The organism is Chromobacterium sinusclupearum (assembly GCF_002902845.1).
GTDB classification, from domain to species: Bacteria; Pseudomonadota; Gammaproteobacteria; order Burkholderiales; family Chromobacteriaceae; genus Chromobacterium; species Chromobacterium sinusclupearum.
The window spans coordinates 1-105,364 of the sequence record NZ_PPTF01000029.1; the positions used below are offsets into that span (position 1 = coordinate 1).

Annotated in this window: 102 protein-coding genes and 2 riboswitches; of the genes, 46 read left to right on the forward strand and 56 right to left on the reverse strand. The window is 62.0% G+C overall.

Annotated features, from left to right (window positions below):
• Nucleotides 1–224 precede the first annotated feature (224 nt).
• Nucleotides 225–1,271: an oxidoreductase gene (locus C2134_RS08160; RefSeq protein ID WP_103319078.1), complete on the forward strand. Its 1,047-nt coding sequence runs from the start codon at nt 225–227 to the stop codon at nt 1,269–1,271.
• Here C2134_RS08160 and C2134_RS08165 read toward each other — a convergent pair.
• Complete coding sequence (locus C2134_RS08165) at nt 1,268–1,603, reverse strand: hypothetical protein (protein WP_103319080.1); 336 nt, start codon at nt 1,601–1,603, stop codon at nt 1,268–1,270. The genes C2134_RS08160 and C2134_RS08165 overlap by 4 nt on opposite strands.
• Nucleotides 1,604–1,856: 253 nt before the next feature.
• Between C2134_RS08165 and C2134_RS08170 the strand changes: the two genes are divergently transcribed.
• Nucleotides 1,857–2,597, forward strand: a complete 741-nt coding sequence (locus C2134_RS08170; protein WP_103319082.1) for an acetoacetate decarboxylase — start codon at nt 1,857–1,859, stop codon at nt 2,595–2,597.
• Between the two features lie 107 nt (nt 2,598–2,704).
• Nucleotides 2,705–3,001, forward strand: coding sequence for a YMGG-like glycine zipper-containing protein (locus C2134_RS08175; RefSeq protein WP_103319083.1), 297 nt, complete (start codon nt 2,705–2,707; stop codon nt 2,999–3,001).
• 137 nt (nt 3,002–3,138) lie between these two features.
• Here the strand turns inward: C2134_RS08175 and C2134_RS08180 are convergent, their stop codons facing one another.
• The gene (locus tag C2134_RS08180; protein ID WP_103319085.1) at nt 3,139–5,055 is read right to left on the reverse strand and encodes a S53 family peptidase; all 1,917 of its coding nucleotides are present in this window, start codon (nt 5,053–5,055) and stop codon (nt 3,139–3,141) included.
• 545 nt (nt 5,056–5,600) lie between these two features.
• Between C2134_RS08180 and moaA the strand changes: the two genes are divergently transcribed.
• Nucleotides 5,601–6,575, forward strand: a complete 975-nt coding sequence (gene moaA, locus C2134_RS08190) for a GTP 3',8-cyclase MoaA (protein WP_103319088.1) — start codon at nt 5,601–5,603, stop codon at nt 6,573–6,575.
• A 6-nt stretch (nt 6,576–6,581) separates the two neighbouring features.
• Here moaA and C2134_RS08195 read toward each other — a convergent pair whose 3' ends face one another.
• The 7 genes from C2134_RS08195 to C2134_RS08225 form a co-directional block, all read right to left on the reverse strand.
• Nucleotides 6,582–7,106: a hypothetical protein gene (locus tag C2134_RS08195; protein ID WP_103319090.1), complete on the reverse strand. Its 525-nt coding sequence runs from the start codon at nt 7,104–7,106 to the stop codon at nt 6,582–6,584.
• A gap of 9 nt (nt 7,107–7,115) precedes the next feature.
• Nucleotides 7,116–7,964, reverse strand: a complete 849-nt coding sequence (gene serB / locus C2134_RS08200; RefSeq protein ID WP_103319091.1) for a phosphoserine phosphatase SerB — start codon at nt 7,962–7,964, stop codon at nt 7,116–7,118.
• A gap of 150 nt (nt 7,965–8,114) precedes the next feature.
• On the reverse strand, nt 8,115–8,591 hold the full coding sequence (locus tag C2134_RS08205) for a DoxX family protein (protein WP_103319093.1): 477 nt from the start codon (nt 8,589–8,591) through the stop codon (nt 8,115–8,117).
• Nucleotides 8,588–9,355, reverse strand: a complete 768-nt coding sequence (locus C2134_RS08210) for an HvfC/BufC N-terminal domain-containing protein (RefSeq protein WP_103319095.1) — start codon at nt 9,353–9,355, stop codon at nt 8,588–8,590. The genes C2134_RS08205 and C2134_RS08210 overlap by 4 nt, the downstream gene beginning before the upstream one ends.
• Nucleotides 9,342–10,172, reverse strand: a complete 831-nt coding sequence (gene bufB / locus C2134_RS08215) for an MNIO family bufferin maturase (protein WP_103319096.1) — start codon at nt 10,170–10,172, stop codon at nt 9,342–9,344. Before bufB ends, C2134_RS08210 begins: the two co-directional genes overlap by 14 nt.
• A gap of 52 nt (nt 10,173–10,224) precedes the next feature.
• Entirely contained in the window at nt 10,225–10,485 is a 261-nt protein-coding gene (locus C2134_RS08220) for a BufA1 family periplasmic bufferin-type metallophore (RefSeq protein WP_103319098.1), read from the reverse strand.
• Nucleotides 10,486–10,573: 88 nt separating this feature from the next.
• The gene (locus tag C2134_RS08225) at nt 10,574–10,831 is read right to left on the reverse strand and encodes a BufA1 family periplasmic bufferin-type metallophore (protein ID WP_103319100.1); all 258 of its coding nucleotides are present in this window, start codon (nt 10,829–10,831) and stop codon (nt 10,574–10,576) included.
• A gap of 359 nt (nt 10,832–11,190) precedes the next feature.
• Between C2134_RS08225 and C2134_RS08230 the strand changes: the two genes are divergently transcribed.
• Nucleotides 11,191–12,576, forward strand: coding sequence for a lipase family protein (locus C2134_RS08230; protein ID WP_103319102.1), 1,386 nt, complete (start codon nt 11,191–11,193; stop codon nt 12,574–12,576).
• 55 nt (nt 12,577–12,631) lie between these two features.
• Here the strand turns inward: C2134_RS08230 and queE are convergent, their stop codons facing one another.
• From queE to queC, 3 genes are all read right to left on the reverse strand, one after another.
• Nucleotides 12,632–13,267 carry a 7-carboxy-7-deazaguanine synthase gene (gene queE, locus C2134_RS08235; protein ID WP_233196393.1) on the reverse strand — a complete coding sequence of 212 codons (636 nt, stop codon included), beginning with the start codon at nt 13,265–13,267 and terminating at the stop codon, nt 12,632–12,634.
• Between the two features lie 65 nt (nt 13,268–13,332).
• Nucleotides 13,333–14,352: a 6-pyruvoyl trahydropterin synthase family protein gene (locus C2134_RS22215; RefSeq protein WP_103319105.1), complete on the reverse strand. Its 1,020-nt coding sequence runs from the start codon at nt 14,350–14,352 to the stop codon at nt 13,333–13,335.
• Between the two features lies 1 nt (nt 14,353).
• Entirely contained in the window at nt 14,354–15,055 is a 702-nt protein-coding gene (gene queC / locus C2134_RS08245) for a 7-cyano-7-deazaguanine synthase QueC (RefSeq protein WP_103319106.1), read from the reverse strand.
• A gap of 267 nt (nt 15,056–15,322) precedes the next feature.
• Here queC and C2134_RS08250 point away from each other — a divergent pair, with 267 nt between their 5' ends.
• A complete protein-coding gene (locus tag C2134_RS08250; protein WP_158248725.1) occupies nt 15,323–16,411 on the forward strand; it encodes a M35 family metalloendopeptidase in 1,089 nt (362 codons plus the stop codon).
• A gap of 525 nt (nt 16,412–16,936) precedes the next feature.
• Nucleotides 16,937–18,088: a PP2C family protein-serine/threonine phosphatase gene (locus C2134_RS08255; protein WP_103319110.1), complete on the forward strand. Its 1,152-nt coding sequence runs from the start codon at nt 16,937–16,939 to the stop codon at nt 18,086–18,088.
• A 7-nt stretch (nt 18,089–18,095) separates the two neighbouring features.
• On the opposite strand, the gene C2134_RS08260 is transcribed toward C2134_RS08255, so the two are convergent.
• The 6 genes from C2134_RS08260 to C2134_RS08285 form a co-directional block, all read right to left on the reverse strand.
• Nucleotides 18,096–19,019: a diguanylate cyclase gene (locus tag C2134_RS08260; protein ID WP_103319111.1), complete on the reverse strand. Its 924-nt coding sequence runs from the start codon at nt 19,017–19,019 to the stop codon at nt 18,096–18,098.
• Nucleotides 19,016–23,605, reverse strand: coding sequence for a response regulator (locus C2134_RS08265; protein WP_146042113.1), 4,590 nt, complete (start codon nt 23,603–23,605; stop codon nt 19,016–19,018). Before C2134_RS08265 ends, C2134_RS08260 begins: the two co-directional genes overlap by 4 nt.
• Nucleotides 23,606–23,743: 138 nt before the next feature.
• Entirely contained in the window at nt 23,744–25,813 is a 2,070-nt protein-coding gene (locus C2134_RS08270) for a prolyl oligopeptidase family serine peptidase (protein WP_103319114.1), read from the reverse strand.
• A gap of 171 nt (nt 25,814–25,984) precedes the next feature.
• On the reverse strand, nt 25,985–27,091 hold the full coding sequence (locus C2134_RS08275) for an alkene reductase (RefSeq protein WP_103319116.1): 1,107 nt from the start codon (nt 27,089–27,091) through the stop codon (nt 25,985–25,987).
• A gap of 33 nt (nt 27,092–27,124) precedes the next feature.
• The gene (locus C2134_RS08280) at nt 27,125–27,865 is read right to left on the reverse strand and encodes an NADPH-dependent oxidoreductase (protein ID WP_103319243.1); all 741 of its coding nucleotides are present in this window, start codon (nt 27,863–27,865) and stop codon (nt 27,125–27,127) included.
• Nucleotides 27,866–27,938: 73 nt separating this feature from the next.
• Nucleotides 27,939–28,556: a TetR/AcrR family transcriptional regulator gene (locus C2134_RS08285; RefSeq protein WP_103319118.1), complete on the reverse strand. Its 618-nt coding sequence runs from the start codon at nt 28,554–28,556 to the stop codon at nt 27,939–27,941.
• Between the two features lie 221 nt (nt 28,557–28,777).
• On the opposite strand from C2134_RS08285, the gene C2134_RS08290 reads away from it, so the two are divergent.
• Both C2134_RS08290 and C2134_RS08295 read left to right on the forward strand, forming a co-directional pair.
• A complete protein-coding gene (locus tag C2134_RS08290; protein ID WP_103319120.1) occupies nt 28,778–29,734 on the forward strand; it encodes a metallophosphoesterase family protein in 957 nt (318 codons plus the stop codon).
• A gap of 58 nt (nt 29,735–29,792) precedes the next feature.
• Nucleotides 29,793–30,113 (forward strand): cupredoxin domain-containing protein, encoded by a 321-nt coding sequence (locus tag C2134_RS08295; RefSeq protein WP_103319121.1) that lies wholly within the window; start codon nt 29,793–29,795, stop codon nt 30,111–30,113.
• 70 nt (nt 30,114–30,183) lie between these two features.
• Here C2134_RS08295 and C2134_RS08300 read toward each other — a convergent pair whose 3' ends face one another.
• The 3 genes from C2134_RS08300 to C2134_RS08310 all read right to left on the reverse strand — a co-directional run bounded on the left by C2134_RS08300 (nt 30,184) and on the right by C2134_RS08310 (nt 33,751).
• Nucleotides 30,184–30,714: a GNAT family N-acetyltransferase gene (locus C2134_RS08300; protein ID WP_103319123.1), complete on the reverse strand. Its 531-nt coding sequence runs from the start codon at nt 30,712–30,714 to the stop codon at nt 30,184–30,186.
• Between the two features lie 86 nt (nt 30,715–30,800).
• Nucleotides 30,801–31,130: a hypothetical protein gene (locus C2134_RS08305; protein WP_103319124.1), complete on the reverse strand. Its 330-nt coding sequence runs from the start codon at nt 31,128–31,130 to the stop codon at nt 30,801–30,803.
• Nucleotides 31,127–33,751, reverse strand: a complete 2,625-nt coding sequence (locus C2134_RS08310; RefSeq protein WP_103319126.1) for a glycoside hydrolase family 15 protein — start codon at nt 33,749–33,751, stop codon at nt 31,127–31,129. The genes C2134_RS08305 and C2134_RS08310 overlap by 4 nt, the downstream gene beginning before the upstream one ends.
• A gap of 407 nt (nt 33,752–34,158) precedes the next feature.
• On the opposite strand from C2134_RS08310, the gene hmpA reads away from it, so the two are divergent.
• From hmpA to C2134_RS08325, 3 genes are read left to right on the forward strand one after another with little or no spacing between them, the layout of a single operon-like run.
• Nucleotides 34,159–35,373 carry an NO-inducible flavohemoprotein gene (gene hmpA, locus C2134_RS08315; protein WP_103319128.1) on the forward strand — a complete coding sequence of 405 codons (1,215 nt, stop codon included), beginning with the start codon at nt 34,159–34,161 and terminating at the stop codon, nt 35,371–35,373.
• A 55-nt stretch (nt 35,374–35,428) separates the two neighbouring features.
• Nucleotides 35,429–35,866 (forward strand): Rrf2 family transcriptional regulator, encoded by a 438-nt coding sequence (locus C2134_RS08320; RefSeq protein WP_103319129.1) that lies wholly within the window; start codon nt 35,429–35,431, stop codon nt 35,864–35,866.
• A gap of 24 nt (nt 35,867–35,890) precedes the next feature.
• On the forward strand, nt 35,891–36,232 hold the full coding sequence (locus tag C2134_RS08325; protein ID WP_103319131.1) for a YnfA family protein: 342 nt from the start codon (nt 35,891–35,893) through the stop codon (nt 36,230–36,232).
• 8 nt (nt 36,233–36,240) lie between these two features.
• On the opposite strand, the gene C2134_RS08330 is transcribed toward C2134_RS08325, so the two are convergent.
• Nucleotides 36,241–36,705 carry a DMT family transporter gene (locus C2134_RS08330; protein WP_103319132.1) on the reverse strand — a complete coding sequence of 155 codons (465 nt, stop codon included), beginning with the start codon at nt 36,703–36,705 and terminating at the stop codon, nt 36,241–36,243.
• A 2-nt stretch (nt 36,706–36,707) separates the two neighbouring features.
• Nucleotides 36,708–37,178 (reverse strand): DMT family transporter, encoded by a 471-nt coding sequence (locus tag C2134_RS08335; protein ID WP_103319134.1) that lies wholly within the window; start codon nt 37,176–37,178, stop codon nt 36,708–36,710.
• 182 nt (nt 37,179–37,360) lie between these two features.
• Between C2134_RS08335 and C2134_RS08340 the strand changes: the two genes are divergently transcribed.
• A complete protein-coding gene (locus tag C2134_RS08340) occupies nt 37,361–38,311 on the forward strand; it encodes a LysR family transcriptional regulator (RefSeq protein WP_103319135.1) in 951 nt (316 codons plus the stop codon).
• A complete protein-coding gene (locus C2134_RS08345) occupies nt 38,308–39,723 on the forward strand; it encodes a cryptochrome/photolyase family protein (protein ID WP_103319137.1) in 1,416 nt (471 codons plus the stop codon). The genes C2134_RS08340 and C2134_RS08345 overlap by 4 nt, the downstream gene beginning before the upstream one ends.
• Here C2134_RS08345 and C2134_RS08350 read toward each other — a convergent pair.
• Nucleotides 39,713–40,525, reverse strand: coding sequence for an AraC family transcriptional regulator (locus C2134_RS08350; RefSeq protein ID WP_103319139.1), 813 nt, complete (start codon nt 40,523–40,525; stop codon nt 39,713–39,715). The two genes, C2134_RS08345 and C2134_RS08350, sit on opposite strands and share 11 nt — an antisense overlap.
• 98 nt (nt 40,526–40,623) lie before the next feature.
• Between C2134_RS08350 and C2134_RS08355 the strand changes: the two genes are divergently transcribed.
• From C2134_RS08355 to C2134_RS08370, 4 genes are all read left to right on the forward strand, one after another.
• On the forward strand, nt 40,624–41,520 hold the full coding sequence (locus C2134_RS08355; RefSeq protein ID WP_103319141.1) for a DMT family transporter: 897 nt from the start codon (nt 40,624–40,626) through the stop codon (nt 41,518–41,520).
• 562 nt (nt 41,521–42,082) lie between these two features.
• Complete coding sequence (locus tag C2134_RS08360; protein WP_103319142.1) at nt 42,083–43,729, forward strand: Nramp family divalent metal transporter; 1,647 nt, start codon at nt 42,083–42,085, stop codon at nt 43,727–43,729.
• A 163-nt stretch (nt 43,730–43,892) separates the two neighbouring features.
• Nucleotides 43,893–44,621 carry an MgtC/SapB family protein gene (locus C2134_RS08365; protein WP_103319144.1) on the forward strand — a complete coding sequence of 243 codons (729 nt, stop codon included), beginning with the start codon at nt 43,893–43,895 and terminating at the stop codon, nt 44,619–44,621.
• A 235-nt stretch (nt 44,622–44,856) separates the two neighbouring features.
• Nucleotides 44,857–46,383 (forward strand): fumarate hydratase, encoded by a 1,527-nt coding sequence (locus tag C2134_RS08370; protein WP_103319146.1) that lies wholly within the window; start codon nt 44,857–44,859, stop codon nt 46,381–46,383.
• 51 nt (nt 46,384–46,434) lie between these two features.
• Here the strand turns inward: C2134_RS08370 and C2134_RS08375 are convergent, their stop codons facing one another.
• Complete coding sequence (locus tag C2134_RS08375) at nt 46,435–48,222, reverse strand: hypothetical protein (protein WP_103319148.1); 1,788 nt, start codon at nt 48,220–48,222, stop codon at nt 46,435–46,437.
• 332 nt (nt 48,223–48,554) lie between these two features.
• Between C2134_RS08375 and C2134_RS08380 the strand changes: the two genes are divergently transcribed.
• The gene (locus C2134_RS08380; RefSeq protein ID WP_158248726.1) at nt 48,555–49,343 is read left to right on the forward strand and encodes a class I SAM-dependent methyltransferase; all 789 of its coding nucleotides are present in this window, start codon (nt 48,555–48,557) and stop codon (nt 49,341–49,343) included.
• 182 nt (nt 49,344–49,525) lie between these two features.
• Here the strand turns inward: C2134_RS08380 and C2134_RS08385 are convergent, their stop codons facing one another.
• From C2134_RS08385 to tadA, 3 genes are read right to left on the reverse strand one after another with little or no spacing between them, the layout of a single operon-like run.
• The gene (locus tag C2134_RS08385; protein ID WP_043628709.1) at nt 49,526–49,939 is read right to left on the reverse strand and encodes a DUF2721 domain-containing protein; all 414 of its coding nucleotides are present in this window, start codon (nt 49,937–49,939) and stop codon (nt 49,526–49,528) included.
• A complete protein-coding gene (locus C2134_RS08390; RefSeq protein WP_103319151.1) occupies nt 49,939–50,562 on the reverse strand; it encodes a L,D-transpeptidase in 624 nt (207 codons plus the stop codon). Before C2134_RS08390 ends, C2134_RS08385 begins: the two co-directional genes overlap by 1 nt.
• 1 nt (nt 50,563) lies before the next feature.
• Nucleotides 50,564–51,298 (reverse strand): tRNA adenosine(34) deaminase TadA, encoded by a 735-nt coding sequence (tadA, locus tag C2134_RS08395; RefSeq protein WP_103319153.1) that lies wholly within the window; start codon nt 51,296–51,298, stop codon nt 50,564–50,566.
• Between the two features lie 385 nt (nt 51,299–51,683).
• Between tadA and C2134_RS08400 the strand changes: the two genes are divergently transcribed.
• Nucleotides 51,684–52,571, forward strand: coding sequence for a hypothetical protein (locus tag C2134_RS08400; protein WP_146042114.1), 888 nt, complete (start codon nt 51,684–51,686; stop codon nt 52,569–52,571).
• A gap of 26 nt (nt 52,572–52,597) precedes the next feature.
• Here the strand turns inward: C2134_RS08400 and C2134_RS08405 are convergent, their stop codons facing one another.
• From C2134_RS08405 to C2134_RS08425, 5 genes are all read right to left on the reverse strand, one after another.
• Nucleotides 52,598–52,870, reverse strand: coding sequence for a hypothetical protein (locus tag C2134_RS08405; RefSeq protein WP_103319157.1), 273 nt, complete (start codon nt 52,868–52,870; stop codon nt 52,598–52,600).
• Nucleotides 52,867–53,259, reverse strand: coding sequence for a phage holin family protein (locus C2134_RS08410; protein WP_103319158.1), 393 nt, complete (start codon nt 53,257–53,259; stop codon nt 52,867–52,869). Before C2134_RS08410 ends, C2134_RS08405 begins: the two co-directional genes overlap by 4 nt.
• 5 nt (nt 53,260–53,264) lie before the next feature.
• Nucleotides 53,265–53,579: an ElaB/YgaM/YqjD family protein gene (locus C2134_RS08415; RefSeq protein ID WP_043628702.1), complete on the reverse strand. Its 315-nt coding sequence runs from the start codon at nt 53,577–53,579 to the stop codon at nt 53,265–53,267.
• A 127-nt stretch (nt 53,580–53,706) separates the two neighbouring features.
• A complete protein-coding gene (locus C2134_RS08420; protein WP_233196394.1) occupies nt 53,707–55,011 on the reverse strand; it encodes an MFS transporter in 1,305 nt (434 codons plus the stop codon).
• Between the two features lie 571 nt (nt 55,012–55,582).
• Entirely contained in the window at nt 55,583–57,181 is a 1,599-nt protein-coding gene (locus tag C2134_RS08425) for an FAD-dependent monooxygenase (protein ID WP_103319245.1), read from the reverse strand.
• A gap of 291 nt (nt 57,182–57,472) precedes the next feature.
• Between C2134_RS08425 and C2134_RS21505 the strand changes: the two genes are divergently transcribed.
• Nucleotides 57,473–57,622, forward strand: coding sequence for a hypothetical protein (locus tag C2134_RS21505; RefSeq protein WP_158248727.1), 150 nt, complete (start codon nt 57,473–57,475; stop codon nt 57,620–57,622).
• Between the two features lie 34 nt (nt 57,623–57,656).
• On the opposite strand, the gene guaA is transcribed toward C2134_RS21505, so the two are convergent.
• From guaA to smpB, 3 genes are all read right to left on the reverse strand, one after another.
• Complete coding sequence (guaA, locus tag C2134_RS08430; protein WP_103319162.1) at nt 57,657–59,240, reverse strand: glutamine-hydrolyzing GMP synthase; 1,584 nt, start codon at nt 59,238–59,240, stop codon at nt 57,657–57,659.
• Between the two features lie 89 nt (nt 59,241–59,329).
• Complete coding sequence (locus C2134_RS08435) at nt 59,330–59,680, reverse strand: hypothetical protein (RefSeq protein WP_103319165.1); 351 nt, start codon at nt 59,678–59,680, stop codon at nt 59,330–59,332.
• Nucleotides 59,677–60,153: an SsrA-binding protein SmpB gene (smpB, locus tag C2134_RS08440; protein WP_255408078.1), complete on the reverse strand. Its 477-nt coding sequence runs from the start codon at nt 60,151–60,153 to the stop codon at nt 59,677–59,679. The genes C2134_RS08435 and smpB overlap by 4 nt, the downstream gene beginning before the upstream one ends.
• Before the next feature lie 180 nt (nt 60,154–60,333).
• Between smpB and C2134_RS08445 the strand changes: the two genes are divergently transcribed.
• Complete coding sequence (locus tag C2134_RS08445; protein WP_103319167.1) at nt 60,334–60,771, forward strand: type II toxin-antitoxin system RatA family toxin; 438 nt, start codon at nt 60,334–60,336, stop codon at nt 60,769–60,771.
• Nucleotides 60,764–61,066 (forward strand): RnfH family protein, encoded by a 303-nt coding sequence (locus tag C2134_RS08450; protein ID WP_103319169.1) that lies wholly within the window; start codon nt 60,764–60,766, stop codon nt 61,064–61,066. The genes C2134_RS08445 and C2134_RS08450 overlap by 8 nt, the downstream gene beginning before the upstream one ends.
• A gap of 68 nt (nt 61,067–61,134) precedes the next feature.
• Here C2134_RS08450 and C2134_RS08455 read toward each other — a convergent pair whose 3' ends face one another.
• The 5 genes from C2134_RS08455 to pyrG all read right to left on the reverse strand — a co-directional run bounded on the left by C2134_RS08455 (nt 61,135) and on the right by pyrG (nt 67,138).
• Nucleotides 61,135–62,907: a GGDEF domain-containing protein gene (locus C2134_RS08455; RefSeq protein WP_103319172.1), complete on the reverse strand. Its 1,773-nt coding sequence runs from the start codon at nt 62,905–62,907 to the stop codon at nt 61,135–61,137.
• Between the two features lie 65 nt (nt 62,908–62,972).
• On the reverse strand, nt 62,973–63,275 hold the full coding sequence (gene ftsB, locus C2134_RS08460; protein ID WP_043620961.1) for a cell division protein FtsB: 303 nt from the start codon (nt 63,273–63,275) through the stop codon (nt 62,973–62,975).
• Between the two features lie 4 nt (nt 63,276–63,279).
• The gene (gene eno, locus C2134_RS08465) at nt 63,280–64,563 is read right to left on the reverse strand and encodes a phosphopyruvate hydratase (protein WP_103319175.1); all 1,284 of its coding nucleotides are present in this window, start codon (nt 64,561–64,563) and stop codon (nt 63,280–63,282) included.
• Between the two features lie 80 nt (nt 64,564–64,643).
• The gene (kdsA, locus tag C2134_RS08470; protein ID WP_103319177.1) at nt 64,644–65,492 is read right to left on the reverse strand and encodes a 3-deoxy-8-phosphooctulonate synthase; all 849 of its coding nucleotides are present in this window, start codon (nt 65,490–65,492) and stop codon (nt 64,644–64,646) included.
• A 5-nt stretch (nt 65,493–65,497) separates the two neighbouring features.
• Nucleotides 65,498–67,138: a CTP synthase gene (gene pyrG, locus C2134_RS08475; RefSeq protein ID WP_103319179.1), complete on the reverse strand. Its 1,641-nt coding sequence runs from the start codon at nt 67,136–67,138 to the stop codon at nt 65,498–65,500.
• A gap of 279 nt (nt 67,139–67,417) precedes the next feature.
• Here pyrG and rpmB point away from each other — a divergent pair, with 279 nt between their 5' ends.
• Nucleotides 67,418–67,651: a 50S ribosomal protein L28 gene (gene rpmB / locus C2134_RS08485; RefSeq protein ID WP_011137003.1), complete on the forward strand. Its 234-nt coding sequence runs from the start codon at nt 67,418–67,420 to the stop codon at nt 67,649–67,651.
• Nucleotides 67,652–67,685: 34 nt separating this feature from the next.
• Nucleotides 67,686–67,841, forward strand: coding sequence for a 50S ribosomal protein L33 (gene rpmG, locus C2134_RS08490; protein ID WP_017506994.1), 156 nt, complete (start codon nt 67,686–67,688; stop codon nt 67,839–67,841).
• Nucleotides 67,842–67,997: 156 nt separating this feature from the next.
• Here rpmG and C2134_RS08495 read toward each other — a convergent pair whose 3' ends face one another.
• The 9 genes from C2134_RS08495 to C2134_RS08535 are packed head-to-tail and all read right to left on the reverse strand — an operon-like array spanning nt 67,998 to nt 76,337.
• On the reverse strand, nt 67,998–68,849 hold the full coding sequence (locus C2134_RS08495) for a uracil-DNA glycosylase (protein ID WP_103319184.1): 852 nt from the start codon (nt 68,847–68,849) through the stop codon (nt 67,998–68,000).
• Entirely contained in the window at nt 68,846–69,289 is a 444-nt protein-coding gene (gene rimI / locus C2134_RS08500) for a ribosomal protein S18-alanine N-acetyltransferase (protein WP_103319186.1), read from the reverse strand. Before rimI ends, C2134_RS08495 begins: the two co-directional genes overlap by 4 nt.
• Nucleotides 69,286–69,957: a tRNA (adenosine(37)-N6)-threonylcarbamoyltransferase complex dimerization subunit type 1 TsaB gene (gene tsaB / locus C2134_RS08505; protein ID WP_103319188.1), complete on the reverse strand. Its 672-nt coding sequence runs from the start codon at nt 69,955–69,957 to the stop codon at nt 69,286–69,288. The genes rimI and tsaB overlap by 4 nt, the downstream gene beginning before the upstream one ends.
• 31 nt (nt 69,958–69,988) lie before the next feature.
• Nucleotides 69,989–71,212 (reverse strand): EAL and HDOD domain-containing protein, encoded by a 1,224-nt coding sequence (locus C2134_RS08510; protein ID WP_103319247.1) that lies wholly within the window; start codon nt 71,210–71,212, stop codon nt 69,989–69,991.
• Nucleotides 71,213–71,227: 15 nt separating this feature from the next.
• Nucleotides 71,228–73,105, reverse strand: coding sequence for a chemotaxis protein CheA (locus tag C2134_RS08515; RefSeq protein WP_103319190.1), 1,878 nt, complete (start codon nt 73,103–73,105; stop codon nt 71,228–71,230).
• Between the two features lie 49 nt (nt 73,106–73,154).
• A complete protein-coding gene (cheZ, locus tag C2134_RS08520; RefSeq protein ID WP_103319249.1) occupies nt 73,155–73,910 on the reverse strand; it encodes a protein phosphatase CheZ in 756 nt (251 codons plus the stop codon).
• A 44-nt stretch (nt 73,911–73,954) separates the two neighbouring features.
• Entirely contained in the window at nt 73,955–74,350 is a 396-nt protein-coding gene (gene cheY / locus C2134_RS08525) for a chemotaxis response regulator CheY (protein WP_011136995.1), read from the reverse strand.
• A 51-nt stretch (nt 74,351–74,401) separates the two neighbouring features.
• The gene (locus tag C2134_RS08530) at nt 74,402–75,340 is read right to left on the reverse strand and encodes a chemotaxis protein (protein ID WP_043620931.1); all 939 of its coding nucleotides are present in this window, start codon (nt 75,338–75,340) and stop codon (nt 74,402–74,404) included.
• A 43-nt stretch (nt 75,341–75,383) separates the two neighbouring features.
• Entirely contained in the window at nt 75,384–76,337 is a 954-nt protein-coding gene (locus C2134_RS08535) for a chemotaxis protein (protein WP_043620928.1), read from the reverse strand.
• 178 nt (nt 76,338–76,515) lie between these two features.
• On the opposite strand from C2134_RS08535, the gene C2134_RS08540 reads away from it, so the two are divergent.
• Together C2134_RS08540 and C2134_RS08545 are read left to right on the forward strand one after the other, a co-directional pair.
• Complete coding sequence (locus C2134_RS08540) at nt 76,516–77,670, forward strand: sensor histidine kinase (RefSeq protein ID WP_233164225.1); 1,155 nt, start codon at nt 76,516–76,518, stop codon at nt 77,668–77,670.
• 49 nt (nt 77,671–77,719) lie between these two features.
• On the forward strand, nt 77,720–78,034 hold the full coding sequence (locus C2134_RS08545) for an STAS domain-containing protein (RefSeq protein WP_103319193.1): 315 nt from the start codon (nt 77,720–77,722) through the stop codon (nt 78,032–78,034).
• A 90-nt stretch (nt 78,035–78,124) separates the two neighbouring features.
• Here C2134_RS08545 and fdxA read toward each other — a convergent pair whose 3' ends face one another.
• Entirely contained in the window at nt 78,125–78,448 is a 324-nt protein-coding gene (gene fdxA / locus C2134_RS08550; RefSeq protein WP_103319196.1) for a ferredoxin FdxA, read from the reverse strand.
• Nucleotides 78,449–78,540: 92 nt separating this feature from the next.
• On the opposite strand from fdxA, the gene gluQRS reads away from it, so the two are divergent.
• The 9 genes from gluQRS (at nt 78,541) to C2134_RS08595 (ending at nt 91,833) form a co-directional block, all read left to right on the forward strand.
• The gene (gluQRS, locus tag C2134_RS08555; RefSeq protein WP_103319198.1) at nt 78,541–79,437 is read left to right on the forward strand and encodes a tRNA glutamyl-Q(34) synthetase GluQRS; all 897 of its coding nucleotides are present in this window, start codon (nt 78,541–78,543) and stop codon (nt 79,435–79,437) included.
• 320 nt (nt 79,438–79,757) lie between these two features.
• Nucleotides 79,758–81,041: an amino acid permease gene (locus tag C2134_RS08560; protein ID WP_233196395.1), complete on the forward strand. Its 1,284-nt coding sequence runs from the start codon at nt 79,758–79,760 to the stop codon at nt 81,039–81,041.
• 176 nt (nt 81,042–81,217) lie between these two features.
• A riboswitch (glycine riboswitch) is annotated at nt 81,218–81,310 on the forward strand.
• 14 nt (nt 81,311–81,324) lie between these two features.
• Nucleotides 81,325–81,423, forward strand: a riboswitch (glycine riboswitch).
• Nucleotides 81,424–81,464: 41 nt separating this feature from the next.
• A complete protein-coding gene (gene gcvT / locus C2134_RS08565) occupies nt 81,465–82,553 on the forward strand; it encodes a glycine cleavage system aminomethyltransferase GcvT (RefSeq protein ID WP_103319201.1) in 1,089 nt (362 codons plus the stop codon).
• Between the two features lie 65 nt (nt 82,554–82,618).
• The gene (gene gcvH, locus C2134_RS08570; RefSeq protein ID WP_103319203.1) at nt 82,619–83,005 is read left to right on the forward strand and encodes a glycine cleavage system protein GcvH; all 387 of its coding nucleotides are present in this window, start codon (nt 82,619–82,621) and stop codon (nt 83,003–83,005) included.
• Between the two features lie 181 nt (nt 83,006–83,186).
• Entirely contained in the window at nt 83,187–86,039 is a 2,853-nt protein-coding gene (gene gcvP, locus C2134_RS08575; protein WP_103319205.1) for an aminomethyl-transferring glycine dehydrogenase, read from the forward strand.
• Between the two features lie 213 nt (nt 86,040–86,252).
• Entirely contained in the window at nt 86,253–86,897 is a 645-nt protein-coding gene (locus C2134_RS08580; protein ID WP_158248728.1) for a class I SAM-dependent methyltransferase, read from the forward strand.
• 205 nt (nt 86,898–87,102) lie between these two features.
• Nucleotides 87,103–89,097 carry a putative bifunctional diguanylate cyclase/phosphodiesterase gene (locus C2134_RS08585; protein WP_103319208.1) on the forward strand — a complete coding sequence of 665 codons (1,995 nt, stop codon included), beginning with the start codon at nt 87,103–87,105 and terminating at the stop codon, nt 89,095–89,097.
• Nucleotides 89,098–89,226: 129 nt separating this feature from the next.
• Entirely contained in the window at nt 89,227–90,810 is a 1,584-nt protein-coding gene (locus C2134_RS08590; RefSeq protein WP_103319209.1) for an ABC transporter substrate-binding protein, read from the forward strand.
• A gap of 372 nt (nt 90,811–91,182) precedes the next feature.
• Complete coding sequence (locus tag C2134_RS08595; RefSeq protein WP_103319212.1) at nt 91,183–91,833, forward strand: TetR/AcrR family transcriptional regulator; 651 nt, start codon at nt 91,183–91,185, stop codon at nt 91,831–91,833.
• A gap of 55 nt (nt 91,834–91,888) precedes the next feature.
• Here the strand turns inward: C2134_RS08595 and C2134_RS08600 are convergent, their stop codons facing one another.
• Nucleotides 91,889–92,458 (reverse strand): hypothetical protein, encoded by a 570-nt coding sequence (locus C2134_RS08600; protein ID WP_103319214.1) that lies wholly within the window; start codon nt 92,456–92,458, stop codon nt 91,889–91,891.
• An 86-nt stretch (nt 92,459–92,544) separates the two neighbouring features.
• Nucleotides 92,545–93,648, reverse strand: a complete 1,104-nt coding sequence (locus C2134_RS08605; protein WP_103319216.1) for a porin — start codon at nt 93,646–93,648, stop codon at nt 92,545–92,547.
• 570 nt (nt 93,649–94,218) lie between these two features.
• Between C2134_RS08605 and C2134_RS08610 the strand changes: the two genes are divergently transcribed.
• Nucleotides 94,219–95,100 (forward strand): Rossmann-like and DUF2520 domain-containing protein, encoded by an 882-nt coding sequence (locus tag C2134_RS08610; protein ID WP_103319218.1) that lies wholly within the window; start codon nt 94,219–94,221, stop codon nt 95,098–95,100.
• On the opposite strand, the gene pncB is transcribed toward C2134_RS08610, so the two are convergent.
• Genes pncB through C2134_RS08625 form a run of 3 tightly spaced genes read right to left on the reverse strand, consistent with a single transcriptional unit; the run spans nt 95,078 to nt 97,581 of the window.
• Nucleotides 95,078–96,286, reverse strand: coding sequence for a nicotinate phosphoribosyltransferase (gene pncB / locus C2134_RS08615; RefSeq protein WP_103319220.1), 1,209 nt, complete (start codon nt 96,284–96,286; stop codon nt 95,078–95,080). The two genes, C2134_RS08610 and pncB, sit on opposite strands and share 23 nt — an antisense overlap.
• Before the next feature lie 12 nt (nt 96,287–96,298).
• On the reverse strand, nt 96,299–97,003 hold the full coding sequence (locus C2134_RS08620; protein WP_103319222.1) for an SAM-dependent methyltransferase: 705 nt from the start codon (nt 97,001–97,003) through the stop codon (nt 96,299–96,301).
• Nucleotides 97,000–97,581: a Maf family protein gene (locus tag C2134_RS08625; protein WP_103319224.1), complete on the reverse strand. Its 582-nt coding sequence runs from the start codon at nt 97,579–97,581 to the stop codon at nt 97,000–97,002. The genes C2134_RS08620 and C2134_RS08625 overlap by 4 nt, the downstream gene beginning before the upstream one ends.
• A 118-nt stretch (nt 97,582–97,699) precedes the next feature.
• On the opposite strand from C2134_RS08625, the gene C2134_RS08630 reads away from it, so the two are divergent.
• The 9 genes from C2134_RS08630 to C2134_RS08670 all read left to right on the forward strand — a co-directional run.
• Nucleotides 97,700–98,203 (forward strand): YceD family protein, encoded by a 504-nt coding sequence (locus tag C2134_RS08630; protein ID WP_103319226.1) that lies wholly within the window; start codon nt 97,700–97,702, stop codon nt 98,201–98,203.
• A 45-nt stretch (nt 98,204–98,248) separates the two neighbouring features.
• Nucleotides 98,249–98,428: a 50S ribosomal protein L32 gene (gene rpmF / locus C2134_RS08635; protein ID WP_011136965.1), complete on the forward strand. Its 180-nt coding sequence runs from the start codon at nt 98,249–98,251 to the stop codon at nt 98,426–98,428.
• A 57-nt stretch (nt 98,429–98,485) separates the two neighbouring features.
• Nucleotides 98,486–99,523, forward strand: a complete 1,038-nt coding sequence (gene plsX, locus C2134_RS08640) for a phosphate acyltransferase PlsX (protein WP_043620885.1) — start codon at nt 98,486–98,488, stop codon at nt 99,521–99,523.
• A gap of 5 nt (nt 99,524–99,528) precedes the next feature.
• Nucleotides 99,529–100,488 (forward strand): beta-ketoacyl-ACP synthase III, encoded by a 960-nt coding sequence (locus C2134_RS08645; protein ID WP_103319229.1) that lies wholly within the window; start codon nt 99,529–99,531, stop codon nt 100,486–100,488.
• A 128-nt stretch (nt 100,489–100,616) separates the two neighbouring features.
• Complete coding sequence (gene fabD, locus C2134_RS08650; protein WP_103319231.1) at nt 100,617–101,546, forward strand: ACP S-malonyltransferase; 930 nt, start codon at nt 100,617–100,619, stop codon at nt 101,544–101,546.
• Nucleotides 101,547–101,632: 86 nt separating this feature from the next.
• Nucleotides 101,633–102,370 (forward strand): 3-oxoacyl-ACP reductase FabG, encoded by a 738-nt coding sequence (gene fabG, locus C2134_RS08655; protein ID WP_103319233.1) that lies wholly within the window; start codon nt 101,633–101,635, stop codon nt 102,368–102,370.
• A 109-nt stretch (nt 102,371–102,479) separates the two neighbouring features.
• A complete protein-coding gene (gene acpP, locus C2134_RS08660) occupies nt 102,480–102,719 on the forward strand; it encodes an acyl carrier protein (protein ID WP_103319235.1) in 240 nt (79 codons plus the stop codon).
• A gap of 165 nt (nt 102,720–102,884) precedes the next feature.
• A complete protein-coding gene (gene fabF / locus C2134_RS08665; protein WP_103319238.1) occupies nt 102,885–104,126 on the forward strand; it encodes a beta-ketoacyl-ACP synthase II in 1,242 nt (413 codons plus the stop codon).
• Between the two features lie 137 nt (nt 104,127–104,263).
• Nucleotides 104,264–105,364 (forward strand): chorismate-binding protein (locus C2134_RS08670; RefSeq protein WP_103319240.1); only part of this gene is annotated, 1,101 nt, incomplete at its 3' end.

The following is a 105,364-nucleotide window of genomic DNA, read 5'->3' on the forward strand; positions in this document are numbered from 1 at the left end:
CGAACAGGATCGTGAAACGCCTTAGCGCCGATGATAGTGTGGCATTCGCCATGTGAAAGTAGGACACCGCCAGACGCCCCATACGACAAAGCCCAGCTCACACGAGCTGGGCTTTGTGCTTTGTGCGCGCTGAATGCGCGAAACCCGCCCCGACAGACACTGCCGGGGCTTTGGCGTTTATAGCCGTCGGCCCGTATCATGCTTGGATTGCGCCGGAGAAGATGATGACACAAACGCTCAAAGTGGGACTGCTTGGGTTTGGTTATGCAGGTTCGACATTTCATGCGCCGCTATTGAGAGCGGTGGATGGCATCGAGTTGGTGGCGGTGGCGTCCAGTCGGCCGGAGCAGGTGAGGGCGGTGTTGCCGAATGTTCAGGTTCATGCGACCCCTGATGCCTTGTTGATGGCGCCGGACATCGATCTGGTGGTGATCGCCACGCCGAATGACAGCCACTTTTCCTTGGCTGAGGCGGCTTTGCGGGCTGGCAAGCATGTGGTCGTGGATAAGCCGTTCACATTGACGGCTGCCGAAGCGAGGCAGTTGGTCGCATTGGCGGAGCGGCAGGGATTGTTGCTGTCGGTCTTTCATAACCGGCGCTGGGATGCCGACTTCCTGGCGATACAACAGCTAATGGCAGAGGGGCTGCTGGGCAGGGTGGTCCACTTTGAGTCGCATTTTGATCGCTATCGGCCCCTGGTGCGCCAGCGCTGGCGCGAGTCGCCGAATGCCGGCGCGGGGCTGTGGTATGACTTGGGCCCGCATCTGCTGGACCAAGTGGTGCAGTTGTTTGGCCTGCCTCAAGCCATCTTGTTGGAGAAGGCGGCCCTGCGCGATGGCGCGCTTTCCGATGACTGGTTTCATGCGCTGCTGCGCTACCCGGATAAGCGAGTCATGCTGCATGGCAGTGCGCTGGTGGCCGACGCCGGGCCACGCTTCATCATCCATGGCACGCAGGGCAGCTTCAGCAAATATGGCCTGGACCCGCAGGAAGAGGCGCTTAAGGCCGGAGGCATGCCGGGCAGCGCAGCTTGGGGCCGGGATGACTTGCCTGGGCGCTTGGTGCTGGCTGATGGCGTGCCGCGCGAGCTTGTCGGCCCGGCCGGCGACTATACGCGGTATTACTCGAACGTGCGCGATGCCCTGCTTCATGGCGCGGCTAACCCAGTGCCAGCGGTGCAAGCGTGGCAGATCATGGTTTTACTGGAACTAGGCTGGCTCAGCGCTGACCAACAGCATTGGCAGACTGTTCCGGCAGCGTTGGCCTGTTAATTTTTGCCCTTCTTTTTGCCGCCGCCATCGCCGCTTGCGTGTTGAGCGGTGGCAATGACTTCCTCGGCGCTGATCGCCGCCTGCTGTTGCGGGGCGATTTCGGTCAGCAGCTGTTCCAACAGCTTGCTGCGCGAGCTGATGTGGTGATCGAAGCGCCAGTCCTTCAGCAGATCGATGGCGACATCGAAGTAGCGCATGTCGATATCGTACAGCTTGCTCAGGTCGAACGAGCGGCCCATTTCCAATGCGGCGGCCAGTTCTTTCAGGACATGCATTTGTTGCGGGTCGTGACCTTCTTCGATGAAGCGGCGGATTTTCTTGGCGGCGTTCATATTTTTTCCTGTCTGTTGGTGCGATGTTGACGGACGAATCTGGTCATGCGCCTGTAATGATCGTCGGCCCACGCCTAGTGCGTCAACCTCGTCTTGCCTGACAGCGGGGGATTGTGGCATGCAGACGAATTTTGCTCTGTGTTTATGCTTATTGAATTGAGTGGTTTGCTGACATATTTTCATGCAGTCTACAGCCACAGCTGACTTTGCCGATTGCTTGCCGTCTTTCGTGTGTTTCTAAAGGAGAAGTCCCATGAAGCAACAAGAAGTGCGTAGCCGTGCCTTTGCCATGCCCTTGACCAGCCCGGCGTTTCCTCCTGGGCCGTACCGTTTCGTCAACCGGGAGTACATGGTCATCACGTATCGCACGGATCCGGCGGCGATTCAGGCCATCCTGCCTGAGCCGCTGCAGGCAACCGAGCCGGTGGTCAAGTATGAATTCATCCGCATGCCGGACTCCACCGGGTTTGGCGACTACACCGAGAGCGGGCAGGTGATCCCGGTCAGCTTCCGCGGCGTGCAAGGCAGCTATGTCCACTCGATGTTTCTGGATGATCATCCTCCCATTGCGGGCGGTCGCGAACTATGGGGCTTCCCGAAAAAGGCGGGCCATCCGCGTCTGGAGGTGCAGCGGGAAACGCTGATCGGCACCTTGGATTTTGGGCCCTTGCGCATCGCCACCGGCACCATGGGCTACAAGTACCAGACACTGGATCACGCGGCCTTGCAACAGAGCATGGCGGAACCGAATTTCCTCTTGAAGATCATCCCGCATGTGGACGGCACGCCGCGCATCTGCGAGTTGGTGCGCTATCACACCACGGATGTGACGATCAAAGGCGCCTGGAGAGCGCCGGGCGCGCTGGAACTGCATCCGCATGCGCTGGCGCCGGTGGCCGAGCTGCCGGTGCTGGAAGTGTTGTCGGCGCATCACTTCATCTGCGATCTGACGCTGGATCTGGGTACGGTGGTCTTCGATTATCTGCAGCAATAGCGCAGCATTTTTGTGAATGAATATTCATATTCTCTAACATATGGATACAGACCAAACCCGCCTCGGCCCTTAAGCTTCGTTTTCTGATTAATTGCGGGAAAATGGAAATGAAGTCAGTTTTCGCAGTTGCCGGCATGGCGCTGGTTCTGCTGTCAGCAGTGGCCAGCGCCGATTCGTCAACAGGCGCCATTGTCGGCGGCGCCTTGGGCGGCGCGGCAGGGGCGGCTGTAGGTCACTCGGTTGGCGGGCGCGATGGCGCGATCATTGGCGGCGCGATTGGCGGCGGCGCTGGCGCGGCAGTGGGCCACGACTACGGCCGCGAGCCGCAACGCAAACGGCACGATAAGCCGGGGCATAAGCACGGCAAGCATCACAAGCATCACAAGCACCATCGCCATCATTGACGGGGCGGCATGTCATGCATAGCTGGCGTCAGTCCTTGTTTCATGGCAGCGGGTATTGCCTGGCGAATGAAGCGGATAGCGTCGAATAGTAAAACGGCCATCTTTGAAAGATGGCCGTTTTCCATTGTGGCTGTTAATTAAAACCAGAAGTAGCGATGCAAGGCGGCGTCCAGATTGGCGACGTCGGGCACGCCGACGCCGGTGGCCTGGTTATAACCGCGATGCGCGTTGTAGCCCCAGTTGTCGCCGGCGGTGATTTCGCGCAGCGGCGCGCCGTGGTGGCCGTGCCCGTGATAGGCATGGCCGGTTGCCAGCAGGCCGTACAGCGAGAAGTTCAGCAAGCCGATACGTCCACCCATCGACTGATTCAGCAAGGCGGTGATGCCGGCCAGCTGCGGCGCGACGAAGCTGGTGCCGCCGTTGTTGCTCAAGATGGAGAAGCCGGTCTTGCTGGAGGTGTAGTACACCACATAGCCCGTTTCCGGATCGCCGTTCATCGAGATGTCAGGCACGTTGCGGCCCTTGAAGTTGGCCGGGACGGATGCGATCACCTGCGGCGGATTCTGGCTGTTGTCCACCAGCTGCTGGCCCGCCGGCGTGCTTTGCATGCCGGGCACCCAATACTGGTAGAACGGACGACTGATGAAGCCGCTGACGCCGCCGCCGCCGCCCACCGGGAAAGTGCCGCATGCCACCGGATCCTTGCCCAGCGCCTGGCACAGGCCGTTAAGGTAGTCCCAGCCCCAGGCGCGCTCGCGTGGAATCTTGACCTGCATGGCCTTGCCATTCGGGTGGAAAGTCAGGGTTGAGGGAACCGTGGTGGCGCCCGCCGCCGTGATGAATTGCTGGTTGGCCGGGCTATCCACCGACAATACCTTGCTGTACTGCGGCAGCGGCGCTGCGCGGTTCACGTCATAGGCGCCGGCATCGCCGGCCGCGGCGAACATGGTCTGGCCTTGCAGGGCGGCTTGCAGGAACAAGTCATGGTAGGCCTGCAGCACATTGGTGGTTTGGCCATTGACCGGATTGGCCGCCTGGGCCTGCTGGTCGAACCATTCCCATTCTCCCCAACTGACCGACAAGGTATCGGCGGTGTTGGATTCAATCGCCTGGGCGAAGGCGTCGACGAAACCCTGGGTGGTGTTGGGCGCCTGATAGACGATGATCTTGGCGTCCGGCGCGATGCCGCCGGATTGCTCGACATCCAGCGTGGTTTCGTCGGAGCCGGCGTCATCGCTGGGCGCGCCCGGGCCGCCATCGATGTTGACCACGCTCAGGCGGTTCGGGTCGGTATTCAGGCCGATCTGGCTCCAGTACTGGAAGGCGTCGGCAGGCGTGAAGCTGGCCAGGGTCACGATGCCGATGGTGGTGCCTTTGCCATGGATGCCCTGATTGTACAGCGGCGTGATGTTGTAATAGCGGGCCAGGTCGGTGACGGTCCATTGTCCCGGCGCGTTGCCGCCGGTGACGGTGCCGCTGGTCTTGCCGGCGGCCGGTTGCAGATGGCTGGGCAGTTGGCGCAGGTGCGGCCGGAAGTGCGGACGGCTATCCAGACCGATCACCGCCTGCACATCGCTGAGGTCCACGCTGGGGGTGCCCGCGCGCACCGGGGCGATATAGCGGGACACGCCAGCTTGAGCGGTGGTTTTGTTTTGGAATACATGGACTTCAGCGCCGAAGGCCTTCTGCACGGTGGCGGCCGGCCCGCTGACCTGCAACAGCGCGCTGCCTATGCGCTTGACGCTGAGCCCGGCGGCCTGCAGCCGCGCGCTGACTCGGGCCACGGTGGCGTCGCTCGGAGCGAAGCGGGCGCGGAACTCGGCCGGCGTCAGGAATTTGTGGTAGTTCGGACTGGCCGGGCTGTGAGCCTCTTGCAGATAGCGGGTGGCGGCGTCGCGGTCGCGCAGGTTCAGGGCTAGCGTCACCGTCAGTTTCTGCGCCGGCGCGGCTTGCTCCACCTTGCCCAGATCCTGGGCCGTCGCGGCCATCGCGCTGGAGGAGGCGACGGCGGCCAGGGCGGCAACCAACATTTTTATTGTGAATGCTTTGGCCATGCTTTTATTTCTCCTTTGGGGGAGGGCTGTGCGTGGGCCGGGTGGGCGCCGCGCCGCCTTCCTGATGATTGCGCTCTCTGGGTATGGGGCCGGTAAGGCAGGAAGTGGCCACAAGGTATTTGGCGCTTTTTGATCCAATTTGAATAAATTGGCGAGACCAGTATAAGAATGGCGAATTGCGTCAAGTTAAGTGTTTTTGTAACGTTGTGTGTATCGTGTATGTCATTGAGATTAATTTAAGATTTTGATTATTAAGATAAATAGCTAGCGCTTCCAATTGGCTTTTTAGCTTGATGGCGCCGGTCAGCAGGCAATATGGCGGTGAAGGCGCGCCGCTGTTGGCCGCTTGTCATGATGGCGGCGCAGATTTGGATGAGGCCGACTCTCCATTGCAAGCCTGTGGCGCGGCGTAGTGTGCAGTACAATGAAAATGCGCTTGCGCTCTTGCCGCGTCTCGATGCCGATGAGGCGTCATGGCGGGCGTCAGAAATGGGTTCCGGCGACGACTAAATGACACACAGTGTGGAGCAAGGCTTGGAGAGAGCATGTTGATTGACCGTTTCGGCCGAGCCATCGAGTATCTGCGGCTATCGGTGACCGATCGTTGCGATCTGCGTTGCAGTTATTGCCTGCCCAAGGGCTTCAAGCATTTCGAGGAGCCGGCGCATTGGCTGACTTTCGACGAGATCGAGCGGGTAGTGGCCGTGTTCGCCCGGCTGGGCACCCGCCGCCTGCGCTTGACCGGCGGCGAGCCGCTTCTGCGGCGCGATCTGCCTCTGCTGGCTGCCCGGCTGGCTGCGCTGCCAGGCCTGGAGGATTTGTCGCTGAGCACCAACGGCACCCAGTTGCCGCGCCATGCCGAGGCGTTGTACGCCGCCGGGGTGCGCCGCCTGAATCTGAGCCTGGACTCGCTGCGCCGCGATTGCGTGGAGCAGATTACCGGCAGCGACAACCTGCCGCGGGTGATGGAAGGCCTGATGGCGGCCAAGGCGGCCGGTTTTTCGCCGATCAAGATCAATATGGTGGCGATGCGCGGTGTCAATGAGCAGGACATCGACGCCATGGTGGCGTTTTGCATCGAGCACGGGCTGATCCTGCGGCTGATCGAGGCGATGCCGATGGGCGACACCGGCCGCGCCTCCCAGTACCTCGATTTGCAGCCGGTGCTGAAGCGCCTGTGCGCCAGCTACGATCTGGTGGAGCAGGCAAAGACGCTGGGCGGCGGGCCTGCCCGTTACTGGGGACGCCGCGACGGCAGTTTCTCCCTGGGCGTGATCACGCCCATCTCGCAACACTTCTGCGCGACGTGCAACCGGGTGCGGCTATCGGTGGATGGCACGCTGTATATGTGCCTGGGGCAGGAGGAGAAAATGGAGCTGCGGCCCTTGCTGCGCGGCGGCATCGACGATGCGGGCCTGGAGGCCGCGATCCGTCAGGCGATAGAGCTGAAGCCGGAGCGGCATGAGTTCCGCGAGCAGCCGCAAAAACTGGTCCGCTTCATGTCGATGACCGGCGGTTGAGTTCGCTCAGCGCTCTTGTATCGCCCGCCGATGGCGGCGGAATACCCACTTTTCCCAAAGCAGATGCGTGTCGGTATCGAACGATTCGTGGATGTCGGCCGTCAGCAGATAATCGCGTTCGCCTCCGGGCTGATTGCTGGCGATGACGCCGCATAGGCATAGGCTGAGCGCGGAGTCCGGATTGGGATGCAGGCACAGCAGCAGGCGCTGCCCAGGCTGCCAATTCTGCTGGTCGCGCCAGGCTATGCTGTTCAAGCCGAGCCGGCAAGGCGTATTGTTTGGACGATCCGGATGCCGTTCCAGCAGGGAAACTTCCAGCGCCAAGTCCAGCTTGGCCTCCAGCCGCAGCATCACGGGGTTGGTGTCGTCTGGGGTTTCCGTCGGCGCCGCCAGCACGCGCAGGGATAGCCTGGTTTCCCGTTGCATGCGCGGCGGATATTCCCCGTCCAAGACCTTGGCCGCCAGAGGCAGCTCGGCATCGAAGCTGACGGTGTCCAGTTGCGGCAGGGCGATGGGGGAGGAGGCTTGCATGTCGCGTACTCAGAGGAAAAATTGCGGGATGGCATCCAGGCCGCCGTACTCGACCGCCAGATCCGCCTCGGCGCTGACGCGCGGCTTGGCGTGATAGGCGATGCCGACGCCGGCCTCGCGCAGCATGGGCAAGTCGTTGGCGCCGTCGCCCACCGCCAGAACCTGATCCGGACGCAGGCCCAGCCGTACGCGGGCGGCGATCAGCAGACGCTGTTTGGTTTCGGCATCGACGATGCCGCCCAGCACGCGGCCTGTCAGCTTGCCATCGATGACTTCCAGCTGGTTGGCATGCGCCTCGTCCAGGCCCAGTTCCGCCTTGAGCCGGTCGGTGAAATACGTGAAGCCGCCGGATACCAGCAGCGTCCGAATGCCAGCCTCGCGGCAGGCCGCCAACAATTGCGCAGCGCCGGGATTCAGCCGCAGCCGCTGTTCATACACTTCCTGCAGCGCGGCCTCCGGCAGGCCTGCCAGCAAAGCCACCCGCTCCCGCAGGGCCGCGGAAAAATCCAACTCTCCGCGCATCGCGCGCTCGGTGATTTCCGCCACTTGCGGCTTGATGCCCTTGAGGTCGGCGATTTCGTCGATGCATTCGATGCTGATCAGCGTGGAGTCCATATCGGACACCAGCAGGCCGAAATCGGCAAAACGGCGCTCGCTCTCGACCAGGCCCGCATCGCAGCGATGTTGCCGGCACAGGCCCAGTAGATCCGACTTCTGTTCGCCGGCTACGCCGTCCAGGCGGATGACGCCGTGGCGGGAGCGGTCGATTCGGTTGGTTTGCGCCAGGCGGGCGAGGTCATCGATAAAGGGGGAGTCGGCATGCGCGGCGACGACGGCCAGGGTTTGCTGTGTGCTCATGTGGTGCGATCGGCATCAAAGTGGTTGGTTTGATTATGCCACGACTTGCGCCGCTTGCCCGGCTGGCAACCATTCCGATGCTGGATTCGTCCCCTTGGTTGCGGCGAGGCGCCTTGTCCAAGGCGCCTAGTAGAGAGGAGGACGCAGCCTTTAACAGCTGCCTGAGTTGGGACAACGCCGTTGCAGCCAGCGCTTCAGCAAAGCGTCCAGCGACAGCAGGCCGGGGCCGAAGGCCAGCAGCACCAGGATTTGCGCGCCCCAGAAATAATGGAACTGTCGCGTGGCATCGGTCAGGCCGGGATAGCTGATCACCGCCACCGCATTGAGGATGAACAAGCCCGCGGCGGCAAAGCGCCCGCCCAGGCCCAGCACCAGCAGGCTGGACAGGCCCAGCTCGCCGCAGGTGGCCATGATAGCCGCGACATTCGGCGGCAACACCGGCACATGGTATTCGTCGGTAAACAAGGCCAGCGTGACGTCCCAGTCGGCGATCTTGGTCAGGCCGGAGCTGAAGAACACATGGGCGATCCACAGCCGCAGCAGCACCAGCACCAGCGGCTGCAGCAGGTCGCCAGCGCGGATCAGCAGGCGATAGGCACAGAAGGCGGGTTTGAGCGCATTACTCATGAGGAGGCGTCCGGTTGAAGATGGAAGGAGGCAAGCAGAGGCGGTTGGAACAGGCCGAGCAGGGCGGCTTGCAGATCGAAGGCTTCATCCAGCGTTTGCGCATTGTCCGCAGCCTCTGCCAGCGGCAGGCCATCGAACAGCGAGGCATAGAAGGCGTAGTCGCGTCGTGCCAGCGCTTTGACCTGCACGGCGCCATGCTCGCGGTAGACCAGGGCATCCTCCGGCGGACGTTGCAAAATGCCTTCCAGCGGCCCGTGGTCTTGGTGCGCCCGCCAGATGCTGACGGCGGGCGAGCGGGCCTGGCATAGCGCCACGTCAGGCAGGGGGATGAAGGTTAACTGGCCCCATTGTTCCTGCGGTACTGCGCCCAAGGCGGAGATATCAAGCGATGCGGCGTCCTGCGCGTAGTAACAGCGGTGGATGGCCCACTCCAGGCGCGCCACGTCGGCCAGGTACGGGAGTTCGCGGCAATGTTCGAAGCCGGCGATGAAGTCGGCGAAGCCGGAACCATAGACATGCAGGTTGCCGCTGACCGACGGCTGGCCCTTGACGTACTCGCGCGCCAGGGCGGCGAAGAATTCCTCGCCCACCAGTTCGCGGCATACCGGGTGGCTGTGCGCCAGCGTATCGATCAGGCCGACGCGGTAATTGTTGCGGTAGACCGCCAGGCCGGCGGGGTTCAGCCCCCATTCCGCCGCGGCGGGCTGTTGCGCCGGGTCGGCAATCGCCTCCAGCAGCGCGTGCTGCCAGTCATGCCAGTTCATGACGGCTCTCCAGTATCGCTTGCGCCTTGGCTGCCTCGTCGCGCAACACCGCTAGCGGCGGAATATCCAGATCCCATTCGATCAAGGTGGGGCGTGGCCCGATGCGCGCTATCACTTCGCGGTAAAACTGCCAGACGCCGTCATGCACCGGCTGGCTATGGGTGTCCACCAGCAGGCCCTCGCGTTCGCTGTAGCCGGCGAGATGGATTTCGCCGATCGCATCGACCGGCAGCGCCGCCAGCACGGCCTCGGTGTCGGTGCCCAGATTGATGCGGTTGACGTAGAGATTGTTGACGTCGAGCAGGATGCCGCAACCGGTCAGGCGCACCAGTTCGGCCAGAAACTCGCCTTCGTTCATCTCGTTGCCGGGAAACTCGACGTAGCTCGACAGGTTTTCCAGCAGGATGGGGCGGCGCAGCGCATCCTGCGTCTGCGCTACATGGCCGGCGATGGTATCCAGCGCGGCGCGGGTATAGGGGATCGGCAGCAGGTCGTTCACGTAGCGCTGCGCCGAGTGGTTGAACGACAGGTGTTCCGATACCGCGGCTGGCTGCAACTCGTCGACCAGCCGCTTCAGCGACGCCAGGTGGCCGGCGTCGGGCCGGGCGGCGGAGCCCAGGCCAAGGCCCACGCCATGCAGGGACAAGGGCCAGGTTTCGGCGACGCGGCGCAGCATGGCCAGCGGCGTGCCGCCATCGAAGAAGTTTTCGCTGTGCACCTCCACCCAGCCGAGGGCCGGCGTGGTGTCCAGTGCTTCGCGGTAATGAGGTGCGCGCAGGCCGATGCCGCAAACGCTGGGTAGGCTGGTGTATGACATGCTGCGGTTCCGGGCAGGGCGGCCCGCCGCATGGCGGGCCGGATGGAGCGAATTACTTCTTAGGCGTCGCGCTGCCGCCCATTTTTTCGCAGCTGCCCTTGGCGACGTATTTCCAGTCGCCCGGGTCTTTGTCCACCTTGGCTTGTCCGGCGCAGGAGTGCATGCCGGTGGCGGAGGCGCAGTCGTTCTTGCCTGCCTGGGCGATGCCATAGCATTTTTCCTTGTCTGCGGCGCTGGCCGGCGCGGCGGAGAAGGCGCCCATGGCGATGACGGCGCCGAGCGCGGAGGCGATCAGGGCTTTGTTCTGCTTCATGTTTGACTCCTTGGTGTGGTGCCTGGCGGCGAGTGCCGCCAAGCCGGGGTATGGTAATCAAAATGGCTGGGCTTGCCAGCCAGCAAAATTACATCGGCTTGGTTTGACCGCCCATTTGCTGGCAAGTGCCGGTGGGAACCAGCTTGAAGTCGGCAGGGTCGTTGTCAACCTTGGCTTGGCCGGCGCAGGCGTGCGCGGCGTTTTTACAGTCGTTCTGACCGGCCTTGGCGATGCCGAAGCACTGGTCTTTGCTTCCATCGTTGGCCAGAGCCTGCCCGCTGCTCATGGCGCCGATGGCGATGACCGCGCTAAGAGCGGTAGCGATAAGGGTTTTGTTGCTGCTCATGGTTTTCTCCTGGGTAGTTCACCCATGCGGGTGATGGCGATTGGTCGCCGGAAGCGGCGGATGCTTACAGCTTGCTTGCCGGAAGCGCCGCCCACAGCCATTAAGTCGAGATGCTTTTGCGATTCTTACGCGGAAAACAAAAAAAAGACGCAAGCGTAGCGTGTCGATCGGAATGGCCTTTTCGCGGTCTAGGCCGTGATTTTGTTGTTATAGACGTTAGCCGGCGCGATGCAGATAGCCATTTAGAGGTTTTCTGCAATGCCGCTGTTCTTATGAGCAGTTGCTTGAAACTCTGTTCAATGTTGTTCTTAAACACCGGCATTAGCCGGGCATATCCTTCTACTTAGGAGAGTGGCGCGATGGCTGGCATGCAATGGAGCAAAGAGTATTCAGTCGAGGAGGCTTTGGAGATTTTGTGCCTGGCTTCCGCCGTGGGCGGGGAATTGTGGAGCGACCCCACGCGCGGACCTGACGCGGAGAATGACAGCAAAGAGAATACGATAGGTTTGTTTCCTACTGCGAAGATGACAGAAGCGCCGATTATTTCCGTGGTCAACAAAACGCGCTATCCGGGGCAGGCGCTGCCATCCTTGTTGACTCAGCGTTGGCCACAGGGCTGGCAAGCCGGCATCAAGTCCGAAGACTGGTCGCGATCCATCTGTCTTTCTTGTCAGGATTTGTTTTATAACCAGGCCATGCTGGCTTATCACCCTGAGTTGGATGCCTATTGTCTTGCCTTTCGCGGGACGGTCAATCGACCGAATGTGTTCGAAGATTTTGAAGCGTTGCTGGTCAGCGCCACACCGATCACCATCGATGTCGAAAACCAAAAGCATGCAGCCAAATGGATAGGCGAAGCGGCTAAGCAATGGACGATATCATCGAGAACCTATTGCAAGCAGACATATGATGGAACCACCGAGCGGGCCAAGGTGCACATGGGTTTTCGCTTGGCGCTGGAGTCGCTGGATTTCGCCGCGGAAAAAATATGCGGACATCGCAACCGCTTGTCGGACATGCTCAAAGCGGTCATCGAGCAATCGGGCCAGGGCAAACCCATCCGAATCTATGTCACCGGGCATAGCCTGGGGGCGGGGATGGCGACGCTGGCGGCCGCATGGCTGAATGCCCAACCGTTTGCGAACGCTTGCTTCGACGTGAAGTGTTACGCCTTTGCCCAGCCCAAGCCGGGTAATGAGTATTTCGCCTATCAGTATGCGCTCGACTTCGGCAATCAGGGCGCATTTGCGGTGCTGTCTTCTTTGGATACCGTGCCGCAAGTGCCGCTGACCTTGGAAAGCGTATCCTCGCTGAATTATCCCCAAGCAATGGAGGGTTTGGGCGTGCCGCAGCAGATGTTACCAACGTTGGCTGCGATGCCCGGGTTGAATTTCTCGCATGCGGGGAGACAGATTTTGTTGAAAGGACAGGCGATTGTTAAGGGAGCGAGGCCATGCAAGGCCGCGCCTCGCACCGATGAGGATACAAAGTGTGTAGACCCTGGTTTTTATACCTTGCCGGCCGCAGGAAAGGATAGCAACGGCAAGGACTATTGGCGTCTCCCTGCCTATCTGATGTTTACGCCTGAGCAAGCTGGCGGCGATGTGCCAGATCCGGAGCAATGGATCGCTACGGAATACGGCGATAATCCGGCGAACAAAAGACTGAATAATCTGGCCGGACTATGGCAGCATCTGCCGTGGATATATCAGCAATGGCTGTATTTGGAAACGCTGAGGAAGTGATCGCGGGTTGAGCGCTGATGGAATGAGAACAGGCCCTCGCCGGGCCTGTTTTCGTTTAGCGGATGCTGACCACCTTGTGGGTCTGCACTGACAGCCGCCACTTGGGGTGTGCCATGCAGTAGGCGATGGCGGCGCGGGTGTTGGCGGCCAGGTCCGGGCCGTCCATCGGTTGCAGGTAGAAAGTGTCGAAATCCAGATGCGCCACGGTGTCTGGCAACTGCGCGGGTTGCGGGTAGACCAGCTTCAACTCGTTGCCGCTGAGCTGTTTCAGCTCGGATCCGGCCTTGGGGCTGACGCAGATCCAGTCTATGCCTGGAGGCGCGGCCACGGTGCCGTTGGTCTCTACGGCAATCTCAAATCCTTCCGCATGCAGGGCGTCTATCAGCTCGCTGTCCAGCTGCAGCAGCGGCTCGCCGCCAGTGCATACCACATAGCGCACGCCGCCGGCGTCTTCGGGCCATTCCGAGGCGATGCGGGCAGCCAGCGCGGCGGCGCCGTCGAACTTGCCGCCGTCCGGGCCGGTGCCGACGAAATCGGTATCGCAGAACTGGCAAATCGCCTTGGCGCGGTCTTCCTCGCGGCCGGACCACAGATTGCAGCCGGCAAAGCGGCAGAACACCGCGGCGCGGCCGGCCTGTCGGCCTTCGCCTTGCAGGGTGTAGAAGATTTCCTTGACGGTGTAGGTAGTCACGCTATTTCTCGAAGGCATGGCGCGAGCGGCTTGCCCGCGCGGGATTCAGTATGCGGCCAGGCCGTTTACAGCAGCGGCCAGCGCATGTCCTGATGGAAGTGTAGCGAGACGCCCGCGCGCTCGCTTTCCATCAGATCGATGCGGTCCAGTTCCGGCACCAGCGGAGACAATTGGGCATGGATCCACTCCGCCACCGCGGCGTTGTCGTGGCGGCGCAGGCCGGCCAGCTTGTCCAGCGGATTGTGATCCAGTTGGCGGTAGATCGGCTTGAAGCGATCCTTGACGTCGCCGAAGTCCAGCAGCCAGCCCATGGTGCGGTCGATGTCGCCGGCCAGCATCAGGCGGACCAGATAGCTGTGGCCGGTGTAGTTGCCGGCTTCGTCGAACGGCATCGCGCTCTCGAAGCGCTGCTCTTTCCAGATGCGGAAACGCTGGCCGTCGAATTGGCTGCCGGCGGTATGCGTCTCGCGCACTTCCACCCAGGCGAGGCCCGGCATCGCTGGCTTCAGCTGTTGGTGCAGCCACAGGGCCAGCACTTCGCTGGTGGGGTTGTCCAGGCCGGCGATATCGTTCAGGTAGCGGTGGTTCAGGCGATGGAACAACGGTGTCCAGGCCTGTTCCAGTTCCGGTATGCCGCAGCGCGCGGCATCGGCTACCAGCCGCACGCCGAAGCCGTGGCCATGCAGGCGGCCGCATTTATGGCCAACCGGCACGTGCGGCAGATGATGGGCGGCCTCGAATGAAGCGTTCAGCCAGCAGAAGGCGTGTTGTCCATCCAACGTCACGCCGTGATCCGGCGCGCCTTGCAGCTTGATGGCGGCTGGCTGGGGCAGGGCTTGGGCGATGTGTCGCGCCAGCGCCAGATCGCTGCTGTCGGCCAGCAGCGCATTCAGGTCGGTGTAGTCCAGCGGCGCGAGGGCCGCATGCACGGCGCCTTCCAGCGCCGCGGCGTCGCCGCATTGCGCTTCGCTGCGGATCAGAACGCGGAAACTGTGGCCATGCGGGCGGGAGGCTTTGCCTGCAGCGGCCGGCAGTTGCCGCGCCGCTTCAAAGCCGGCGCCGGCGAGCAGATAGCAGGCGTGCATTTCAGAGCCCTTCCGCTTCGGCCTGGCAGCGTTCTACCAAGGGATCGGCCACGCCGGCTTCGGCGAAGCCTTTGGCGCGCAGCTCGCACGACGCGCAATGGCCGCAGGGCGGCACCTCGCCGTTGTAACAGGTGTGGCTCCAGGCCAGGGCTTCCATCGCCCCTACTTGTTGCGCCAGCGTCACAGTTTCGGCCTTGGACAGATACATCAGCGGCGTGTGCAGTTCCACCCGGCTATCCATGCCCAGGCGCAGCGATAGCTCCAGCGCCTTCAGCGTGTTTTCGCGGCAGTCCGGGTAGCCGGAGTAGTCGGTCTGGGCGACGCCGGTTACCAGATGGCGCGCGCCGCGGGTGTAAGCGAAGGCGGCGGCGAAAGTCAGGAAGATCAGATTGCGGCCGGGCACGAAGGTGTTGGGCAGGGCGTCGTCGTCGCGCACGCCATCTTCCGGAGCGATGGCGTCGTCGGTCAGCGCGTTGCCGCCTATCGCTGCGAAGGTGTCGATGGGCAGCACGGTTTGGCGCACGCCGGCCAGCTGGGCGATTTTGCGGGCGCAATCCAGCTCCACGCGGTGGCGCTGGCCGTAGTCGAAGGTTACGGCTTCTACATTGCCTGCGCCGAAACGGCGCAGCGCCCAGTACAGACAGGTGGTTGAGTCTTGGCCGCCGGACAGGACGACCAGGGCCTTTTCAGATGCTTGATTCATGATTCCGTCGAAAAACAGTCGAGGGTTGTGGCCGCGCGCCGGGATCGGTCTCACCCGGCGCAGTCAACCTGTGATCTTACCGCACTATAGACCGGTGATGTTGGCGCTGAGGCGGGCGCTGCAGCGGATATGCTGTATGCATTTCGCAACATCGGTAATTTTATTGATTGTCGTCATGGCTTGTTCATGTAATTAATGATTTGCGCATGACGAGTGCGTTTTATATAACTTTCCGTGATGAAAGAATCCTCTAAAGGGAACAATAAAATGGACAAGAGATTACCTATCGTTGCCGCGGCGCTGTTGTTCGCTTCATCCGCCTTTGCCGCCGATCTGCAAGTCAGCCTCGGCCAGCCCAGCGTCAGCGCCGAACAGGACGTCGATGTGACCGTCAACTATCGCAACACCGGCAAGCAGCCCTTGCATCTCTACCGCTGGTACCTGCCGGGCAAGGAGGTGCAGGAGCGTTTCCTGGCAGTCAGCGTCGACGGCAAGCCGGCGGAGTACCTTGGGCCGCAGTACAAGCGGGTGGTGCCGTCGCTGCGCGATACGGTGACGCTGGCGCCGGGCGCGACATTGAGCGCCAAAGTCCGGGTGTCTGATTATTACGATCTGTCCAAGGGCGGCCAGTTGAGCGTTCGCTTCGAAAGCAGCGGCAACCGGGTGCTGAACCGCGGCCTGCCTGCCGGCATCCGCGCCAAGCAGGCCGCGCCGCAGCAGGACGAAGCCATCGTGTCCAATGTGGTCGGCGCCGCCAGCACCGGCAAGATCAGCCCATTGTTGCTGCGCTCGCGCTCGGCGAAACAGGCCTGGCAGGTCCAGAGCCGCAGCGCGGTCAGCGGCATCAGTTACGCCGGCAACTGCTCGGTCAGCCAGCAGTCGCAATCCAAGGATGGCGTGGTGGCCGCCGGGGCGATGGCAGATGAGACCGCGGCGTATCTGAGCGGCGCGCAATCGGCGTCGCCGCGCTATGTCACCTGGTTTGGCAAGTACAGCCAGGCTAACTGGAACACGGCCAAGTCCCACTATGTCAAGATCAAGGACGCGCTGGATACCAAACCGATCAAGCTGGATTGCAGTTGCACCGACAGCGACACCTTTGCCTACGTCTATCCGTCGCAGCCGTATACCATCTATTTGTGCGGGGCGTTCTGGAGAGCGCCGACCAAGGGCACCGATTCCAAAGGCGGCACGCTGGTGCATGAGTTGTCGCATTTCACCGTGATAGCCGGGACGCAGGACAATGTCTACGGCCAGAGCGGCGCCCAGGATTTGGCCAAGAGCAGCCCGGCCAAGGCCCTGAACAATGCCGACAACCACGAGTACTTTGCCGAAAACACGCCTTTCCAGCCGTGAGCCGCAAGCGGCACGCCCGGATTTCCGGACTGGCCCGAGCGCATCGCTTGGCTTTGCCAACAGCGGATGGCGCGATAACTTCTGATCCCCGCGTCCGCGGGGATTTTTCTTGGACAAGGGCTGCCAGTGCGCGATATTGCATTGCAACTTGGAGTGTTGTCGGCAGTAGTCTTATTATGGGAGTGGGCTGGTTGAGCGCATGGCGGTGCGGCGGCCGGCTCTTGGCGTCGCGAATGCGGGCGCGGACAGACTTGGAGCGTGAAGCCTGTTTACGCTCTCGCGAGCTAGAGCGAGACAAGGCGAAAACGGCTGGGGAAGCGGTGTAAATGGTAGATGAGCATTCCGAAGACGTCTCGCCGTGTCGCCTCGCGACGCGCAGCAGGTCGTAAACAGGCTCGTAGAGCCAAGACGCGCCGAGGCGGGCAGCAGCAGTACGCTGGGCTGAAGGCCAAAGGCGCAGCATGACGACGGGGCCGGGATGGATTCGGTTTGTGACTGGCAGCAGCTGCATCAGGCGAGGATGGGATGTCGTCGACGACAATCTTGTTGGTAGAGGATAGCGCGACCAATCGCTATTTCATCGAGCAGTTCATCATGGAGCTTGGCTATCGCTGCGTTTCGGCCAAGAACGGCCTGGAAGCGGTGGCGTTTTGTCAGAATCAGCTGCCGGACCTGATCCTGATGGATGTCATCATGCCGGAGATGGATGGCTTGCAGGCAACCACGGAGCTGCGCCGGATGTTCGGCGAGCACTGGGTGCCCATCATCTTCCTGACCAGCTTGAATGAGCTGGAAAGCGTGGTGCAGGGCTTGAAGGCTGGCGGGGACGACTACCTGGCCAAACCGGTCAGTTTCGACCTGCTATCCGCCAAGATCCATGTCTTTCTGCGCATCGCCGAGATGCAGAACCAGATCAACCAGGATGCGGTGCGGCTGGAAAAGTATTACCGCGAAAACGAGTTCGAGCAGCAACTGGCGCTGGAGCTGATCGAGCGGCTGATCAGCCTGCGCACGTCCACGCCCAGCCATATCTGGCAATACCTCAGCCCGGCAGCCGGCTTCAACGGCGATCTGGTCATCATTTGTCCTACGCCGGCCGGCGGCGAGCATATCATGCTGGCCGATTGCACCGGGCACGGCTTGACCGCTGCCATCAGCGCGCTGCCGGCCATAGACTGTTTTCATGAGATGACCGAGGCCGGCTGCGACATGGCTGACATCGTCCGCGGGGTCAATCAGAAGCTGCACCGCCTGCTGCCGGGCGGCCGCTTCGTGGCGGCGGCGCTGATCGCCATCGAACCCGGCGGCGGCGCGCTGCGGATCTGGAACGGCGGCGTGCCTTGCGTGCTGCTGTTCGACGAGCAGGGCGAGGTGACGGCGCGCTGCAAGTCCAGCCACCCCGCGCTGGGCGTGCTGGCGGCCGAAGACTTTGACGACTCGATGCAGACACTGGAATGGCGTCCGTCGCAGGTGCTGGTGGTCAGTTCGGATGGCATCACCGAGGCCAAGGACGGCGCCGGCGCGATGTTCGGCCTGTCCGGGGTCGAGGCGGCGGTGCGCCAGGGCTGGCCGCAAGCGATAGGCGAATCGGTGCTGTCGTCGGCCAAGGCCCATATGCTGGGCGGCGTGGCTTGCGACGATATTTCCCTGCTGGTCATCCGCCATCCGGCCAGTTAGGCCGAGCCTAGATGGCGCAGACGCACCCGCGGCCGCAGCCCTTGGCGAGGTAGAGCTGGCCGTCCGCCTGTTCGATCAAGCGTTGGCTGCGGCAGTCGACATCCGGCATCAGGCTGGCGACCCCCAGGCTGAGGGTGACCCAGGGCGCCACGTCAGAATCGGCATGTTCGATCCGCAGCTCGCGGATGGCGGCCTCCATCTTCATGGCCAGCGTGGTGGCGCCGGCCAGCGTGGTTTCCGGCATCAGACAAGCGAATTCCTCGCCGCCGAAGCGGGCGGCCAGATCATAAGAGCGGTTCAGTTGCTCGCGCAGCGTCTGCGCCACCCGGCGCAGGCATTCGTCGCCGGCGCTGTGGCCGTAGCGATCATTGTATTTCTTGAAATGATCGATGTCGGCCATGATCAGCGAGACCGGATGATTGTGGCGCAGACCATGGCGCCAGGCCTGCTCCAGCCGCTCATCGAAGCGGCGCCGGTTGGCGAGGCCGGTCAGTCCGTCGCTGAAGGCCAGCGCGCGTAGTTGGTCGGCCTGGAATTTCAGCGTCAGATGGGCATTGACCCGCTTGCGCAAGGTGACTGGCGTCACCGGTTTGGTGACGAAGTCCACGGCGCCGGCCTCCCAGCAGGCGATTTCCTGCTCCTGCCCCTGGTGGGCAGTCACGAAAATGACGGGGATGTCGCAAGTGGCTGGATCTTGCTTCAGCTGCTGGCAGATCTGCATGCCGTTCATGCCGGGCATTTCCACATCCAGCAGCAGCAAGTCAGGCGGCGTCGACTGACAGAAATCGATGGCTTGTTCGCCGGTGGTGGCCATGAAAACATCGTGCTCCGGCTGCAGGATTTGATGCGCCGCCAAGATGTTGGTCGGCTGATCGTCGACGACCAGTATCCTGCCGCGCCGGACGGTGGCATGGAAGGGCGCATCGTTCATGGCTGATCCACCTTTTGTTGTCTGAGCAGGTCGTCGCATAGGCGCGTGGCGGCGGCGAAGTCCAGCTGCATGATGGCGTCGCCGAGTTGTTCCAGTTCCTGCGGCATGGCCACGCGATATTGTTGTTCCAGCTGTTCAAAGCGCTTAACGGCCTCTAGATTGGATGTGTTTAGCAGCAGCCGCAGATCGGCCAGCTCCTGCCAGATGAGGGCGACATCGCCAGCTGCGGGGGGCTGAGCGGCGGGGGGCGCGACTAGCTGCAGGGCCAGGCGTTGTGCCGCCGCAGTAGCCTCTTCCGCCGCTTGTCGCAGCGCGGAGAAGTCCGCTGGCCAGCCGCGCGCCGGATCGCGCAGCCAGGTCTCCTTGTCGGCGGCGAGGGCGGCGAGTGCGTCGGCGCCGACCGTGGCGGCCAGCCCTTTCAGCGTATGCAGGGTTTGGATCGCCGGCTCGCGCAGGCTTTGCTGGATCTGGTCTTGCAGACTGGCCAACAGCCCGGTTAGTTCTTCGCAAAAGCTCAGCAGGGTGCGGCGGTAGATTTCGACATTGCCGCCGAAGCGGAGGATGGCGGCGCGACTGTTGATCAGGCCGCTGTCGGCTGTCGGTTCCGCGCGGGCAGGTTCCGCCTGGGCGAGGGCGCCCTGCGGGGCGGAGAGAGCCTCCCTGGCTTGGGGCGGGCGAGCAGTGTGGCGGAGTATCGCCGCCACCAATTGGTCCAGATCGAAGGGCTTGCCGACATGGTCGTTCATGCCGCTGGCCAGCGCCTGTTCGCGGTCGGCCGGCATCACGTTGGCGGTCATCGCGATGATGGGTAGGGCGGTAGCGGGGTACTGGGCGCGCAAGCGGCGGGTTGCCTCATAGCCATCCATGTCCGGCATCTGGATGTCCATCAGCACCAGGTCGTAATGAGCCGATGACGCGATGGCGGCCAGCGCCGCCTGTCCGCAGTCCGCCACGTCCACCGCGGCGCCTTCCTGGCTCAGCAGTTCGCGCGCCACCTGCTGGTTGGTGGCGTTGTCTTCCACCAGCAGCAGCTTGAGGCCGGCCAGCCGCGGCGCTTGGCCGGCGGGCAGCGGGGGAAGGGCCTGGCGCAACCCTCGTCCGGCGCGCGCGTCGGCGACGGCGTCGAACAGCATGGATGCCGTCACCGGCTTGATCAGGAAGTGGTCGATGACGCCGGGGCTTTGCTTGCGGCGCTGCTCGAACAGCTCGCGTCCGTAGGCGGTGACCATCATGATCACCGGCGGCTGGCCCTGTGGCGGAAGGCGTCGCAGACGCTCGCAGGTTTCCCAGCCATCGATGCCGGGCATGCGCCAGTCCACCAGCACCACGTCGTAATCCAGCCCTTCCGGCTGTCCTGAAAGCATGGCCAGCGCTTCTTCGCCGCTGGCGGCGGCATCGACCTGCCAGCCAAAGGAACGCAGGATGGCGCTTTGCGTCTGGCGGGCGCTGTCATTGTCTTCAATGACCAGACAGCGCAGGTTTTGCAGCGGCACGACGCCTGTGGAGACGGGCATGTCCGCGGCAGGCGCCGCTTCGCATTCGATTTCAAAGCTGAAGGTGCTGCCCTGGCCGGGTTCGCTATCCACCCGCAGCTGGCCGCCCATCAGCCCGACCAGACGCTGGCTGATGGCGAGGCCGAGTCCGGAGCCGCCATAGCGTCGGGCTGTGGACGATTCCGCCTGGGAGAAGCCTTCGAAGATGCGCTGGCATTGTTCCGCCGTGATGCCGATGCCGGTATCGCGCACGGCGAAGGCGATGCGCAGCCGGTCCGCATCCCGCTCCACCAACTGGGCCGATAGCGCCACTTCGCCGCGCTCGGTGAACTTGATCGCGTTGCCGGCCAGATTGATCAGAATCTGCTGCAGGCGCAGCGAGTCGGCGATGATGGTGTCGGGCAGCTCGGGGGCGATGTCGAACAGCACTTCCACGTCTTTGGCGCCGACATTGGCGGACAGGATGACGCCGATGTCGCGCAGCAGCTTGTCCAGGCTGAGCGGATGCGGGTCCAGCGTGAGCTTGCCGGCTTCCACGCGGGAGAAGTCCAGAATGTCGTTGAGCAGGGCGAGCAGGGTGCGCGCGGCGGCGGCGGCTTTGTCGGCATAGTCTGCTTGCTGTTCGTCCAGCCGGGTGTGCTGCAACAGTTGCAACATGCCGAGCACGGCGTTCATCGGCGTCCGGATCTCATGGCTCATATTGGCCAGGAAATCAGACTTGGCGCGGCTGGCGCTGTCCGCCGCGGTTTTTGCTTCGCGCAGCCAGTTTTCCTGCTCGCGCTGCGGGGTGATGTCGCGATTGATCCCCAGCATCAGGCTGGGTTTGCCATCCGGGCCGCATTCGACGACCGCCGCCGCCTGCACGTAACGGATGTCTCCGTCCTGGCGCACGATGCGGAAGGTCTGGTTGAAGGCGATGCCGGTTTCCTGCGACTGCTGCAGCCGCAGCTCGGCATCCGCGACATCGTCCGGGTGGACCCGCCCCCGCCAGTGGTTGTAGTAAAGCCCGAAGTCGCGGAAGGAGCGCGGGATATCGTAAATGTCGAACATCCTGTCGTTCCACTCCAGCGTGTCGCTGGCGATGCGCCAGCTCCAGATGCCCAGTTCCGCCACCTCCGCCGCCTTGATCAGCTGGTCGCGGGCGGACTCCAGGCTGCGCTGGTCCTGCAGGCGCTGCGTGATGTCGGAGGCGATGACCAGATAGCCGGCGGCGTCGCCGCTCTCGTTCTCCAGCCGGGAGACCGTCAGCTGTACCGGAAAGCGGCTGCCGTCGGCGCGCACATAGGTCCATTGCCTTTCGTCGGTTTCTTGCCGCCACACCGGCGCGACGATGGCCTCGAAGTCCGCGCCTACGGTTTCGCCCAGCTCGTGCGACAGCTGGATCGAGCGTTCGGCCAATTCGTCCGCGCAATGGAAGTAGGCCAAGGAGCGCTGGCCTATCATGTCTGGCGCCGGATAACCCAGCATGCGTTCCGCCGCCGGATTGAACAGCGTGATCAGGCCGTTGCCGTCGGTGGCGATGATGGCGTAGCCGGAGTGGGCCAGGATGGCGTTTTGCATGGCTGAATACGCGCGCAACTGCTGGGTGCGCTGTTCGATCTGCTGCTCCAGCGAGGCATTCAGTTCACGGATGTATTTTTCGGCGGCTTGCTGTTCGCTGATGTCGCGTATGGTCAGCGCCACGCCGCTGGGGCGGCCGCGGCCATGGCGAATCGGCGAAATGGTGATGTCCACGTCCAGCCAGCGGGCATCCGGCAGCCGCAGGCCGCAGCGCAGATTGTTGGGCGCGTCATCTTCGCAGACCTGCAGCAGCCGCTCGGGAGCGGCGGGAGCGCCTTCGGGTTGCGGAATGATGCTGTCCAGCGTTTGGCCTACCGCCCGCTCGGCCGGACAGCCGAGCAGGCGTTCCGCGCCTGCGTTCCAGCTGACGATGCGGCCCTGGGGGGTGCAGCCGATGATGGCGTCCTGCGAACTTTCCACAATCGCGGCCAGTTCGGCCTGGCGGATGGCCGCCTGGCGGTAGGTGCGGAAATACAGCAGGCAGGCGAGGCCCAGCAGCAGGAATACGCTCAATGCATTGGTCAGCACGGCGGCCTGGGTGTTGGCGACGAGTTTGGCCACTTGCTCGTCCGGCAGCACGGCGATCAGCTTGCAATAGTGTCCAGGCATTCTGGGCGTGAACGGAATGTCGATCGCATGCGCGTAGGCGATGCCGTACGGCGAGTCGAAGGTGCGCAAGGTGGCCGGTTGCCCCATGTCTTGCGATGTCGGCCGGAAATCATCCTGCCAGCGCTTGAGGTGGCCGGGTTCGGAGCCGAAAGCGCGGGGCGGGTCCGGTTGCTGCAGATAGCTGCCGTTCTGATCGGTCAGGTAAATCTGGATTTCCGTCGGGATGTTGCGTTTCAATGAGGCCAGCAGTTCGCTGGCGTTGAAATTAATGACCACTACGCCAAAGACCGAGCCGCGCTCATCGCGGACCGGCATCGATACATGCAAGGTCGGCACCAACGGCGCGCCATGCGCTTCCCGCGGGCGCGAGCCCATCGACAGATCCGAAAAATAGACTTGTTCCGGCGGCAGGCGCAGCGCCTCGCTTACGTAACTGCGATCGCCGCGCCGGGCCAGCTTTCCTTCCGCAACGACGACGACGTCGCCGCGCGCTCCGCGCTCCACGCGCAGCAGTTCCCGCCCGCCATCGGCCGCTCCGATCAGCCGCGCTGAGGTCAATTCCGGATTGGCCGCCAGGAAGGCGCTGAACAGGGAGGTCAGGCGCTTGTTCCAATTCTGCAGCGTGGATTTTTCCTGTTTGTCGATGCCGTTGTCGGCCTTGGCGCGGATGATGCCGCCGATCGGCGGCGTGGCGCTGAGAAAGCGCACATCGCGATCCAGCTGGTCGAATTGCCTGCGCAGGATGGCATTGCGGGTTTGCGAGACGTAACCCAGCCGGGTCTGATAAGCGGCCAGCAGCTGCTGGCGTTGATGTTGCCCGGTTTGCCAGACCACGACAGCGGTAACGATCAGCGTGATCAGCAGGAAACACGCGCCGAGCGACCATTCAAGCCGCAATCGCGCGGCGCGGGGAAGGATGGACAAGGTTCAACTCCCGGGATGGGGTCAAGGACAGCCCTCGTCCAGTATAGAAAAGCGGTCGCCTCATTCAAATCGCATCGCGGAGGCGTAGGGATGCGATGCATTGGAATAACGGCCCCGCTTGCGCGGGGCCGCGCGCTGTCAGCGCAGCTGCTGCCACAGGAAGGCGTATTCCATGGCGGCGATGCCGGCCTCTTCCTCGTGGTTGGCGGCGGAGCCGTGGCCGCCTTCGGTTCGTTCGTAATAGTGCACGTTGGCGCCTAGCTGCTTCATCGCCGCGTACATTTTGCGGGCGTGGCCCGGGTGGACGCGATCGTCCAGGGTGGAGGTGACGAACAGCGTAGCCGGATAGGCGGTGCCGGAGCGGAGGTTCTGGTACGGCGAGTAGCGTTTGATATACGCCCAGTCTTCCGGCTTGTCCGGATTGCCGTATTCGTCCATCCAGCTGGCGCCGGCCAACAGCTTGTTGAAGCGCCGCATGTCCAGCAGCGGCACCTGGCAAACGACGGCGTGGAACAGCTGCGGATACTTGGTCAGCATCACGCCCATCAGCAGGCCGCCATTGCTGCCGCCCTTGATGCCCAGGTGGCGCGCGTCGGCGATGCCGCGCCGCGCCAGATCCTTGGCGATGGACGAAAAATCGTCGTAGGCCTTCTGGCGGTTGTGCTTCAACGCCGCCTCGTGCCAGGCCGGACCGTATTCGCCGCCGCCGCGGATATTCCCCAGCACATAGACGCCGCCGCGCTCCAGCCAGGCTTTGCCCATGGTGCCGCTGTAGTACGGCGTCATCGAGACTTCAAAGCCGCCGTAGCCGTATAGCAGGGTCGGGTTCTGGCCGTCCAGCTTCAAGTCCTTGCGCGCCACCACGAAGTAGGGCACCTGGGTGCCGTCGTTCGACCGGGCGAAGAACTGCTGGATGCGGTAGGGGCTGGCGTCGAAGAAGGCCGGCTGTTGCTTCAGCGGCTCGCGCGCGTCGCTGCCGGCATGGGCCAGCGACAGCGAGGTCGGGGTCAGGAAATCGGTGAAGGTGAAGAAGTAGTCGTCCGAGCTGTCGCTGTCGATCGAGCTGACTTCTATATTGCCGTAGCCTGGCGCGGCCACGGCGCGCGATTGCCACTTGCCGTCCACGACCTGCCATTCCACCAGCCGGCTTTTGACATCATCGAGCACGGTCAGGATGACGGCGTTGCGGGTGTCCGTGCTTTCGGCCAGCGAGGTGGAGGCGTTGGGTTGGAACAAGGGGCTGAAGTCGCGCTTGCCTTGCAGGTAATCGTCCAGCTTGATGGCCAGCAGGCTGCCGGCTTGCCAATCATGTCCGCCCACGCTCCAGCTCTGGCGCGGTTTCAACAACAGCCATGGGCCGTGGAAGCTGGCTTCGACGTGGCCGGGCTTGTCCAGCTTCTGCCACTTGCCGTCGCGCTGCAGGTAGAGGTCGTTGCTGAAGAAGCTGGTGCCCTGGCTGATCAGATGGTACTGGTAGCCGGCGCTGTCGACTCGGTTGGCGCTGACCGAGATGTCGCTGGCCTTGCCTTCGAACAGCGTGGCGGCTTGATCCAGGCGCTGGCCGCGCTGCCATTGCTTGACGATGCGCGGGTAGCCGGAGGCGGTCAGCGTGCCCTTGCCGAAATCGGTGGCGACGTACAGCGCGTCGCGGTCTTTCCAGTTGACCTCGCTCTTGGCTTCCGGCACGACAAAGCCATCCGCGACGAAGCGTTTGCCCGGCAGGTCGAATTCGCGCACCACGGCGGCGTCGCCGCCGCCGCGGCTCAGGCGGATCAGGCAGCGGTCTTGTTGCGGCTTGACGCAGTCCGCGCCTTGCCACACCCAGTTTTCCTTCTCATTCTTGGCCAACTGATCCAGGTCCAGCACGGTGTCCCAGGCCGGGTCGGCCTTGCGGTATTCGTCCAGCGTGGTGCTGCGCCAGATGCCGCGCGGATGCTGGCCGTCGCGCCAGAAGTTGTAGTAGCGGTCGCCGATTTTCTCGATGCTGGGGATGCGGGCGCTGGAGTCCAGAATGGCCAGGATGTCTTTTTTCAGTCCAGGAAAGCTTTGCCAGCTTTCCGTCTGTTTGTTGGTCAGCGCGTTTTGCTGGCGCACCCACTGCATGGCCTGTTTGCCTTGTATGTTTTCCAGCCACAGGTATGGGTCGGCTGCGGCGTGGCTCTGCGCGGCCAGGATCAGGGCGGCGGACGCGAGCAGTCTGGTCTTCATGATGTTCTCCTGAGTGCGGCGCCCTTGCCGCGCATCGGCGTGCAGGGCGCCTGTCATTGTGCCGCCGCGGCGGCGTCGCGGCGATCCCAGACTGTAGCGCGTTTCAAAACCAGTTGTCATCCGACCAAGGCGTAAAAAAGCCCGGCCTGAGTGGCCGGGCGGAAGCGGGCGTTACGCCTGCTGTTGCAGCGTCGGGTAGTCGGTGTAGCCGTGCGCGTCGCCGCCGTAGAAGGTTTCCGCTTGCGGCGGATTCAGCGGAGCGTTCTGTTTCAGCCTCTCCACCAGATCCGGGTTGGAAATATAGCTGCGGCCAAACGCGGCGGCGTCGATATAGCCTTGCTTGATCAGGGTTTCCGCTTTCTCCGCGGTGTAGCCGCCGGCGCCGATGATCACGCCGGGGTAGCGCTTGCGCAGCTCGGCGCGGAAAGTGTCGTCCAGCTTGGGGCCGCCGGCCCAGTCCGGTTCGGAGATGTGCAGGAAGGCCAGCTTGCGCTTGGCCAGCTGTTCGGCCAGATACAGCGCCATTTCCAGCTGGTCGGTATTGGAGACGCCGTTGAAAATGCCCAGCGGCGAGATCCGGATGCCCACATGGTCGGCGTCCCACTCGGCCACCACCGCGTCCACCGCTTCCAGCAGGAAGCGCGCGCGGTTTTCCACGCTGCCGCCGTACTGGTCGGTGCGGACGTTGGCGGCTGGCGACAGGAACTGGTCCAGCAGGTAGCCGTGGGCGCCGTGGATTTCCACCAAGTCGAAACCGGCGCGGCGGGCGTTGTCCGTGGCGCGGCGGTAGTCTTCCAGAATGTCGGCGATTTCCTCGGTTTCCAGCGCGCGCGGGGTATCGCACTGCTCGCGCACCAGGCTGCCGTCGGCGGCGCGGATATTGGTGCGGCTGTCGGCCTGGATGGCGGACGGACCGACTGGCGCGTCGCCGTTAGGCTGCAGCGAGCGGTGCGAGATGCGTCCGGTGTGCCACAGTTGCAGCGCGATCTTGCCGCCGGCCTGGTGCACGGCTGCGGTGACTTCGCTCCAGGCGCGCACTTGTTCTTCGCTGTAGATGCCCGGCGCGCCGGCGTAACCCTTGGCGGTCGGCGAAATGTGGGTGCCTTCGGCCACGATCAGGCCGGCGCTGGCGCGCTGGCGGTAGTACTCCTTGGCCAGCGGGCCGGGCACGTCGCCCGGTTCGATATTGCGCAGGCGGGTCAGCGGGGCCATCGCCACGCGGTTGGCCAGGGTAACGGCGCCCACGGTCAGCGGGGTGAACAGTTTGTCGGCGTGCATGTTTTCTTCCTTTTGAAGTCTATTGCGTTGGGCTTACTGATCGAATCCAAATCCCTGGGCGCGCGCAACCGGCGCAACCTGCGGATAGTAAACTTGGCGGTAGAAACGCGCGATGCTGTTTGACCACGGTTCGCCGTCGGCGCGGCCTATCTCCTGCCAGTGGCGGCGCAGCGTTTCGTCGTAGGCCGCGATGTGATTGGCCAGCTCGCCGGCCTGGTAGCGTTCGCGGTGCACGAAGCTCGGGCGCGGCAGGCGCGGCTTTTGTTGGCTGTCGTGCTGGATGTGGCCGATCACCAGCCCGGCCAGCGGAAAGGTCAGCTCCGGCAGCTCCAGCAGTTCAATCATGGCCTGCGGGTCGCGGCGGATGCCGCCGATCGGTACCACGCCCAGGCCGGCGGCGTGCGCGGCGGTCATCAGATTGCCCAGGGCGATGCCGGCATCCACGCCGCCGACGGCGAAGGCCTCGACGCTGTTGTGAATCACCTGCTGTTCACCAGCCATTTCGACGCCGACCCGGGTCTTGTGGAAGTCCATCACCACGGCGATGAATACCGGCGCCTGGGCGATCCAAGGCTGGCCGCCGGCGATTTCGGCAATGCGCTTGCGGCGCGCCGCATCCTGCACCACCACCAGGGAGACCTGTTGGCCGTTGATCGAAGTCGGGCCTTTCCAGGCCGCGTCCAGAATCGCATCCAGCATTTCCGGCGCGACCGCTTTGTCCTGATAGCTGCGCACGCTGCGGTGTTCATGCATCAGTTGCAGGGTTTCGTTCATGATGGACTCCATTTGAGTAGACCAGTCGTCTAGTTTTTGTTTCAAGAAAACCCGCCAGTCGAGGCGGGGTTCGCTATCGCTTGCAACTGGCGCTATCGGGCTGCACCAGCATGGTTTCAGTCAATTTGTAGGCGTTGAGCATGGGTTCCTGCGAGCGCAGCACCTTGTACAGCAGGGCGCTGCCCACCCACAGGCTGTACAGGCTGGCCGCCAGCTCATCCGGCTCCAGATACGTGCACAAGCTGCCCTCCTGCTGGCCGCGGCGAATGGCGTCGGCTAGGCGGTGGATCACTCTGCCCATGCCCTCGGCCAACATCTCACGCATCGGTTCGGACAGGTCGGACACTTCCGCCGCCAGCTTCACCGCCAGGCAGGTGTGGCTGTGTTCGGCGCAGCGGTGGTTGTTTACCCAGCCCTGGAAATATGTCAGCAGGCAATCGCGGGCATGGCCGGCCTCCGGCCGCAGCAACAGAACCAGTCTTTCGTCGTAGTTCAGGAAATAGCGGCGCAGCATTTCCACGCCATAGCCTTCCTTGGACGGAAAGTAATGGTAGAACGAACCCTTGGGCACGCCGGCGCAGGACAGGATTTCCGCCAGTCCGACGGCGGCGAAACCCTTGCCCTGGATGATCGCTTCTCCAGTGGCAAGCAGGTGCTCGCGGGTGTCTGCGGTGTGGTTGGCTCGTGACATGTGTTGGATACTACTAGACCAGTCGTCTAGTTTCAAGCGCGCGATGTCGCATGCGATGATTGTGTTGTGTTTTCACACCTATGCAGACACTTCAGGCCAAGGCCAAGGCCATGGCGCGCGGCAAGCTTGACCTTGCCATGGCATCCTCCTACAACCAGCTCAGCGCCTTCCTGTCGCAAGAGAATGGCGTCCCCATGAGTTGACGGTGATAGGAGCTGGCGATGTCAGAACACGAATCGGTTGCGGAAGACGAGACGCCGGATGCCGGCCGCCGTGAAACGCTGGGTTGTCTGGCGGCTTGGTCAGGCGCGGCGCTGGTGTGGACGCTGGTGGGCGGCGTGCCAAAAGCGCAGGCCGCCGGGGCTGCCGGGAGCGGCGCGAACGGTTTCAGCTTCGTCCAGATCAGCGACACGCATCTGGGCTTCCATCGCGAAGCCAATCCAGACGTGCCAGGCAGCCTGCGTCGAGCCATCGCCGATATCAATGCCTTAAGTCAGCCGCCGGCCTTTGTGGTGCATACCGGCGATGTCAGCCATTTGTCGAAGCCGGAAGAGTTCGACTTGGGCCGACAGATGTTCAAGGACATCCGTGTCGACCGCGTGCACACCATACCAGGCGAGCACGATGCGCTGGATGACGGCTTGTCCGGCTATCTGAAGTTTTTCGATCACGACGGCAAGGGGCGGGCTTGGTACAGCTTCGATCAGGGCGGCGTTCATTTCGTCGCGCTGAACAATGTGCTGAATTTCTCCACCAGCCGGCTGGCGGCGCTGGGCGATGAGCAACTGGCCTGGCTCAAGCAGGATCTGGCCGGCGTATCGCGCTCCACGCCGATAGTCGTGCTGGCGCACATCCCCTTGTGGACCATTTATGAACAGTGGGGCTGGGGCACGGCCGATGCCGATCAAGTGCTGGCCCTGCTGCGGCCGTTCGGTTCGGTAACCGTGCTCAACGGGCATATTCACCAAGTGATGCAGAAGGTGGAAGGCCATGTCGCTTTCCATACCGCCCGCTCGCTCGCCTATCCGTTGCCGACGCCGGGGCAAGCCGGATTCGGCGAGCCGGCGCCGGTCAAGGTGCCGGCCGGAGAGCTGGGCAAGCTGCTGGGGACGCGGCAGATCACGGTGGTGCCTGGCAGCAGCCTGCTGGCCTTGGTGGATACGCCGCTCGATCATTGAGACCCTGTTCAGATTTTTTTACCGTCAGCGGCCGAGTTCTGCCGGATGGGGAGATGGCATGAATGTTTGGAAAATGGGCGGGCTATTGAGCGTCTGCCTGGCCGCCGCAGCCTGGGCAGACAAAGGACCGCAGGTAGTGGATATCAGCAAGTTCGCCTTCACGCCGAAGGAAATCACGGTGGCGCCTGGCTCGAAAGTGGTGTGGATCAATCACGACGAAGTCCCGCATACGGTGTCCGGCCGCGACAAATCTTTTGTCTCCAAGGCGCTGGACACCGATGACCGCTACGAACATGTCTTCGACAAGGAGGGCGACTACGCCTATTTCTGCGCCGTGCACCCGTATATGACTGGCGTGGTGCACGTGCGCAAGCCCTGAGCGCTTCATTCTTCATGACCTGAGAGGCGGCTTCCGGATGTGAAGCCGCTTTTTCATGCGCGGGTGAATTTCAGTTCAGCATCTTGTACAGGATCGTGGTGGCATTCAGCTTTTCGCCGCGGCCATCGAGCGCGAAGCCTGGGATCGTGCCGGCGGCTTGATAGCCGAGCGAGCGGTACAGCAGCTCGGCCTTGTCGCCGCTGGCGGTGTCCAGCGTCAGCAGGCTGCGGCCACGCGCTTGCGCGTGTTGTTCCAGTTCAAGCATCAGCGCGCGGGCGATGCCCTGGCGGCGGTGGCGCGGATGCACCAAAAGTTTGCCTACCTCGGCGCGATGAGGCTGGTTGGGCGGGGTGTCGCAGTCGAGCTGCACGCTGCCGGCCAGTTCGCCATCCAGCAGCGCCGCCAGCAACAATCGCCCGCCGCCGGCAACGCCGGGCAAGGTTTTGTCGCGCCAGAAGGCGGCGGCGCGTTCTAGGGAAAACGGCAGCACGAAATGGATGCTGGCGCCGTCATGCACGCAGGCGTGCAGCAGTTCGGCCAGTTCCGGCAGCAGGGCGGCTGCGGGCTCGGCGTCGAGCGCGAGGATGTCCAGTTGCGGCATCTTGCTTCTTCTCTTCCTGTGGGCGTGATCGCGCCGAATAAGCAAGAAACAGGCCCGGTTTCCCGGGCCTGGCGCGGCGTCTTCGATCAAGGATCGGGCGGTCTGGGCAGCGGCTGCGCGTCCGGGATGTCCGGCGCGCCGCGCTGGGCTTCCACCTTGTTCACCACCGGCGCCGCTTCCGGCCGCCAGCTGTTGCCGCCTTTTTTCACCGGCGGCAGGGCCGGCCGGCTGGGCGGCTTCCATGCCGTGACGGGCGTCGGCAAATGGACGATGGGCTGGGTGGGCAGGGCGGCCGTGGGCTTGGCTACAGCCGGCGCAGGCGCAGGCGCCTCCGCCGGCCACAGCCACCAGGCCGCGCCGCCGGCCGCCGCCGCGCTCAAGAGCAGGGCGGCAGGCCAGGCGCGGCGCGGGATCACCAGCTCACCTGATCATTCAGGTTGAGGCTGCCGCTGGCCGGGGTCTGCAGGCTGCGGTTGCCGGACAGGTTTTCCCAGGTGACGCTGCCGTCGGCGTTCTTGCGGTAGTACTTGTAGGCGATCTGCTGGCCCGCCGGCAGGTTGACGCCGTTTTGCCATACCGGGTAATTGGCCGCATCCACCGGAATGCCCAGATCGGTGTTCCAGTTGCCAAGCGCTCGTGCGTTGCCGGTGACGTAGACCTGCTGCCCCCACTGCGTGCTGGCGGTCACATTGATGCTGACCGGCACCTCGCCGGCATTGGGCGCGGCGCGGCAGTTGTTGTAGCGGGCGCAGACCACTTGCGGGATGTCGACCACCTTGCCGGCGTGGATCGAGGCCAACAGGCTGATGTATTCGCCCATCGCCCAGTTCAGCGGCGCCATGGACTTGGTCGGTGTGCCGGGCTGGTAGCCGGCCGGCGTGGTCACCGCCCAGCCGTCCGGCAACATGGCGCTATTGGACCAGACCTGCTCCGGCAGCATGCCCTCCGGCGTGGCCAGCAGTTTCAGCGTGGCGAAGTAGGGTTGGCCGGCGCCGCCATTGCCCTGGCGGGCGATCTCGTACATGCCGCGCTCGGCGGTGAAGATGGGCCACAGGCGGCCGGCGCCGCTGCCGTTGAAGTCGCTGCCGTCGTTGTGCTCGCCGTAGCCGTCGAAGTTGTAGCGGAACCAGGCGTTGTACGGGAGAGCAGGCGCGCCGGGCAGGGCCAGGCTTTGGCCTAGCACGCTGTCGAACACGCTGATGGTGTTGGCGATGGTCGGGTCGTTGGCGCGCTTGACGCCCATCCGCACCAGTTCCAGGAAGCCGCCGTCCACCACGCGGCGCGCGTCGTGGCTGCCGCCGCCGTTCTTGATGGTCAGGGTCTGCGGCGTATCCGGGCCGGCGGCCGGCGCGAAGCTGGCGCGGTCGGCGCCGCTGCCGGCGCGCGCGGCTGGATTGATGCGCACATAGTAGCTGCCGTTGCCGAAGCCGCCGCTGGTGGTATAGGTCCAGGCGGCGATGTTCTGCTGCCAGTAGTCGGCAGCGGACAGGTAGCGGCCGGCGCTGGCGTCGTCGCCGTTGTTGCGGGCGATGTCGGCGGCGGCCACCAGGCCGGCAATCTCGGCGGCGATGGTGGATGGCGAGTAGCCCGAATTTTCTTCCCAGCGTTCCTGATAGCTCCACGGGCCGGTGGCGACGATGTAGTCGGCCGTCAGCTTGATTTTGGGCCACAGCGGGCTGGAGACCGACGGCCCCAGCCGCCAGGCCAGCAGGATGGGCATGGCCTGCTCGTCCATCTGCGTGCCTTGCCAGTACGGCCAGCCGCTGACCCAGGCGTTTTGCGGGAAGCGGCCGATGCGGCTGTAGCCGGCCGCGCAGCCGGCGGCGTTGTATTCGGCCGCGCCGCAGTTGCTGGTCTGCTGCAGGGTATTGAACAGGTAATTGACCACGGTGGTGGCGGTGGCGGTGTCGCCGGCGGTGGTCAGCGCGTTGGCGAACTTGAACAGATCGCGCGGCCAGACCAGATGGTAGCCGCCCTGGTTGGCGTCGCCCTGCGTTTCGCCCCATGGCGTGCCGATGCCGGCGATCATCGCGCCGTTGCTCTTGTCCTGCATGGTTTTCAGCGTCATCGCCGACAAGTAGTAGCGGTCGTCGGCCAGGCCGCCCTGAGTGGACAGGCCGGCGGCGTAGGCGTGCCAGGCATTGTCGTATTGCTGCTGGGCGGCGGTGAGGTCCGAACCCAGCGAGGCGGCGGCGCTATTGATCGCATCGGCTTGGCTCTTGCCGAAGCCCAGCGCCATGTCGAAGGACACGCTGGTGGCGTTCGGGTCGCCCAGGTCCAGCCAGCCGGTCTGCGCCACGTTGCCGTTGCTGGCGGAGCTGAAGGTCCAGTCCATATTGTTGTCGCCGCTGCCCACCAGATCGGTCCAGCCGTCGCTCTGGCCGACGAAGCCGTTGGACAGCATGGGTTGGCCGTTGACCGTTTTCCATGGCTGGCTGGCCATCAGCGCGGAGGCGCGGCTGTTGTGGCTGGCGGCCAGGGCGTAGCCGCCGACGGCGGCCACCGTTTGGGCGGTGTTGCCGCTGCCGGCGTTGTCCAGATAAGGCTTGAACAGCACGTAAAGGTTGAAGTCGCCCACGGTGTGGCCGTTCAGCGCGGTGAAGGTGACGCGCTGGATCAGCGTGTCATGGTTGGGGTCGGCGAAGATGCGCTTGCTGATCTGCCAGTTGTGGCCGGCGTTGCCGGTGCTGGCGACCCAGCTCATGGTGCGCGTGTCGCTCTGGCTGGCAGAGTAAGCCTGGCGTTTCTCCTCGTCGACGAAGGTCTTGCCCGCGTCGCCCACCAAAAATTGCAGATCGACAGACTCCGGCGTGTCCAGCACCGGGTAGTACACCTCGGACACGATGCCGCGGTAGCCGGTGAAGTAGACCTTGGACGGGCTGCCCACGGCGGTGCCGAGGAAGGATTTGGCCGCTGGGCCGCGCGCCGGGGTGTCGCCGGGGGCGCCGAAGGCCTCTCCGGCATGGGCAAACGGACTGAACAGGCTGGCGATCAAAACGCCGAGCAGGACTGGGCGTGTCAGGGACGGGTAGGGCATGGTGATTGTCTCCACTTTGTAGTACGGCAGGTTGACCTACGGATAAAAGTCTTACCGAATGCCGATGTAATTTTGTTACGGACTATAGCAAAAGGCGGAGAGCAGCATTTGTTCTAGTTCAAACGCTAGTTTTATTTTTAGTGATCAACAATGGCGCAGATGGCGGCAAAGTTGCCTCAAATTGGTGCCTTATCTGAGCGGATTGCTGGCAATGTCTAAAGGGTGACTGCAGGTGGACTGCAGGTGGGCTGCTGCAAAATGACAACAGCGTTAGCATGGGGAAAGTAATTTTCTGACAATGATCAATTAAAGATGTATTATTTGTACATCTTATCCGCCGCGATGGCATGTGGCGGTTTTTTTGGATCGTTAAAGATGTATTTTTTAAGAATCTTAAGGAGTCCTGCATGCTGAGCGAACAAACCCTATCCCTGGTCAAAGCCACTGTGCCGGTGCTGCAACAACACGGCGTGATGCTGACCAGTCATTTCTATCGCCGCATGTTCGAGCACAACCCGGAATTGAAGAACCTGTTCAATCAGGGCCATCAGCACTCCGGCCAGCAACAGCAGGCGCTGGCCGGGGCGGTGCTGGCCTATGCCCAGCACATTGAAGATCCGTCGCCGTTGCTGCCGGTGCTGACCCGCGTGGCGCACAAGCATGTCAGCCTGGGCATACGGGCCGAGCATTACCCCATCGTCGGCAAGCATCTGCTGGCCTCCATCCGCGAAGTGCTGGGCGAGGCGGCCGGCGATGATCTGATTCAGGCCTGGGCCGAGGCCTATGGCCAGTTGGCGGATACCTTGATCGACATTGAGAACGGCATGTATGGCGAGTCCACCAACGCGGCCGGCGGCTGGAGCGGCTGGCGGCCGTTCCGCGTGGCGCGCAAGGTGGCGGAAAGCGAGGAGATCGCATCGTTCTATCTGGCGCCGTGCGATGGCGGCGCATTGCCGCCGTTCAAGCCGGGCCAGTATGTATCGGTGAAGCGCTTCGTCGCCGAGTGGGGGCTGAATCAGCCGCGCCAGTACAGCCTGTCCGACGCGCCGAACGGCGAGTACCTGCGGATTTCGGTCAAGCGCGAGGACGCGGCGGAGGGCAAGCCGGCCGGACGCCTGTCCAGCCTGCTGCATCGCGAGATTCAGGAGGGCGACGTGCTGGAGCTGAGCGCGCCGCAGGGCGATTTCTTCCTGCATGAGGACAGGAATGGTCCGGTGGTGCTGGTCAGCGCCGGCGTGGGCCAGACGCCGATGCAAGCCATGCTGGGCCAGCTGCTGAAGCGCGGCCAGCGCGAGGTGCGCTTCTTGCACGCGGCGCGGCACGGCGGCGCGCATGCGATGGGTTTGCAGGTGCGACAGCTGGCGGAGCGCCATCCGCAGCTGCAGATCCATGTCCGCTACGAAGCGCCGCGCGCGCAAGACGCGCTGGGCATCGATTACCATGCCGCTGGCCGGCTGAATCTGGATGAAGTGAAAGACCTTATCTTGCTGCCGGACGCGGACTACTATCTGTGCGGCCCTCTGGGCTTCATGCGCGTCCAGCGCGACAGCCTGCGCCGGCTGGGCGTGCCGGCTGAACGCATCCATTACGAAGTGTTCGGCTCCCATCCCGGCGGCGATTGAGGCCTAGGGCCAGACGCGGTATGCTGCCGCCGGTCCTCCTTACCGGTTCCTCTCCATGCAACTGACCCGCTTTACCGACCTCGGCCTGCGCGTGCTGATGTATCTGACCGGCCTGGAATCCGGCCAGCTGGCCACCATTCCGGAAATCGCCGAACGGTTCGAGGTATCGCGCAACCATCTGGTCAAAGTGGTGCATTTCATGGCGCAGCAGGGCTGGCTGGCCACCAGCCGCGGCAAGGGCGGCGGGTTGGCGCTGGCGCGGCCGCCGGAGCATTTCCGGCTGGGCGAAGTGGTGCGCGCGCTGGAGGGCTCGCCGCAACTGATAGATTGCGCCGAGCCGCCCTGCGCGCTGCGCCAGGGTTGTCTGCTCAAGGGCGCGCTGGACGAGGCGCTGGCGGCGTTTTTCCTGACGCTGGACGGCTATACGCTGCGCGACATCGTCGCCAGCCCCACCGGCGAGGCCATCATCCGTTTGCATCGCGGCGTGGTCTGATAAGCGTAGATTCAAGGAGTAAACATGGAATGGCTAGCCGGCCTGCCCCGCGTGGCAGGCCTTTTTGTATTGACCGCGCTGATGGAGATCGTCGGCTGCTATCTGCCCTGGCAGGTGTTGCGTGAAGGCAAGCCGTGGTGGCTGTTGCTGCCCGCCGCCGGCGCCTTGACCTTGTTTGCCTGGCTGCTGACCCTGCATCCGGCCGCCGCCGGGCGAGTCTACGCCGCTTATGGCGGCGTCTATGTGACGGTGGCCCTGGGCTGGTTATGGCTGGTGGACGGCATCCGGCCGGACCGCTGGGACGCGCTGGGTTGCGCGCTGGCGCTGGCCGGGATGGCGGTGATCATGCTGGCGCCGCGCGGCTGAGCGGCCGGTCAGCGCGTGGCGCGCAGCGCAGGGGCCGCTGCCGCCGGCTTGGCCTGGCCGCGCTTGGACACGTATAGACCCAAGGTGATCAGGGCGATGCCGGCCAGCTGGACCACGGCGGATTGATGGCTCTGTCCCGCCAGGCGGTCCAGCAGCACGCCGGTCAGCATCTGGCCGGCAATGACGAGCAACGCGGTTTTCAGGGTGCCCAGCCGCGGCAAAACGAAGCTGTTCAGCGCGACAAACCCGGCGCCGATGACGCCGCCGCACCAGGCTGGCCATGGGGCGTGCTGCGGCAAATGAAGCGCCGCCGCGCCACAGCCTAATAACAGGCTCAGAAACACAAAGCCGCCCAGATGATTCCAGAGCGAGGCAGCCAAGGCGCCTTGGTGCTGGGCCAGCTTGCCGTTGATGGCGCGGCTGCCGCCTATGCACAGCCCGTTGATCAGGGCGAGGGTCATGAAATACAGCATGATCAGGCTCCAAAAATCAGAATGGCGCAGCCGGACAGCGCCAGCAGCAGTGCTAAAACATCGTTGAGGGAGAGTCGCCGCCGCGGCATGCCGAACCCGCCAAAGTGATCGGACAGCAGGCCGAACAACAGCTGCCCGGCCATGCCTAGCGCCAGCGTGCCGGACATCGCCAGCGGGCTGTTGACGGTGATCGCCGCCAACGCCACCACCAGCGCGCCGGGCATGCCGCCCAGATAAGCCCAGCGCGGCGCAGATGTGGAGCCAGGAGACGCGCGTCGATTGGCCATCCAGAGCAGCAGGGCGATCAGCATGCCTATGCCGTGGGCCAGCCAGGATGCGGACAAAGGGTTGCTGAAGCTGGAAAGTTGGCTGTTGCAGTGAATCATCAGCGCCAGTAAGGCGCCGGCGAGCAGCGCCAGCAGGCTTAGCCCGTAATCCTTGAGCCGCGGGGCCGCGGCGTGGTGTGGGGACATGATGCGATCCTTGTGTCTAGATAGGGGGGCGGACGACGAGCGCAGCGACGTTGGGGGAGTGCGGCATTCGTGCTGGATGGGGCGGCAGATCGTTGACGCGTGCCGGAATGGTATATTGTGTTTTATTGACTGATAATCAGGCTTTTTGGAAACTTATAGTAGAGAATAAGTGGACAATGGCAATGGAACATTTCGCTGCGATCCCCATCTTCGTCGCCGTGGTGGAGGCGGGCAGCTTTTCCGCCGCAGCGGCCAAGCTGGGTTTGACCAAATCCGCCGTCAGCAAGCGGGTGCAGCAGTTGGAGGCCGCGCTGAACGTGCGGCTATTGCAGCGCACGACGCGCAGTCTGAGCCTGACCGAGGCCGGCGAGCGCTATTACGACCGCGCGCGCGGCGCGCTGGCCTTGGCGCGCGAGGCGGAGGAGGTGGCGGCCGGCTTGCAGGGCGCGCCGCAGGGATTGCTGCGCATCAGCGTGCCGATGGCTTTTGGCCGACTGCACTTGTCGCCATTGGTGCCGGCGTTTCTGCGCCGCTATCCGGACATCCAACTGGACATGGCGATGGACGATCGCATGGTGGACCTGGTGGAAGGCGGCTATGACCTGGCGGTGCGCATCGGCAATCTGCCGGGCAACAGCATGGTGGCGCGGCGCATCGCGCCGTGCCGGGTAGTGATGTGCGCGTCGCCGGCCTATCTGGCCGAATATGGCGTGCCCAGCCACCCGGCCGATCTGGCCCGGCATAACTGCCTCTCTTATTCCTACTACCGCGGCGGCGCTTATTGGGCCTTTCAAGGGACTGAGGGCGAGATCCGGGTGCAGCCGGGCGGCAACTATCAGGTGAACAACAGCGAGGCGCGGCGCGACGCGCTGCTGGCGGGGCTGGGCATTTGCGAAATGCCCACGTTTATTGTCGGTCCCGATCTGGCGGCTGGCAGGCTGTTGCCGGTCTTGACCGACTACCCGCTGCCATTGCACGCCATCCACGTGGTGTTTGCGGAACGCCGCCGCTTGCCGGCCAAGGCGCGCGCTTTCATCGATTTCCTCGATGAGCGGCTGGGCGGGGATGCGCCATTGTGGGATGAAGGACTGCCCCCATCTGTGCTGTCACCGCAAACAGGGAAACGATCATGAGCAAACGCTATCGCACGGCGCTGCTGTGGCTGCGCCGCGATTTGCGGCTGGACGACCACGCCGCCTTCTACCATGCGCTGAAACACAGCCAAGCGGTATTGCCGGTCTTCGTGTTCGACCGCTCCATTCTGGACGGGCTGCCGCGCGATGACCGCCGCGTCGATTTCATCTGGCGCAGCGTGGCGGCGCTGAAGGCGGAACTGAATGCCTTGGGCGGCGACCTGCTGGTGCGCCACGGCGTGCCGCAGGATGACATTCCCAAACTGGCGGCGGAGCTGGGCGCCGATGCGGTGTTCTGCAACCGCGATTACGAACCCACCGCCCGCGCGCGCGACGCCGAGGTGGAAAAGCGGCTGGCCGAGCAGGGCATCGCCTTCCATCACAGCAAGGATCAGGTGATCTTTGAAACCGACGAAGTGCTGACCGGCGCCGGCAAACCGTTCGGCGTTTTCACGCCGTACAAGAACGCCTGGTTGAAGGCGCTGACGCCATTTCATCTGCAGGCCTACCCGGTGCGGCGTTATCTGGATGCGCTGATGCCGCGCCAGCCGGAGGCGATGCCTAGCCTGGAGAGTTTGGGATTCCAGCCCAGCGACCTCTCCTCCTTGCCGGTGAAGGCGGGCGCCGAGGGCGCGGAGGCGCTGTTTGCCGACTTTGCCCGCCGCATCGCGCATTACAAGACCGCCCGCGACTTCCCCGGCATCAAGGGCGTGTCTTATCTCAGCGTGCATCTGCGTTTCGGCACTATTTCCATCCGCCGGCTGGCCGCCTTCGCCTGGCATGACGGCGGGGAGGGGGCGATGGCCTGGCTGGGCGAGCTGATCTGGCGCGATTTTTATCAGCAGGTGCTGTGGCACCGGCCGGATGTGGCGCAGCATGCTTTCAAGCCCGAATACGACGCGCTGCCGTTTCCGAATAATCCGCAATGGTTCGACGCCTGGTGCCAGGGGCGCACCGGCTATCCGCTGGTGGACGCTGCGATGCGCCAGCTGAACCACAGCGGCTATATGCACAACCGGCTGCGCATGGTGGCGGCCAGCTTCCTGGTCAAGGACCTGCTGATAGACTGGCGCTGGGGCGAGCGCTACTTCGCCGAGAAACTGCTGGATTTCGACCTGGCGGCCAATAACGGGGGCTGGCAGTGGGCCGCCAGCACCGGCTGCGACGCGCAACCTTATTTCCGCATTTTCAACCCGGTGAGCCAGAGCGAGAAGTTCGACGCCGACGGCCGTTTTATTCGCCGCTATGTGCCGGAGTTGGCGCGGCTGCCGGACAAGCTGATCCACGCCCCATGGCTGGCCAAGCCGGAGCAGCTGATGGATGCCGGCGTGCGGCTGGGCCGCGATTACCCGCATCCCATCGTCGATCATGCCGTGCAGCGCGAACAGGCATTAGCTTTGTTCAAACGTTGACGCCGTCTTGCCACTGTCCTTCCTGCAGCAACTGGCGGCGATAGCGCTCCGGCGAGTCTCCCAGCTGCTTCTGGAACATGGCGATGAAAGCCGACGGCGTGGCGTAGCCCAGCCGCGCCGAGATGTCCTGCACGCTGTCGCCCTGCTTCAGCCGCGACAGCGCCTCCACCAGCCGCGCCCGGCTGCGCCACTGTCCGAAGCTCATGCCTAGTTCGCGCTGGAATAGCCGCGCCAGCGTGCGTTCTGTGCTGAATACTCGTTCCGCCCATTGCTTGAGCGTGGTGGCGTCGGCCGGGTCCTGGCGTATCGCCTGCAATATCGGCTGCAGCAGCCGCTGGGCGCTGTCCGGCAGATAGCTTTCCTCGTGGCCGGCGCGCACCAGCCTTTCCACCAGCAGCTCGGCCTGGCGCGCGTCCCATGGGTCGGATATCACGGTGATCTGGCGCTGGCAGAAATCGTCGAGCAGCGCGCGGATCAGCGGCGTCTGTTCGATCAGGCAGATATGCGCCGGCAGCCGCGCCGCCTGCTCGCGATTGATGTAGATCGAGGTGTAGTGCATGGCGTGGCGGATATAGGCGGCATGCGGTATTTCAGCCGGCGTCCACAACAGGTATTGCGCCGGAGTCACCACCCGCCGGTCTTCCAGCAGCAGCTCCATCAGTCCTAGGCTGATGCGGCTCAACTGTCCCCAACGGTGGCGATGGCGGCCGAATTCGCTGTGCGGCGCGAAGCGATGGTAGCGGAAGGTCAGCGGCGCCGGTTCCGCCAGACCCTGGTCCACCAGAAAGTATTCGGAGTCCATTTTGTCGGATTTGCCTCAGCGTCTTGTCTGTTTTGAATTATATAGTCGGTAACAGACGGCAATAGAATGACAGGGTCGAATATTTGCCGGAGGCTGTCATGGCCATGCTGTTTCCCTTGCTGGCGGTGCTGATCTGGGCCGCCAACACCGTTGTTTCCAAGGCTGCCGCCCAAGTGCTGGACCCGGCGGCCATTTCGTTTTACCGCTGGCTGCTGGCGGCGCTGATCTTGACACCTTTCTGCCTGCGCCCGCTGTGGCGTTTGCGGCATGAATTGCGTCCCTGGCTGGGCAAATTCCTGCTGCTGTCGGCGCTGGGCATGGTGATGTTCCAGTGCCTGGCCTATTACGCCGCGTACAGCACCAGCGCCACCAATATGGGCGTGATCACCGCGCTGGTGCCGCTGCTGGGCCTCGTGCTGAACGCGCTGGCGTTCCGCCAGCCGGTGGGCGGGCAGGCCTGGTTCGGCGTGGCGGTGTCGCTAGCCGGCGTGCTGTATCTGCTGGGACACGGCAATCCGTTGGGGTTGATCGCCAACGGCATCAACCACGGCGACGCGCTGATGCTGTCGGGCGCCGCCGCCTATGCTTTGTACGGCATCCTACTGCGGCGCTGGGCGCCGCCTTTTGGCGCATGGTTCAATCTTTACCTGCAGGTGGGCATGGCGGTCTTGCTGCTGGCGCCGCTGACCGCGACCGCCGACAGCATGGCTATTCCTGCGCGGGGCATCGGGCTGGTGCTGTTTGCCGGCATCGGTTCATCGGTGTTGGCGGCTTATCTGTGGATGCGCGGCATTCAGCGACTGGGCAGCGAGCGCACCGCCATCTTCATGAACCTGTTGCCCTTGTTCACCGCGCTGATGGCTAGCGTGATGCTGGGTGAAACCATCCATTCCTATCACTGGCTGGGCGGCGGTTTGATCCTGTTGGGGGTGGCTTTGGGGCAGGGTATGCTGCGCGTGAAACCTGGGCTGATATTGTCAATTGTGAATAAATGATATATTTCATTAACAAAAATTTACTGCGTTTTTTAGGCGTTTCATTGCGTATATAAAATAATCAGCGCAGCAATTTCCCATGATTTCACCTGTTTGACCGATGTCATGGCAGATTGCTGCGCAGTTCCAGATAACCTCGCAAAAATGCGAAGTGACTGGGGTGTTGACGTAAATAAATAGCCGGGCGTACCATCGCCGCGTTTTCATTACTGGGGGCTGATGCCTTGGAAAGTTGCAGTAGTAGTTGGTTATCTACCGGGTCGCGCTGACCGGCACAGGCATCGTTCCATCCTATTGGCCGCTGTCTTGCCGTGAAGCCAGACAGTGCGCATCTCAGGCGTGGCCATCCGGCCCGCGCCGCGTACTTACCCTTATACCGTTACTGCTGATGACCGCGTACCGAAACCTATCGGACGCCTAAATCAGGTTTGCGCACGTGCGTGCTTGCATACGCTGAGCGTTTTCGCTCGCCGACGCAGCCGCGTCCGTGCCCGCATGCCTTCGTTTGCTTGCAAAACGACGGGCGGCCCCCGCTTGCGCCGCCCGCACGGAGACGATGACAATGACAAATACCGTCAAGAACGAAGCTGTATTGGATAGCGCCCACGTTGGCGATATTCGTGGCGCTTTCGGCACCATCCGCCAAGGCGATGTTGGCGCCCGCACCGGCATCTGGCAGCGCCTGCGCACGCTGCTGGCCATTCTGGGCCCCGGCCTGATCGTGATGGTCGGCGACAACGACGCCGGCGCTTTCAGCACTTACTCGCAAGCTGGCCAGAACTACGGCACCTCCTTGCTGTGGACGCTGATCCTGCTGATTCCGGTGCTGTACGTGAACCAGGAAATGGTGCTGCGCCTGGGCGCCGTCACCGGCGTGGGCCATGCCCGCTTGATCCTCGAGCGCTTCGGCAAATTCTGGGGCGCCTTCAGCGCCATCGACTTGTTCCTGCTGAATGCGCTGACCATCGTCACCGAATTCATCGGCATCACCCTGGCCTTGCAGTATCTGGGCCTGCCCAAGGAGTGGGGGGTGGTCGCGGCCGCGCTGCTGGTGATGGCCGCCGCGAGCACCGGGGATTTCCGCCGCTTTGAGCGCTTTGCGATGATTCTGGTGGTGTTCAGCCTGTTCCTGGTGCCGGTGTTCATGATGGTGCATCCGCCGATGGAGCAAATCGGCCATGACCTGCTGGTGCCGGGCATGCCTGCCGGCGGCAAGCTGTCCGATGTGATGCTGCTGATCATCGGCATTGTCGGCACCACCGTGGCGCCGTGGCAGCTGTTCTTCCAGCAAAGCTATGTGATCGACAAGCGCATCACGCCGCGCTTCATCAAGTATGAGCGCGCCGACCTGTGGCTGGGCATCGTGCTGGTGCTGATCGGCGCCGTCGCCATCATCGGCATGGCCGCCGCGCTGTTTGCCGGCAAGCCGGAATTCGGCAACTTCCAGGACGCCGGCGCGGTTGCCGCCGGTTTGGGCAAGTATCACAGCCACCTGGCCGGCGTGCTGTTTGCCGTCGCGCTGATCGACGCCAGCCTGATCGGCGCCAGCGCCGTGTCGCTGTCCACCGCCTACGCGCTGGCCGACGTGCTGAACATGAAGCATTCGCTGCACCGCAAACCGAGCGACGCGCGGGCCTTCTATCTGGTCTACTTCCTGCTGATCGCCGGCGCCGCCGCGCTGGTGCTGATCCCGGGCGTGCCGCTGGGCTTGCTGACCAACGCCGTGCAAACCCTGGCCGGCGTGCTGCTGCCGTCCGCATCCGTATTCTTGCTGCTGCTGTGCAACGACAAGGAAGTGCTGGGTCCGTGGGTGAACGGCCGCTGGACCAATCTGTTTACCGGCGCGGTGGCTGCCGTGCTGGTGTTGTTGTCGGTGATTTTGACCGCTTCCGTGCTGTGGCCGGATATCTCCAGCCAGACCATCATCAATGTGCTGGTCGGCGGCGGCATCATTGGCGGCATCGTGGTGATTGCGGCGCATACCGTGAAACTGCGCCGCGACGCCGAAACCGGCGCCGACCTGAAGGACGATGTCAAGCCGACCAAGCTGTACATGCACACCTGGCGCATGCCGCCGCTGGACCAGCTGAAGCCGATGGTGCTGTCCCGCGCCAATCGTCTGTGGATGGCGGTATTGCGCGGTTATCTGGTAGTGGCTGTCATCATGGTGGTGTACAAAGTGACGCAGGTCGCCTTGCTAGGCCACTGATCGGCAAGGTATGGTTGTGGCCGGCTGCGCGGCGAGGCGCAGTCGGCGGAGCGAAACCGCCCGTTTGGGCGGTTTTTCGCATGAGGGAGGGTCCCTCGTGGCTTTCGCGGAAAGCCACGATGCACGTTCCTTATATATAACGACTTTACAAGCAGGAGGACGCATGCACTACAACCTGCATAACTTGTTCGATTTCGATTTGTTCGGCTTGTTGCACTCCACGATTTGTCTGGCGATGGCTTTCGCCTGCGGCACGGTGATCGGCCTGGAGCGGCAATACCGCCAGCGCACCGCCGGGCTGCGCACCAATGCGCTGGTGGCAGTCAGCGCCGCGGCTTTCGTCAATATGGCGCTGCAACTGGATGGCTCCGGCAGCGCCTCCAGAGTGGTGGCCTATGTCGTGTCCGGGGTGGGCTTCCTCGGCGCCGGCACCATCATGAAAGAAGGTCTGAACGTGCGCGGCCTGAACACGGCGGCCACGCTGTGGGGATCGGCCGCCACCGGGGCCTGCGCCGGCGCCGGCATGCTCGGCCAGGCCATTTTGACCACGATCTTCGTGCTGGCGGTCAACACGCTGCTGCGGCCGGTGGTGAACTCGATCAACCGTCGTCCGATCGACGACGACGCCAGCGAAGTCACGTATCAGCTGTGCGTGATCTCTACCCGCGAGGAGCAGAAGCAGGCCCTGGCGCATGTCGGGGATCTATTGGAGCGGGCCAATTATCCGGTGGGCGATCTGGACGTGGAGGCCTTTGGCGACGACGAGGTGGAAATGACCGCCACGCTGCTGGCCACCTCGGTGGATTCGGACGAGTTGGACCGCATTGCCGACGAATTGGCGGCCAAGCCGTACATCAGCCAGGCTTACTGGAATACCAGCACCAGCGAGTAATCGTGCGTAGTAGCGCAAGCAGCCGCCTGGACGCGAGTCCAGCGGCTGTTTTGCATTTGGCGGCAGCCCGGCAGGGTAGGCATGCGCACGCCTTGTTCAGAGTCAAAGTTTATGACGGACAGTGTTACAATCGAGACAGGTTTTTAGTTGTCGCGCGGCACCGGTTTGATCCAGCGCCGGCGGCGGGGTAATCCACGGGCGGCCGCACCGGCGCCCGGTTTCTCGAGACAGCCTTATGACCATCATCCGCCAGGAAGACTTCATCCAGAGCATCGCCGATGCCTTCCAGTACATCAGTTGCTACCACCCGAAAGACTATATCGACGCGCTGTACCAGGCCTACCTGCACGAAGAAAGCACCGCCGCCAAGGATGCGATGGCGCAAATCCTGGTCAACAGCCGCATGTGCGCCGAAGGCCAGCGCCCGATCTGCCAGGATACCGGCATCGCCGTGGTGTTCCTGAAAGTGGGCATGCGGGTACAGTGGGACGCCAAGCTCAGCGTGCAGGAGATGGTCAACGAAGGCGTGCGCCGCGCCTACAACCATCCGGACAACAAGCTGCGCGCCTCCGTGCTGCTGGACCCGGCCGGCAAGCGCCAGAACTCCAAGGACAACACCCCGGCCGTGGTGCACTTCGAGATCGTCGAGGGCGACCAGGTGGAAGTGATCTGCGCGGCCAAGGGCGGCGGCTCGGAAAACAAGTCCAAGCTGGCGATGCTGAACCCGTCTGACTCCATCGTCGACTGGGTGCTGAAGACCCTGCCGACCATGGGCGCAGGCTGGTGTCCGCCGGGCATCCTCGGCATCGGCATCGGCGGCACGCCGGAAAAAGCCATGTTGCTGGCCAAGGAAAGCCTGATGGACCACGTGGACATCCACGAGCTGAAGGCCAAGGCGGCCAGCGGCGTCGAGCTGTCCCGCGTCGAGCAACTGCGTTTGGAACTGTTCGAGAAGGTCAACGCGCTGGGCATCGGCGCGCAAGGCCTGGGCGGCCTGACCACGGTGCTGGACGTGAAGATTCTGGATTACCCGACCCATGCGGCCTCGCTGCCGGTGGCGATGATTCCCAACTGCGCCGCCACCCGCCACATCCATTTCCATCTGGACGGCAGCGGCCCGGCGCAGCTGGAACCGCCCAAGCTGGAAGACTGGCCGGACATCACTTATGACGCGTCCAACGGCAAGCGCGTGAATCTCGACAACATCACCCGCGAAGAAGTGGCCAGCTGGCAGCCGGGCGACGTGCTGCTGCTCAACGGCAAAATCCTGACCGGCCGCGACGCCGCGCACAAGCGCATGGTGGACATGCTGAACAAGGGCGAGAAGCTGCCGGTGGACTTCACCAACCGCTTCATTTACTACGTTGGCCCGGTAGACCCGGTGCGCGACGAAGTCGTCGGCCCGGCCGGCCCGACCACGGCTACCCGCATGGACAAGTTCACGCGCCAGATGCTGGAAGAGACCGGCTTGCTCGGCATGATAGGCAAGGCCGAGCGCGGCCCGGCGGCCATCGAGGCGATCAAGGACAACAAGGCGGTGTACCTGATGGCCGTGGGCGGCTCCGCCTACCTGGTGTCCAAGGCGATCAAGGCCTCCAAGGTAGTGGGCTTCGCCGACCTGGGCATGGAGGCGATCTACGAGTTCGAGGTCAAGGACATGCCGGTGACGGTGGCGGTGGACTCCTGTGGCACCTCGGTGCACAACACCGGCCCGGCTGAGTGGCGGGTGAAGATTGGGAAGATACCGGTCAGCCAGGCTTGATCATATTGAATTGAAAACTGCCGCTCTAAATGAGCGGCAGTTTTTTAGAACTTATTTAGCAAGCCAGACAGCGGGGGCATAAATTGAACCTTCATCACACAACGTTTTGCCCAGGATCGATGTGTCTTGGTATGATGTACCATTTGTGCAAAGGTTCCAATTTTTGCCATCTTGGCTAAATTTCAGGTCTTGGTAATACGATGTTCTACCAAAATTTCCTGCCAAAGTGCCGACAGGGGAGGCGTCTGATGTTTTGAGAACCAACCAGTATATTTTCCCGTTGGATATCGCTTGTCCCTCTGATCCAAGTTGGAATTGAATCGAATTTTTTGTAAATTGCCGCATTGTGCCATTAGATAGAACTCCCTGATCAAATGCATGGGTGATGTTGCTGCTATTGATCAACGGGGTGCCTGGGTTTCCTGCATTATCGCTGTAAATACTGATATTGAAATTCTTCGCGCTACTCGGCTGGGCGTCGATGCCGGCATACTTTGCAATGAAGCTACTGCTCGGTTTGATCTGGAACGCAATATAACTTGTATTTGTGGATACATAGCCCATATTTCCCGACGATACCACGTAGTCATCATACATCAAGCTAGTTGTGGTGGATGTCAGTTTCCATGTAAGGGACGTGGCACCAATTTGTACTGAGTCATTCTTGGACTGACCAAAACCAAGTGCAGTGTCTTGTAGTTGGATAACATCGCCATTTTTTGCAGTGGTGTAATTACTGGTGGCAATATTGTTCTTTATCAGAGTTGCACTGCCGGATGTGACTCGGATGGAAATGGACTGACCATCTTTTAGATTTTTAATTTGTATGGGATTGGATGAGTAAACTTGGCCGACGTCAGCATTGTCAATGTTCTTGAATGACAGGTCAGGCATCGCAACTAATCGTCTAGGTAGAATCAGGCTGCTGTCTTTGTCAATCCACTCTTCAAATTTTGGCGCAACCAGCTTGATGCCACGCCCTGCATAGTAGGTTTCCACGTTTCTTCTAACCGTATCCAGATCAATTTGCGTAGCCGCTAGCTTGAGCTGATCTTGCAGTGATTTAGAGGACAGTTTTCCATTATTGGCCAAGTCACTAGCAATGGTGCTGATCAGGTGTGAAAGTTCAGCCGTTTCTGATGAGGGGTGCGAATAACCATCAGGACCTGGCGTTCTGTCTCGGTTTTGGGCAACTTGAGAAAGAATTGCCGATGTTGCCAGCAGAATGGAATCCTGATCGGCCGTGCCGTTTATGCGCATATCGAACAAGGAACCCAGATTGTCCACCTTGGCCGGATCAATGCCGAAGACAGCCAGTACTTCATTGCGCGACTGCGTGTAGGCACTTTGATAGTCGCTGCCGCTGGTCATTAAAGACTTCAGACGGGGCGCCTGCAACGTGGTCAGCAGGTTGATGGTGAGCGATTTGGATACGCTCAGGTCGGCCACGGCGTTCAGCGTAACCGGTGCGGTGGATAGCGTGCCGGTCAACTCGTTCATGTAGTAGCCGCTGCCCGTCAACTCCACCAACTTGGTGCCTACCGTGCCGGGAATCCCAAAGTTGCCCAAATCGTCCTTGGTCTGCGTCATGTAGACCTTGCCAGTGGGCGACAGTTTGTCGTCCAGTTCCGAAATCCAAATGTTGGAACCAAAGATAAACGGTCCTTTCTGTACCTGACCGGCAACATGGTATTGAGCAGAGGTGTTGTTGCTTTGGGAGGGCGTGCTGCTGGAACTGCTACCATTCCCACCGCCTCCGCAGGCCGCGAGTACGCTGATGGTCAATAGAGGAAGAAGCTTGCGAGTAAAGTTCGCCATGCTAAGCACTTTCATTGTCATGTTTCACGGAGTCTCCAAATTTTTACAATTGGAGTTATTACTCATACTGACTATGAGTATGTCCTTATTATGCCATTTTCCGAGGGACGTGTCCGAGCATGCTTCAGTGCCACAAGTCAAGATGCGAGGTTTCTGAGTGGACGATGGTGGTGATGACATCGCCGGCTTTGCAGAAAGTAGGAGCTTTAAGGGGATGTGTTGTGACTTGGCTGCAACCACTTGCGGCCAGGCGATTTAATTTTATTTTTGTCTTGCAAATCCGCCGCTTACGTCATACATACTGAAAATGTTCACGGCATGTTTTCGGTGTTTTTACTTATCGGATAATGAGTATGACAACCAGCTCCGTCGAAGCATTCAGTCTGTATTCGGATTTGTACGCGCGCTTTCGGCCCGCGTACCCAGAGTCGCTGTATGACTGGCTGCTGCCCTTGTGTCCCGGCTACCAGCGGGCTTGGGACTGCGCGACCGGCAGCGGCCAGACTGCCGTGCGGCTGGGCAACAGCTTTGCTCGCGTCGATGCCACCGATATCAGCTCCAACCAGCTATCGGTGGCGGAACGCCATACCCAGGTCTACTACCGCGAATGTCCGGCCGAGGTGACGCCGTTTGACGACGATTGCTTTGATCTGATTTGCGTATCCCAAGCCTTGCATTGGTTCCACCTGCCTTCGTTCTGGCCGGAGGTGCAGCGCGTGCTGAAGCCAGGCGGAATCTTCGCCGCCTGGGGATATCATCATTGCGTGGTGACGCCGGAGATAGACAAGGCCTGCAGCGTGCTGTGGTCCATCATCGAACCGTTCTGGTCCAGCCGTTGCGAGCTGTTGTGGGATGATTTCCGCGGCAGCGGCTGTCCGCTGCCCTTGCTGAAGGCGCCCAGCTTTTCCATCCGTGAAGACTGGACCTTGGACCATTTTCTCGGTTTCCTCAACACCACGTCCGCCAGCAAGTTGTGCAAGCAGGCGCTGGGAGAGAGCATTCTGGACGAGGCCTGCCTGCGCATCGCGCGGGCTTGGGGCCATGGCGGCGAGCGGCGGCGTGTCGAGTTGCCGCTGCATCTGATGGTGGCGCGCAAGGATGCGGCCCGGTTTTTCCCGGCCGTAATTGAGCCGACGCCCTAGGGGCTGTTGACGTTTGGTGAGTGGATCGCGTTTGCGCTCCGCCAAACCCGCAGGGCCGGGCACCTTTCGCGCCGACTCTTCGTTGTTCCGCGCTGGCAGAGAATGACTATGCGGCGCGCGAAACGCCTCGATTCGGCGCAAAACTCATCCCGGCGCGACCGCCCACCAAACGTCAACAGCCCCTAGTGCTGCCGGTCGTATTCGGCCTGCAAGTCCGATAGCAGAATGTTCAGCGCGTCCGATGAGCGGATCAGCTCGATCAGCGAGATGGCCAGCGAGGCGATCATGCACAGCAGGCTGGCGCCGAAGGTGATTTCCCCAGTCGCCTGCCAGCCGGTGTAGATCTGAAACATCGCCACGGTGCACAGGAACAGGCTGGCGATGCCCATGAACTGCATCCATTTGATCAGCGTGATGCGGGTGCGCAGATTGCCGATCTGGCGCAGGATTTTCTGGTCTTTGCTGTCGCGGTACTCTTCGTACAGATTGCGAATGATGCTGGCCAATCCCAGAAAACGGTTGGTGTAGGCCAGCAGCAGCAGCGAGACGGCAGGAAACAGCAGGGCCGGAGTGGCCAGGTTCAGTGCGGAATGCATCAGGAATTCTCGTCTATCCATACATCGATGCCATTGGGCGCGGCATCGAACAGTTCTATCACATCGTGGTTCTTCATGCGGACACAGCCCAGCGAGCTGGGTTGGCCCCATGGTACATGATCGCCGGCGCCATGGATGTAAATCGCTCTATCATAGCTGTCGACATTCCCACCTTGATTGCGTCTGGCTTCCTGGCCGCATAGCCATAGGATGCGGGTCAGTATCCAGTCCTTGTTCGGGTATTGCGCGTGCAGTTCCGGCGTGTATTTCCATGGCGTGACCTGGCGGCGGAAGATGATGGTGTTTTCCGCCGCGCCATCGCCTATCTTGTCGCACACCGTATGCCAGCCGCGCGGCGTCTGGTAGCTGCCGGTGGTTTCGCCGACGCCGTTCTTGGCTGTCGAGACTGTATATTCCTTTTGAGTGAGTCCCCAGCCATCCAGCAGCCGCAGCGTTTGCGACTTTACCCCCACCCAGATCCATGGCGCGCCGTAATGGCGGGCATTAGGATGCGTGGTTTGCAAGGGGCCATCCGTTTGCGCTTGCAGCATCCATGCCGTGTCGCCTGCGGCATGGCAGGTTAGGGCAAGGCAGGCGATCAGAATGGCGCCCAAGCTTCGCATATCAATCCCTCCCGACATCTTGTCGGCGTTGCCGGAAAAAGGCGGACAGTTGTTCCGCGCAGGCTTCTGCCTCCGCGCCGCCGAACACGGCGGCGTGGTGATTGAGCCGAGCGTCGGCGAATAGATTCACTGTGCTGCCGGCCGCGCCGGTCTTGGCGTCGCGCGCGCCGTAGATCACCCGCGCAATGCGGGCGTGCAGGATGGCGCCGCTGCACATCGGGCACGGCTCCAGCGTGACGTAAAGATCGCAGCCATCCAGCCGGTAGTTGCCGAGACGCGCGGAGGCGTCGCGCAGCGCCTGCATTTCGGCATGCGCCGATGGGTCATGGCGGCCTATCGGTTGATTGTAGCCGCGGCCGACGACCTCGCCGTCCTTCACCACCAGAGCGCCGACCGGCACTTCCCCCTCAGCGGCGGCCTGTGCCGCCAGCTCGCGCGCCAGCTTCAGGAAACGCTGAATTTCCGCTTGCTCGGGCGGCAGGGAGACCGGCGGGTGATCGGCCAGTTGCCGCAGCAGGGCGGCCTTGTCCTCTTCGCGCAGATCTTGCCAATGAATGCCGCGCGCGGCCGCCTCCAGGGCGAACAGCAGCCGGCGGGTCACGGTATGGCCGGCGGCTTTCAGGCGCAGAAAAGCGGTGACGACGCCGCAATCCAGCAACTGCTGGCGAGTGTGGATATTCAGCTTGGCCAGCCAGGCCAGAGCCGAGGGCGGCAGCGGGGGGGATGTCAGCGTCACGAGGGGAAAACAAATACGGTTGCGGCAATGTCGTCATTATCGCCGGTTTGGCGCGGCTAACCAAATCCGGCTAGGCGAGGGCGGATGGGGTGTTTCGGCGTTATGCAGATCATCTTGTGCCAATAGTAGGCTAGGGTAGGCGTATCGCATTTTATTCAGGTTTTATCTGGCAGGCTTGGCATACAGAAAGCAGAAAAACGGTCGATATGAGTAGAAAATAGTCGAAAGCCTAACCATGTCCGTGATCACAATTCAGTCCGCCATTGCAGGCATCGAGCAGTGGCGCAATCGTCTGGTTTCCAGCGGCCGGTCTGTGGCAACGCCCTCGTCCGCGCCCCAGACGGAGGGGGGCGGCCCGGATGCGCAGCCCTCGCCAGCCGCGCTCATGTCCAGCATCCGCAGCGATTTGCAGAAGTCGCTGAATCAGGGCTGGCAGGATTATATGCAAAAACTCCGGGTCGATCTGAGCCGCCCGGTCAAGCGGCAAAGCCCCGCGGCGGACCAGATGGATAAACAGCTGCTGAAGCAAAGAGTGGATTCTTTGCGCCAGATGATGATGATGACCCACGACAAAGCCGGTTTGCGGGCATTGGCCAGCCAGTTGGCCCAGTTGGCGCGCGAACTGAAGAGCCTGGTTGCCAGCATGACCCAGAATGCCGCGGATCAGCAGATGGCTGTCAGCGTAGGCGGCGCGGCGGATCAGCCCTCAGCCGATTCGGCAGCCGCATCCGCTCAAGACGCCTCGCCGGAGCAGGATCATGCGGCGGATGACGCGCAAGCCGCGAGCAGCGCCGAGACGGCCGCTGTTTCATCGGCCGATGCGTCCTCCGACGCATCGTCGGCTTCGGCTGCCGAATCGGCAAGCGGCAATGTCGCGCCAGGGCAGGCTAGCCAGGCGGATGCGGCGGCAGGATCGTCCGACGCGACTGCGTCGGCCCCGCAGGGCGCTGTCGACCAAGCCGCAGCCAACACCGCCGATCCGCAAGCGGCACTGCGCAATATGCTGGCTCATGGCAACCCGGTAGCCGCAGATCAGGACATTCAGGAGATGCTGCTCACGCTGAAGATGGTCCAGGCCTTCATCAAGCAAATGGCTTTGCAGTTGCAGGGGCAAGAAGACCGGAAGATGAAAGAGGATCAGGAGCAGGCGGGCAAAGCGCTGCAGGATGTGGACACCATACTCAAAGGCGGGCCGGAGGCGCTGGCGGCGCTCAGCGGTCAAATGGAAGTGAACGTGAGCGCGCCAGCGGATGCGTCTTCGACTGCAGTGTGAGAGTGAGGAGCAGGCCGCGTATGTGGTCAGTGCCGCAGGGCGCGGCGCAGCAGCCGCCAAACAGCCAGTAAAGCCGCGCCGCTTTTCAGCCAACGGCCTAATTTGTCGCTTGGCATCAGCTTGCCCAAGAGGTCAAAGGCCGAGCCTAAGCCGCCGGGCGCGCGCCAGAATGCAAGGCCATCGCAAGCCCATTGCAGCGGCCCTGTCAGCTTTTGTTGCTCCAGCCGCAGCTTGACGCGCAAGGCCTCGCCCTTCATCACCAGCAGCTGCTTCTTCAAGGCGCGGTCTTGCGGCGTCATGGCTTGTCTCCGCCGGGCCCTAATGCGGCCCAATCCTTGCGCATTTCTTCCAGCGTGGCGGCGAACGGGGCCGCTTGATGCCGCATCTTGCGCCGCAATCCCAGCAACAGCATCGCACCGGCGCCGCAGAACAGCAGCGCCAGGCCCGCCATCACTGCCAGCCGCCACGGCGCCGGCGTCAAGGCCCACAAGGCCAGTACGGCGGCGATCAGCCCGCATCCCAGCAGCACCAGTCCCAGCATGCCTTGCAGCAGGTTGCCGACGACGTCATCCTTCAGCTCCTGCGCCTCCAGGGACAGCAGTTCGGCGCGCGTCAGCAGCAAAGAGACGATGCCATTGACGAAGGAGCGCAAGGTGCCGGGGCGGGGTTGGCGGGACGGATCGGACATATCGATCAGCGGCGGGATACCAGCATGCCCAGCAGGAAGGCGACGCCGGCTGCGATGCCGATGGACTTCCACGGGTTTTCATGCACGTAATCGTCGGTGACCTTGGCCGCTTCCTTGGCCTTGCCTACGACGACCTGTTCGGCGTCGCGCAGCTTGATTTTGGCTGTGCCGAGCTTCTCGGCCAGACGCTTGCGCAGCTCTTTGCTGTGCGCGCTGCCGTCGTCGACGGTTGCGTCAATCAGTTCTTCGGTGCTGGCCAAAACTTGGCGTACGTCATCCAGCAGCTGTTCTTTTTCCTTGGCGATGGTGGCATTGGACATGGCAACCTCCTGACAGTGGTGAATGGAACCGACTCGAAACGCAGACATGGCATGGCGCAAAGCATAGCCTGCGCCAACCCACGCTAACAGCCTGACGCGGCCGCGTCAAACCATGTGGTCAAACGCTTCATCCGCGTTGGTAGAGCGCCTCGTCCAGCAAAGGTTCCCGCGCCGGGCGCGCGCTGCGGGCGCAGAAAATTCCCACCAGCGCCACCGCAGCGCAATACAGCACGCAAATCCAGTGATTCCACGGCATGGCGGCGATCAGCAACAGCGGCGTCACGCTGGCCCAGATCGAGTAGGCGATGTTGTAGGTGAATGAAATGCCGGAAACGCGCACATCGGCCGGGTACATGCCCACCATGATGGACGGCACCACGCCGACAATCCCGCAGCACAGCCCGGCAAAAGCGTAGGCCAGGCTTGGCCAGGCCCAGCCGCCGATCAGGCTGCCGTACAGGACGGCCACGCCTACCGGTAGCAGCGCGCTGTACAGGATCAGGCTGCGGCGCTGGCCGATGCGGTCGCATACCCGGCCAGCGATCACGCAGCCGATATTGAGGAACACGATGCCCACGCTGCTCAGGGCAAAGGCGTGGTCGGCATGCATGCCGAAGCGTTGCTGCAACAGCGTGGGCGTCACCACCACCAGCACCACCACCGCCGAGGTCAGCACGCAGGTCAGCGCGGCGGCCGGCAGCAGGGTGGCTTTGTGGCGGCGCAACACATCCAGCAGCGGATAGGCGGCGCGCTCGGCCTGGCGCTCGCGCATGGCCAGGAACACCGGCGTCTCGCTCAGCCAGCGGCGCAGCCAGACGCCGATCAGCCCAAACGGGCCACCAAGCAAAAAGGGAATGCGCCAGCCGTAATCCAGCATTTCCTGCGGCGTGAACACGCGGGCCAGAAAGGTGGCGGTCAGCGCACCCAGCAGATAGCCGAAGGTCAGCCCGGCCTGCAATACGCCCAGCGCGTAGCCGCGATGGCGCAGCGGCGCGTGCTCGGCGACGAAGGACCAGGCGCTGGGCACCTCGCCGCCTACTGCCGCGCCCTGCAGAATGCGCAGCGACAACAGGATCAGCGGAGCGAGGATGCCGATGTCGGCGTAGGTGGGCATCAGGCCGATGAGCAGACAGGGGCCGGCCATCAGCAGGATGGTCAGGCTGAACACCTGCTTGCGGCCCAGCACGTCGGCGAAGTGCGCCATCAGGATGCCGCCCATCGGCCGCGCCAGGTAGCCGGTGGCGAAGATGCCGAAGGTTTGCAGCAGGCGCAGCCATTCCGGCATGTCTGGCGGGAAGAACAGCTTGCTCAGCGTGGTGGCGAAGAAGGCGAAGATGATGAAATCGTAGATTTCCAGCGCGCCGCCCAGCGCGGCCAGACCCAGGGTCTTGTAGTCGGTGCGGGTGAGCGGTGTGGATTGGTTTGTGTTCATGGTCAATCACGAGGTGCCGGGGCTGTGGGTCAGCCCGCTGTAATCATGAATGAAGCCCGCGCGGCGTGTTCGAGCAGGCTCCCTGGAGCCGCTGGCGGCCCCGCAAGGCCGCCAGTGTAGCGCGGTTGGTGGCATTTGCGGTAGGTAAGGTTGCCTTGACCCGATTTTCATATGAAATATGAATATTTTCAAGGCGGCGCAGGGCAAAGGAATGGCGTGGCGCTTCAGTTCAAGACAACGGACTCGCCGCGGACGAGCCAGTGCATTTCGACGCAGCAGTTTAAGCGTCTGCGCCTAGCTGCTTGCCATTCAGGCAGAGTCGCGGACCAAACCTGGCAGAAATTCCGAGCCAAGGCCCGCCGATGCAGACCGATATGGGACCGGTGAAGGGGATGTGGGATGGTTTTTTTAATCATTTTTGCCGGTAATGAGTCGCTACGACATCTTGTCAAGAAAAAAGGCCAGCCGCTTGGCTGACCCCTTTTGATTTCAAATGATTGGGTAGGATCAATGAAAAATCAGAATCTTATCATTCTCCGCTCAGTCCTTCGGTTTTCGAGGCCCATCGTTTTCATGGCGTTGCTGCGCCAAGATGATTTGCTTGTCGCTGCAGGATCTGAGCGATAGCCTCACTCAATTGTTCTTCACAATCGGTATCTCCGCCGCTGGATCGCCAAGCGACGATGGCATCAGGCCGCACAAGCAGCGCGCCGTTGGAGGCAATGTCAAATGTCGCTGCGAAATTCTTTTCTGCTGGAAATACGAGATCGCCTGCGCGAATCAATTGGATGCTGACACCCAGGCGCAGGGACACGCGCCGCGCGGATTCAAGCCAATACGGGTTGGCGCTGACGAGCGTAAGCCGCTGAGTGAACAGGTCGATGGTAGAGATGCGTTTACTGTTCAGGTCGATCCAGACGTGTGGAACGCGTGTGCCCGGTTGTCCTGACCATTCGTCAGGCCGAGCGGCGGGGGGCAGGTCATCTCCGCCCCCGATGATTGCCTTGGAGTTGATCCGCTGCCCGAGCTCCATGGCTTCGGCGCCGTAAAGCACCTCGCCCGCCAATGCGCCACCTGCCCAGGTTAGGTAGTCCGGGCGGGCAAAGGTTTGCTGATGCCGCAACCAGCCGATGGGCTGACGCTCGGCGCTATAGGAATCCAGTAAACCAGTCTCTGCCTCACCATCCAGCACCATCTGCAGCTTCCAGGCTAGGTTATAAGCATCGTCGATTCCTGTGTTTGCGCCAAAGCCGGCGCGGGTGGGCGGCAACTGATGCGCAGCATCGCCGACGAGAAAGACTCGCCCTTCGGAATAACGTTCAGCGATACGCCCGGCCATCTCCCAGCGACCGGTGGTAATGAGTTCGATGGGCATGTCACGACCTAAAGCGCGCCGAATTGCCTCGCACAATTCCTCTTCGGAGCGTTCGGAGTCGTCACTGAACATCAGCACCCAACGGCCGTCAGGGTAGTTCGTCAGAAAGGCCCTGAAGTCAGCTTGTTCAATCTCGAACTGCACTACACCTTGATCGAGATAGGACTTGGCCTCAGCACAGTGGAACAGGACGCTGCGGATAGTCCGCAAATGGCCAACGCCATGTCGCTGGATGCCAAGTCGCTCGCGTACGGGGCTGTCGGCACCATCAGCCGCGATCATATAGTCGGCGGTAATGTCGGTGGTCTCTCCGGTGACGCGATCTTTGACGCAGGCAGTTACGCCACTGGCAGTCTGGGAGAAAGACACCATCTCGACACCCTGCCTGAGGTCCACGCCGCGTTCCACGGCCGCAGAGCGCAAGATCGGCTCAAGCAGGTCCTGCGCAATGGCGACCCCTTTGCAAGGAGAGCTGAGGCTGATGTCGGACTCGTTCTCACCGGGAGTCCACGCCGTCTCTTCCAGCCAGTTGCCTGTCAGACTCGCGACCCGTGCACGGCGGGGCCGGCTGTGGCTTCCGATTTGTGGTATACGCTCACCGATTCCGATCGCGCGGAAGTGTTCCATCGTTAGTTCCGTAAAGCCGACGGCTCGCGGATGTGTGGAGCTGCCGAAGTGTTTTTCAACAAGGACGGTTTTTACGCCACGCGAAGCGAGAAACAGTGCGGCAGATAGGCCAACGAGGCTACCGCCCACGATGAGAACCGGGTTAGGAGATGAGGAAGGTGAGGTCATGATGTACGTCCACTTTGCGAATGCCGGAATCGGCGACTTGGACGTTACCGCTGGCCAGTCAAAAGGGTGCCGTAAAAGCATCCACAAGCGTACGAACAGGGGAGTCGTTCATGGCGCACAGACAGGCAAGCGGTGCAGTCCGCTTAGCTGTCGTGGTCCGCGGCCCGTCAGGGCTGGATTGAGACTGCTGGAGAAGCAGCTGACCGGGGCTCACCACGTCCGGCCCACCATTTTCGACCGCGCAAGTCTAGCAAGGTTTGAGATTTCGCGTCAAAGCCTCAGGTTTGCGAAATGACCTTCGGAAAAATCTGGCCACACGCCCGCTATGCTGCGCTGCAGCCATCTCGCTTCATGGTATTGGATCGAAACAGCTTCAATGTACGCAGCAATGCCATGAAAAATGCCATTGATGATGTGGAATCAATCATCAATGGCATTTAATACAACTGATAAAATCAATTAATTAAAATTTCCTTCATTCCCACTCAATCGTCGCCGGCGGCTTGCCGCTGACGTCGTAAACCACGCGGTTGATGCCCTTCACCTCATTGATGATGCGATTCGAGGCGCGGCCCAGCAGGCTGTAGGGCAGCTCGGCCCAGTGCGCGGTCATGAAGTCGCTGGTCACCACGGCGCGCAGCGCCACCACGTAGTCGTAGGTGCGGCCGTCGCCCATCACGCCGACGGACTTCACCGGCAGGAACACGGCGAAGGCCTGGCTGGTCAGTTCGTACCAGTTCTTGCCGGTTTTCTCGTCCACGGTGTTGCGCAATTCTTCGATGAAGATGGCATCGGCCTGGCGCAGCAGGTCGGCGTATTCCTTCTTCACTTCGCCCAGGATGCGCACGCCCAGGCCCGGACCCGGGAACGGGTGGCGGTAGACCATGTCGTGCGGCAGGCCCAGGGCTACGCCCAGCTGGCGCACTTCGTCCTTGAACAGCTCGCGCAGCGGCTCCAGAAGCTTCAGGTTCATGTCTTCCGGCAGGCCGCCCACATTGTGGTGGCTCTTGATGGTGTGCGCCTTCTTGGTCTTGGCGCCGGCGGATTCGATCACGTCCGGGTAGATGGTGCCCTGGGCCAGCCACTTGGCGTTGGTCAGTTTGCCGGATTCGCGGTCGAACACTTCGATGAATTCCGCGCCGATGATCTTGCGCTTTTTCTCCGGGTCGGACTCGCCGGCCAGCTTGGCCATGAAATCGTCCTCAGCCTGCACGTGCACCACTTTGACGCCCAGGTTCTGGGCGAACATTTCCATCACCATCTTGCCTTCGTTCAGGCGCAAGAGGCCGTGGTCGACGAAAACGCAGGTCAGCTGATTGCCGATGGCGCGGTGGATCAGCGCGGCGGCCACGGAAGAATCCACGCCGCCGGACAGGCCGAGGATGACTTCCTCGTCGCCGACTTGCTCGCGGATCTTCTTCACGGCTTCGTCGATGTAGTTGGGCATGGTCCAGCTGGGTTTGCAGCCGGCGATGTGCAGCACGAAGCGGTGGATCATCTCGGTGCCGCGTTTGGTGTGCGTCACTTCCGGGTGGAACTGCACGCCGTAGAAGCCGCGGGCCTCGTCCGCCATGGCCGCGTACGGGCAGGACGGGGTTTCGGCGATGACCTGGAAGCCGGCCGGCAGCGCGGTGACTTTGTCGCCGTGGCTCATCCAGACGTCGAGGAAGCCGTTGCCGGCGTCATCGATCTGGTCTTGCAGGCCTTCCAGCAGCTTGGAGTGGTGGCGCGCCTTGATCTGGGCGTAGCCGAACTCGCGCTTGTCGCCGCTTTCCACTTTGCCGCCCAGGGTCTGGGCCATGAACTGCATGCCGTAGCAGATGCCCAGCACCGGCACGCCCAGCTCGAACAGCTTGGGATCGGCTTGGTAGTCGGACTCGTACACCGAGTTGGGGCCGCCGGACAAGATGATGGCCTTGGGCGCGAAAGCCTGGATCTCTTCGATGGGCATGTCGAAAGAATGAAGCTCACAGTAGACGTGAGCTTCGCGTACGCGGCGGGCGATCAGCTGGGTGACCTGGGAGCCGAAGTCGAGAATGAGGATCTTGTCCATGCCTATCCTTGAAATGTAAAGCAGACCGTTAAGGCCATTATCGTCAATGCTGTAAATAATTCTGCGGTTTCAGGGCGTCAGACGCCGGGTTCCGCTCAATCGGGTTGCCGCGGGAAGCGGCGCGGCGGTTCGCGTCGTTCGGGTATGCGGTCGCTGCGCGCGAGCAGCATCAGCACGCCGGCCAGCACCATGCCCAGCGCCACGAAATGGCTGGTGCGCAGGCCAAGCTGGTCTATCGCGTAGATGGCGCCGCCGGCATAAGCCAGCAGCGGGCTGCTGACCAGGGTGGATTTGTTGAATCCATCCAACGCCAATAGCAGGACGCCGGCAGCAAACAGCAGCAGGGCGAGCAGGGTGGTGGTGTTGGGCAGCAGGGCGGTGCTCTTCAACAGCCAGACGCAGCCCAGGCAGATCAGCATGATGGGCAGGGCGGCGCTGCGCTTCATGCCGCGCCTCGCTGGTTCTTCATCACGCGCTGTTTCTCGCGCTGCCATTCGCGGTCTTTTTCGGTATCGCGTTTGTCGTGCAGCTTCTTGCCCTTGGCCAGGCCGACTTCGGCCTTGACGTTGCCTTTGCTGTAGTGCAGGTCGAGCGCCATCATGGTGTAGCCGGCGCGTTCCACCTTGCCGATGAAGCGGTTGATTTCAGCCTGCGACATCAACAGCTTGCGCGGGCGCACCGGGTCCGGTTTGACGTGGGTGGAGGCGGATTGCAGCGGGGTGATGTGGCAGCCGATCAGCCAGAAGGCGCCGTTTTTCCAGTCCACGTAGCTTTCCTTGAGCTGAACGCGGCCGGCGCGGATGGCCTTGACCTCCCACCCTTCCAGCACAAGCCCGGCCTCGAGTTTTTCCTCGATGAAGTAGTCGTGGAAAGCCTTGCGGTTCTGGATGATGCTCATGTGTGGCGGGTTCCTTTGAATCCGCCATTGTAGCAGAAGCTGTCACGCAACCAAAGTCGTACAAATTCAGTGGTTTGACGTGAAAGCACTTGCTCCTGATAGGGTGCGCTTGGAGCGGGAAGGGCGGAGCGGGGCGGTTTTTGCTAGAATTGTGGCTTGATTGTCAGATCCGAGACCCCGGCCGCGCCGGGTTTTTTGCCGATGCAGCATGTCGAAAAAAGCGTCCTGGTGGCGCACACGCCGGCGCAGATGTACGCGCTGGTGGAGGATGTCGATCACTATAGCCGTTTCCTGCCCTGGTGCAGCAAGGCCGAAGTGTTGTCGCGCGATGGCGGGCAGGTATTGGCCAGCCTGCATATCGACTACCTGAAGGTGCGTCAGCACTTCACCACCCGCAACCACAATGTGGAGAACGAATCGATCCGCATGGAGCTGGTGGACGGCCCGTTTGAATCGCTGGAGGGGGTGTGGCAATTCAAGCCGCTGGGCGATTATGGCTGCAAGATCGAATTCAGCCTGCGCTACCAGTTTTCCAGCCGCATTCTGGAGAAGCTGATCGGGCCGGTGTTTGGCCACATCTCCAGCACGCTGGTGGATGCCTTCATTCAAGAAGCGGACAGGAAGTATGGCGATGACTGAGCGGCTGCGGGTGGAAGTGGCGTATGCCAGGCCTGACCGGCAATGGCTGGCGGCGGTGACGCTGCCGGCAGGCGCCCATGCCTTGGATGCCGTGCGCGCATCCGGCATTCTGGCGCAGTGCCCGGAGTTGGATGAGGCGGCATTGAAGCTGGGCGTTTTCGGCAAGGCTGTCAAAGCGGAGGCGCCGCTGCGAGACGGCGACCGCGTGGAGATCTATCGTCCCTTGCTGGCCGACCCCAAGGAGGTGCGCCGTCAGCGCGCCGAGGCGGGTAAGCGGATGAAAAAGGGCGGCTGAAGCCGTTGGCGGGGTTCATGAAAAAAGGGATGGCTTTAGCCATCCCTTTTTGTTGTCTAGTCTCAGCCTCAGGCTATCTCGTTCTCCGCAGAGCAGACGCGGTTCTTGCCATTGATCTTGGCCTGGTACATCGCGTGGTCGGCGCGCTCCAGCACGTCGGCCTCCTGCTCGCCCAGGTGCCAGCGCGCGATGCCGGCGCTGAAGGTGATCAGCAGCTTGTCGTTGTTGGCCAGGAAGAAGGTCTTGGTCAGTTCGCGCTGCAGCCGTTGCACGGTTTGAATGGCTTCGGTTTCCGGCGTGTCCGGCATCAGGATGACGAATTCCTCGCCGCCGAAGCGCGCCACGATGTCGGCCGGCCGCAGGCTGTGCTTGATGGTGTCAACCAGGTACTTCAGCGCGTCGTCGCCGGCCAGGTGGCCGTAACGGTCATTCAACTGCTTGAAGTTGTCGACGTCGATCAGCGCCACGGATAGCGGCGCGGCGGTGCGCTCGGCGCGGCTGATCTCGCGCTGGAAGTATTCGGCCAGGCCGCGGCGGTTGTAAGCGCCGGTCAGCTGGTCTTCCTTGACCTTGGCGCTGGCGGCTTCCAGCGCGGCTTCCAGCTCATGGATGCGGTGTTCCGCCGCTTCCACCTGCTCTTTGGCCGAAACCAGTTCGTCGCGCGAGCGGGTCAGGTCCAGCTGCATGATGGAGGTGTCTTCCATCAGCGCGCTGATGATGCCGCCCAAGTCATCGACATTGCTGGTGTGTTTCAGCTTTTCGCTGTGATTCTGGATCTTGGTATGGAATTCGTCGGTGCTGTCGGTCATGGCCGCCAGCCGGCTGACGAAGCGGTCCAGCAGGGCGCGCAGGGAGCTGGCGGCTTCGTCCAGCGAGCTTTTCAGCATGCCCTGCTTGCGGATGACTTCCTTCAGGCTGCTTTCCAACTGGTAAATCTGCTGCATGGACAGCGGTTCCTGGCTCAGCATTTCCTGCAAGGAACCAACCTGTCCCAGCAGGTAGTCATCCGAGCGGTTGAGCTCCGCGATGTTGTCCAGCATCAGCTTGAGCAGATTGGCCAAGCCGGTGGCGAGCCGCCCTTCCTGTTGCGACTGCAGCTCCAGTTTGATCATGAAGGCGCGCAGCTTGGGCATGAAGGCGTTCAGGTTGGCATCGTCGACGATGCCATCCAGTTCCTTCAGCAAAGCCTCCAGATTGTCCACCAGGTCCGGATAGCTGGCCAGGCGCGGCTCCAGGCCGTGCTTCAAGGCGAAGGCCAGCGTTCTTTGCCAGGCTTGCCAGCTGTCCGGGCTGATGGGGATGTCCGCCGAGCTTTCGCCGTTGACGGTTTCGATTCCGGGCAGGGTTTCGCGCACGGAGGGCGCGGCGTTCCAGTTCTGCAGCAGCCCAACCAGTTTCTGGTTCAGCTCTTCCGGCTGGTTGCCGTAATTGATCAGCACGCGTTCGAGCGTGCTTTGCTTGTGATGCTGGGGAAGGTCGGGCTGGCGGATTTCCCAGCTTTTGATGAGGTTCTGGATCACCAGGCCCCAGCTCTGCGTCAACTGCTGGCTGGCGAAGCTGCTGCGCAGAAAGTCGATGACCAGCTGAGGAGCCTGCTCCCAGCGGTTTTCGTCGCAGACCTGTTTCAGGCGATTGAACGTCACCTTGGCCTGGACGTTGTCCTGCGGAAGGGTCTCCAGGGCGCGCAATAGCAATATGGCCAGCTTGTTGTCGCGCACCATGGGAGTTTGCGTCAACTCGTGGTAGACCCGCTCGAAGTTTTCTGGTGTCGGAAGCAGCTTGCGCAATGACAGCTGCTTCAGGGTTTCGCGTGCCACTTCGATAGGGTTCTGTGTCGTCATTGCCCAAACCTTGGTGCTTTTAAGGCGGCCAGCCATCATGGGATTGTTCAGCGAATGAGGGTCCGTTATCGGGTGACCCGCGGCGGAGGTCGCTTGCTGGAATCCAGCAATTGGAAAAATACCTCACCGTCGCGAATCATGCCAAGTTCGTTACGAGCTCTTTCCTCTATGGCATCGCTGCCTTGCTTCAGGTCGCGCACTTCCGCGTCCAGAGCAGCGTTGCGGGCAATCAGCTTTTGGGTGATTGCCCGCTGTTCCTGCAGCTGCTTGTCCAGCTGCCAGACCCTGAACCAGCTGCCCTTGCCGAACCAGAGCGGCCACTGCAAGGCAAGGATAACGGACACCAGGGTCGCGGTCAGCCAGCGCATGCAATTACTTCAGGTGGTAGAAGGCCGCGCGGCCCGGATAGTAGGCGGCGTCGCCCAGCTCTTCTTCGATGCGCAGCAGTTGGTTGTACTTAGCCATGCGGTCGGAGCGGGACAAGGAACCGGTCTTGATCTGCATGCAGTTGGTTGCGACTGCCAGATCGGCGATGGTGCTGTCCTCGGTCTCGCCCGAGCGGTGACTCATAACGCAGGTATAGCGGGAACGCTTGGCCAGATCAACTGCTTTCAGGGTCTCGGACAGGGTGCCGATCTGATTTACCTTAACCAACAGCGAGTTAGCGACGCCCTTGGCGATGCCTTCGGCCAGGATTTTCGGGTTGGTGACGAATACGTCGTCGCCCACGATCTGCACCTTCTGGCCCAGGCGGTCGGTCAGCAGGTTCCAGCCGGCCCAGTCTTGTTCGGCCATGCCGTCTTCGATGGAGATGATCGGGTACTTGTTGACCAGGTTTTCCAGGTAGTCGGCGAACTCTTCCGAGCTCAGGGACAGTTTTTCGGCGGTCAGGTGGTACTTGCCGTCGCGGAAGAATTCGGAAGCGGCGCAGTCCAGGGCGATCATCACGTCCTGGCCGGCCACGTAACCGGCGGCGTCCACGGCTTCCAGAATCAGCTTGATCGCGTCTTCATGGCTTTCCAGGTTCGGCGCGAAGCCGCCTTCGTCGCCAACCGTGGTGGCGTAGCCCTTCTTGTCACAGATCTTCTTCAGGTTGTGGAAGATCTCGGCGCCCATGCGCAGCGCTTCGCGGAAGGTTTGCGCGCCTACCGGAATGATCATGAATTCCTGGATGTCCAGGGTGTTGTTGGCGTGTTCGCCGCCGTTGATGACGTTCATCATCGGCACCGGCAGGGCCATCGGGCCGGCGCCGCCGAGGTAGCGGTACAGCGGCAGGCCGGCGTCTTCGGCAGCGGCGCGAGCCACGGCCATGGATACGGCCAGCATGGCGTTGGCGCCCAAGCGGGACTTGGTTTCGGTGCCGTCGAGTTCGATCATGGTCTTGTCGATGAAGACTTGGTCGGCGGCGTCCAGGCCGATGATGGCTTCGCAGATTTCGGTGTTGATGTTGTCTACGGCTTTCAGCACGCCCTTGCCCAGGTAGCGGCTCTTGTCGCCATCACGCAATTCCAGGGCTTCGCGGGTGCCGGTGGAGGCGCCGGACGGCACGGCGGCGCGGCCCATGACGCCGGATTCCAGCAGGACGTCGGCTTCTACGGTCGGATTGCCGCGCGAATCCAGAATCTCACGAGCTACTACGTCAACGATCGAACTCATTGTCTTTCCCTTCATAGCTTTCAGTTGAACTTGCAGAGGCGGTCCGCCCGGCTTGCCGGACGGACTCTACCGGCTGTCTATTACAGCGAGTGCTCCAGCCAGGGATTTTGCTTGACCAAGCCATCCAGCGCCTTGAGCGTGGTCAGCAATTCCTTGATGCGGTGCATCGGCCAGGCGATATGGCCGTCGCACAGCGCCCGATCGGGATCGGGGTGGGTCTCCAGATAGATGCCGGCCACGCCTGCCGATACGGCGGCGCGCGCCAGCACCGGCATGAAGCGGCGGGGGTTCGCGTCGCCGGCCTGCAGGCCGGGCAATTGCGCCGAATGGCTGACATCGAACACCACTGGGCAGGCGGTTTCCCGCATCACGGCCAGAGAGCGCATGTCGGCAATCAGATCATTGTAACCGAAGGAGGTGCCGCGCTCGCAGGCCAGGAAGACGTCTTCCGGCAGGCTGGCTTCGCGGGCCGCCTCGCGCGCGCGCTGAATCACCTGCTGCATCTCGCCGGGCGCCATGAACGGCCCCTTCTTGATGTTGACCGGTTTGCCGCACTGCGCCACCGCGCGGATGAAGTCGGCCTGATGCGCCAGGAAGGCCGGCGTCTGCACCACGTCCACTACGCTGGCTACCTGCACCACTTCGTTCTCGGTGTGCACATCGGTGAGGATGGGCACGCCGATCTGGCGGCGCACATCCTCCAGGATGCGCAGGCCCTGGTCGATGCCAAAGCCGCGGAACACGCCGAGCGCGGGGCGGTTGGCCTTGTCGTAGCTCGACTTGTAGATGAACGGGATGTCCAGCGCGTCGGCGATCTCCTTCAGCCGGCCGGCGGTGTCCAGCGCCATCTGGGCGCTTTCCACCACGCTGGGGCCGGCGATCAGGAACAGCGGCCGGTCAAGGCCGACTTCGAATCCACACAGCTTCATCGGCTTCAGTTGCCCTGCTTGTCCGCCTGGTAAGCCAGGGCGGCCTTCACGTAGGCGATGAACAGCGGATGGCCGTCGCGCGGGGTGGAAGTGAACTCCGGATGGAACTGGCAGGCGAAGAACCAGCGATGGTTGGCCAGCTCGATGGTTTCCACCAGCTTTTCATGGCCGGACGAGCGGCCGCTGATGGTCAGGCCGGCTTGCTCCAGGCGCTGGATGTAGTAGTTGTTGACTTCATAGCGGTGGCGATGGCGTTCGACGATCTCGCTGTTGCCGTAGACGCGCGCGGCCAGGGAGCCCGGCACCAGATCGCACTGCTGGCCGCCCAGGCGCATGGTGCCGCCCATATTCGAGTTTTCGTCGCGCTTCTCGATCTTGCCGTCGTGGTTGACCCACTCGTCGATCAGGGCCACCACCGGGAAGTTGGTGTCGAGGTCGAACTCGGTGGAGTTGGCGCCGGCCATGCCCGCCACGTCGCGCGCGTATTCGATCAGCGCGATCTGCATGCCCAGGCAGATGCCCAGGTAGGGGATGTTGTTCTCGCGGGCGAACTTCACCGCCTTGATCTTGCCTTCCACACCGCGCTTGCCAAAGCCGCCCGGCACCAGGATGGCGTCCATGTCCTTCAGCGATTCCGCGCCGTCGCGGTCGATTTCTTCCGAATCGACGTAGATGATGTTGACGTTGGTGCGGGTATGGATGCCGGCGTGCTTCAGCGCCTCGGTCAGCGATTTGTACGATTCGGTCAGATCGACGTACTTGCCCACCATGGCGATATTGATGCTGTGGTCCGGATGCTCGATGGCGTCGATGATGCGATCCCACACGGCCAGGTCGGCCTTGGGCAGGTCCAGTTGCAGCTGTTCGGCGATGATGTCGTCGATGCCTTGGGCGTGCAGCATGCCCGGCACCTTGTAGATGGAATCGGAGTCGTAACAGCCGATCACCGCGTTCTCTTCCACATTGCAGAACAGGGCGATCTTGCGCTTTTCGTCTTCCGGCAGCTCGCGGTCCATGCGGCACAGCAGGATGTCCGGCTGGATGCCGATTTCGCGCAGTTCCTTCACCGAGTGCTGGGTCGGCTTGGTCTTGATTTCGCCGGCGGTGGCGATGTAAGGCACGTAGGACAGATGCACGTACAGGGTATTCTTGCGGCCGTGGTTGGAGCGCATCTGGCGGATGGCTTCCAGGAAGGGCAGCGATTCGATGTCGCCGACGGTGCCGCCGATCTCGACGATGGCGACGTCGGCATCGGCCGCGCCTTCGCTCATCTTCAGCTTGATTTCGTCGGTGATGTGCGGGATGACTTGCACGGTGCCGCCCAGGTAGTCGCCGCGGCGCTCCTTAGTGATGACCGATTCGTACACCTGGCCGGTGGTGAAGTTGTTGCTCTTCTTCATCTTGGCGTGGATGAAGCGCTCGTAGTGGCCGAGGTCAAGGTCGGTTTCCGCGCCGTCTTCGGTGACGAACACCTCGCCGTGCTGGAAGGGGCTCATGGTGCCCGGATCGACATTGATATACGGATCGAGCTTCAGCATGGTGACTTTCAGCCCGCGGGATTCGAGAATGGCGGCGATGGACGCAGCGGCAATGCCCTTACCCAGGGAGGACACCACGCCACCGGTTACGAAGATGTACTTGGTCATGAGATTACGGCTCTGTGGGAATCCGGGATTTTACCCTGAAATCGTGCGAAGTTGAATCACTTGCTGCATCGAGTTGCAGCGAGGGCTCGGCGAAGAATGCAACACTCACTATAGACGTCCGACAATAAAGCTCGCGCAGTTGTGGCGAATCCGTTACAATGCCCGCCGACTGTTTCATTACGAGAGCGCGCCCGTCCTGCGTCGGGTGCGCGTTCCGCTTGAATTACTGGCTTTTTCTATGTTATAAAGCCAGCTTTTACCGGTTTTGGGAGTTTAACCATGGCGCGAGTTTGCAAAGTCACCGGCAAGCGTCCGATGACCGGGAACAACGTTTCCCACGCCAACAACAAGACTAAACGTCGTTTCCTGCCGAACCTGCAATATCGCAAGTTCTGGGTAGAGAGCGAAAACCGCTGGGTGCGTCTGCGCGTATCCAACGCCGCACTGCGCACCATCGACAAGGTGGGCATCGATGTAGTGCTGGCTGATCTGCGCGCTCGCGGCGAGATCTAAGCGGTCAACCAGATAAGGCACAGAGGTATACATCATGCGCGATAAGATCAAGCTGGAATCCACTGCTGGTACCGGCCACTTCTACACCACCACCAAGAACAAGCGCACTATGCCGGAAAAGATGGAGATCAAGAAATTTGATCCCGTTGCCCGCAAGCATGTTCTGTACAAGGAAACCAAGCTGAAATAAGCTTGCTTCCTGGTTGTTTGAAGAGCCCTTCTCTGGTGCACGGAGAAGGGTTTTTTATTTTCACCCATGCATTTGCTGATGGGTGCGCTGCACAGCAAAAAGGCCAGTCGAGAGACTGGCCTTTTGTTTTGGCTATTGATATTGGCGTGGCGCGTTTCAGTTGGCAGCTTGGCGGAATACCTTGCGCGCCAGCAGCAGGTCTTGCCAGGCCTTGGCCTTGTCCGGTTGATTGCGCAGCAGGTAGGCAGGGTGGTAGCTGACTACCAGCGGCACGCCCTGGTAGCGGTGCACCTTGCCGCGCAGGCGGCCGATGGAGTCTGCCGTTTCCAGCAGCGTTTGCGCGGCGAAGCGGCCCAGCGCCACGATCAGCGTCGGCTGGATATGATGGATTTGCTGCAGCAGATAGCCGTTGCAGGCGGCGATCTCATCCGGCGCCGGATTGCGGTTGCCAGGCGGGCGGCATTTCAGCACGTTGGCGATATAGACATCCTGGTCCCGGTCCAGGCCGGCCGCGGCCAGCATATTGTCCAGCAGCTGGCCGGCGCGCCCGACGAAGGGCAGGCCTTGTTTGTCCTCGTTTTCGCCCGGCGCCTCGCCTATCAGCATCCAGCGCGCTTGCGGATTGCCGCGGCCAAATACCGTTTGCGTGCGGGTTTCGCACAGGCGGCAGCGCTGACAATCGGCCACTTCGCGTTGCAGTTGCGGCCACTCCAGTCGCGGCAGCTCGATGCGGGTTTCGGCGATGGGCGCGTCTGGTGGCGGAGGGGGCGGCTCGGCCGGCTCCGCTGCCTGGTTGGTGATGGCGGCGGCGAGGCTTGGGCTGTCGCTGACGGCCGGAATGGCCGCTGCCGCGAGGGGCGGCGCGTCGGTTTCATCCACGGCATCTGTGACTGCGGCGCGCATCTCTTGCCGTTGTATTTGGGCGGGATGGTGCTCGAACCAGCCGTCACGCGGCAGCCAGGTCGGACCCAGGCCCATTTCTTGTTGCAACTGGCTGGCGCGGCTCACAGCGTGGCTTCCATCAGGATGGCGTGTTCTCTGCCTGGGTTGGCTGGATAGTAGTTCTTGCGCAGCCCGCATTGGTGGAAGCCGCAGCGCTGGTAGAGTTTGCGCGCGATGGCATTGCTTTCCCTGACTTCCAGGAACAGCCGCCGGCAGCAGTCGTCGCGCAGATCCTGCAGCATGGCTTGCATCAGTTGGATGCCCAGGCCCTGGCCCTGGTGCTCGCGCGCGACAACGATATTGAGAATCTCCGCTTCGTCCAGCACGCGCATGATCAGGGCGAAGCCTTGCAGCGCGTCCTGCTCGTCGAACAGGCCATAGCACGGGTAGCCGGCTTCCAGGCTGTCGCGGTATTGTCCCACCCGCCATGGATGCGGGGTGGCCTGCTGCTCTAAATCGGCGAGCAGCTGGGGATTGTCCGGCGTGAAGCGGCGTACGCGGCTCATCGTTGGCGCGCCTGTTGCTGTTCCACCGAGGTCAGCGCCACCTTGTTGCGCACATAGAGCAATTCAGCGTCGCGCGGATGGGTGGCCGGGTAGCGGCCGCTCTCGGCCAGCTTGATGTAGGCCGACGCGTGGGGGCGCACCGGGCCGGCATGCGGCAGCCGGGCGCGCGCATCGGCCAGCAACTGCGGATAGTTGTCGAAGCCATCGCCGGCCAGCAAGGTGGTGCCATCCAGCAGCTGCACGTCCTCGGGGGAGGCCACGCGGATGGGGCTTAGCCTCTCCCAGTCCGCGCCGGTTCGATAGTGCGCGCTGTACACCTGTTGCATGCGGGCGTCGAAGCAAACCAGCACCTGACCCTCGCCAGCCTGGTAGGCCAGGTTGTCCAGCGTGGGGATGGCGATCACCGGCAGGTCGGCGGAGTAGGCCAGGCCCTGGGCGATGCCGCAGGCGATGCGCAGGCCGGTGAAGGCGCCGGGGCCTTGGCCGAATACGATGCCGTCCAGTTCGGACAGCGAGCATCCTGCGGCGGCGAGCAGTTTCGAGACCTCCGGCAGCGTGCGCTCGGCATGCTTCTGCTCCACGCATTGGTGGAAAATCAGCATGTCTTCGCCCTGGCTCAGGGCCAGCGACAGATAGGTGGTGGAGGTATCTAGGGCTAACAGTTTCATCGGGCTTGCTACAACCTTGCAGGGTTGAGAATTATAAGCCCAGTTCCTCTACCCAGGCGAGCGCGGATATATGGGCTTCGTTCAATTGCTCGGAAGAGAGGCCTAGTTGCTCGCACAATTGCGGCACGCCATCCAGTTGACCGTCTTCGCAGGCGCGAGCCAGGCGCAGGTAGTGGCTCATCGAGCCGCGGTCGTGCAGCAGGGCGTCGGATACCGGTACGGGCAGTTGCAGATGTTCGATGATCTTGTCCATCGGCATGTCGAACAACACATCCAGCAGGCTGAATAGGCCGACGATGAACAGATTGTCGTTGACGTCATGCCGCTCGCCCAGCGCGATGCCCAGCAGCTCCATGAAGCGGCCGCGGGTGACCGCGGTTTTTTGCAGCGCAGGCGGCGCGTTGTTGTCGTCGGAAGCGGTGACCAGCAGCAGCGTCAGCCAGCGGTACAGCTTTTGGTAGCCCAGCACGGTAACGGCTTGGGAAAACGAGCTGATGGCGGTATTGAGCCCTGCGGCGGCGGAATTGACATAGCGCAGCAGCTTGTAAGACAACGCCACGTCCCTTTTCAGGACCTGTTCGATATCGCGGACGTCGGCGTCCATGCGCAGCAGGTTCAGCAGTTCCAGCGTGTTGCTGAATGCCGGATGGATGACCTTGGCCGCCAGGGTCTCCGGCTTGGCGAAGTAATAGCCCTGGAAGCCGTCCATGCCCAATTCCTTGCACAGATGAAATTGGGCGTGGGTTTCCACCCGCTCCGCGATGCGGATCAGCGGATAGCTGCGCAAGCGCGCCGCCTGCATCTGAAAGCGGGTGGCGTCCTGGTTTTGTATGTCCAGCTTGACGTAGTTGGCCAGTTCCAGGAAGGCCGCTGCCGGGGATTCGAAGCTGAAATCGTCCAGCGCGATGCCGAAGCCCATCGAGCGCAGATGGCGCGCCCGCGATAACAGTTCGTTGCTGGGCGCGGTGCGCGGCGACAGGTCAAGAATGATGCGGCGCGGCGGCAGCAGCTCCAGAAACTCGCTGTTGAGCATCGCCTCACCGACATTGATGAAAGCCAGCTTGTTGCCGATCAGCCAGCTGGTTCCCATATTGTTCAGCGTATTGACCAGCACGTCGGTGTCGGCTTGCAGCTCGCTATGCTTGCCGACGCCGACCGCATCGCTGCTGGGACGAAAAAGCAGCTCATAACCTATGAGCTGCTGATTGCGGTTCAGAACCGGCTGCCGTCCTATATAGGCGGTGTTTGAGGTCATCATTGCACCTTAGCGTTAGGTGGCAATCATATCCGTCGTTCGTACCCCTGCGTTGCTGCCTTCGCTGGAGGCCAGCAAGTCTTCCATATCCAGCACCAGCACCACGGAGCCATCGCCGGACAGCGTTGCGCCGGCCACGCCTTTGGGGCGGATGTTCTGTAGCGGCTTGATCACTACGTCGTCGCGGCCGACGAAGGAGTCGATCGCCAGGATGAAGGATTTCTCGGCCGACTGCATCAGCACGCCAAAATAGGGTTTTTGCGTCGGCTCCCAGCCCAGCAGGCCGGCCAGCGTCTTCAGCGGCAGGATTTCGTCGCGCACCACGATGGTGGGGCGGCCCGAAACTTCCTGAATGGCGCTGCCGTCGATGGTGATGATTTCCCGCACCATCGCCAGCGGCACGGCGAACGGTTGATTGCAGGCGCGCACCACCAGCACCGGCAGGATGGCGAGGGTCAGCGGCAGCGAGATGCTGATGCGAGTGCCTTCGCCGCCTACCGAATTGATGTCGATGCGGCCGTTCAGTTTTTGAATATTGGTGCGTACCACGTCCATGCCGACGCCGCGTCCGGACACACTGGAAATCTGGTCCTTGGTGGAGAAGCCAGGCAGGAAGATCAACTGCAGGCACTGCTTCTCATCCAGCGAGTTGGCGGTTTCGGTGTCGATCAGGCCTTTTTCGATGGCTTTGCGGCGCAAGGCATCGGGATTCATGCCCTTGCCGTCATCGGTGATCTCGATCAGGATGTGGTCGCCGACTTGTTCGGCGGTCAATTGCACCAGGGCTTGCGGCTTCTTGCCGGCGGCGATGCGTTCCTCCGGCGATTCAATGCCGTGATCGACAGCGTTGCGGACCAAGTGAACCAAGGGATCGTTCAGATCCTCGATCATGGTCTTGTCGAGCTCGGTTTCCTCGCCGGACAGCACCAGCTCCACTTCCTTGCCCAGTTGGCGGGCCAGGTCGCGCGCCAAGCGCGGATATTTCTGGAACAGGCGGCCGATCGGCTGCATGCGGGTTTTCATCACCGCGTTTTGCAAGTCGCCCACCAGCAGGTCCAGTTGACTGATCGCCTCGTCTAGCGAGCGCAGGGTATTGGTATCGCGATTGCCTTGCAGGATCTCGGTGCGCAGCGTGGTCAGCCGGTTCTTGGTCAGGCCGATTTCGCCGGACAGGTTGAGCACCATGTCCAAGCGCACCGTATCGATGCGGATGGTGTTTTCCTGCGGGCCGCTGGCAACGGGACCGCTGCTGGATGGTTTGGCCGGCGCCGGCTTGGCCGGGGCTGGCGGTGGCGGAGCCGGTATCGCCGCGGCCGGCTCTGCCTTGGGCGCCGGGGCGGGCGTCGGAGGGGCGGCATGCTGCGGCGCTGCGGCAGCCGGCGCGGCCGCGGGGGCCACCGCCTGATACAGCTGATTCCAGTCCGGCCCGCTGCCTGCGGGCGCCGCTGCAGGCTCGGGCGCTGGCGCGGCCGCTGCCGGCGGAGCCTCCGCCACCAGCGGTTCGCCGGCAAGCGCGGCGTCCAGTGCCGCCAAAGTGTGCGGGTCGGCGTCGCCCGGCATCAGGCCCTGTCCCAGGGTGCCGAACATGTCGCGAACAATGCCGGTGGCGTCCAGAATGACGTCCATCACCTCGGGGGTGATGTGCATCTCGCCATTGCGCAGCTTGTCGAACAGGTTTTCCGTGCGATGGCACAGATTGACCATGGGAATGACGTTGAGGAAACCGGCGCCGCCCTTGATGGTATGGAAACCGCGGAAGATGTCATTCAGCAGAGCCTTGTCTTCCGGGCGCTTTTCCAGTTCGACCAGTTTATTGTCCACATCGGACAGGAGGTCGGTGGACTCCATCAGGAAGTCCTGAAGCAACTCTTCCATGCCGCCAAATTCGCTCATTTTTCCACCCCACGCGTCATCGTGCGTTGTCTTGCTTGCGTATCTTCAGTTAGAAGCCCAGGCTTTCCAGCAGATCGTCGACCTGCTGCTGGCTGGTGACCACATCGGTTTTGCCTTCCGGATTGATGACCGGACCGTTGAGCAGGCTGGTGTTCAGCTCGCCCTTCTTCTCGTCCGGGGAGAATTCAATCAGGAAGTTGACCAGTTCGGTTTCCAGGATCTTGACCATGCCCATCATCTTTTTGATGACCTGGCCGGTCAAATCCTGAAAGTCCTGCGCCATCACAATTTCGAGCAACTGGGTATTGGTTGCCTGGGTTTGATTCGGCACATCCTTCAGATAGCGGTGCGTTTCCTCGGCCAGGGCCTTGAACTCTTCGACGCTGAGCAGATTGGCGTACAGTTTTTCCCAGCGCGCGCTGAGCGCCAATGCCTGGCTTTCCAGGTTGTCCTGGAAGGGCTTGGCGATGTCGGTGGCATTCAGCACCCGTTCCGCCGAGTTTTCCGTCAACGTGGCGATGTAAGCCAATCTGTCTTTGGCGTCCGGAATGGTTTCCGCCACTTTTTCCAGCGATTTGTCGTAGCCCAGATCGCGCAAGGCGTCGTGCATTTTGCGGGTCATCTGCCCAATGTGTTCGTACATTGTCGAAGGATTGGTTTCACTTGAGAATAGCTTGGGGCTGCTCTCTTGGTTGGCCGGTGCGGCGGCCGGCGCTTCTTCCTGCGCATGCTGCTGTTGTGCAACGCTGTCAAACAGGGCTTCGAGCTCTGGCGAGTCTCCATTCTCCAAAATATGGTCCGGCACTTTCAATCCTCCTCAATGCAGATGCGGGCAGTCTTGTGCAATGCTCAGGCTGGCTTGTTCATGTTCTGGAAGATCTTGTTCATTTTTTCTTCCATGGTCGCAGCGGTGAAGGGTTTCACAATGTAGCCGCTGGCGCCGGCCATTGCTGCCTCGATGATGTTTTCCCGTTTAGCCTCGGCGGTGATCATCATGAATGGGAGGTGCTTCAGCTGGGGATCCGCCCTGACTGCCTTGAGCAGCTCAATGCCCGTCATATTGGGCATGTTCCAGTCGGAGACGACGAAGTCGAAGCTCTGGGTTTTCAGCTTGTGCAACGCCACCTGGCCGTCTTCAGCCTCGTCGACGTTGGTGAAACCCAACTCTTTCAGCAGGTTGCGAACGATCCTTCGCATGGTGGAGAAGTCGTCCACGACCAGAAATCGCATATTCTTGTCTGACATCGAGGTATATCCTGAATTATCTATGTTCCATCAAGGCGCACATTGTAGCGACTACCTTTGCAGGAATGGAATCAAAGTTTCTGCCAGCACGCCCGGGTCAAACTTGGCAACGTAAGAATCCACGCCGACGCTGGAGCCCATCGCCCGGTTGGCGTTGGACGACAGCGAGGAGTGCATGATCACCGGAATGCCTTTGAAACGCTGGTCGGATTTGATCAGCTTGGTCAACACGTAGCCGTCCATTTCCGGCATTTCGGCATCGACCAGAATGATTTTCAGATAATCGTGCAGGCATTCGCCTTCGGCCCAGTTGCGGCCTGCCAGCACCTGCAGCCGGTCCCAGGCTTCCCGACCGTTGGTGGCCTGCTGGAATTTGATTCCCATTTTCTCCAGCACGCCGGTGATCTCCTTGCGGGCCACCACCGAGTCGTCGACGAAGAAAATGTATTGATCGACTTCCAGCTGCGCGGAGGGGACATCCGGCAAGCGGGGTTCGCCCACGACGCTGGCCAGAATCTGCTCGACGTCAAGAATCGAGACCAGCTTGCCGTTTTCCAGCTCGGTGACCGCTGTGATCAGGTTTTGATTGGTGCCCGCGGCCGCCATGATGTTTTCCGGCGCGCGCACCTTGTCCCAGTCGACGCGGATGATGCGGTCGACCGAGTCCACCAGGAAGGCCTGAGTACTCTTGTTGAACTCGGTGACGATCATGGTGTCGAACTTGCTCTCGGTGTTGTGGCCAATGAATTTGGCCAGTGATATCACCGGAATGATGTTGCCGCGCAAGGACAGCACGCCTTCGACGCCAAACGGCATATTGGGCGTCTTGGTGATGGCAGGCGTCTGCGAGACTTCGCGCACCTTGAACACGTTGATGCCGAATGTTTCCCGCGTTCCCAAAGAGAACAGCAAGATCTCCATCTTGTTGGAGCCGGCCAGTTTGGTCCTGGCGTCCACACTGGCAAGCAAGGAGGCGTCGGTGCTAGGCATGTCTTAATCCCTATCCCTTGAAAATCTTGAAGAAGACCGCGGTCTAGTCCATCGGTTCCAGTTTGAGCATCTGGCGCAACTTGCTCGCCAGTTTTTGCGGCTCGAACTTGGATACGTAGGAATCGACACCGACGGATTCGCCGAGCTTCTGGTTCGATGAACCGGACAGCGACGAGTGCATCAGCACCGGAATGCCAGCAAAGCGCGGGTCGCTTTTGATCATCTTCGTCAGCATATAGCCGTCCATCTCCGGCATTTCCACATCGGTGAGGACGAGATGCAGCTCATCGGACAGCTTGCGGCCGGCCGCTTCGGCCTGTTGGGCCATTTTCTGCAGATCTTCCCAGCCGCGCATGCCGTTGATGGCGTAGGTATAGCGGATATTCATCGCTTCCAGCGTGCGTTCGATCTGCTTGCGCGCCACCGCGCTGTCGTCGGCGAAGAAGATGCGGCGGTCTTCCTTGACCGGCTCGATATTGATGAAGCTGTGGCCGTCATCGATCACGCTGGTTTCAGCCAGAACTTTTTCCACATCCATCATCATCACCAACGCGCCGTTTTCCAGCTCCGTGACAGCGGTCACCAAGCCGGCCATGCGGTTGGTGATCATGTCGGGCGGCACGCGCATGGCGGACCAGTCCAAGCGCAGAATGGTGTCGACAGCCTCGACCAGGAAGCCCTGAGTGTGGCCGTTGTACTCGGTCACGATCATGATCTCGGGGCGGTTGCTGGTGACGATGCCTGCGTACTTGGCCAGATCGATCACCGGAACCAGCGAGCCGCGCAGGCTGACCATGCCTTCCACCGAGGACGGCATTTCCGGCGCGGAGGTGATTTCCGGGGTGCGCATCACTTCGCGCACCTTGAATACATTAATACCGAACACTTCCTTGCGTCCGGTACGCTGATCATGCCCCAAGGAGAAAAGCAGGATTTCCAGCTTGTTGGTGCCTGCCAGTTTGGTTCTGGCGTCGATTTTTTTGAGAAGCTCTGACACAGAAACCTCCGCAGCATCTTTTGGAATGGCGCACTACTTCCCTTTATACGCCCAGATATGAGTTTTTCCCGGTTTTTTTTGCTTGCGGCCGCTTCTGCCGCGAGTTGGCTCACCGTAGACTGGCCATTATCATACCGTTTAAGTGTTTTTTACAAATGACAGTGAGGCGATGCCTACCATGGTTTCAAGCTTGAAGGATCAACAGCAGTTGGAGGCGGCATTTGAGCAGTTCAACGCCGTGTCGGGTCAACTCATTGATGCATATAAACAACTTGAGGCCCAGGTCAATGTTTTGAATGCCCAACTGGACGAGGCCAACAACCAGTTGCGAAAACAACGAGACGAGAATGCCGCGCTGGCGGAACGCTTGGGTTTGCTGTTGAAAGTCTTGCCGGCGGGGGTGGTGGAGTTGTCTCCTGCTGGCGAGGTGATCGCTCAGAATCTGGCGGCTGAGTCCTTGCTAAGCGGTTGTTATATCGGCGAATGCTGGGATACGGTGTTCGAAAAACTGCAGCGCAGCGAATTGGATGATACCTACGCCCTGTCGTCGGATGGCCAGGGCAGCCGTCTGACCTTGCAATATCAGGATTTACCGGCATCGGGTGGCCGAATTGTGCTTATTCACGATGTCTCGCGCCTGCATCAGCTGACCAGCGAACTGGCGCGGCAGCAAAAGTTGGCGTCGATGGGCAGCATGGCGGCTTCTCTGGCCCATCAGCTGCGCACTCCCTTGGCCAGCGCCATGCTGTATACCGCGAACCTGAAGCAGGATTTGCCGAGACCGGAGGATAGGGCGCGTTTCGTGGACAAGAGCCTGGCCAGAATGCGGGCTCTGGAAGGTTTGATACAGAATATGCTGAGCTTTGTAAGGGGACAGGTTTCGTCGCTGGAGCCGTTGGATGTCGCGGCATTGCTGGATGACGTTTGCGCAATCATGCTGCCGCAGTGTCATGACAAAAGTGTGCATTTCGATTGCCATCCGCCTGCGGTTTCTGCCATAACTGTCTTGGTGGATCGCAAGGCCTTGCAGGGCGCATTGATCAACTTGCTGGAAAACGCCTTGCAATACACGCCGGCGGGCGGGCAGGTGGGGCTGCGGGTAGAGGCCGGGGCGTCGGAAGTGGTTTTCCGGGTGGAGGACAGCGGGCCCGGTGTCGATCCCGCCGTGCAGGACAGGATTTTCGAGCCTTTTTTCACGTCGCGCCCTGGCGGTACCGGCCTTGGCTTGGCTATCGTGAAGAAAGTGGCGGAAGAGCTGGGCGGCGATGTCAGGTGTTGCAACAAGGAGGCGCATGGCGCCTGCTTTGAATTGAAATTACCGCGGGCCGGATAAACGGTTTAAGTTTGTCAGCGAATCAATCAGGGATAGAACAGGGGCAGCGATGAGACCGATTGTTAGAGTCGAGGGGAATGTCGGCACGATGATGCTGATTGGTCAGTTTGACTTCAATCTGCACAAGGATTTCCGCCAGGCCAGCCAGGAGCTGCTGGATAACGCCGCGGTGCAGGAAATACGTGTCGACTTTGACCAGGTGCCGTTTCTGGACAGTTCTGCGTTGGGCATGCTGTTGTTGCTCAAGGAGCGCGCCGCATCGCAGAAGAAGACCATGGTGCTGGTGAACTGCCACGAGGCGGTGCTGCAGGTATTCGAGATCGCCTGTTTCAACAAGATGTTTACGATTCGCCCGGCCGGTTGAGGGTGGCTCCGCCCTGGGTGGCTTTGACCGGGGCGGTCCCGCGCCTGACTGGGTGCCGCCAGCCCTTTGGAGGAGGCGGGTGGGAGACGCTTAGCGTTCCAGATATTGCAGCTTATCCTTCACCTCCGCCCAGTCTGCATGATCCGGCAGCGGGTCGATGCGGTTGACGATGCTGGGCCAGTTCTTGGCCAGTTCCGCATTCAGCTGGATGAAGGCCATTTGGTCCTTGGGTAAATCGTCCTCCGCATAGATCGCGCCGACCGGGCATTCCGCCACGCACAGCGAGCAGTCTATGCACTCGTCCGGGTCTATCGCCAGGAAGTTTGGGCCCTCGCGGAAGCAGTCAACCGGGCAGACTTCCACGCAGTCGGTGTATTTGCATTTGATACAGGCTTCGGTTACAACGTAGGCCATTCTTGTATCCTTCTTAAGGCTGGCTCGTGATTTAGGGATAATCGTATTTTAGCGAGAAATTTCCCGCCAAGCGCTCCTGCCGTCCGTTTCAGATGTCCATAGCCACTTACCGGGGCCGTTTCGCGCCCAGTCCAACCGGCCTGCTGCATGCAGGCTCGCTCAGCACCGCCGTCGGCAGTTACCTGGAGGCGCGCCGGCGCGGCGGCCAGTGGCTGCTGCGCATGGAGGACTTGGATCCGCCGCGCGAGGTGCCCGGCGCCGCCGCGGATATTTTGCGCACGCTGGAGGCTTTTGGCTTCGAGTGGGATGGCGAGGTGGTCTATCAGAGCCGGCGCCATGATCTATACAGAGATGCCTTGCGGCAATTGATCGCCTCCGGCCATGCCTATGCTTGCTGTTGCACGCGCAAGGAGATCGCAGCCGCGGCGCAGCGCGGGCTGGATGGCTATATCTACCCCGGCACCTGCCGCAATGGCTGTCCGGATGGCCGCGCAGGCCGCGCCTGGCGGCTGCGGGTGACGCCGGGCGAGAGCGTTGTCTGCGATAGGCTGCAGGGCGAGTACCGGCAGAATCTGGCGCGCGACATCGGCGACTTCGTGCTGCTGCGCGCCGACGGCTTTTGGGCCTATCAACTGGCGGTGGTGGTGGACGATGCCGAGCAGGGCATCAATGATATCGTCCGCGGCGCCGATCTCTTGGTGTCCACGCCGCGTCAACTGGCGGTATACGTCGCGCTGGGCTTGCCCGCGCCCACCTACTGCCACTTGCCGGTATTGACCAACGCGGCCGGCGAGAAATTGTCCAAACAGACGCTGGCGCCGGCGATTTCCAGCGTCGATGCCGCGCAGCAGCTGCGTGCCGCATTGACGCTGCTGGGGCATGCGCCGCCGGCCGAGTGCGGCGATCTGGCGGAGCTGTGGCGCTGGGCCTTGGCCAGTTGGTCGCTGGCTAGCGTGCCGCGCGGCCCCTTGCGCTTGCGTGCCGGATGACTGGCTTGCATCGGCTTGGCATGACTTGCGCCGCATGCCGGTTTTTGTGAAAAAAATCGGTAATGCGACATGTTTTTGCATCAAATCTGTGTTCTAATGCGCCCTTTTTTTCGGCGCGACGCCACTTCCCCCACCGCCTGAGACGCTGACTTCGTCTATGTTGAAGCCATGACGCGTGGCGGTCGGCCGTGAGTCCGCCTGTTTCACGCATGCACGACGCCCGTTGCGGACCGGCGGCGCGCCATGCTTTCGTTCGCGATGGAGAATCAGGTTTGAGCGAAAACAGTTCCTCCCCCAAAAAAGGCTCGCTCGGAGTCTGGATGTGCACCGCCCTGGTGGTGGGCAATATGATAGGTTCTGGCGTGTTTCTGCTGCCCGCCTCGCTGGCGCCGTTTGGCGGCATTTCCTTGCTTGGCTGGCTGATCACGGCTGCTGGCGCCATCTGTCTGGCGCTGGTGTTCGCCCGCCTGTCGGCCATCCTGCCGCGCGAAGGCGGGCCATATGCTTATATTCATGCCGGCTTTGGCGATTTTGCCGGGTTCTGGATTGCCTGGGGATACTGGATCGCCTTATGGGCAGGCAATGCCGCGCTGGCGGTGGCGGCCACCAGTTATATGCAAGTGTTCTTTCCTGTTCTCGGCCATAACGAATTGCTGGCTGGCGTTTTCGCCATCAGTCTGATCTGGATCGTTACCTGGATCAATAGTCGCGGCGCGCACAGCTCGGGCGTGGTGGCGGTGGTGACGACCCTGCTCAAGCTGCTGCCGCTGGCGGCGGTCACTTTCATCGGCTTTTTCCACCTGAATACCGACAATCTGGCTTTCAATCCTCACCATAAGCCCTTGTTGTCCTCGCTGTCCGCGACCATGGCGCTGACGCTTTGGGCTTTCCTCGGCCTGGAGTCGGCCTCGGTGCCGGCCGGCGATGTCGATCAGCCAGAGAAGACCATTCCGCGGGCCACCGTCATCGGCACCTTGCTGGCCACCGTGCTGTACATCCTGTCCACGATATCGCTGATGGGCTTGATGCCTTCCGATGTGCTGGCGGCGTCGCAGGCGCCATTTGCCGATGCGGCCCGGTTGATGTGGGGGGATTGGGGTTATTGGCTGGTCGGTTTCGGCGCGGTCGTGTCCTGCTTCGGCGCCCTCAACGGCTGGAGCCTGATGCAGGCGCATGTGCCGGCCGCTGCGGCCAAGGACAAGCTGTTTCCCAGCCGCTTCAATCAGCGCAATGCCGCAGGCGTGCCGATCTTCGGCCTAGTACTGTCCAGCACCTTGGTCACCATCCTGATGGCGATGAAATACGCCGGCGGCGACAGCGGAGTGAAGATTTTCGAGTTCATCATCCTGCTGGCCACCGCCACCACCTTGTTGCCATACGCGTTCTGCTCGATGGCGCTGATCGCCATCATGCTGATGCGTGGCAAGGCGTTTGCGCCGCGCGATTACGTGGCGCCGGGCTTCTTCGCCGGCATCGGCTTTGTGTATTCCTTGTGGGCGCTTTACGGCTCCGGCGCAGAGATCGTGATGTGGGGCATGCTGTTGTTGATGCTCGGCCTGCCGATTTATGTCTGGCAGTTGAAAGAGCGCCACGCCGCCGATTGAGCGGCGGAAGCGGGATGCATGCCAAAGCGCAGCGCGAAAGCCTGCGCTTTTTTCGTTTCCGAATAGTTTTTATTGATAAAAATGTGCGCTTATTTTCTTTGAGAAACATTTATTCAGACTGTTTGACATCGAAATAAACTCGGCTTGCCAAGGCGGGGAGATGCCCACCATAATCGGCGAGTCATACAGGAGAGAGCGGCACCCGCGGCCGCCGCCGAAGGCGCAAGCGCACCCGCTAATCGCTCAGGCAAAAGGACTGTATCATCGAGCCGGCGGCCGCCGGCTTGCGCAATCTGGAGAGCGGCGCCCGCGCGGCGTCCACCGAAGGGGCTAACGGCTTATCCGGCCGGAAAATCTCAGGTGCAGGGACAGAGGGGTGTGGTTGATTGAGGCTATCCACACTTTTCTCGAAGGAACCGCGCCATGACGGCCCCGAAACGTACTCCGCTGTTTGAAGCCCACATTGCCGCCGGCGCCAAGATGGTCGATTTCGCCGGTTGGGAAATGCCCATCCATTACGGTTCCCAGCTGAAAGAGCACGAAATCGTCCGCACCGACGCCGGCATGTTCGACGTCTCCCACATGACGGTGATCGACATCACCGGTTCCGACGCCAAGGCCTGGCTGCAAAAACTGATCGCCAACGATGTGGCCAAGCTCGGCTTCGAGGGCAAGGCGCTGTACTCCGGCATGCTGACGCCGCAGGGCACCGTCGTCGACGATCTGATCGTCTATCTCACCGCTTATGGCTACCGCATGGTGGTCAATGCCGGCACTACCGAGAAAGACCTGGCCTGGATGGAAGCCCAGAAGGCTGGCTTCGACGTGGCGCTGAAGGTGCGCCGTGACCTGGCGATGCTGGCGGTGCAAGGCCCCCAAGCCATTGAAAATGTCTGCGCCATCAAGCCGGAGCTGGCCGAAGCCATCCGCGCGCTGAAAGTGTTCCAGGGCCTGCCGCAGGGCGAATGGTTCTACGCCCGCACTGGCTATACCGGCGAAGATGGCCTGGAAATCATGATTCCCGCCGCCGAAGCCGTTTCCTTCTTCGAACAACTGCAAGCCGTCGGCGTCGCGCCCATCGGCCTCGGCGCGCGCGATACGTTGCGTCTGGAGGCCGGCATGAATTTGTACGGCCACGACATGGACGAAACCGTGTCGCCGCTGGAAGCCGGCATGGGGTGGACCATCGCCTGGGAGCCGGCCGAGCGCAAATTCAATGGCCGCGAGGCGCTGGAAGCGCAAAAAGCCGCCGGCGTCAAAATGAAGCAGGTGGGGCTGGTGCTGGAAGGCCGCGGCGTGCTGCGCGAAGGCCAGAAGGTCCTGGTGGAAGGCGTCGGCGAAGGCGTGATCACCAGCGGCACTTTCTCGCCGACGCTGAAGCACTCCATCGCCATCGCCCGCGTGCCGGCCGCCACTGGCACTGCCGCCCAAGTGGACCTGCGCGGCACGCTGACCGATGTGCGCGTGGTGAAGATGCCCTTCGTGCGCAATGGCAAGAAAGTATTCGAATAATCGGGCAGCGTCCTTGCGACGACTGCCGTCACCATTGATCCGATCTTAAGCTGGAGAACTTCAAGATGAGCAATATCCCCGCCGAACTGAAATACGTCGAGAGCCACGAATGGCTGCGCCTGGAAGCTGATGGCTCCGTGACCGTGGGCATCACCGCCCACGCGCAGGAGCTGCTGGGCGACATCGTCTTCGTCGAGCTGCCCAAGATCGGCAGCGTACTGGCCAAGGAAGAGCAGGCTGGCGCGGTGGAGTCGGTGAAAGCGGCTTCCGACGTCTACTGTCCGATCGCCGGCGAAGTGCTGGAAGTGAATGGCGAGCTGGAAGGCGCGCCGGATCTGGCCAATAACGATCCGTACGGCGCGGGCTGGTTCTTCAAGATCAAGCCGGCCAATGCGTCCGACCTGGACGGCCTGATGGATGCCGCCGCCTACGCCAAGGAAATCGGCGCTTGATGTGATACGCCCCTTAGTCGCAAGACACAGGGGCGTTTGTTTTTTAGCCACGAAAACCACGAAAAGACACGAAAGATAACAGGAAGCCTGTTCCGGCTTCTCTCAGCGTGAGCGGCTTTTCGGCTTCGCGTCATGCCGTTCGTGTCCTTTCATGGTTTTCGTGGCCAAAGAAAGGTCTTGTATGTCTCTTGCCGAACTCTTCAATCGTCACGAATTCCTCTCCCGCCACATCGGCCCCAATGACGCCGAACGCGCCGAGATGCTGGCCGCCATCGGCGCGCCGTCCATCGATGCCTTGGTCGACCAGACTCTGCCGGCCGACATCCGCCTGAACCGCCGCCTGGACCTGCCTGCGCCGCAGCCGGAAGCGGAGGCGCTGGCCGCGCTGAAGGCTGTCGCAGCCAAGAACGTGGTCAACAAGTCCTTCATCGGCCTGGGTTACTACCCGGTGCTGACGCCCACCGTCATCCTGCGTAATGTCCTGGAAAATCCGGGCTGGTACACCGCTTACACCCCGTACCAGGCCGAGATCGCCCAGGGCCGGCTGGAGGCGCTGCTGAACTTCCAGCAGATGGTGATCGACCTGACCGGCCTGGAAATGGCCAATGCCTCGCTGCTGGACGAGGCCACTGCTGCCGCTGAGGCGATGGCCATGGCCAAGCGCGTGTCCAAATCCAAGTCCGTCAGTTTCTTCGTCGACAACCGCGTGCTGCCGCAGACGCTGGACGTGATGAAGACCCGCGCCAAGTACTTCGGCTTCGAGCTGGTGCAGGGCCATCCGGAAGAGGCCGGCAACGGCGACTACTTCGGCGCCTTGTTCCAGTATCCGGGCGAAGCCGGCGATCTGATCGATCTGACCCCGCATATCGCCGCAGTCAAGGCCAAGGGCGTCATCGTCGCCGTCGCCGCCGACGTGATGGCGCTGGTAGCCTTGAAGTCTCCGGGCGAAATGGGAGCCGACATCGCGCTGGGCAATACCCAGCGCTTCGGCGTGCCGATGGGCTTCGGCGGTCCGCATGCGGCTTATTTCGCCTTCAAGGACGAGATGAAGCGTTCCGCGCCGGGCCGCATCATCGGCGTCTCCATCGACGCCAAGGGCAAGACCGCGCTGCGCATGGCGCTGCAGACCCGCGAGCAGCACATCCGCCGCGAAAAAGCGAACTCCAACATTTGCACCAGCCAGGTGCTGCTGGCCAATATCGCCGGCCTGTATGCCGTCTATCACGGCCCGGAAGGCGTCAAGCGCATCGCCGCCCGCATTCATCGCCTGGCCGCCATCTTCGCCCACGCGGTGCAAGCCGCCGGCGGCAAGCTGGTGTTCGACCGCTTCTACGACACGGTGCAGGTGGACGCTCCTAAAGCCGACGCTATCTACGCCGCCGCGCTGGCCGCCGGATACAACCTGCGCCGCGTCGGCAAGACAGTGCTGGGCGTGGCCTTCCACGAAGCCGCCACCGAGGCGGACCTCGCTAAGCTGATCGAGCTGTTCACCGGCAAGCCGGCAGACATCGCTGCCCTGGATGCCGTGGTCAAAGAGGCCATCCCGGCCGGGCTGAAGCGCGAGTCGGCCATCCTGACCCACCCGGTGTTCAACACCCACCATAGCGAGCACGAGATGCTGCGCTATATGAAGAAGCTGGAAAACCGCGACCTGGCGATGAACCATTCGATGATCTCGCTGGGCAGCTGCACCATGAAGCTGAACGCCACCAGCGAGATGATCCCGATCACCTGGCCGGAATTCGCCAATATGCATCCGTTCGCGCCGCGCGAGCAGACCGTGGGCTATCTGGAGCTGATCGAGGGCTTGCAGCGGCAGCTGAAGGCGATCACCGGCTTCGACGCCATCTCCATGCAGCCTAACTCCGGCGCCCAGGGCGAATACGCCGGCCTGTTGGCCATCAGCCGTTACCATGAGTCGCGCGGCGAAGGCCATCGCAATATCTGCCTGATTCCGCAATCGGCGCACGGCACCAACCCGGCCACCGCGCAAATGATGAATATGCAGGTGGTGGTGGTGAAGTGCGACGAGGCCGGCAACGTCGACGTGGCCGATCTGAAGGCCAAGGCCGAGCAGCACGCCGCCAACCTGGCCGCGTTGATGATCACCTATCCGTCCACCCACGGCGTGTTCGAGCAAAGTATCAAAGAGATCTGCGAGATCGTCCACGCCCACGGCGGCCAGGTGTATATGGACGGCGCCAACCTGAACGCGCAGGTGGGGCTGACCCGTCCGGCCGACATCGGCGCCGACGTGTCGCACATGAACCTGCACAAGACCTTCTGCATCCCGCATGGCGGCGGCGGGCCGGGCATGGGGCCGATCGGCCTGAAGGCGCACCTGGCGCCGTTCATGGCCAACCACGTGGTGGCTTCGGTGCCGGGCGCGGAAGAGGGGCAGACCGCAGTCTCCGCCGCGCCGTTCGGCTCGGCTTCCATCCTGCCGATCTCGTATATGTACATCGCCATGATGGGCGCGGAAGGCATGAAGCAGGCGACGGAAAACGCCTTGCTGTCCGCCAACTATCTGGCCACTCGCCTGGCCGAGCACTTCCCGGTGCTGTACACCGGCGTCAATGGCCGGGTGGCGCACGAGTGCATCATCGATCTGCGTCCGCTGAAGGCCGCTTCCGGCGTTACCGAAGTGGATGTGGCCAAGCGCCTGATGGACTACGGCTTCCACGCGCCGACCATGAGCTTCCCGGTGCCGGGCACGCTGATGATAGAGCCGACCGAATCCGAGCCCAAGGCCGAGCTGGACCGCTTCATCGCGGCGATGGCCGCCATCCGCGCCGAGATCGACCAAGTGCAGAACGGCGTGTGGCCTGCGGACAACAACCCCTTGGTCAATGCGCCGCACAGCAAGACCGACATCGCCGGCGAGTGGGACCGTCCTTACAGCCGTGAGCAGGGCCTGTTCCCGCTGCCCTACGTGTTGGAGAACAAGTTCTGGCCGAGCGTGAACCGCATCGACGACGTGTATGGCGATCGCAACGTGCAGTGCAGCTGCCCGAGCATCGACAACTATCAGTAAAACTCGTCTCCTAACTGTAAACGACCCCGTCCGGCGCTGCTTGACGGGGTTTTTCTTTATCTTGTTGGCCATCATTTAGGTGTAAATACTTAGTATGTGTATCTAAGTAGTAACAATTTCCCATAAGAACTATTACTAGTAAGTAGTTTCCACCTGCCGATGATTTGCCTTGTCGGTGCTTGTTTTTGGGAGTGCGTGAGCAGGGGAATAAATATGGGTGCCGCGGATTTCGATGGTTTTTATCGCAGCAATGCGTCGTTCTATGGGGACCGGCCAGCGCTGTCCCTGATTTATTATCTGGATAAGTACAATGTGAAAGGAGAGGGCGTCGGACTGGATCTGGGATGCGGCCAAGGGCGCAATGCCCTGTATCTGGCGCGCCGCGGTTTTTCCATGCGAGGCCTGGATCAGTCTGCGGAGGCGGTGGCTCGTTTGAGCGGGCTGGCCGACGAGTTGCAACTCGATGTCAATGGAGGCGTGGCCGATTTGGCCAATATGGCGGAGGCGGATATCGAGCCGCAGCATTATCAGATCATCGTGGCCTATACCCTGCTGGATCATTTGAGCGAGGAGGCGGGCGCCAGGTTGGCGCAAGCCATGGTATCGGGCCTTGCGCCAGGCGGCTTTCTGTTCGCCTCGGTATTTCTGGTGGACGATCCCGGCTGCAGTGGCCGCGGCGGACGCGCCAGCGAAACCGCCGCCTATATCCGCCATTACTACCGGTCCGGAGAATTAAAGACACAATTTGCCCAGCTGGAAGCCCTGGCCTATCAGGAGGAATATGCGCTCGATCTCAGCCATGGCTGGCCCCATCACCACAGCATGGCCAGATTGTTTGCGCGCAAACCGATCAATTGAAGCCATTCACATCATCCAAGCAGGGCGAGCGCCCTGCTTTTTTCATTCTGCAGCTGAAACGCATGCCTGCCGAAATTGCGGCGGTGAAAATGCCGGCTGCGCAAAATAACAGCAGCGTCGGCTATCTCGTTTGCTACAATGGCAAGCCTTGCCGATAAACGGCGAGCCGAATTTTTGATGAATAAATAAAAGGTTAACGGCAATCATGCCGAAGAAGAACGTCATCTCCTGGCAGGGAGACAATTTGCCGATGCTGGAGGCTTTGAGCCTGCCGGTTTGGGTGTTCGATATCGATAACAAACGCGTATTCTGGGCCAATCCGGCCGCTCTGGAAGTGTGGGGCGCCGATAGCCTGCAGGAATTATGCGCGCGCGACATGTCGCGCGATATGTCGGTATCCGTGGCGCAGCGGCTCAGCCAGTATCAACAGGATTTCGAACGCGACAATGCCGTGTTCACCGAGAGCTGGACGCTTTACCCCAAAGGCATGCCGCGGCAGTTGAAAGTCGTATTCCGCGGCATTCAGGTGGAAGGCCGGATGATGATGTTCTGCGAGGCGCAGAATACGCTGTCCACCGATCCTGCCACGTTGCGCAGCGCCGAGGCGCTGATGCATACCTCCATGCTGGTCACGCTGTATGACTCCGCCGGCATGGTGTTGTACCGCAATCCATCGGCCCGCGCCAAGGTGGCCTATGCCAGCGAAACCTGGCGCCAGCATTTCATTCATGATGGCGACTGGCAAACCCTGCAACAGGGGGTGGCCGCCGCCGGCGAGGCCAGACAGCTGGCCCAGGTGCATACCCGGCAGGGCATGCGCTGGCATGAAATCGCCGTGCGCGCGTGCCGCGACGGGGTATCGGGCCAGGACGCGCTGCTGGTCACGGAAGTGGACATCACTGATCTGAAGCACGCCGAGGCGCGCGCCAGCTTCCTAGCCAATCACGACGTATTGACCGGCCTGCCCAACCGCAACGGCATTCGCAGCGAGTTGCTGCCGTATTTGCAACAGGCCCTGCGCGACGGCCGCCAGGTGGCCTTGATGTTCATCGACCTGGACCGCTTCAAGAACGTCAACGACTCCCTGGGCCACGCCAGCGGCGACGAGATGCTGATCCGCATGAGCGGGCGCCTGTCGCAACTGCTGGGGCACGATGAGAAAGTGGCCCGCCTGGGCGGCGACGAATTCCTGGTGATGCTGGCGGCGCCGGATGTGGCGCAGCGGGCGGAGGCCTTGGGGCTTCGAATTTTGCAAAGCCTGGCGATGCCGATGCGGCTGGGCGGCATGGACATCAGCGTTTCGGCCTCCATAGGCATCAGCGTGTGCGGCGAGGGGCGGCTGGACATCGAACAGATGATGCGCCACGCCGACTTGGCCATGTACGCCGCCAAGGACGCCGGCCGCAACAATCTGATGTTCTTCGCGCCGGCGCTGGAAGAGCGCAGCCAGGCGCAGCTGGCGATGGAGCGCGATATCCGGCGCGGCCTGGACGGCGGCGAATTCGTCGCCTACTTCCAGCCGCGCGTCGATGTGGCCAGCGGCCGCATCGTCGGCGCCGAGGCCCTGGCGCGCTGGCAACACCCGATGCGCGGCATGCTGATGCCGGATGCCTTCATCCCCTTGTGCGAAGACTGTGGCATGGTGCGCGAACTGGGCCGGCAGATACTGTCCCAGGCGGCCCGCCAGCAGCGCCAATGGCGCGAGCGCGGCCTGGATCTGATGGTGTCGGTCAATCTGTCGCCCAGCCAGTTCGTCGATCCGGCGCTGGCCGAGATGGTGGCGCAGGCCTTGCGCGACAGCGGCTGTCAGCCGGAAAAGCTGGAACTGGAAATCACCGAGTCGGTGCTGCTGGGCGATGACGAGCAAACCATGCGCACGCTGCAGTCGCTGCGCGCGCTGGGCGTGCGCATCGCAGTGGACGACTTCGGCACCGGCTACTCCAATCTGGCCTATCTGCAGCGCTACCCGTTGACCTCGCTGAAGATAGACCGTTCTTTTGTCGCCGATCTGGAACGGCGGCCGGCCATTGCCGAGATGATCACCACGCTATGCCGCATGATGGGACTGAACATGGTGGCGGAGGGTGTGGAGACGTCGCAGCAGCTGCGCTGGTTGGCGGAGCGCGGCTGTCAGGAGTACCAGGGCTTCCTGTGCAGCCCGGCCTTGCCGGCCAATCTGTTCGCGCAATTGGTGATGTAGACGAGCGCCCGTTTTGAACGGGCGCTTATTATCTTAGCCTGATTAATTCGTTGGTTTTCATGCCGGATTGGCTTAACCTATTGCGAGTCATGCGCCCGGCATTTTGACGGGCGCCGCAAGGAGAATGCCATGAAGGTTCTGTCCGCCGCCCTGCTGGCGGCCTGGTTGCCGCTGGGCGCCATGGCCGCCAAGCCGCTCACCATTTGCACCGACGCCAACCCCGAAGGCTTCGATGTGGTGCAATACAACTCCCTGGTCACCACCAATGCCTCCGCCGATGTGCTGATGAGCCGGCTGGTGGAATACGATGCCGCCGCAGGCAAGCTGCGCCCCGGCTTGGCGCGCAGCTGGGAAGCCAGCCCGGATGGCCTGTCCTACACGTTTCATCTGCGTCCCGACGCGGTCTTCCATAGCACCGACTACTTCAAGCCCACGCGCAAGCTGAACGCCGACGATGTGGCGTTCACCTTCGACCGCATGCTGAACCCGGACAATCCCTGGTACAAGACCGCGCCGGCCGGTTATCCGCACGCCCAGGCCATGCAGTTTCCCAAGCTGATCAAGGCCGTGCGCAAGCTGGATGCGCAAACCGTGCGCTTCGAGCTGAACTACCCCGAAGCGACTTTCCTCTCCAGTCTGACCATGGGCTTCGCCTCCATCTATTCTGCCGAATACGCGGCGCAGCTGCTGGCGGCAGGCAAGACCGCCGAACTGAACAGCAAGCCCATCGGCACCGGGCCGTTCATCCTCAAGAGCTTCGTCAAGGACGCGCTGGTTCGCTATCAGCCCAACCCGGCGTATTTTGGCGGCAAGCCCAAGGTATCGGCGCTGATCTACGCCATCACGCCGGATTCCAGCGTGCGCTTGCAGAAGCTGCGCGCAGGCGAATGCCAGATCGCGCTGTCGCCCAAGCCGCAGGACGTGCAGTCGGCGCAGGCCGACGCCCGCTTGCGGGTGTGGCAGGCGCCGGCCTTCATGACAGCCTTCGTCGCCTTCAACAGCCAGAAGAAGCCGCTGGACAATCCGCAGGTGCGGCAGGCGATCAATCTGGCCTTCGATAAAGCCAGCTATCTGAAAGCCGTGTTCGGTAATGGCGCGATTGCCGCCAATCTGGTGTATCCGCCCAATACCTGGAGCTACGACAAAACCATCAAGCCTTATCCGTACGATCCGGCGCGGGCCAAGAAGCTGCTGGCGCAGGCCGGTTATCCGGACGGCTTCGATGTCGATGTCTGGGTCCGGCCCAGCGGCAGCACGCTGAACCCCAGCCCCAAGGCCGGCGCGGAAATGCTGCAGGCGGATCTGGCCAAGGTCGGCATCCGCCTGCGGATACAGGTGCTGGAGTGGGGCGAACTGATCAAGCGGGGCAAGGCTGGCGAGCACCAGATGCTGTTCATGGGCTGGGCTGGCGACAACGGTGATCCGGACAACTTCCTGACTCCGCAGTTTTCCTGCTCGGCCGTGCAGTCCGGCACCAATTTCGCCCGCTATTGCGATGCGCGTTTGGACAAGCTGATCAGCGACGGCAAGAAGACGGCCGACTTCAAGGCGCGCAGCAAGCTGTATCAGTCGGCGCAGCGCCTCATCCACGATCAGGCGCTATGGCTGCCGCTGGCGCATCCCACGGCCTATGTCTTGGCGCGCAAGGAGGTCAACGGCTTTGCGGTCAATCCGTACGGCCGGGTCGACTTCTCCGCGGCGGCGGTGAAATAGTTTTCGCGGCATTGGTCGGAAAGCGATTTTTTGAAATAGAGCAGTCGCTTTTTTGATGATTCCTTGCCGGCGCGCAAGGCGGACAGGCCGCAGCGGGCGCATCCTCTGCGCCACGGCCGTCCGATCTTGCGCGCCGCTCGCCTGATCTCCCCTGCTTGCAGCGCATTGCGCCGCAAAATCCGCTTGCATGCCGCACCATTGATTTTGGTAGTATTGTGTTGGCGGCTGCCGCTTGCGGCGGCGGCCTGGGGAGAGAGGAGCGCCGGGCTATTGGCGTGTCTAGCTTGTTCTTAGAATGTGCCCACCCTCGCTTGGGCGCGCGGTTTCGCGTATCATGCGGCGGACATGGGACGATAAATGATAAAACAATAGATGCAAACCAGACGAACACAGCAAAGCCGCAGGGAGTCCACCATCGGAAAACTGGTGGAGGCGGCGATAGAATGCCTGATGGAGTGCGGCTATCACGGCACCAGCGTACAACTGATCTGCAACCGCGCCGGCGTGTCGCAAGGCGCGCTGTTCCGTCATTTCGCCACCAAGAACGAGCTGATGCTGCCGGTGGGGCGCAAGGTGGTGGACGATATCTTCGACGCCGCGCTGACGCTGGCTAGCCAGCAGCCGCCGGGCATGGCGGAGGAGGAGCGCATCGTCGGGCTGATGCGGGCGCTGGTGATGTCGCCGCGCCACATCGTGCTGCTGGAATTGCTGATGGCGGCTCGGACGACGCCGGACTTGCGCGATATTTTCCTCGGCAGCGCCAGCACCTATTTCCGCGACCGCTTCGTCGCCTTGATGGCCTCGTTGTTCCCGCGCTACGCCATTTCCACCGGCTTTTTCGCTACCTTGCTGACCATGATGACCACCATGCACGGCATGGCGCTATACCGCACGCTGGCCGAGCATCCGGAAGGCGACAGAATGCGTGAGCAGTGGCTGCAGGCCGCGCTGCGCACGGAACTGGAGCGGATACGGGAGGAGGGCGCAGATACCCGCAACCCGGTGTACCAGCTGCCGTTTTGATGTGGTCGACATGGAGTTAGGGCCGTTCCCCCGTAAGGTGGAACGGCTTTATTTTTTACTTATCGTCAGGGCAGTACGAGGCCGGCGCAAGGTTGGGCAGCGGTTCCAGCGCAGCATCCGGATTGTCATGGGGGATGGAGCCAATCACCAGATGGCAGGTCTTACTGTCCATGTCCACATTCAGCATGGCTTCGTAGTCGGTGCCTGCTTGGGGTTTAAACTTGACTGCCAGCGTGTTGCAGCGCCAGTTGGAGACGTCGCTGAAGCTCGCGGTTAGTGTGGTGATTTCGCCAGCTGGAAGCTTGTATTCCTGATAATAGTCTTGGGAAAATAATTTACTTCTTTCCGCTTGAGCATGGGTATTCGGTGTTTCGGGCATGCCGATGCTTTTGTTATTGGCGAGGTGGATGAAGGATTTGAAAGCTTGAGATTCCACGATGTCGTCGTTATTGCCCATTAGGGAAAAGCGATAGCAATCATGATGTGGGAAGAGGCCAAGCCCCACACCGTTTCGCTGAAAGATGCGGATTCTGGCGTAGTTGTCTTGTGGCCCGGCATCGTCGGCACGGCATGTCGCTGCAAGCAGCAGGGCGGGCAAAGCGAGTGCGATGAGTTGTTTTTTCATTCTTGTCTCACATATACGGAAAAAGACCCGCCGAGGCGGGTCTTTTCTGCTTCTGCGTTCGCAGGTTCTTGCGTCGAACCGTTGAATTAGAAGTTGTGAACCATGTTCAGGCCGAAGGACTTGATCTTGGTGTTGCCGTTGCTCAGCAGCAGGGCAGCAGCATTGTTGCCCAGCTTGATTTCGCCGTATTGCGCGCCAACGGTGGTGCGCTTGGACAGAGCATAATCAGCACCCAGTACGAATTGGTCGTACTTGGTGTTGTCGGCAGATACGCCTTCAACCTTCACGTTGTCACCGTGAGCGTAGGTGAACTTCGGAGTGATGGCGCCGAAGGTGTAGCCAGCGGTCAGTGCGTATTCGGTGGTCTTGAATTCAACGCCGTTACCCAGCTTGCCTTGGATGGCGGTCACTTGGGCCGGAGTGGCCAGCGCGCTCAGAGCGGTGGTGGTCACGTCGCCTTGGCTTTGCTTGTAGCCAAAGCCCACGAACAGGTTGTTAGCATTGTAGCCAACTTCCAGTTGGTGCTTGCGGTTGCCCTTGTTGCTGAGTTCTACGCCGCTGGCAACGTGGCTTTCATATTGGTAGTCGTACTTGCCGAAGAAGCCGCTGTTTTCGTAGCCCAGACCCAGATTGTAGGTTTCGCGGTCTTGGGTGGCAGCGCTCTTGTCTTCCTTGGTGCCGTATTGGAAGGCAGCGGTCAGGCCCGGAACGATAGCCGGCAAGTCATAGCGTACGGAATTCTTCAGGCGAGCGCCGTCGCGAGTGAAAACGCCCAAGCCCAGAGCGGCATTGTTGTAGGACCAGGTGTCAACCACGCCCATGTCGCTGTCTTGGAAGTTGGACACATTACCGAAGCGCAGGGTACCCAGGTTGCTTTGCAGACCCAGGAAGGAGTTGCGGCTAGCGAAAGTGCCGGCGCTGGAGCCAGAGTACTTGCCATCAGCGGCGCTACCGTTGCTGCCACCGTCGATAGCGAAACCGCTTTCAACTTGCCAGATAGCCTTCAGGCCGTTGCCCAGATCTTCGCTGCCCTTGAAGCCGATACGGGAGCCCAGGTCGTCGATATTGGTCTTTTTGGTACCGTTATCAACGTTTTCAACGCCGGCCTTGATGGCGCCGTAGATGGTTACGTCAGCAAAAGCGGCAGCCGGCATGGAGGCTACCAGCAGGGCGATCAGACTTTTTTTCATGGTCAAGTCATCCTTAGTTGGTTTAGGAATGTGAGCAAATGCTATTGGCTGGGTTGTGAAAATGCAACTATGAGGGCTGGGAAGTGTTGCTGATGAGCAACTTGTGTTGGGTTTCTGCAAACTGAAAATTCGTTTTTGATGCTGGTAAGTTATTGAATAGTATTGGTTTGCAATGTTGGGTTTGTGGCTACTTCTTTCTGTTGCAAAAATACATCAAAGCGCTGAGTGTGCCGTTTTACAATGGTTTACACGGTGGTTTGGCTGTAGTTGCATAAAAAAAAGCCCGCGGTTGTGGGCGGGCTTGAAAAATCAACGTGACTTGAAGTGAATCCAGGCGGTGCGGATTGCATCTACTTGAATTCGCTAGCGAACATAGTAAAAGAAAGCGAAAACTATGTAAATGGAGCAATTGTTCCAATGATGTTTCATTTTCATGAAGATGTTTGTGTTAAGTTTATGTTTTTAAATGTAAATAACTGATAAGTTGTCAGTAGTATTTCGGCGTGAAACTGTTGCATTCCGGCCATTCTTGCCGGGGTGGGTATGTCTGGCGGATGGGAATCTATATATATGGTTGCACTGAGTGTGATTGGCGCGGGCCGGGTGGGGCGCAGCCTGGCGCGGCTGGCGCATCTGTCTGGCGCTTGTCGGGTGGCGGATGTGGTGGGGCGTGATGCGGCCTCCTTGGCGGAGGCGCGCGACTTCATCGGCGCGGGGCGGGTGGTGGCGGATTGGCGCGAGTTGGCGCCGGCTGATTTTTATTTGCTGGCGGTGCCGGATGCGGCCATTGCCGACTGCGCGCTTGAATTGGCGAAGACAGGTGCGGTGCCTGCCGGCAGCGTGGTGTTTCATGCCAGCGGCGCCTGCGAGGCCACGTTGCTGGCGCCGCTGGCGGAGCAGGGGGTGTGGCTGGCCAGTCTGCATCCGGCATTCTCTTTTGCCGAACCTGAGCGGGCGGTGGCGGGTTTTGCCGGGACGCTGTGCGCCGTGGAAGGCGATGAGCTTGCCTGCGTGCGTTTGGAAGAGCTGGCGCGGCTGCTGGGTGGCCGGCCGTTCCGGCTGGCGCCGGGCGGCAAGGCGGCTTATCACGCGGGCTTGTCGGTGGCTTCCAATTATCTGGTGGCTTTGACGGCGATGGCGGAGGGCTTGGAGCGGCAGGCCGGGGTGCCGGCCGAGCTGCTTGGCGATCTATTGGGCGGCTTGATGCGGCAGACGCTGGACAATGCGCTGGCCTTGGGGCCGTATCAGGCGCTGACCGGGCCGATCCTGCGCGGCGATGCCGAAACGGTGGCCAGCCATCTGGCAGTGCTGCCCGATGCCGCCGCGCGGGCGGCGTATCGGGCCATGGGTTGGCAGACGCTGGCGCTGGCTGGCGACCGGCTGGCCGAGCCGGCGCGCCAGCGTTTGCGCGCGCTGCTGGCAGGCTCGTCTAGCGCGGAGCGGGAATCTTGAAGACCTGGCGCAGGTAGGCGAGAAAGGTTTCGTCGCTGCACATGATCTTGCCGGGGCTGTCGGACAGCTTGGCCACCGGCTGGCCGTTGCAGCTGACCAGCTTCAGCACGATCTGCAGCGGCTCCAGTCCCATATCGTTGGTGAAGTGGGTGCCGATGCCGAAGCTGACCTGGATGTGCGGGCTGAAATGGCGGTGCAGTTGCAGGGCGCTGTCCACGGTCAGGCCGTCGCTGAAGGTCAGCATCTTGGTGGCCGGGTCGATGCGCAGCTTGCGGTAGTGGGCGATGGCCTTGTCGCCCCATATATAAGGATCGCCGCTGTCGTGGCGCAGGCCGTCGAACAATTTGGCGAAGTAAAGATCGAAGTCCGCCAGGAAGGCGTCCATGCCGACGACGTCGGTCAGCGCGATGCCGAGGTCGCCGCGGTATTCCTGCACCCAGGATTCCAGCGCCGCTTTTTGGAAGTCGCGCAGCCGCACGCCCAGCGCCTGGAAGGCCTGGAAGAATTCATGCGCCATGGTGCCGATGGGCGTGATGCCCAGTTTGCGCGCCAGATGCACATTGCTGGTGCCGCGGAAGATTTGCGGCAGCGCACGGTTCAGCCGCTCCACCACATGGGCTTGCCAATCGCGGCTGAAGCGGCGGCGAGTGCCGAAGTCGGCGATCAGCAGCGGGAAGCGCTGGCTGGCGGCTTCTTCGCGCTGGAAGCGCTCCAGGGTGGCGATCTTGGCCTCCAGGCGGCGGCGGCCTTCCTCAAGCACGGCTTCGCTGCCTAGCGGGCGGAAATACAGCTCGTTGACGATGGCCAGCACGAAGATCTCGAAGAACATCGCCTGCACCATCGGCCCCTTGATCAGGATGGCCAGCTGCTCGCCTTCCTCCGTCACGCTGATGAAGCGGCGTTGCAGATGGAACAATTCAAGGTAATCGACGAAATCGCTCTTGATGAAGCGCAGGCCGCGCAGGTAAGCCAGCTCCTCTTGCTGGAAACGCAGCTGGCATAGCAGGTCCAGTTGTTCTTCCAACTGGGCTTTCAGTTGCGACAGCGGCGTGTCCGGATGATTGCGGCAGCGGAATTCGTATTCGCCATGCGCGGCCGGGAATTGGTGCAGCACCACCTGCAGCATGGTGAACTTGTACAGGTCGGTATCCAGCAGCGACTGGATGATGGGCTTGGTCTTGGGCATGGCGTCGCTTCTTCAGGCGGCGTGGATCACGAAAATGGCTGGGCGCTTGTGCAGGTCCGGCGCGTCCTTGGGCCAATCCTGCACGCGATGGCTGACGATGGTCTGCGTGGGCAGCGTCAGGTCGCAGGCTACCGCAAGCCGGGTGCTGGGCGCCAGCGTCTCGCGCAGTTGCGCCAGCAGCGCGTTATTGCGATAGGGGGTCTCGATGAAGAGCTGGGTCTCGTTGTGCTGGCGCGAACGCTGCTCCAGCTCCTTCACCCGCTTGGCCTTTTCCGCCGCGTCCACCGGCAGGTAGCCGTGGAAGGCGAAGCATTGGCCGTTGGCGCCGCTGGCCATCAGCGCCAGCAGGATGGACGAGGGGCCGATCAACGGTTCGACGCGGATGCTGTGGCGGTGCGCCAGTGCCACCAGTTGCGCGCCGGGGTCGGCCACGGCCGGGCAGCCGGCTTCGGAGATCAGGCCGACATCGTGGCCGGCCTTCAACGGGGCGAGCAGGGTGGCGACGTCGGCTTCCTTGGTGTGCTCGTTCAGCGTGCTCATGGCCAGGTCGCGGATCGGCGTGGCGATGCCGAGCGCTTTCAAATGCTTGCGCGCGGTTTTTTCCGCCTCCACCACGAAGTGGGTGATGTGCACGACCTTGGCGCGCTCGCCTTCCGGCAGCCAGGCGAGGGTTTCATCGCCCAGCGGGGCGGGAATCAGGAATAGCGTGCCGCTCATTTCAGCACCTCCACGCCCTCATTGGTCAACATGGTGATCAATTGGAATAGTGGCACGCCGATCAGCGCGTTGGGATCGTCGGATTCCACCTTTTCCAGCAGCGCGCCGCCCAGGCCTTCGCTCTTGGCGCTGCCCGCGCAATGCAGGGCGTCGGGCTCTCGGGTCAGGTAATTGCGGATCTGCGCTTCGCTCAGTTGGCGCAGCGTCACGCGGGTGAGGCCGACGCATTCCTGCAGCCGGCCGCTGTGGCTGTTGTACAACGCCAGCGCCGAGTGGAACACCACGGTGCGGCCGCTCATCCACTTCAGCATTTCCACGCCGTTTTCGAAGCTGCCGGGCTTGCCGATCTGCTGGCCGTCCAGCAAGGCCACCTGGTCGGAGCCGATGATCAGCGCGTCCGGGTGCTTGCCCGCCAGCGATTGCGCTTTGGTGCGGGCCAGGCGCACCGCGGTTTGCAGCGCGGTTTCGCCGGGCAGGGGCGTCTCGTCGCAGATGGGCGGTTCGGCTTGGAAAGGCAGGCCCAGGCGGGCGATGATTTCTTGGCGATAGCGGGAAGTGGAAGCCAGTACGATGTGCATGTTTCGAGCCTGGTGGCGGCAGGGCGCGGCGCCGTTGCCGCGGCGCGGACGATGACGGTTTGCGCCTGCCTTGTTTCTTTTGACAAATCAGGGGAATGGATTGTACCATGCGGAGTTTATGTCTAAACCGATTTTGATTGATCCGCTCAAGTTCGCCCGGGAGGGCCGCTCGCTGTCCGGCGCATTGCCGGTTGGCGGGCTGGACGAGCGCGTTCATGGCGACCTGTCGGACACCTCTGGCGAGGTGTCCTACCAGCTCGACGGCTTTCGCGACGAGTTGCAGCGCCTCGCTCTGCGCATCCGCCTGACGGCTGCGCTGCAAGTCACCTGCCAGCGTTGCCTGGATGGCATGCCGTTCAGCCTGGACACCGATTCGGTGCTCACGCTGTTCGCCAGCCAGGAAAAACTGGATGAAGCCTGCGAGCAGGACGAGGAACTGGACGCCATTCTCGCCGAACCCGAACTGGACGTGATTGCGCTGATCGAAGACGAAATCATCATGGGCTTGCCGCATTCGCCGAAACACGACGAATGCAGCAGGGATACTCTCTCGCTCGCCAAGGCTGACAAGCCCAACCCGTTTGCGGTGCTGGCGGCGCTTAAGAGACCCAAGTCCGAGTAACCCTGATTCGCATTAGAATCTACTTGAATTTCTTAGGAGTCGACCATGGCTGTTCAACAGAACAAAAAGTCCCCGTCCAAGCGCGGCATGCATCGTGCACACGATTTTCTGACCGCTCCGGCCCTGGCAGTTGAAGCCAGCACCGGCGAAGCCCACCTGCGTCACCACATCAGCCCGAACGGCTTCTACCGTGGCCGCAAGGTTGTGAAGACCAAGGGCGAGTAATCTCCCCGTCCTCACTTCCTTTCCTTTTTTGGTAGGCACTTTATACCGCACTCGTTGATGACTATCACCGTCGCGGTTGATGCTATGGGCGGTGACGTTGGCCTCAAGGTTACCGTCCCAGCATCGATCCAATTCCTGCAAGACCACCCCGACACCCATCTGATTCTCGTAGGCGACCAGCCAGCCCTTGAGGCGGAACTGTCCCTGCATGCGGGCGCCGTGCGTGAGCGCATCCTCATCCAGCATGCCACCCAAGTGGTGGGTATGGACGAGGCGCCTCAGCTCGCCCTGAAGAATAAGAAGGATTCGTCAATGCGGGTGGCGATCAATCTGGTCAAGGAAGGCAAGGCGCAGGCCGCCGTCTCCGCCGGTAATACCGGCGCGCTGATGGCCACCGCGCGTTTCGTCCTCAAGACCATTCCGGGCATCGACCGTCCCGCCATCGCCAAGCTGCTGCCCAATGTCAAGGGCACTTCCTGCGTGCTGGATCTGGGCGCCAACGTCGATTGCACCCCAGAACAACTGTTGCAGTTCGGCATCATGGGTTCCGAACTGATGGCTTGTCTGCAAGGCAAGACCAACCCCAGCGTCGGTCTGCTGAATATCGGTAGCGAGGACATCAAGGGCAACGACAACATCAAGAAGACTGCCGAACTGCTGCGCCAGTCGGAGCTGAATTTCTACGGCAACGTGGAAGGCGACGACATCTGCAAGGGCACGGTGGATGTGGTAGTCTGCGACGGTTTCACCGGCAATGTGGCGCTCAAGACAGCTGAGGGGCTGGCGCACATGTTCGCCGTATTCCTGAAGGAAGAGTTCGGCCGCAGCTGGTGGACGCGCCTGTGCGCGCTGGCCGCGCTGCCGGTGCTGGCGCTCTTCAAGAAGCGCATCGATCCGCGCCGCTACAACGGGGCCAGCTTGCTGGGCCTGCGCGGCATTGTGGTGAAAAGCCACGGCGGCGCCGATGTCACAGGATTCCGTTACGCGTTGGCGCAGGCATGCGAGGAGGCCGGCTCCGACGTGATTGGTCACATCGCCGAACGGGTTGCTAAACAACTAGACAACCTCAAGCAATCCGAGGCAGAAGCGAACTGACATACATGGGCTATTCCCGCATTCTCGGCACCGGCAGTTACCTGCCGTCCCAGGTGCTCACCAATGCGCAATTGGCCGAACGCGTGGAGACCAGCGACGAGTGGATCGTCACTCGCACTGGCATCCGCGCGCGCCATATTGCTGACGAGCAGCACAAGACCAGCGACCTCGCCTTGAGGGCGGCCGAAGCCGCCATCGCCAGCGCTGGCATAGACAAGGACGAGATCGACCTGATCATCGTCGCCACCACCACCCCGGACATGATCTTTCCCAGCACCGCCTGCATTCTGCAGGAAAAGCTGGGTCTGCCCGGCGTGCCTGCGTTTGACGTGCAGGCCGTCTGCGCCGGCTTCATCTACGCGCTGAGCACCGCCAACGCCTATATCAAGAGCGGCATGGCGAAGAAGGCGCTGGTGGTGGGGGCGGAGATCATGTCGCGCGTGCTGGATTGGGATGACCGCCGCACCTGCGTATTGTTCGGCGACGGCGCCGGCGCAGTCGTGCTGGGCGCATCCGACGAGCCGGGCATCCTGCATGCCAAGCTGGCGGCCGATGGCCGTTACCAGGGCCTGCTGAATACGCCGGCGCAGATTTCCGGCGGCAAGATCCAGGGCATGCCGTATCTGCACATGGACGGTCCGGCGGTGTTCAAATTCGCCGTCAAGTCCTTGTCCGAGATCGCCATGTCCACGCTGGCCGAGGCCGGCGTGGAGAAATCCGCCGTCGATTGGCTGGTGCCGCACCAGGCCAATCTGCGCATCATCGAATCCACTGCCAAACACCTGGGTTTGTCCATGGACAAGGTCATCGTCACCTTGCCGGAGCAGGGCAATACCTCGGCGGCCTCCATCCCGCTGGCGCTGGACGTCGCCGTGCGCGATGGCCGCATCCAGCGCGGACAGACTGTGCTGCTGGAGGGGATAGGCGGCGGTTTCGCCTGGGGCGCCGCGCTGCTGATCTTTTGATAAGCGGATGAAGCGAAAAACGCATTTCGCTGCCGATTCGCCGATTATCAGCGGTTTTTTTGATCAGCGGGCTTGGCAGCGAGGGGCGTCTTGCGTCATCCTTTGCGTCGAATTCAGTGGAGTCGACAATGACTTTTGCATTTCTGTTTCCCGGTCAAGGCTCGCAGAGCCTGAAAATGATGGATGGCTTCGCCGATCTGCCGGTCGTGCAGCATACCTTCGAAGAGGCTTCCGACGCGTTGTCGGTGGATTTGTGGGCCATGTTGCAGGCGGATAGCGCCGATGCCATCAACGCCACCGTCAACACCCAGCCCATCATGCTGGCCGCCGGTTACGCCACGTATCTGGCGTGGCAGGAGCTGAACGGCAAGCAGCCGGCGGTAGTCGCCGGCCACAGCCTGGGCGAGTACACCGCCCTGGTGGCCTCTGGCGCGCTGCCGTTCGCCGAAGCCATCAAGCTGGTGCGCCTGCGCGCGGAAGCGATGCAGGCCGCCGTGCCGGCGGGCACCGGCGCCATGGCCGCCATCCTGAACCTGTCCGATGACGACATCCGCGCCGCTTGCGCGGAGGCTGCGCAGGGCGAGGTGGTGGAGCCGGTCAACTTCAACTCGCCGGGCCAGGTGGTGATCGCCGGCCACAAGGCCGCGGTGGAGCGGGCGATGGAAGCCTGCAAGGCCAAGGGCGCCAAGCGCGCGCTGCCGCTGCCGGTTTCCGTGCCGTCGCACTGCTCACTGATGCGCCCGGCCGCCGAACGCCTGGCTGAGGCGCTGCGCGAGGTGAACCTGAACGTGCCGGCCATTCCGGTACTGCACAATGCCGATGTGTCCAGCTACAGCGACCCGGCGCAAATCCGCGACGCGCTGACTCGTCAGCTGTACATGCCGGTGCGTTGGACTGAAACCATCCAGAAGCTGGCCGGCGACGGCATCCTGCTGATGGCGGAATGCGGTCCCGGCAAGGTGCTGGCGGGCTTGGCCAAGCGCATCGACGGCAACGTCAAGTGCCTGACCTTGACCGATCGCGCCTCGCTGGAGGCCGCCAGCGCCGAGCTGGCCTGAGCACCCATTGACAGCGGGTTGGCTGAGGCCGGCCCGCGGCGATCCGTCCTGCATGGGGCGGACGCCGACCATAAGGAGACATATTGATGAGTCTGCAGGGCAAAGTAGCGCTGGTGACCGGCGCGTCCCGCGGCATTGGCGCGGCCATCGCCGACGCCTTGGTCGCCGAAGGCGCGATTGTCATCGGCACCGCTACGTCGGAATCCGGCGCGGCTGCGATCCATGAGCGTCTGTCCGGCAAGGGCGGCGCCGGTCGCGTGCTGAACGTGACCGAGGCGGGCGCAGTCGAGGCGCTGGTGGACACGGTGGAGAAGGAATTCGGCGCCATCGCCGTGCTGGTCAACAATGCCGGCATCACCCGCGACAACCTGTTGATGCGGATGAAAGAAGACGATTGGGACGCCATCATGGACACCAATCTGAAGTCGGTGTTCAAGACGTCCAAGGCCGTGATGCGCGGCATGATGAAGGCCCGCAGCGGCCGCATCATCAACATCGCTTCCGTAGTGGGCGCGATGGGTAACGCCGGCCAAGCCAACTACGCCGCCGCCAAGGCGGGCATCATGGGCTTCACCAAGTCCATGGCGCGCGAGGTCGGCAGCCGCAACATCACCGTCAACTGCGTCGCGCCGGGCTTCATCGACACCGACATGACCCGCGCGCTGCCGGAAGCGCAGCGCGAGGCGCTGGTGGGGCAGATCGCCCTCGGGCGTCTGGGCGACGCCAAGGATATTGCCGATGCCGTTGTATTTTTGGCGTCGGATCGGGCCGCGTACATCACGGGTCAGACATTGCATGTAAATGGTGGCATGCTGATGCCATAAACTGATCCGGCAAATGTCCGGATGAGATTTAGGTAGGCTGCTCTAATTTTTTTTTGTAGAATACCGGGGTTTTGTGATCCCGAATCAGAAAGGTCAAGGGTTTAAACAAATGGAAAACATCGAAGCGCGCGTTAAGAAGATCGTCGCCGAACAACTGGGCGTGAACGAAGCCGAAGTGAAGACCGAGTCCTCCTTCGTGGACGATCTGGGCGCCGACTCGCTCGACACCGTTGAGCTGGTAATGGCTCTGGAAGAAGAGTTCGAGTGCGAAATTCCGGACGAAGAGGCCGAGAAGATCACGACCGTTCAGCAAGCCATCGACTACGTCACCGCTCATCTGAACAAATAATCCCTTTCTTCGGGACCAGGACCTCTGCCCGGTGCTGCTTCGGCTCGCCCGCAGAGGTTCTTTTGTTATGAGGATTCCAAACGTGCGTTTGAATTGCGCGCTTGCGCAATCGACTCGCTTGGTTTCAACGGGAGACTGCCCTCCCATCTCTCACGGAGATTCTTCGTGTCCAAACGCAGAGTAGTAGTCACCGGCCTGGGCCATGTGTCCCCGGTCGGCAATGATGTCGCCACCGGTTGGGCCAATTTGCTGGCCGGCAAGAGCGGCATAGGCAAGATCACCCGTTTCGATGCCAGCGACATGGCGTGCCAGATCGCGGGCGAAGTCAAGGATTTCGACATCGCCCAATACATCTCGCCGAAGGAGGCGCGTCGCAACGACCTGTTCATCCACTACGGCATCGCCGCGGCCCTCCAGGCCATCGCCGATGCCGGCCTGGATGACATCCCGGGGCTGGACAAGACCCGCGTCGGCGTCAATATCGGTTCTGGCATCGGCGGCTTGCCGCTGATCGAGGACACCGGTGTGGCGCTGATGGAAGGCGGCCCGCGCAAGATCGGTCCGTTCTTCATTCCGGGTTCGCTGATCAACCTGATCGCCGGCCAGGTGTCCATCCTGAAAGGCTTCCAGGGGCCGTCCTATGGCATCGTGTCCGCCTGCACCACCGGCGCGCACTGCATAGGCGACGCCGCGCGCCTGATCCAGTACGGCGACGCCGACATCATGGTGGCCGGCGGCGCCGAGGGAGCGATCTCGCGCCTGGGCATCGGCGGCTTCGCCGCGATGAAGGCGTTGTCCACCCGCAACGACGATCCGGCAGGCGCGTCCCGTCCTTGGGACAAGGGCCGCGACGGCTTCGTGATGGGCGAGGGCGCCGGCGTGCTGGTGCTGGAAGAGTATGAGCATGCGGTGAAGCGCGGCGCGACGATTTACGCCGAGCTGATCGGCTTCGGCATGAGCTCGGACGCGTATCACATCACCGCGCCGAATGCCGAGGGCCCGGCCCGCGGCGTGGCCAACGCGCTGCGCGACGCCGGCATCAACGCCGACCAGGTGCAGTACGTCAACGCGCACGGCACGTCCACGCCGCTGGGCGACGCCAACGAGACCAACGCCATCAAGATGGCGTTCGGCGACCACGCCGGCAAGCTGGTGGTCAACTCCACTAAGTCGATGACCGGCCACTTGCTGGGCGGCGCCGGCGGCGTGGAGGCGATCTACACCATTCTGGCCATCCACAACCAGATCTCGCCGCCGACCATCAATCTGGTCGAGCAGGATCTGGAAGCGGGTTGCGATCTCGATTACGTGGCCAACACCGCGCGTGAAATGAAGATCGACGTGGGTATCTCCAATTCCTTCGGTTTTGGCGGCACCAACGGCACGCTGGTGTTCAAGCGCGTGTAAAACCGTCGCGCAAGCGATTGACAGGCCGAACCGCTGCGCTACACTCGCAGCGGTTTTTCTTTTTTCCGCCGCCGTGCGCAAGGTTGGCCGGCGGAGGTCGTAAATCAGTGCCGGGCCTTGCCGGCCCAGGACTCCCGATGTTCACGCAGAAACTCGATTTCATTCCCGACTTGTTGGCGCTGCACGTTTCCGATCGCGAGAATTTCCCGTACTTGATGCAGTCGTCCGGCGACAGCGGCTGGGATCTGCTGCTGATGCAGCGCGAGCGGCGCGTGTTCCGCAGCGGCGAGGGCCAGGCGTTTCTCGAACAGATGCGCGCCTTCCAGCCGCGGCCGGTGGCCAATCCGCATGCCCTGCCGTTTGTCGGTGGCTGGTTCGTCTATCTCGCCTACGATCTGTTGTCCGAGTTCGAGCCGCGGGTGCCGGCCGCCTTGCCCGATAGTTTTCCGTTGGCGGTATGGGCGCGCACGCCGGCGGCGGTGCTGGTGGACCGCGTCCACAACGAAGCCTGGCTGGTCGGCGAGACCGCTGAGGACTGGCATCGGCTGGAGCGCCTGGTCAGCGCGCGTCCGGCTTTTGAACCGGCGGCGGTCGCGCTGAACGCGCTGGAAGAAGACCCGCCCGAGTGGTACACCGACGCGGTGGTCCGCCTCAAGCGCTACATCTACGAAGGCGACGTGTTTCAAGTCAACATCTCGCGCGGCTGGCGCGCCGAGCTGGCCGACGGCATCGCCGCGCCGGATCTTTACGCCGCGCTGCGCCGGGCCAACCCGGCGCCGTTCTCGGCCTTGGCGGACTTGGGCGAGGCGCAGATCGTCAGTTCGTCGCCGGAGCGCCTGGTGCGCGTGCAGCAGGGCTGGGCCGAGACGCGGCCGATCGCCGGCACCCATCCACGCTCGCCGGACCCGACGGAAGACGCCGCGCTGAAGCAGCGGCTGATCAGCAGCATCAAGGAGCGCGCCGAGCACGTGATGCTGATCGATCTGGAGCGCAACGATCTAGGCCGCATCTGCCGGCCGGGCACGGTGGAAGTCAACGAGCTGATGGCGGTGGCCAGCTACGCCTATGTCCACCATATCGAATCGAATGTGCGCGGCCGGCTGCGCGACGACGTCGCGCCGGCGGACGTGCTGCGCGCGCTGTTCCCCGGCGGCACCATCACCGGCTGCCCCAAGGTGCGCACCATGCAGATCATCCGCGAGCTGGAAAACGGCGCCCGCCGCGCCTATACCGGCAGC

What these genes read in the sequence shown, in the direction of transcription:
- C2134_RS08170 (WP_103319082.1), top strand. Translation starts at nt 1,857, where the DNA reads ATGAAGCAACAAGAAGTGCGTAGCCGTGCCTTTGCCATGCCCTTGACC.
- C2134_RS08320 (WP_103319129.1), top strand. Translation starts at nt 35,429, where the DNA reads ATGCAACTGACCCGCTTTACCGACCTCGGCCTGCGCGTGCTGATGTAT.
- C2134_RS08630 (WP_103319226.1), top strand. Translation starts at nt 97,700, where the DNA reads ATGTCTAAACCGATTTTGATTGATCCGCTCAAGTTCGCCCGGGAGGGC.
- serB (WP_103319091.1), bottom strand. Translation starts at nt 7,964, where the DNA reads ATGAGCACACAGCAAACCCTGGCCGTCGTCGCCGCGCATGCCGACTCC.
- tsaB (WP_103319188.1), bottom strand. Translation starts at nt 69,957, where the DNA reads ATGAAACTGTTAGCCCTAGATACCTCCACCACCTATCTGTCGCTGGCC.
- C2134_RS08365 (WP_103319144.1), top strand. Translation starts at nt 43,893, where the DNA reads ATGCACTACAACCTGCATAACTTGTTCGATTTCGATTTGTTCGGCTTG.
- ftsB (WP_043620961.1), bottom strand. Translation starts at nt 63,275, where the DNA reads ATGCGCTGGCTGACCGCGACCCTGGTGTCCGTTATCCTTGCCTTGCAG.
- C2134_RS08330 (WP_103319132.1), bottom strand. Translation starts at nt 36,705, where the DNA reads ATGCTGTATTTCATGACCCTCGCCCTGATCAACGGGCTGTGCATAGGC.
- C2134_RS08450 (WP_103319169.1), top strand. Translation starts at nt 60,764, where the DNA reads ATGACTGAGCGGCTGCGGGTGGAAGTGGCGTATGCCAGGCCTGACCGG.
- C2134_RS08195 (WP_103319090.1), bottom strand. Translation starts at nt 7,106, where the DNA reads ATGCAAGCCTCCTCCCCCATCGCCCTGCCGCAACTGGACACCGTCAGC.
- C2134_RS08610 (WP_103319218.1), top strand. Translation starts at nt 94,219, where the DNA reads ATGGTTGCACTGAGTGTGATTGGCGCGGGCCGGGTGGGGCGCAGCCTG.
- hmpA (WP_103319128.1), top strand. Translation starts at nt 34,159, where the DNA reads ATGCTGAGCGAACAAACCCTATCCCTGGTCAAAGCCACTGTGCCGGTG.
- gcvH (WP_103319203.1), top strand. Translation starts at nt 82,619, where the DNA reads ATGAGCAATATCCCCGCCGAACTGAAATACGTCGAGAGCCACGAATGG.
- cheY (WP_011136995.1), bottom strand. Translation starts at nt 74,350, where the DNA reads ATGTCAGACAAGAATATGCGATTTCTGGTCGTGGACGACTTCTCCACC.
- C2134_RS08325 (WP_103319131.1), top strand. Translation starts at nt 35,891, where the DNA reads ATGGAATGGCTAGCCGGCCTGCCCCGCGTGGCAGGCCTTTTTGTATTG.
- C2134_RS08600 (WP_103319214.1), bottom strand. Translation starts at nt 92,458, where the DNA reads ATGAAAAAACAACTCATCGCACTCGCTTTGCCCGCCCTGCTGCTTGCA.
- C2134_RS08250 (WP_158248725.1), top strand. Translation starts at nt 15,323, where the DNA reads ATGGACAAGAGATTACCTATCGTTGCCGCGGCGCTGTTGTTCGCTTCA.
- C2134_RS08560 (WP_233196395.1), top strand. Translation starts at nt 79,758, where the DNA reads ATGTGCACCGCCCTGGTGGTGGGCAATATGATAGGTTCTGGCGTGTTT.
- gluQRS (WP_103319198.1), top strand. Translation starts at nt 78,541, where the DNA reads ATGTCCATAGCCACTTACCGGGGCCGTTTCGCGCCCAGTCCAACCGGC.
- C2134_RS08295 (WP_103319121.1), top strand. Translation starts at nt 29,793, where the DNA reads ATGAATGTTTGGAAAATGGGCGGGCTATTGAGCGTCTGCCTGGCCGCC.
- C2134_RS08275 (WP_103319116.1), bottom strand. Translation starts at nt 27,091, where the DNA reads ATGCACGCCGACAAACTGTTCACCCCGCTGACCGTGGGCGCCGTTACC.
- C2134_RS08455 (WP_103319172.1), bottom strand. Translation starts at nt 62,907, where the DNA reads ATGACGACACAGAACCCTATCGAAGTGGCACGCGAAACCCTGAAGCAG.
- C2134_RS08540 (WP_233164225.1), top strand. Translation starts at nt 76,516, where the DNA reads ATGGTTTCAAGCTTGAAGGATCAACAGCAGTTGGAGGCGGCATTTGAG.
- C2134_RS08230 (WP_103319102.1), top strand. Translation starts at nt 11,191, where the DNA reads ATGGCTGGCATGCAATGGAGCAAAGAGTATTCAGTCGAGGAGGCTTTG.
- C2134_RS08380 (WP_158248726.1), top strand. Translation starts at nt 48,555, where the DNA reads ATGACAACCAGCTCCGTCGAAGCATTCAGTCTGTATTCGGATTTGTAC.
- C2134_RS08580 (WP_158248728.1), top strand. Translation starts at nt 86,253, where the DNA reads ATGGGTGCCGCGGATTTCGATGGTTTTTATCGCAGCAATGCGTCGTTC.
- C2134_RS08425 (WP_103319245.1), bottom strand. Translation starts at nt 57,181, where the DNA reads ATGACCTCACCTTCCTCATCTCCTAACCCGGTTCTCATCGTGGGCGGT.
- fabG (WP_103319233.1), top strand. Translation starts at nt 101,633, where the DNA reads ATGAGTCTGCAGGGCAAAGTAGCGCTGGTGACCGGCGCGTCCCGCGGC.
- C2134_RS08175 (WP_103319083.1), top strand. Translation starts at nt 2,705, where the DNA reads ATGAAGTCAGTTTTCGCAGTTGCCGGCATGGCGCTGGTTCTGCTGTCA.
- C2134_RS08510 (WP_103319247.1), bottom strand. Translation starts at nt 71,212, where the DNA reads ATGACCTCAAACACCGCCTATATAGGACGGCAGCCGGTTCTGAACCGC.
- C2134_RS08270 (WP_103319114.1), bottom strand. Translation starts at nt 25,813, where the DNA reads ATGAAGACCAGACTGCTCGCGTCCGCCGCCCTGATCCTGGCCGCGCAG.
- gcvP (WP_103319205.1), top strand. Translation starts at nt 83,187, where the DNA reads ATGTCTCTTGCCGAACTCTTCAATCGTCACGAATTCCTCTCCCGCCAC.
- C2134_RS08515 (WP_103319190.1), bottom strand. Translation starts at nt 73,105, where the DNA reads ATGAGCGAATTTGGCGGCATGGAAGAGTTGCTTCAGGACTTCCTGATG.
- C2134_RS08180 (WP_103319085.1), bottom strand. Translation starts at nt 5,055, where the DNA reads ATGGCCAAAGCATTCACAATAAAAATGTTGGTTGCCGCCCTGGCCGCC.
- C2134_RS08220 (WP_103319098.1), bottom strand. Translation starts at nt 10,485, where the DNA reads ATGAAGCAGAACAAAGCCCTGATCGCCTCCGCGCTCGGCGCCGTCATC.
- C2134_RS08435 (WP_103319165.1), bottom strand. Translation starts at nt 59,680, where the DNA reads ATGAAGCGCAGCGCCGCCCTGCCCATCATGCTGATCTGCCTGGGCTGC.
- C2134_RS08415 (WP_043628702.1), bottom strand. Translation starts at nt 53,579, where the DNA reads ATGTCCAATGCCACCATCGCCAAGGAAAAAGAACAGCTGCTGGATGAC.
- kdsA (WP_103319177.1), bottom strand. Translation starts at nt 65,492, where the DNA reads ATGAAGCTGTGTGGATTCGAAGTCGGCCTTGACCGGCCGCTGTTCCTG.
- C2134_RS08590 (WP_103319209.1), top strand. Translation starts at nt 89,227, where the DNA reads ATGAAGGTTCTGTCCGCCGCCCTGCTGGCGGCCTGGTTGCCGCTGGGC.
- C2134_RS08205 (WP_103319093.1), bottom strand. Translation starts at nt 8,591, where the DNA reads ATGAGTAATGCGCTCAAACCCGCCTTCTGTGCCTATCGCCTGCTGATC.
- C2134_RS08285 (WP_103319118.1), bottom strand. Translation starts at nt 28,556, where the DNA reads ATGTCACGAGCCAACCACACCGCAGACACCCGCGAGCACCTGCTTGCC.
- C2134_RS08375 (WP_103319148.1), bottom strand. Translation starts at nt 48,222, where the DNA reads ATGACAATGAAAGTGCTTAGCATGGCGAACTTTACTCGCAAGCTTCTT.
- C2134_RS08410 (WP_103319158.1), bottom strand. Translation starts at nt 53,259, where the DNA reads ATGTCCGATCCGTCCCGCCAACCCCGCCCCGGCACCTTGCGCTCCTTC.
- bufB (WP_103319096.1), bottom strand. Translation starts at nt 10,172, where the DNA reads ATGTCATACACCAGCCTACCCAGCGTTTGCGGCATCGGCCTGCGCGCA.
- gcvT (WP_103319201.1), top strand. Translation starts at nt 81,465, where the DNA reads ATGACGGCCCCGAAACGTACTCCGCTGTTTGAAGCCCACATTGCCGCC.
- eno (WP_103319175.1), bottom strand. Translation starts at nt 64,563, where the DNA reads ATGAGTTCGATCGTTGACGTAGTAGCTCGTGAGATTCTGGATTCGCGC.
- C2134_RS08530 (WP_043620931.1), bottom strand. Translation starts at nt 75,340, where the DNA reads ATGCCTAGCACCGACGCCTCCTTGCTTGCCAGTGTGGACGCCAGGACC.
- C2134_RS08400 (WP_146042114.1), top strand. Translation starts at nt 51,684, where the DNA reads ATGTCCAGCATCCGCAGCGATTTGCAGAAGTCGCTGAATCAGGGCTGG.
- C2134_RS08545 (WP_103319193.1), top strand. Translation starts at nt 77,720, where the DNA reads ATGAGACCGATTGTTAGAGTCGAGGGGAATGTCGGCACGATGATGCTG.
- C2134_RS08445 (WP_103319167.1), top strand. Translation starts at nt 60,334, where the DNA reads ATGCAGCATGTCGAAAAAAGCGTCCTGGTGGCGCACACGCCGGCGCAG.
- C2134_RS08300 (WP_103319123.1), bottom strand. Translation starts at nt 30,714, where the DNA reads ATGCCGCAACTGGACATCCTCGCGCTCGACGCCGAGCCCGCAGCCGCC.
- fdxA (WP_103319196.1), bottom strand. Translation starts at nt 78,448, where the DNA reads ATGGCCTACGTTGTAACCGAAGCCTGTATCAAATGCAAATACACCGAC.
- C2134_RS08290 (WP_103319120.1), top strand. Translation starts at nt 28,778, where the DNA reads ATGTCAGAACACGAATCGGTTGCGGAAGACGAGACGCCGGATGCCGGC.
- C2134_RS08605 (WP_103319216.1), bottom strand. Translation starts at nt 93,648, where the DNA reads ATGAAAAAAAGTCTGATCGCCCTGCTGGTAGCCTCCATGCCGGCTGCC.
- C2134_RS08260 (WP_103319111.1), bottom strand. Translation starts at nt 19,019, where the DNA reads ATGAACGATGCGCCCTTCCATGCCACCGTCCGGCGCGGCAGGATACTG.
- pyrG (WP_103319179.1), bottom strand. Translation starts at nt 67,138, where the DNA reads ATGACCAAGTACATCTTCGTAACCGGTGGCGTGGTGTCCTCCCTGGGT.
- fabD (WP_103319231.1), top strand. Translation starts at nt 100,617, where the DNA reads ATGACTTTTGCATTTCTGTTTCCCGGTCAAGGCTCGCAGAGCCTGAAA.
- C2134_RS08360 (WP_103319142.1), top strand. Translation starts at nt 42,083, where the DNA reads ATGACAAATACCGTCAAGAACGAAGCTGTATTGGATAGCGCCCACGTT.
- queC (WP_103319106.1), bottom strand. Translation starts at nt 15,055, where the DNA reads ATGAATCAAGCATCTGAAAAGGCCCTGGTCGTCCTGTCCGGCGGCCAA.
- C2134_RS08310 (WP_103319126.1), bottom strand. Translation starts at nt 33,751, where the DNA reads ATGCCCTACCCGTCCCTGACACGCCCAGTCCTGCTCGGCGTTTTGATC.
- C2134_RS08385 (WP_043628709.1), bottom strand. Translation starts at nt 49,939, where the DNA reads ATGCATTCCGCACTGAACCTGGCCACTCCGGCCCTGCTGTTTCCTGCC.
- C2134_RS08340 (WP_103319135.1), top strand. Translation starts at nt 37,361, where the DNA reads ATGGAACATTTCGCTGCGATCCCCATCTTCGTCGCCGTGGTGGAGGCG.
- C2134_RS08350 (WP_103319139.1), bottom strand. Translation starts at nt 40,525, where the DNA reads ATGGACTCCGAATACTTTCTGGTGGACCAGGGTCTGGCGGAACCGGCG.
- C2134_RS08620 (WP_103319222.1), bottom strand. Translation starts at nt 97,003, where the DNA reads ATGAGCGGCACGCTATTCCTGATTCCCGCCCCGCTGGGCGATGAAACC.
- C2134_RS08645 (WP_103319229.1), top strand. Translation starts at nt 99,529, where the DNA reads ATGGGCTATTCCCGCATTCTCGGCACCGGCAGTTACCTGCCGTCCCAG.
- rpmB (WP_011137003.1), top strand. Translation starts at nt 67,418, where the DNA reads ATGGCGCGAGTTTGCAAAGTCACCGGCAAGCGTCCGATGACCGGGAAC.
- C2134_RS08405 (WP_103319157.1), bottom strand. Translation starts at nt 52,870, where the DNA reads ATGACGCCGCAAGACCGCGCCTTGAAGAAGCAGCTGCTGGTGATGAAG.
- rpmG (WP_017506994.1), top strand. Translation starts at nt 67,686, where the DNA reads ATGCGCGATAAGATCAAGCTGGAATCCACTGCTGGTACCGGCCACTTC.
- rpmF (WP_011136965.1), top strand. Translation starts at nt 98,249, where the DNA reads ATGGCTGTTCAACAGAACAAAAAGTCCCCGTCCAAGCGCGGCATGCAT.
- C2134_RS08165 (WP_103319080.1), bottom strand. Translation starts at nt 1,603, where the DNA reads ATGAACGCCGCCAAGAAAATCCGCCGCTTCATCGAAGAAGGTCACGAC.
- moaA (WP_103319088.1), top strand. Translation starts at nt 5,601, where the DNA reads ATGTTGATTGACCGTTTCGGCCGAGCCATCGAGTATCTGCGGCTATCG.
- rimI (WP_103319186.1), bottom strand. Translation starts at nt 69,289, where the DNA reads ATGAGCCGCGTACGCCGCTTCACGCCGGACAATCCCCAGCTGCTCGCC.
- C2134_RS08225 (WP_103319100.1), bottom strand. Translation starts at nt 10,831, where the DNA reads ATGAGCAGCAACAAAACCCTTATCGCTACCGCTCTTAGCGCGGTCATC.
- C2134_RS22215 (WP_103319105.1), bottom strand. Translation starts at nt 14,352, where the DNA reads ATGCACGCCTGCTATCTGCTCGCCGGCGCCGGCTTTGAAGCGGCGCGG.
- C2134_RS08280 (WP_103319243.1), bottom strand. Translation starts at nt 27,865, where the DNA reads ATGAACGAAACCCTGCAACTGATGCATGAACACCGCAGCGTGCGCAGC.
- C2134_RS08335 (WP_103319134.1), bottom strand. Translation starts at nt 37,178, where the DNA reads ATGTCCCCACACCACGCCGCGGCCCCGCGGCTCAAGGATTACGGGCTA.
- C2134_RS08585 (WP_103319208.1), top strand. Translation starts at nt 87,103, where the DNA reads ATGCCGAAGAAGAACGTCATCTCCTGGCAGGGAGACAATTTGCCGATG.
- C2134_RS08355 (WP_103319141.1), top strand. Translation starts at nt 40,624, where the DNA reads ATGGCCATGCTGTTTCCCTTGCTGGCGGTGCTGATCTGGGCCGCCAAC.
- pncB (WP_103319220.1), bottom strand. Translation starts at nt 96,286, where the DNA reads ATGCCCAAGACCAAGCCCATCATCCAGTCGCTGCTGGATACCGACCTG.
- C2134_RS08390 (WP_103319151.1), bottom strand. Translation starts at nt 50,562, where the DNA reads ATGCGAAGCTTGGGCGCCATTCTGATCGCCTGCCTTGCCCTAACCTGC.
- plsX (WP_043620885.1), top strand. Translation starts at nt 98,486, where the DNA reads ATGACTATCACCGTCGCGGTTGATGCTATGGGCGGTGACGTTGGCCTC.
- C2134_RS08370 (WP_103319146.1), top strand. Translation starts at nt 44,857, where the DNA reads ATGACCATCATCCGCCAGGAAGACTTCATCCAGAGCATCGCCGATGCC.
- C2134_RS08160 (WP_103319078.1), top strand. Translation starts at nt 225, where the DNA reads ATGACACAAACGCTCAAAGTGGGACTGCTTGGGTTTGGTTATGCAGGT.
- C2134_RS21505 (WP_158248727.1), top strand. Translation starts at nt 57,473, where the DNA reads ATGACCTTCGGAAAAATCTGGCCACACGCCCGCTATGCTGCGCTGCAG.
- C2134_RS08255 (WP_103319110.1), top strand. Translation starts at nt 16,937, where the DNA reads ATGTCGTCGACGACAATCTTGTTGGTAGAGGATAGCGCGACCAATCGC.
- C2134_RS08625 (WP_103319224.1), bottom strand. Translation starts at nt 97,581, where the DNA reads ATGCACATCGTACTGGCTTCCACTTCCCGCTATCGCCAAGAAATCATC.
- C2134_RS08345 (WP_103319137.1), top strand. Translation starts at nt 38,308, where the DNA reads ATGAGCAAACGCTATCGCACGGCGCTGCTGTGGCTGCGCCGCGATTTG.
- acpP (WP_103319235.1), top strand. Translation starts at nt 102,480, where the DNA reads ATGGAAAACATCGAAGCGCGCGTTAAGAAGATCGTCGCCGAACAACTG.
- C2134_RS08210 (WP_103319095.1), bottom strand. Translation starts at nt 9,355, where the DNA reads ATGAACTGGCATGACTGGCAGCACGCGCTGCTGGAGGCGATTGCCGAC.
- C2134_RS08420 (WP_233196394.1), bottom strand. Translation starts at nt 55,011, where the DNA reads ATGAACACAAACCAATCCACACCGCTCACCCGCACCGACTACAAGACC.
- C2134_RS08595 (WP_103319212.1), top strand. Translation starts at nt 91,183, where the DNA reads ATGCAAACCAGACGAACACAGCAAAGCCGCAGGGAGTCCACCATCGGA.